Raw genomic sequence first — 113863 nt, 5'->3', positions numbered from 1 at the left:
GGCCGCACCGTCGGCGCCGGTGTTGTTTCCAAAATCATTGAATAATGATTTTGAAACGGTGGGCGGCAGGCGGTTTTCGCTAGAAAACCGCTGAGAGCCCACACGGTTCTGAATTTAGAAAGGGCCTCCCTCGGGAGGCCCTTTTTCTATGCGGTTAGCTCTGAACAGGGCAGGGACCGGCCTGGGGTCGAAGGCCGTCTTGCAAAAGCTCCGGTGGAGCTTTTGAGGCCGCAGGGAGCGCCAGCTCCGGGGGCGATGTAAATCGCGCCCGCCCGTTTTGCCGAAGGCAAACCTCCGGTTCGGTGCAGGCCGGTCGCGACCCGAACGCGGGGCGTCCGGGCGAAGTATTGACTGTTCAAGTTTATTGGGAAAACCTCGCCGCACATTGGAGAGTGAAATGTGGGCAGCAATCATTACCGCTTTGGGAACGATCCTCGTTTCAGCTGGTACCTTCTACTTCACGAAGCGTGCAGAGCGTGAAGCTTCTTGGAGATCGAAGAAGCTTACATATTATGAAGAGTTCTTGGGGGCGGCTTCCGGGATCGTGGGACAGAAAACTACTGCTGACGCGCAAAGACGTTTCGCAACATCGGTTAATAATTTGCATCTTGTTGGATCTAACGGTGTAATCTCTGCATTGCATAATTTTATCGATGAAATTTCTGCGTCAAATCGAGAGTTTTCCCAAGCGAAACATGACCAGTTATGGTCAGTTCTTGTTTGGGAGATAAGACGGGACCTAGGCGACCCGCCGACTTCTTCATCCACAGGGTTTGCGGCTCGGCTCTGGGCTTCCGGCACAGGGCGCAACGCCTAGGACACTTCTAAACAAACCCCAAACGCACCGTGCGCCGCAAACGCAACTGTTTCGCGGCGAAACCCCTTGCCTCATGGGGCCATAGGGCGTATAGGGCGCGAGTTCGCCGCGTGCGAATAGGGGCGGGATGATTCCCGCCTTTTGGGTTCGATGAGGGGTTGCGGTGGTCGCAGGCCCTCCTCTCAACCCCAACGCCTGAATAAAAGGCTGTACGATGCAAAGCCAAAACATCCGTATCCGGCTGAAGGCATTTGACTATCGCGTGCTGGATGCGTCCACGCAAGAGATCGTCAACACTGCCAAGCGGACCGGCGCGCAAGTGCGCGGCCCGATCCCGATGCCGAACAAGATCGAGAAATTCACTGTTCTGCGTGGCCCCCACGTGGACAAGAAATCCCGCGACCAGTTCGAGATCCGCACCCACAAGCGCCTTCTCGATATCGTCGACCCGACCCCGCAGACCGTGGACGCGCTGATGAAGCTCGACCTGGCTGCCGGCGTTGACGTCGAAATCAAGCTGCAGTCGTAAGTTCGGAGGGTATAGATTATGCGTTCCGGAATTATCGCTAAGAAAGTGGGCATGACCCGCCTGTTCATGGAAGACGGCAAGCAGATCCCTGTGACCGTTCTGTCCCTGGACGGCCTGCAGGTCGTTGCTCAGCGCACCGAGGAAAAAGACGGCTACACCGCCGTTCAGCTGGGTGCAGGCTCCGCCAAGGCAAAGCGCACCTCGCAAGCCATGCGCGGCGTGTTTGCAGCTGCCAAGGTTGAACCCAAGCGCAAGCTGGTCGAATTCCGCGTTCCCGCGGACGGCCTGATCGAAGTCGGCGCCGAAATCTCGGCCGAACACTTCCTGGCTGGCCAGAAAGTGGACGTCACCGGCACCTCGATCGGTAAAGGTTTCGCCGGTGCCATGAAGCGGCACAACTTCGGCGGCCTGCGCGCCTCGCACGGTGTGTCGATCTCGCACCGTTCGCACGGTTCGACCGGTCAGTGTCAGGACCCGGGCAAGGTCTTCAAAGGCAAGAAAATGGCCGGCCACATGGGCGCAGCCCGCGTGACCACCCAGAACCTGGAAGTGGTGAAAACCGACGCCGAGCGCGGCCTGGTCTTCATCAAGGGCGCCGTACCGGGCCCGAAATCCGGCTGGGTTACCGTCAAGGACGCCGTGAAGAAGAAAGCCCCCGAGGGTCTGCCTTTCCCGGCCGCTCTGAAAACTGCGGAAGTTGCCGCGGAAGGTGGTGAAGCATGAAACTTGACGTGATCAAACTGGACGGCGGCAAAGCGGGCGACATCGAACTGTCCGAAGACCTGTTCGGCCTGGAGCCGCGTGCGGACATCCTGCACCGCGTGGTCCGCTGGCAGCGCAACAACGCGCAGGCCGGCACCCACAAGGTGAAAACCCGCTCCGAGACCTCCTACTCGACCAAGAAGATCTACCGCCAGAAGGGCACCGGCGGCGCACGCCACGGTGACCGCAACGCGCCGATCTTCCGCAAGGGTGGTATCTACAAGGGTCCGACCCCGCGTTCGCACGGCCACGAGCTGACCAAGAAGTTCCGCAAGCTGGGCCTGCGCCACGCGCTGTCCGCAAAGGCGAAAGCGGGCGAACTGGTCATCATCGAGGACGCTGCTTCCGAAGGCAAGACTGCAGCTCTGGCCAAGCAGGTGAAAAACCTGGGCTGGAAGCGCGCGCTGATCATCGACGGCGCAGCGGTCAACGAAGGCTTCCTGCAAGCGTCGCGCAACATCGAAGGTCTGGACATCCTGCCGACCATCGGTGCCAACGTCTATGACATCCTGAAGCGTGACACCCTGGTGATCACCAAGGCGGGTGTCGAAGCACTGGAGGCTCGTCTGAAATGAGCGTGAAGGCAGAACACTACGACGTGATCCGCAAGCCGATCATCACCGAGAAATCCACCATGGCGTCCGAGAACGGCGCAGTGGTTTTCGAAGTGGCAATCGACTCCAACAAGCCGATGATCAAGGAAGCTGTCGAAGCTCTCTTTGGCGTCAAGGTGAAAGCGGTCAACACCACAGTCACCAAGGGTAAGGTCAAGCGTTTCCGCGGCCAGATGGGCAAGCGTAAAGACGTGAAAAAAGCCTATGTCACCCTGGAAGAAGGCAACACCATCGACGTGTCCACCGGACTCTGAGATTTGCCTCTCTGACAAATTGGAAGGCCCTCGCGAAAGCGGGGGCCTTTCCACATTGAGTTGGGTGCAGACAGCGTCAACTGAACGAAAGCATTGATTTGAACTTTGGCTATTTGGATGTTTGAAGCATGAACAGCAGCGACCTACTAAGGCACTTGCGCAGGGACGGTGCTGTACGTTTCACTGACGAGAAGCTTTTTGATGGTCACGCGTGGTATTTTCCGACAAGAACAGGGAGCGAGTACGAAGATTTCCGCTCCGTACTTGGCGGGGTTTTCGGCGTTGCGGCCTCGGACGTTGCCATTGTGGGAAGTGGAAAGTATGGCTTCAGCATGGCTCCAGGAAAGAACTTTCGGGCCTTTCAGCCAAGTGAAGAGGATGAAAGTCCCTCAGATATAGACTTGGTCGTTGTGTCTAAAGGGCTGTTCAATTCAACATGGAAGCATCTGCGAACCGCACACTACAATGGTGCTATTGACGCAAGAAGAATGTTCCAGGGGGACGTTTTCAGAAGGTTCATTATGATTGGTACTGAAGAATACCGAGACACAATGTACCTGAGAGACCTGATGTTGCTGCTTCAGAAGGCAAGGAAGCAAGCGTCAACACGACTTGGCATAGCGCAACAAATCAAGGTCAGGATCTATTCGTCGTGGGCGGATGTGAAGTCCTATCACATCTGGAGCTTGGAGAAACTAGGGGAAGAACATGGGATTCAATAGTGAAATTAGCTTCTCTGAATTGAGTGTTGCGGGCGTCGTAAAAGGGATGCGCGAGGGCGAATACTTTGTTGATCGTGATTTTCAAAGGCGACTTGTTTGGACGGACAAGCAGAAAGTTCGACTGCTCGAAACAGTCCTGATGGAATTTCCGATGCCGGAAATATACGTCTGGAAACAGGATCCAAACCCAGAGACTCTTGCAGAGACTTTTAGCATCGTGGATGGTCAGCAACGAATTTCTACACTGCGGCAGTTCATAAATAACGAGTGGCCCTTGAAGTCTTCTTATCTGGATGACGAGCGGAGAGATGAGGCCTATGCGAATAAGTATTGGAAAGACTTGTCTCAACAGGAGAAGTCGAAAATCCTAAATTACAAGTTGAACTCAAGGCAGATTCCGACTTGGGTAACAAAAGATGAAATTCGTCTGATTTTCGCCCGCTTGAATGAAACAGATCGCTCGCTAAATCCACAAGAGTTGCGCAATGCCACGCTCAATGGGAAGTTCTTGAAGGCATCTGTTGAGGTGGCGGATAGTGATGAGATGAAAGCATTGGACATCTTTTCACAGAATGATGTCCGGCGGATGCTGGATGTAGAGTTCGCAAGTCAGCTGCTAGGTTACGAACGCAATGGTATAACCAATGAGAGTGCCAAGTCGATCAACGATCTTTATGATGCCTACAGCGATGTTTATTCGGACTACGAAAGTGACGTAAAGAAGGTTAGGCAGTCTCTAGAGAGGATCGGTAATCTGTTTGCAAACGCCGAAATAAAGTCGATGTTTGAAACGCAGAACTACTGTTACACTTTGCATGCGTTCTTGGACATTGAAGGTTTTAGAAGTGATGAAGAGCTATCTAAGGCTCTTTCAGCTTTCGTGTCCGCCTACCAACAGGCTCCAGCTGAAGACGACACCTCAGCTCAAGCCGATGCCAATATTTCTGATTTTCGTCAGGGGGCGACATCTCGAACGAGAAGCAAAAGTAGTAGAAGTCTTCGGGTGACGGGGCTACGGAATTGGGTTCGAAGCTTTTTAGGTGACGACATCCGCGACAAAAGTGTTTGAAGCCGGCCTCGGAATATTTTTGTTTTGCTGGGCTGATCGCCGCTTCCACGCATCTATTCCATCTAGACCAAATGGTAAAAAGGCCCCGGATCACCTCCGGGGCCTTCTGCATTCATCAAGACAGCATCCGCAAGCCAGCCCGCTCACCCCTCCCGCAGGTCCTCCGGCAGCAGCGCCTCCGGAATGTTCTGATAACACACGGGGCGCAGGAAGCGGCGGATGGAGAGGGTGCCCACCGAGGTCGCGCCGAAGTTGGTGGAGGCCGGGTAGGGGCCGCCGTGGACCATGGTGTCGCTGACCTCAACCCCGGTGGGGAAGCCGTTGGCCAGCACCCGGCCGGCTTTACGCTCCAGCACCGGCAGCAGGGCCTGGCCCTGGGCGGTGTCAGCCTGATCCAGATGCAGGGTGCAGGTCAGCTGGCCTTGCAGCGCGCGGGCGATCTCCAGCATCTCGGCGTCGCTCCCGGCGGTGATCACCAGACCCAGCGGGCCAAAGACCTCCTCGGCCAGGATCTCGTTGTCGAGCCAGGTGCGGGCTTCGGTGACATACAGATAGGGCGCGGCGGTGCGGGTGTCGCAGCTGGTGGTCAGCAGTTCGCGCACGCCCGCGGTGGCGGCGACGCGGCGCTGGCCGTCCTGGTAGGCGCTGGCGATGCCCTCGGTCAGCATGGTCTGGGGGGCGACCGCTGACAGGGCGGCGGTGGCGGTGTCGATGAAACGGTCCGCGTCAGTGCCTGCGCGCAGCACGGCGATGCCGGGGTTGGTGCAGAACTGGCCCGCGCCCATAGTCAGCGAGGCGGCCCAGCCGGTGGCGATCTCCGCGCCGCGATTGGTGAGGGCGGCGGCGAGGATGAACATCGGGTTCACGGACCCCAGCTCGCCGAAAAAGGGGATCGGCTCTGGCCGTGCGGCGCAGAGGTCGAACAGGGCGCGCCCGCCTGCAAGCGAGCCGGTGAAGCCCACCGCCTTGATCAGCGGGTGCTGCACCAGCGCCGCGCCGACCTCGCGGTTTCCGCCCTGGATCAGGCTGAAGACGCCGGGGTGGAGGCCGCATCTGGTGATCGCGGCCAGGATGGCTTCTGCAACGATTTCGCCGGTGCCGGGGTGGGCGCTGTGGCCCTTGACCACCACCGGGCAGCCCGCCGCCAGCGCTGCGGCGGTGTCGCCGCCGGCGGTGGAGAAGGCGAGCGGGAAGTTGGAGGCGCCGAAGACCGCGACCGGCCCCAGCGGGCGCTGCATCATCCGCATATCGGGCCGGGGCAGGGGCGCGCGGTCCGGCAGGGCGGCGTCATAGCGGCGGTCGAGGTAATCGCCCTTGAGGATATGCTCGGCAAAGATGCGCAGCTGACCCGTGGTGCGTCCGCGCTCGCCCTGCAGGCGGGCCTCGGGCAGGCCGGTTTCCTGGGTGCCGATGGCGGTGATGTCTTCCGCGCGGGCCTCAATCTCATCCGCGATGGCGTGGAGGAAGGCGGCGCGCTCGGCCCGGCTGGTGCTGCCGTAGCTGGCAAAGGCGTCCTCTGCCGCCTCTACCGCGGCATTCACGTCACTGACGCGGCCAACGGAGAAATCGTGGCTGGGGCCTGTGGCGGGGGCGGAGGGGAAGCGGGTGCCGCCGGGCACCCAGGCGCCTGCGATCAGGTGGTTTCCGTGCGGTGTGAACATGGGCGGGCCTCTGTTTGGTGGGATCAGTGAATCTTGATACAGGATAATGGATACAAAATGCGAGTTGCGCAAGAGGAGCGCCGGAGAAAACCGGGCGTTTCACGTGTCAGAAGCTGAAATAGGGCGGGTTAGCTGTCAGCCGTGGCGCGGTGTTCGGCGACCAGCGACAGCAGTTCCTCCTTGGTGCGGGAGATGTGATGGGTCAGCGCGGCGCAGGCGCCCTCCACATCGCGGGCCTGGGCCAGGTCCAGGAGGTCGTGGTGCTCCTTCTTGGCCGGTTCGCGCTGCTTCATCACGCTGAGGTGCATCCGGATGAAGCGGTCGCAATGCAGGCTGATGCCCTGCAGCACCTCGTTGGTCAGCTTGCGGTCCGCAGCGGCATAAAGCGCCGAGTGGTATTTGTGATTGAGCGCGCCCCATTTGGCCACGTCATTGGCATCGTATGAGGCGTCCATGTCCTTGAGGATCTGAGTGCAGCGGGTGAAATCCTGTGCAGTCATCGCCGGGATCGCGCGGCGGAACAGGTCCACCTCCAGCAGGATGCGCAGGTCGAAGATCTCCGCAATCTCGCGCAGCGAGTGCTTGGTGACAGAAGCGCCGCGGTTGGTGGTGAACTGCACCAGCCCTTCGGCGTCCAGCCGTTTCAGCGCCTCGCGGATCGGCATGCGGGAGACGGCGTATTCCTCTGCCAGCGCCTCCTGCCGGATGGTCTCGCCCTCTGCCAGCTCGCCGCTCAGGATACGCTCGCGCAGGTCGTCGGCAATCACTTCCGGGAGGGAGCTGCGGGTAACGGCGCGTTTGCCTGCCATGGGGGCCTCGTCGGGTCTGCTATTCGTATTTTGGATACGCTAGTGGGTTTTCCCTGTCTGTACAAGCAGCCGGCCCGGTCCAGCTGGCCGCGCGGGCGGGCTGGATCCGGTATTGGCATATTGTATCCAAAAGCCGGACCTGTCAGGCGCCCCAGGTGTCGCTGAGACGGTAGCCGCCGGGCCAGGGATCGTCCGGGTCCAGCATGTGCTGGTGAATGCCGGTGATCCAGCCGCGGCCGCTGAGTTCGGGGACAATGGCCGGACGGGTGCCCACAGTGGTCTGTTCCACGATGCGCCCGGTGAAACACGAGCCGATGATCGAAACGGCCTCAAAGGTCTGCCCCAGTTCCATCTGCCCCTTGGCCAGCATCAGTGCCATGCGGGCAGAGACCGCGGTGCCGGTAGGGGAACGGTCGACCTTGCCCGGCTGGATCGCCACTGCTGACCGGCTGCGGAGACCGGTTTCCGTTTGTTCCAGCGGGCCGCAGAAGGCGCAGAAGGAGATGTGGGTCCAGTCCGGGTTCTCCGGGTGGGTGAAACCCAGCTGCGCGTTGGCGGCCTCCAGAATGCGGGTGCCGTGCTGGGCGATCTGCTTGGCGTTTGCCTCTGTGATCTCCAGCCCCAGATCGGCGGCCTGCACCACCACGAAACTGTCGCCGCCATAAGCGGTGTCGACGGTCAGGGTGCCAATGCCCGGCACCTCCAGCGCCGCGCCGGTCTCCCCAGCGAAGCTGGGCACGTTCTGCACGAAGATCCGTTCTGCCTTGCCGTTCCGGCATTCGGCGCGCACCCGCACCAGCCCGCCGGGGGCCTCCAGCACCAGATGGGTTTCCGGCTCCTGCATCGGCAGGATGCCTCCGTCCAAGAGCACGGTGGAGACGCAGATCGAGTTGGAGCCGGACATTGGCGGGGTGTATTCCGGCTCCATGATGATGAAGCCCATGTCGGCCTCCGGGTGCTTGGGCGGCACCAAGAGGTTCACATGGCGGAACACGCCGCCGCGGGGTTCGTTCAGGACGAAGTTGCGCAGGGTTTGGTCGCGGTCGATGAAGGCGCGCTGTTCCCACGGGGTGTCGCCCGGCGGCGGTGCGACGCCGCCAACGATGACATCGCCCACCTCGCCCTCTGCATGGGCGGAAATCACATGGATGGTCTTGCTGCTGCGCATCCGCAGGCCTCCTCAGGAATAGCGGGCAACCGGTTCGCCCAGGGCCTCGAAGATCGGGGTGATCCCCAGGCCGGGCGTGTCCGGGGCGGTCATCCGCCCGTTCACACGCTTGGGCGCGCCGCTGGCAATGTCAACGGTGCCATAGCTGTTGAAGTCGGTGGCGGAGAAGGTGAACTCGGCCGGGGTGGAGCGGGCCAGATGGGCGATGGCGGCGGTGGTGATGTCGCCGCCCCAGGTGTCCTCGATGGTCATCGGGATGCCGTGCGCCACACAAAGGTCGCGCATCAGCCGCGCCCGGCTCAGGCCGCCGACCTTGGAGATTTTGAGGTTGATCACGTCCATCGCATCCTCGGCAATGCCGCGCACCAGGGTGTTGGGGGTGTCGATCACCTCGTCCATTACAAAGGGCAGTGCAGTGCGGCGGCGGATTGAGACGCTTTCCTCGTAGGTCAGGCAGGGCTGTTCCACATAAACGTCGAGGCCCGCGATGGCGCCAACCACCCGCGCCGCCTCGTGCCGGGTCCAGCCGGTGTTGGCGTCGGCCACCAGCAGGTCGGATTTCTTCAGCACCGCGCGGGTGGCATGGATGCGGTCGATATCGTCGTTGGCCTCGCCGCCGACCTTCAGCTGGAACTTGGTGTAGCCCTCGGCGGCATAGCCCTCGATCTTGCGGGCCATGGTTTCCGGGTCTTCTTGGCTGATGGCGCGGTAGAGCACCACATCGTCCTGCGCGGCGCCGCCCAGCAGGGTGTATACCGGCTGACCGGTGGCCTTGCCCAGAAGGTCCCAGCAGGCAATGTCGACCGGCGCCTTGGCATAGGGGTGGCCGCGCAGGGCGGCGTCCATGGTGCGGTTGATGCCGCCGATATTCAGCGGGTCCTGGCCAATGAGATGCGGCGCCAGTTCGGCCAGACCGGCGCGCACGCCGCGGGCGAAGGAGGGCAGGTAGGCGGAGCCCAGCGGGCAGCACTCGGCATAGCCGGTCAGCCCCACGTCGGTGGTGATTTCCAGCACGGTGCTGTCGAAGACATCAACATAATTGCCGTTCGACCAGCTGTAGCGGCCTTCCTTCAGCGGCAGATCGACCTGATAGACAGTGAGCTGGGTGATTTTCATGGCGCGGCTCCTTTCAGCTGCGGGTCAGAACCTGGTAGCGGCGTAGGGCTGCATCGGCAGCGCGGCGGGAGTGTTTGCGGCCAGTGCGGCCACCAGCTCAGCGGTGCCTGCGGCCTGGGTCAGGCCCAGATGGCCGTGGCCGAAGGCATAGATCACGCCGTCCGAGCGGGCGGAGCGGCTGATCACCGGCAGGCTGTCGGGCATCGAGGGGCGGAAGCCCATCCATTGGCTGCCGCCCGCGGTGTCGAGATCCGGCAGGAAATGCTTGGCCTTCTGCAGCAGGATATCGGCGCGGCGGTAATTGGGCGGCAGTTTCAGCCCGCCGAGTTCTACAGCGCCGCCAACCCGCACGCCGCCGCTGATCTTGCTGACGACAAAGCCATGCGCCGGGAAGGTCAGGTGGGTCTTCAGGCCAAAGGCGCCGGGGGGCAGCGTGGTGTTGTAGCCGCGTTCGGTCTCCAGCGGGAAGGTTTCGCCCAGGGTGCGGGCGAGATGGTGCGACCAGGCTCCGCAGGCGACCACGATTTGGCTGGCGGAGACCGGGCCGTCCTTGGTCTGCGCCACAGACTGCCCGCCTTCGCTGCGCAGGGCGGTGACTGCGGCGGTGCCGATTCTGCCGCCACGTGCCACAAAGGTCTGCGCCAGATGTTCCGCCCAGGTCTTGGGGTTTACTGTGTTCATCCAGTCGGGGGTGAATGCGGCATGGGTGAAACGGGGGGCGAGGCCGGGCTGAACCTCGGCAATCGCAGCGGGGCTGCGCAGCAGGTCGAAACGGATGCCATGCGCGCGCCGCAGCTGCCAGTCGGGCAGGGCGGCGCGGAAGGCGGTGTCGCCCTCGTAGAGCTGCAACTGCCCCTCGCGCTGCATCAGCGGCTCGCCGTCCACATCGGCGATCTGGCGTTCCAGCGCAGCGCGGGAATGCGCCATCAGCAGCACCTGCGCCTGCAGCGCGGCCTGGTAGCGGCTGCGCCAGCTGGCGCGCCAGAAGCGCAGCATCCAGGGCGCGATCTGCAGCGCATAGGCGGGTGGCACCGACAAGGGGCCCAGCGGATCCAGCAGCCACTTGGGGGCCTTGCGCATGATGCCGGGCGTCGCCAGCGGCACGATGTCGGTAAAGGCGAAGGCGCCGGCGCTGGCCGCCGAGGCCTCTGCCGCGACGCCGGTGCGGTCGAGGATGCGCACGCGGCGGCCCTGTTTCTGCAGTTCCAGCGCGGCGCTGAGGCCGATGATGCCGGCGCCGATGACGAGGATATCGTCTGAAGGGTGCGCTGTCATGCAGGTTCCTCCGAACCCGCAAGGATGCCGCCGCGGAAGGGGTCATCGGGGCTGAAGAACAGCTTGCCCTCGCCCATCACAAAGGCCTGGCCGCTGAGGGTGGGGATCACCCCGCCATCCGTGCCCGGCTGATAGGACAGGCGGTAGGGGGAGCCGATGATGCTTTCCTGGATGATCTCCTCGCCCGGTTGCAGCCGCCCCGCTGCTGCCAGGCAGGCCAGCCGGGCGGAACTGCCGGTGCCGCAGGGGGAGCGGTCGTAGGTATCATCCGGGCAGAGCACGAAGTTGCGGCTGTGAATGCCCGCGCGGGGGGAGGCGTCCTGAAAGATCACATGGTCGATGGGTTCGCCGTTTTCGCCGCCCACCCCTTGGGCATTGGCGGCGGTGCGGATGGCGATGGCGTGATCGGTCAGGGCGCGGATGTTTTCCCTGCGCAGGGGCAGCGGGCCGGGTTCGACAATGAAGAACCAGTTGCCGCCATAGGCGACGTCGCCGGTCACTGTGCTGCCGTCCGGCAGGGAAACCTTGGCCGCCGCGGTCACCCGGCGGCTTTCGATGTTGGTGACGGTGACGGTATTGGCATCCTCCAGCAGCATCGTCACCACGCCGACGGGGGTCTCGATGCGGTGGCTGCCGGGGGTGATCAGGCCCAGATGGGCCAGCGTCACCGCCAGCCCGATGGTGCCGTGGCCGCACATGCCCAGCACTGCATCGGCATCAAAATAGATGACGCCAGCGGCGCAGGTGGGATCGGTGGGCTGCACCAGCAGCGCGCCGACCATGGCGGGCTGGCCGCGCGGCTCGCGCATGACGGCGTGGCAGAAGCCCATGTGGTCCTCTGCCAGCCGCCGCGCGCGCTCTGCCAGCGGGCCGGTGCCCAGATCGGGACCGCCCTCCAGGATCACGCGCGTCGGCTCGCCGCCGGTGTGGCTGTCGACTACATGCATTCGGCGATGATCCCGCCCTGCGCCGACCAGTCCGCAAACCAGGTGCGGAACAGCTTGTACTGCTGTTCGCAATAGTTGCGCTGGGCGTCCGACAGCTCGTCAGTCTCGTTGAAATGCAGGCGGTAGTCTTCCTCACCGTTCAGCACCAGGAGGTGCTTGTAGTAGAGGATCAGGTCCGGGCCTTCGTCGAAGGTCGAGAGCACATGGATGGCGTCGGTCAGCTCCAGCGCGCGGACGCGGGCCTCGGCGCTGCCTTCGGCCGCCAGTTTCGACAGGCGCGCCAGCAGCAGCGCCTCCTTGGGCAAGGCGCAGCCGATGCCGGTGATCGAACCGGTGGCGCCGCAGTTCACAAAGCCGTGGTAGACCTCGGTGTCGACGCCGACCATCAGCGTCACTTGGTCGTCCTGGCTGGTGATATGCTCCGCCGCATAGCGCAGGTCGTCCTTGCCGCCGAACTCCTTGAAGCCGATCAGGTTCTTGTGCTCCGCACGCAGAGCAAAGAACAGCTCAGCGCGGGTGGCAAAACCGTAGTAGGGGCTGTTGTAGATGATTGCCGGCACGTCTGGAGCCGCGTCCAGAATGGCTTTGAAATGGTTCTTCTGCGCCGCAACGGAGGTGCCGCGGGACAGGACACGCGGGATCACCATCAGGCCGGCCGCGCCAACCTCCTGCGCGTGGCGGGCGTGATCCACCGCGGATTTGGTGTTGATCGCGCCGGTGCCGACCACAACCGGCAGGCCTGCGGCGGCGAGGCGGGCGACGCCCTCCATCCGCTGTGCGTCGGTCAGCAGCGGCCAGTCGCCCATCGAACCGCAGTAGACCACCGCCGACATGCCCGCGGCGATCATCTCCTCGCCCTTTTTGACCAGCGCGTCGAAGTTCGGCGTGCGGTCCGGGTTGCAGGGGGTCATCAGGGCCGGCATGGTGCCGGTGAAGACGTTTGTAGACATTATCCAATTTCTCCAGTTAGGGGCAGGCTGCCGCTGGGAGGCACGGCAGCCTGCGGGGGAAGGGGTCAGCGCACGTTGGCGAGGAATTTGCGGGTGTGTTCGGACCGGGCGTCGCCGAAGATCTGCGCGGGCGGGCCGATCTCCTCCATCACGCCCTGATGGAAGAAGGCCACCCGGTCGGAGACATCGCGGGCAAAGCCCATCTCGTGGGTGACGCAGATCATCGTCATGCCCTCATCTGCCAAGAGGCGCATGGTATCCAGCACCTCGCCCACCAGTTCCGGGTCAAGGGCAGAGGTCGCCTCGTCAAACAGCATGTATTCCGGCTCCATCGCCAGGGCGCGGGCTATTGCCAGCCGCTGCTGCTGGCCGCCGGACAGGGCGCTGGGGTAGACATCCAGCTTCTCGCCCAGCCCCACGTGCTGCAGCTGTTTCGCTGCAATGTCGCGGGCCTCAGCCTTGGATTTGCCTTTGACGATGCGCGGTGCCAGCGCCACGTTTTCCAGCGCCGTCAGATGGGGAAAGGAATTCCACTGCTGGAACACCATGCCCAGCTTCTGGCGCAGCTTGTTGATGTCGGTGCCCTTGGCATGGACGTCGGTGCCGTCGACGGTGACTGCGCCGTCCTGGATCATCTCCAGCCCGTTGATGCAGTAAAGCAGCGTCGATTTGCCGGAGCCGGAGGCGCCGATGACAGAGAGCACCTCGCCCTTCTGCACATCCAGGTCGATGCCTTTCAGAACGTGCAGAGCGCCGAAATACTTGTGAAGGTCGCGGATGGAAATCATTGGGCCCACCTGTTTTCGAGATGTGTGGCGTAGCGGGAGACCGGATAGGACAGCGCGAAATAGAAGGCGCCGGCCAGGGCCAGGATCAGGAACGGCTCCTGGGTGCGGGTGATCAGGATCTGGCTGGCCTTCAGCAGCTCGACATAGCCGAGCACGGAAACCAGCGCGCTGTCCTTCATCACCCCCAGCGCAACGCCGACCCAGGACGGGAACACCGCCCGCCCGCCGATCGGCAGCACCACATGGCGCAGGTCCTGCCAGTAGCTAAGCCCGAGGCTGCGTGCGGCGCGGCGCATCGGGGCGCCCACCGCCTCAATCCCGCCGCGGGCCACATTGGCCACCAGCGCCGCGGTATAGACGGTCAGGATCACGGTGCCGGAGGCAAAGGGATCAAGGTTCAGCCCGACGATCGGGGCGAAGTTGTAAAACAGCACCAGCTGGATGATCAGCGGCACAGAACGGAACACGTCCAGCACCGGGGCCAGTGTCAGGGTTGCGGCGCGGCGGCCCTCGTACAGCATCCAGCCGAACAGGGTGCCCAGCACCGTGCCAAGCGAGATCGACAGGACGGAAATCCACAGCGTGCGCAGCGCCGCCTCGCCCATGAACCACAGGTCATTTGGGGCAAAGCCGCTGAAAAACTTGAGTGTCGGTTCCATGGCTCTCCCCCTCAGTACCGGAACAGCCGGGCGGCCATCAGCCGCGAGCTCAGCAGGATCACCTTGACGATGGCGTAGTAGATCACCGCCGTGACCGCAAAATATTCAAAGATGCGGAAGGTGCGGGAGGCGAAGAACTGGGTTTCACCCGACAATTCGCGGAAGCCCACCAGCATCCCCAGCGAGGACATCAGAACCGCCCAGACCATCTGGTTGGTGATCGGGTGGTAGACGATGCGGAACACCTGCGGGATCACCACCCGGCTGTAGGCCTGCCATGGTGTCATGCCAAGGCTGCGTGAGGCACGGATCTGGGTTTCCGGCACCGCCTTGAAGCCGCCGCGGAAGTTTTCTGCCAGGTAGCCTGCGCAGTTGAAGGTGAGCCCCGCCAGCACGATCAGATAGGGCGACAGATGCAGCCCGAAGGCGCCGAGGCCGAAGCCGAAGAAGAACAGCTGGAACAGCGCCGGCGTGTTGCGGGCCAGCTCCACCCAGGCGGTGGCGAACCAGTAGACCGGCCCCCGAAGGTGCAGCCGCGCCAGCGCCAGGCAGAGGCCGATCACGATGCCCAGCACCATCGCCAGCACTGCCACCTGCAGCGTCAGGGAGGCCGCCTCCAGCAGGTCCGGCAGGCTTTTCATCACCGGCCGCCAGTGAAAATTATAGTCGAACATGTGGGGTTATGCTCCCTAGCCCCTGCCAGCAGCCGGGAGAGCGCGGCTGGCAGGGGCGGGTTTCACCGTTGGATCAGTACAGCACGCCGGGGATGCGCAGCTCAGGCGCGTCGCCGCCGACGTATTTGCCCCACAATTCCGCATAACGGCCCGACCGCACCTGGTGGGTCACAAACAGGTTCAGGAAGTTGATCCAGGTGACATCCTCGCGCTTGCCGACGACCGAGGTGTAATCGGTCGTCCAGGGCATCCGCGGGCCGGCCGCCAGGGTCTCATACTGCTGGGTTACCGGCAGCACCGCGGTATTGGTGGTCAGGCCGATGTCCGCCTTGCCCTGCGCCACAGCCAGGAACACCTCGTTCTCGGACTGGTAGCCCTGGTAATTGCCCTCTTCGCCCCATTCGGCAGCGATCTTCAGCCATTCCTGCTCCGGCACGGTGCCGATGGCGCCGGCCACCCGCTTGCCCTTGATGTCCTCAAAGCTTTCGATGCCGCTTTCGGTGTTCACGACGCCCTGGGCGAAATAGATTGCGTAAGGAATGGTGAAGCCGACGGTGCGCGCCCGCGCCAGGCTGTCGGAGGTGGCACCGAACACCACGTCTGCACGGCCGGTCACGATGGCGGGCAGGCGCTCGGCCCAGGTCACCGGCAGGATCTCGGCATCAACCTCCAGCGCTGCCGCCAGGTCGTTGCAGTAGTCGACGTCAAAGCCTGCCGGTTCGTTGTTGGCATCCCGGTAGCCGATCGGCGGGAAATCCAGCACCACGCCGCAGCGCAGGGTGCCGCGGTCCACCACATCATCGAGCGTATCCGCAAGGGCAGGTGCCAAGGGCACCAGGGCAAGCGCCGCAGCCGCGGCCAGCGATTTGAACATGAGATCCTCCTGTCGGTTCGTTGTTGTGGAGAATCAGATACAGGATAATGGATACAAAATCCACATGTATGTGAAGACGCCGATTCTGGGGGCCGGTTCCCTGCGCATCTGTTGCGGCAGGCAAAGCTCGAACTGCGGGCCTGTGCGGCCGAACCGGCAGGGCGCAAAGCGGCCCGAAGGCGTCGCAGAACGATCTGCCTGCGGCATTTTGCGCGCGCGCTGCGCAGCCGTGCAGGCCATATAATCCATTGATATCATTTGAATGTCACTGAAACCCCCTCGGGGAAGCCGGCTTCCTGCAGCATCCGGGCGGCTGCAATCGTCTGCGAGCTAGGAATTTCTTAGGAGCAGGTCTCTAGGGAGGAGAGCTTAGGCCTGTAACTAAGGGACCAAATCACTATGCCTGCATTTCTCTACCGTCTGCCTGTCCGGATCTACGCTCTGGCTGCCCTGGCGATTCTTTTGTTTGCGATGCTGACCGTCTTCCTGCTGGTCCGCTCGAATAACGACGAATACGCCAGCCGCGAACGCGAGCTGCACCAGATCACCGACTTGGCCTTCAGCCAGCTGCACGCGCTGCAAAGTCAGGTCGAAGACGGCCAGCTGGATGAGGCCGCGGCCCGCGAGATGGGGCGCACGGCGCTGGAGACCTTCAGGTTCGGCACCGCCGGCGATTTTCACGCCTTTGATTTCGATCTGGTGATCACCGCAAATGCCTTCCTGCCGGAGTGGGTGGGCACGCGCCAGCCTGGCCTGACCGATGAAAATGGGGTCAAGATCTATCAGGAGATGCTCAAGATCGCCAAGGCGGACGGCCAGGGCTCGCTGATCTATCATTTCGCCAACGCAAGCACCGGCGTGATCGAGGCCAAGATGGGTTATATCCGGGTCTATGAGCCCTGGGGCTGGATCATCGGCACCGGTGCCTATGTGTCGGATATCGAGGCCAAGGTGCAGGAAAACATCATCACAACCGTGACAGGTCTGCTTGTGACCCTGGCGGTTCTGATGGCGGGCGCGACCCTGATCACCCGCAGCGTCACCGGGCCGGTCAGCGCCTTGCGCGGGCGGATGCAGTCGATGGCGGAGGGCGACACCGCCAGCGCCATTCCGGCCACCGCCAACAAAAGCGAAATCGGCGAGATGGCCCGCACCCTGGATGTCTTCCGCCAGGCGCTGATCCGGCAGCAGGAGCTGGAGGATGCCGAACATGCGCTGAACGAGAAGCGCAGCAAGGTTGTGGCGGCGCTCAGCAGCAAGCTGTCGGCGCTGTCGCAGGGCGACCTGACGGCGCAGATCACCGAGACCTTCCCGCAGGATTACGAACAGCTGCGCCAGGACTTCAACACCACCGCGCGGAACCTCAGCTCCACTGTGGAGCAGGTGATTGCCGCCGCCGCCAGCATCCGCAACGGCGCCACCGAGATCAGCCAGGCCTCCGACGACCTGTCGCACCGCACCGAAAGCCAGGCGGCCACCCTGGAGCAGACCGCCGCGGCACTGGATGAGCTGACCGCCTCCGTCAAATCCGCCGCCGACGGCGCCCGCAGTGTCGAGGCGACCATGGACGAGGCAAAGGAAGAGGCCCGCACCAGCGGCGAGGTGGTGCAGAGCGCGGTCTCGGCAATGACCGAGATCGAGGAAAGCTCCAACAAAATCAGCCAGATCATTTCTGTGATCGACGACATCGCCTTCCAGACCAATCTTCTGGCACTGAACGCGGGCGTTGAGGCGGCGCGGGCCGGCGAGGCGGGCCGCGGCTTTGCGGTGGTCGCCAGCGAAGTGCGGGCGCTGGCGCAGCGCTCCTCCGATGCGGCGATGGAGATCAAGACGCTGATCTCCGACAGCTCCGGCCAGGTCGCGCGCGGGGTGGATCTGGTGGGCAAGGCGGGCGATGCGCTGCAAAGCATCGTCAGCCAGGTCACCCATATTTCGCAGCTGGTCTCCGGCATTGCCGAGGGCGCGGCGGAGCAGTCGACCGGCCTCAACGAGATCAACACCGGTGTGACCCAGCTGGATCAGGTGACCCAGCAGAACGCGGCGATGGTCGAGGAGGCGACTGCAGCGGGCCACATGCTGAAGACCGATGCTGGCAAGCTGGCCGATCTGGTGGCCCACTTCAAGATCGCGGGCGGCAGCCAGCTGGCCGCCCCGGCCAAGGCCCCCAGCGCCCCGGCAGCAGCGCCGGCGCCGACCGCCCATGGCGGCGATGACTGGGACATGCAGCCCGCGCCCCAGCCCGCCGCGGCGGCCGCCAGCGGCAACGCCGCCCGCGACTTGTGGCAGGATTTCTGATCCGAAACAGCGTCTTGCAGACAAAGATGCCCGGGGAGCGATCCCCGGGCGTTTTCATTTTACGCGGGTTGGGATCGCCGCTGGCTGGCGGGTTTTAGGCAGTTCAATCAAAATACGGCAAAAACCTCCCGAAATACGGCGTGAAAGCGCGGATGGGGCGTTTCCGGGTAGGGGTTTGTTAGAAACTGAAGCCTAAACAGGCAGGCAATAGACCTGCAATGAAGGCTCTGAATACATGTCCAGAATACCCGCTTTTCTCTACCGTCTGCCTGTCCGTATCTACGCGCTTTCGGCGCTTGCGCTGTCGCTGATGGCGTTGCTGACCTTCCTGCTGCTCTCGCAGTCCGTCAAAAACGCCTATGAGATGCGCCATACCGAGCTGCACAATGTCACCGACACGGCCGTCAGCCTGCTGCACGACCTGGAGGAAGGCGTCAAATCCGGACGGTTCACCCCGGAGGAGGCCCGCGATATCGGCCGCGAGCGGCTGACCGCGCTGCGGTTCGGTGATTCCGGCTATGTCTTTGTCTTCGACCACGACCTGGTGGTTCAGGCGCACCCCATCGTGCCGGACTGGGTAGGCACCAATCAGGGCGCCTATGAGGATGTGACTGGCATCAAGGTGTTCCAGGAACTGGAGAAGATCGCCGCCTCCAAAGGCGCGGGGGAGCTGACCTATTACTTCAAGAAACCCGATTCGGAGGTGATGGAAGCCAAGATCGGCTATGTGCAGGCCTATAAGCCCTGGGGCTGGATCATCGGCACCGGCGCCTATGTGTCCGATATCGAGGCCGATGTTGCGATGATGCGCAACGAGGCGCTGATCGTGCTGGGCATCAGCCTGGTGGCGCTGATGGTTGCTGCCTATTTCATCACCCGCAGCGTGACCGGCCCGCTGAACGGTTTGAAAAACCGGATGCAGACAATGGCGGATGGCGACACCAGCAGCGAAATCCCTTCGGCAAATGCGCGCAGCGAACTGGGGGAGATCGCCCAAAGCGTCGATGTCTTCCGCCAGGCGCTGATCCGGCAGCAGGAGCTGGAGGATGCCGAACATGCGCTGAACGAGAAGCGCAGCAAGGTTGTGGCGGCGCTCAGCAGCAAGCTGTCGGCGCTGTCGCAGGGCGACCTGACGGCGCAGATCACCGAGACCTTCCCGCAGGATTACGAACAGCTGCGCCAGGACTTCAATACCACCGCGCGGAACCTCAGCTCCACTGTGGAGCAGGTGATTGCCGCCGCCGCCAGCATCCGCAACGGCGCCACCGAGATCAGCCAGGCCTCCGACGACCTGTCGCACCGCACCGAAAGCCAGGCGGCCACCCTGGAGCAGACCGCCGCGGCACTGGATGAGCTGACCGCCTCCGTCAAATCCGCCGCCGACGGCGCCCGCAGTGTCGAGGCGACCATGGACGAGGCCAAGGAAGAGGCCCGCACCAGCGGCGAGGTGGTGCAGAGCGCGGTCTCGGCAATGACCGAGATCGAGGAAAGCTCCAACAAAATCAGCCAGATCATTTCTGTGATCGACGACATCGCCTTCCAGACCAATCTTCTGGCACTGAACGCGGGCGTTGAGGCCGCGCGGGCCGGCGAGGCGGGCCGCGGCTTTGCGGTGGTCGCCAGCGAAGTGCGGGCGCTGGCGCAGCGCTCGTCGGACGCGGCGATGGAGATCAAGACGCTGATCTCCGACAGTTCCGGCCAGGTCGCGCGCGGGGTGGATCTGGTGGGCAAGGCGGGCGATGCGCTGCAAAGCATCGTCAGCCAGGTCACCCATATTTCGCAGCTGGTCTCCGGCATTGCCGAGGGCGCGGCGGAGCAGTCCACCGGCCTCAACGAGATCAACACCGGTGTGACCCAGCTGGATCAGGTGACCCAGCAGAACGCGGCGATGGTCGAGGAGGCGACTGCAGCGGGCCACATGCTGAAGACCGATGCTGGCAAGCTGGCCGATCTGGTGGCCCACTTCAAGATCGCGGGCGGCAGCCAGCTGGCCGCCCCGGCCAAGGCCTCCAGCGCCCCGGCAGCAGCGCCGGCGCCGACCGCCCATGGCGGCGATGATTGGGACATGCAGCCCGCGCCCCAACCCGCCGCGGCGGCCGCCAGCGGCAACGCCGCCCGCGACTTGTGGCAGGATTTCTGATCCGCCTGCCTGATCCCGCTGGGTCCTGAAAAGCATAGCGCCCGGGCTGCAAACCCGGGCGCTGTTCATTTCGGCGGGGCGGGGGCCAGCAGCCGGTTCCAGGCGCGGTCCGCAAAGTCCGGCTTTTGCGGCTCCAGCATGTGCAGCCCCAGAAACCAGTAGAAATAGCGTTCAAACGGGAAGGCGGCAAAGGCCTCCCCAGCCCGGCTCAGGTTCTCCTGCAGCTCCGCCCCAGTGCGGCAGACCAGCGTGCCGTGATGATAGTCGGACGCCGCGCAGGTCAGCACCGGCTTGCGGTGCATCAGCGCCTCGAACCCGACGGCGGAGTTCTGCGATACAACCGCAGCTGAGGCAGCGATCAGGTCATGCACGCTGGCACGGCTCAGCTCTGCATTGGCAATCCCGGCGCAGAGCTCTTCCAGCCGGCGCAGGGCTTCACCGTTCTGCAGCGGATGCGGCTTGACGTAAACCCTGCCGGGCACCGCCGCGCAGGCCGCTGTGATCATCTCCGCTGTGGTCAGGTAATGCACCGGCTCGCGGTATTTCTCGATGTCCTGCACGAAAATGGCGGCGTCTGCAGGCGCCAGCCCGCCGGGCGTGCGCGCGCTTTGCGCCCGTTTGGAGACGTTGCGCCGCAGCGCATGGCCGCGCACGCCGTTGAAGAAATGCTCTGCTGCGGCGCCATCCACCGCTTGCGGGTCGAACAGCTGCCCGGAGAGGCTGGAGTTCCAGTAATAGCCCTGCGGGTCCAGATACCAGAAGCCGCGCAGATAGCTGGGCTGGGCGTGAAAGATGCGCGGCCCCTGCGTGCGTTTCGGGCCGATGACGATTTGCAGATGATCTGACCCCAGAAGCCCGAAGGACAGGACATCCTCGGCGTGAATCAGCAGCGGCTTGCAGCCCCGCGCATGGGCGCTGGCGCCGATCTTCTCGAAAAACTCGCAGCCGCCCTCCAGGATGTGCCGGAACCAGGCCTCCTCCGCATGCACGATCAGCGGCTGCTTGCGGCTGTCCAGCTGGCGCAAGTGATTGAGCTTCTTGAAGCTGCCCCGTTTCTGCATGGGATGCTGTTTCTCTGCCTGCCTGTGCTGCGGTGTCGGGCCGCAGGCTCAATTTCTGGGCAGTACAGACCGTCCGGTCAAGCCGGGCGGCGGCGGCAGCGCAAAGAAAATGCCCGGGGAAAGCCCCGGGCATCCATGTTTTCAGATCCGCTGGGATCAGCCGATGATGGCGTTCAGCGTGGCGCTGGGGCGCATCACCTTGGCCTTCAGCTCCACGCTGGGGCGGAAGTAGCCGCCGATATCGGCGGGTGCGCCCTGGGCCGCAGCCAGTTCGCTGATGATCTGCTCTTCCTTGGCGCCCAGCTCCTCGGCGATGGGGGCGAAATGCGCCGCCAGGGCTGCATCCTCGGTCTGCGCCGCCAGTGCCTCGGCCCAGTAGCGGGCGAACCAGTAGTGGCTGTCGCGGTTGTCGGGCTGGCCGACCTTGCGCGAGGGAGAGCGGTTGTGGTCGAGGATGCCTTGGGTCGCGTCCTCAGCCGCACGGCCCAGCACGCCGGCCTTGGTGTTGCCTTTGACATCGGCCAGGAAGTTCAGCGACTCGCCGAGGGCGCAGAACTCGCCCATCGAATCCCAGCGCAGGTGGTTTTCCTCGACCAGCTGCTGCACGTGCTTGGGGGCAGAGCCGCCGGCGCCGGTTTCAAACAGCCCGCCGCCCTGCATCAGCTTGACGATCGACAGCATCTTGGCAGAGGTGCCCAGTTCCAGGATCGGGAACAGGTCGGTCAGGTAATCGCGCAGCACGTTGCCGGTGATGGCGATGCTGTCCTTGCCTGCGGTGATGGTTTCCAGCGACTGGCGGGTCGCTTCGCGCGGCGCCATGATCTGGAACTTGTCCGCAACGCCGGCCGCCTCAAGCGCGGGCTTCACGTATTTGATCAGCTCTGCGTCATGGGCGCGGTTTGCGTCCAGCCAGAAGATCGCCTCGGAGCCGGTCAGGCGCTGGCGGTCCATTGCCAGCAGGATCCAGTTCTCGATCGGGGCTTTCTTGACGGTGCAGGAACGCCAGATGTCGCCGGTCTCGACGTCATGGCTGTGCAGCGTGTCGCCGCCCGCCAGCACGATGCGGATGGTGCCGTCGGCGGGCGCCTCAAACGTGGTCGGGTGGGAGCCGTATTCCTCAGCCTTCTGCGCCATCAGGCCGACGTTGGCGACCGCACCTGCGGTGGTCACGTCCAGCGCGCCGTTGGCTTTGAAGAAATTGATGGTCTCGTCATAGACGGTGGAATAGCAGCGGTCGGGGATCACGCAGTTGGTGTCGCCCTTGTTGCCGTCCTGGTCCCAGCCCTTGCCGCCGGCGCGGATCACCGCAGGCATCGAGGCGTCGATGATCACATCCGACGGCACATGCAGGTTGGTGATGCCCTTGTCGCTGTCCACCATGTACATGTCGGGGCGCTCGGCGCGCACCGCTTCGATGGCGGCGGTGATTTCGGCGTTGCCTTTGACGCGCTCCAGCAGGTCGCCCATGCCGGAGTTCGGGTTCACACCCAGCGCGTCCAGCTCGGCGCCGTATTTCTCGAACACCGGCGCCAGCCAGGCCTTGACCGCGTGGCCGAAGATGATCGGGTCGGAGACCTTCATCATGGTGGCCTTCATGTGCAGCGAGAACATGGTGCCGTCCGCCTTGGTGTCGGCAATCGCCTCGCCCAGGAAAGACGACAGCGCCTTCACCGACATGAAGGTGGCGTCGGCCACGGTGCCCTCTTCCAGCGGCCAGCCGTCTTTCAGCACGGTGACGGCGCCATCCTTGGCCACGAACTCGATCTTCGCGGCACCGGCCTGGGCGGCGGTGATGGTCGCGGATTTCTCGTTGGCATAGAAATCGTTGCCCGGCATCGACGACACTTTGGTCTTGCTGTCTGCCGACCATTCCCCCATCGAATGCGGGTTCTTCTGAGCAAAGTTCTTCACGGCCTTGGCGGCACGGCGGTCGGAGTTGCCTTCGCGCAGGACCGGGTTCACCGCGGAGCCCTTGATCGCGTCGTAACGCGCGCGCACGTCTTTCTCGGCGTCACTCTTGGGCTCTTCCGGGTAGTCCGGGAGGTTATAGCCCTGGGCCTGCAGTTCCTTGATGGCGGCGGTCAGCTGCGGCACCGAGGCGGAGATGTTCGGCAGCTTGATCACATTGGCGTCCGGGGTTTTCACCAGCTGGCCCAGATCGGCCAGGTCGTCGCTCTGGCGCTGCGCATCGGTCAGGTTCTCCGGGAAGGCGGCGATGATGCGGCCCGCAAGCGAAATGTCCTTGGTGCCGACAGTGACACCGGCGGCAGACGCGAACTTGCGAATGATCGGCAGGAAGGATGCCGAGGCCAGTTCGGGCGCTTCGTCTACAATGGTATACAATATGTCCGGGGTTTGATTTTCTGCCATGTTCCACAACCTTTCAGCGATCTCGGAGGCTTATAGGGCATCAGCGCGGACAGGCCGCGCCGGTTTCGGGTAGTCCGGTGCTGCCGCAGCGGCGCCCGTGTTTCGGGCGGGACCGGCCAGGGCAGCCATGTGTGTGGCCCCCATGTAGAACACGATTGCTGCGGGTGCAATGGTTTGGCGCATCTGCGCCCCCGCGCGGATTGCCGCAACGCTGAAATGGAGGGCGGTGAGGGGCGCTGCCCCCAGGGCTTGATTTAAAGAGGGGCGCTGCCCCGCAAGCCTGATTTAAAGAGGGGCGCTGCCCCTCTTGGGCCGCCGGCCCTATTCACCCCGGAGTTTTTCGGGAAAGATGAAAGAGCCGGGGTTACTCGCGCAGCTCGTCCGGGGCGACGCCCCAGAGCTTTTTCTTCGGCGCCCAGCCGCTGTAGCCGCCGGCCGAGATCTCGCACCAGTCACTGGCGCATTCGCCCAGCCGCGCCACCACGCCCAGTTCAAAGGCGGCAGTCACCGGCGCGCGGGTGTCGGGGCGGGCGTGCACGGTCAGCATGTCCTCCTCGACCAGCACAGTGCGCACGCCGGACAGGAGCGCGTAATGCACCCAGCCGCCGGCGCCATCGCGGTCCTGCACCCGGCGCCAGTGGCCGTATTCCGCGGTGATCTCCAGCGGCATGCCGCGGCGCTTGAACACCCAGTCGATCTTGTGGGTCAGCGACGGGCCGCGGCGCACATTGCCGGTTGCGGCCTTCATCGAGACATAGCGGGGCAGGGGCAGGTTGGTGACCGGGCCGCGGGATTCGGCCGCACAAACGGTGGCCGTCAGCACTGTCATTGCTGCTGCCGCTGCCAGATGGCGGAGTGCCATTGCCGCGTTTCTCACTGCCTGCTCGCCTCTTCGTTGCCCAGCCGGGTTATGCCCAGCCTCTTGTTCCGGTCTTCCGCCCGTCTGGTTATGCCCCTGCTGCGTCCGGGAAATTTCCGGCCGAGAGGCAAGGGAATGCGGTTGGGTTCTTGTGCCTCTGCGCATCCTGCGCCACGATGCCATGGAGGCGTGCAAAATGAAAAGCCCAAGGGAGAGCACAAGTGCCAAGAGACCGATTGAGTGTTGTCGTTACGCGACGGTTGCCGGAACCTGTGGAAACCCGGCTGAGCGAGCTGTTCGATGTGCGCCTGCGCGAGGATGACACGCCGATGACCCGCAGCGAGCTGGCCGCGGCGCTGAAGGACGCCGATGTGCTGGTGCCGACGGTCACCGATACCATAGATGCGGGCCTGCTGGGCCAGGCCGGCGAGCGGCTGAAGCTGATCGCCAATTACGGCGCCGGCGTGGATCACATCGACGTGGCGACAGCCCGCCAGCGCGGCATCCTGGTGTCGAACACCCCCGGCGTGCTGACCGATGACACCGCTGATATGACCATGGCGCTGATCATGGCGGTGGTGCGCCGGATGCCAGAAGGGCTGGCGGTTATGCAGAAGGGCGACTGGCAGGGCTGGGCACCCACTGCGTTCCTGGGCGGGCGCATCGCAGGGCGCCGTCTGGGTATCCTTGGCATGGGCCGGATCGGCCAGGCGGTCGCCAAGCGCGCCGCCGCCTTCGGGATGCAGATCCATTACCATAACCGCCGCCGCCTGCGCCCGGAGGTCGAAGAGAAGCTGGAGGCCACCTATTGGGAGAGCCTCGACCAGATGGTGGCGCGGATGGATGTGATTTCCGTCAACTGCCCCTCGACGCCTTCCACCTTCCACCTGATGAACGCGCGGCGGCTGAAGCTGATGAAACCTTCGGCGGTGATCGTGAACACGTCGCGCGGCGAGGTGATCGACGAGCACGCGCTGACCCGGATGCTGCGCTCGGATGAGATCGCGGGCGCGGGGCTGGACGTCTATGAGCACGGCACCGACATCAACCCCCGCCTGCGCGAGCTGCCCAATGTGGTGCTGCTGCCGCATATGGGATCGGCCACCATCGAGGGCCGCATCGAGATGGGCGAGAAAGTGCTTTTGAACATCAAGACGTTTGAAGACGGCCACCGGCCGCCGGATCAGGTTGTGCCGTCGATGCTGTAACCTTGGAGAGTTTGTTCATGCAAACATTTGAGTTGCCCGGCGTTATTTCTGACCTCGTGGAGGCACAACAACGTGTTGCCGCATTTTACAACGCAAGAATTTGCGGCGCTGATAAGAAGGTCGAGCTGAATTTTACCTTTGACGGCAAACTGGTCGGTGACATCGGTGAAGCGATAGCGGTGGAGCTATTTGGAATTTGCCTGGTGGATAAACCTGCAAACGCCGGTGTTGACGGCTATGCGAACAACAAATCTGTGCAGGTCAAAGCGAGCGGTACAAAACGCGGACCCACTTTCCGCGCTTTGGACGAAAGTATCCGCGCAGATCATCTGATTTTTCTCAGTCTTAACTTCGAGGAAAAGACCGTAACGGTGGATTACAACGGTCCGGAACGGGACGTTCTGCGGGGGGTGAAGCTGACAACACAACGAACCTTGTCGCTAACTGCGGTTCAGCAAAGGAATGCCGAGGTTCGCGAGGAGGATAGGCTGCCTTTGACTTGCAAGGGCCGCTCACTGCTCAAACAAAACGGATTGGATTAGCGAGATGCGTGCATCCACTTTTGTTCTTTCACTGCTTCTTTGCTCTTCTGCCGCCGCGCAGGAGGCCGCAGATGCGGTTGCCCCCGAAGCGGCAACCGCAGGCACCTTTGAGGCGATTTCCCCCGAGGTGGCCGCCGCGCTGGAGGCCAAGGCCGAAGGCCAGCCGGTTGAGGCCGAGAACTGGATGGTCGCGGCTGCCAACCCGCATGCGGTGGAGGCCGGTGCTGCCGTGCTGCGCGCGGGCGGCACTGCGGCGGATGCGATGGTGGCGGTGCAAACCGTGCTGGGTCTGGTGGAGCCGCAATCCTCCGGCCTGGGCGGCGGTGCGTTTCTGGTCTGGTATGACGCCGCCACGGGCGAGCTGACCACGCTGGACGGGCGCGAGACTGCGCCGCTGGCGGCGGCGCCGACCCTGTTTCAGGATGAAAACGGCGAGCCGCTGAAGTTCTTTGATGCGGTGGTCGGGGGCCGGTCTGTCGGCACGCCTGGCACGCCTGCCTTGCTGGAAGAGGCGCACCGCCGCTGGGGCCGTGCCAACTGGCCATCGCTGTTTGAACCGGCCATCCGGCTGGCGGAGGACGGCTTTGCCGTCTCGCCGCGTTTGGCCGCGCTGGTCGAGGGCGACGCTGAACGGCTCGCACGTGCCCCGGCCACTGCCGCCTATTTCCTGCCTGAGGGTGAACCCATTGCCGAGGGCGCAACCCTGCTGAATCCGGACTATGCCGCCACCCTGCGGGCGCTGGCAGAGGGCGGGGCGGGGGCGTTCTACGCAGGCCCCATCGCGGCAGAGATCGTGCGCGCAGTGACCACGGCTGAGGGCAACCCCGGTGTGCTCTCCGCCACCGATCTGGCGCTGTATCAGGTCAAGGAGCGCCCGGCGGTCTGTGCAGCCTACCGCGAATTCGAGGCCTGCGGCATGGGGCCGCCGTCCTCTGGTGCGCTGACCGTGGGGCAGATCCTGGGGATGCTGGGCAACTACGACCTGGCGGCGCTGGGGGCGGAAAGCGCAGAGGCCTGGCGGCTGATCGGCGATGCCTCGCGCCTCGCCTTTGCCGACCGGGGCCGCTACATGGCGGACAGCGACTATGTGCCGGTGCCCACCCATGGGCTGGTGGCGGCGGACTATCTGGCGGGCCGGGCAGAGCTCTTGCAGGGCGATGATGCACTGCCCGAAGTGGCGCCGGGGTCGCCGGAGTTCGACCATGCGCTGATGCTGGCGGATGATGAGTCGATCGAGCTGCCCTCGACCTCCCATATCTCGATTGTGGACCAGTACGGCAACGTGCTGTCGATGACCACGACCATCGAGAACGCCTTTGGCTCGCGGCTGATGGCGGGCGGGTTCCTGTTGAACAATGAGCTTACGGATTTCTCCTTCCGGACCCATGCGAACGGGGTGCCCATCGCCAACCGGCTGGAGCCGGGCAAGCGGCCGCGTTCCTCGATGGCGCCGACGATTGTGCTGAAGGATGGCAAGCCGGTACTGGCCATCGGATCCCCCGGCGGCAGCCGCATCATTGGCTATGTGGCCAAGTCGATCATCGCCTGGGCGGATTGGGGCATGGATATCCAGGCCGCGCTGGCACTGCCGCATCTGGTCAACCGTTTTGGCACTTATGATGTGGAGGCGGGCACCAGCGCAGAGGAGCTGTCAGAGGCGCTGACAGACATGGGCTATGAGGTCAATGCCCGCGACCTGACCTCCGGCCTGCATGCGATTGAAATCGGCGATGGGCTGAAGGGTGCGGCAGACCCGCGGCGGGAAGGGATCGCACTGGGCGGCTAGGCCGGGCAGAGTGGCGGCTACGGGGTTCTGGGTATTGCTGAACTCTGGTAGCGGCGCGTAGGTTAACAGGTGAATTGTTCCGGGGCATCGCGCCCTGCTGCCAGGGGAGGCCGCCATGGTCCAAGCCACATCACTGCCGCGCAACGAGGCCGGGATCGCCGCCGCCATTGATGCGCTGAGCCAGCAGTTCGGCGACCGGCTGCAGACCGGTCAGGCGATCTGCGAGCAGCACGGCCACACCACCACCTGGATCACCAACCAGGCGCCGGATGCGGTGGTGTTCCCCACGACCACCCGCGAGGTTGCGGAGATCGTCGCGGTTTGCGCCGAATACGGCGTGCCGGTCATTCCCTTCGGCACCGGCACTTCGCTGGAAGGGCATGTGAACGCGCCCGCTGGCGGCATCTGCGTGGACATGATGCGGATGGACCAGATCATCGCGGTTCATGCCGAGGATCTGGACGTGGTGGTGCAGCCCGGCGTCACCCGAGAGCAGCTGAACACCTACCTGCGCGATCAGGGCCTGTTCTTCCCGATTGATCCCGGCGCCAATGCCTCGCTCGGCGGCATGGCGGCGACGCGCGCCTCCGGCACCAACGCGGTGCGGTACGGCACCATGAAGGACAACGTGCTGGGGCTGGAGGCGGTGATGGCCGACGGCGCCGTGATCCGCACTGCGCAACGGGCCAAGAAATCCTCCGCAGGCTATGATCTCACCCGTCTGCTGGTCGGCAGCGAGGGCACGCTGGGCCTGATCACCGAACTGACCCTGAAACTGCAGGGCATCCCGGAGGCGATCCGCTCTGCCCGCTGCTCCTTCTGCACCGTGGATGAGGCCTGCCGCGCGGTGATGATGACGATTCAGTACGGCATCCCGGTCGCTCGGATCGAGCTGCTGGACGAGATGAGCGTGCGCGCCGCCAATGCCTATTCCGGCCTCGACCTGCCGGAAACGCCGCTGCTGCTGCTGGAATTTCACGGCTCGGACGCTGGCGTGGTGGAGCAATCCGACATGTTCGCCTCCATCGCAGAAGAATTCGGCGGTTTCGACATCTCCGCCACCTCGACGCCGGAGGAGCGGAGCAAGCTCTGGCAGGCGCGCCACGACATGTACTGGGCCAGCCTGCAGCTGCGCCCCGGCGCCAAGGGTCTGTCCACCGACGTTTGCGTGCCGATCTCGCGGCTGGCGGAATGCGTCGGCGCAGCGCGGGAAAAGGCCGAAAGCATGGGGCTGCTGGCGCCAATGGTCGGCCATGTGGGCGATGGCAACTTCCACGCGCTCCTGCTCATTGATATGGACAGCGACACGGAACGGCAGAAGGCGGACGAGTACATCGGCTGGCTCAACGAGATGGCGATAGACATGGACGGCACCTGCACCGGCGAGCACGGCATCGGCCAGGGCAAGCGCCCCTATTTGCAGCAGGAACTGGGCGAGGCCACCCGGTATATGGCGGCGATCAAGGCGGCGCTGGACCCGGAGAATATCCTGAACCCCGGGAAGATCGTGGAGATGTAGGCCCCCGGCCCGGCGCGGCTGCAAAACAGCAAGATTTGTGCGTTCCGCTTTCCCGTCCCAATGCCTAGATCATGGTCAGGCAGAACACGAGGGAGCAGGCCGCAATGACCATCGGGCATTTTATCTGGACCGATCTTTCCACCTTCGACATGGCGCTGGCGCGCAAGACCTATGCGGACCTGTTCGGCTGGTCGTTCGACGGCGATGACAGCTACGACTTTGCCCAGGACAAGACACAGGCCGCCGCCGCAGTGTTCCCGATGCCGGAGTTCCTGGTGAAGATAAACATGCCGTCCTTCTGGATGTCCTATGTGCATGTCGAGGATCTGGACGCCAGGGTCGAAGCCGCCCGCCGCCACGAGGGCGCAATCATCGAGATCGAGCCGCAGCCGTTTGACGAACACAGCCGCATCGCGCTGGTGCGTGATCCCTCCGGCGCCGGCTTCACCATGGTGGAGGGCAGCAGCCTTACGCCGCCGGAAGGGCCGCCGCAGCCCGGCCATGCGGTCCGCCGTTTCCACCACCTGCCGGATATCGCGCTGATCGCGGATTTCTACAAGGACCTGTTCGGCTGGACCTTCCACAAGACGGCGGAAGCGCCCTGGCCGGTCTACGATATCCGTCACCCGGACGGCAGCCTGGTGGCCGTCGCCGAGGAGGTGCCGGAGGAAATCCGCGGCAAGTTCCGGTACTGGATGCCTTGTTTCGCTGTCGGCTCGCTGGAACAGGCGGCGGAGAAACTGTCCGCGCTGGGCGGTGAGGTCACGGTAGAGTTGCCGGACGGCCGCCTGATGGGGGCTGATCCGCAGGGGGCTGCCTTTATGTTCACGGCTCTGGAACCGGAGGCCGCGGCTGGCAGCAGCGATGCAATGCCGTGGAAGGCCGGGCTGGGCCTTTTGTGCATCTGGCTGGCGGTGGTGCTGGATATCCCGCTGTTCTGGGGCGTGCTTTTCCTGCTCTGGAGCTGGCCCGCGCTGCGCACGGGACGGGCCGATTTCATCGAACCCGTCCGCCGCAGCACCCATCCGCTGCTGTTCTGGGGGCTGACCGGCACCTGGATCGGGCTAAGCCTCTGGGCGATTGCCGGGGCGCTGGGGGCGTTGTAGCCTTGGCCTGAACCGGACCGGAATGCGCCTAGCCGGTGCCGGTGCTTCATTCAGACTGATCAAGCAGGCCGGACTTGAACAGCACCCCTGCTGCAACCGCGCCCAGAACCGGAGCGACGATAAACAGCCAAAGCTGCGACAAGGCCGTTGAACCGGCAAACAGCGCGGGCCCGATGGAACGGGCAGGGTTCACCGAAACGCCGGTGACGTTGATGCCCACGAGGTGGATTGCAACCAGCGCCAGGCCAATCGCAAGCCCGGCCAGCGCGGCCGGCGCCCGGCTGCCCGTGGCCCCTAGGATGACAACCATGAACAGGAAGGTTGCCACGGCCTCGAACAAGAAGGCGGCCAGGATGTTGTACTCTCCCAGATAGCCTGCGCCCCAGCCGTTCTGACCCAGCCCGTTGACGGCAACATCGTAGTCCGCTTTGCCGCTGGCAATGATCAGCAGCACCAATGCCGCGGCGATTGCGCCTGCGATCTGTGCCAGAATGTATTTCACCGCCTCCGGCAGCGGCATCCGGCCTGCCGCCACCATGCCAAGGGAAACCGCAGGGTTGATATGACAGCCCGACACCGGCCCGATCCCATAGGCCATGCCGGTCAGGGCCAGCCCGAAGGCAAGACTGATACCTGTCAGCCCGATGTCGGCCCCCGCGATCACCGCGGAACCACACCCGAACAGGACAAGCGTGAAAGTACCCAGAAATTCTGCAACTTGTTTCTTCATTGGTAATCCCCTTCTGAGGCTGCCATCCGCTTGCAGTGTAGCAGGGCGGGGCGGCGGCACAGGGGGAAATATCCGGTCTGGATGTCAGGGGCAGGGGAGCTCTGCCCGCCTGCCAGCCGTTGCGTCGGCAGCGTACGCATAGCTTACGGCCTTTTAAGCTCCTTATGTCACACTCTCCCCTGATCGCGGTCACCGCCGGGCCTGACACCCCCGGCATCCAGGAACAGGGCCCATTGGCACGGGCACGCACAGACGACGTTTCGCGTGCGGGAGCAACCCTCCCGTCCCGCCTCCGCCCCTTGGCGGCGCCGCCACTCCTCACCGCTGGCAGACACGGACGATACAGCACAGCGGAACAGGCCAGACAGAAACAGCAGAACGGAACCCGGTCCGGCAGATTCAATCTGTGCGGGCGTGGCGCGCGTTCTTTTCGCGTTTGCGCCGCAATCCCGCCCCAAATGCCCATTAGCCGGATGGAAAGATTTCGGGCATTTCCATGAGGACATTATGAGCATCAAGCATCTGGCAGGCTTCGCAGCTGTGTGCGGGCTGGTATTTCTGGGCGTTGACTATGAACAGCAGACCCGCCGGGCAGGGCTGGACTTTGGCAGTCTGAGCCTTTCCGGCTATGCCGGCACCATCGAAAGCCGCTACCTGGGCCATAAGGCAGAGCAGCGCCTGGCGGATCTGGAGCAGGAGCGCCGAGACCGCTGGCGGCAGGGCGGCAAGGCGTATCTGCCCGAAGCGCCCGCCGGCATGAAGCGTTTCAGCCTGCTTGAACGGCCAGAGGTGCTGGCGGCAGGGGCCGGCGGCGCGGAGGCGGAGAGCGATCCGCTGGCGGAACTGGATCAGGCGCTGGATAGCGTCCGCCTGCAGAAACGGGCAGCCAAGATGGACCCGCACAGCTGGGGCTACGCCAAGGACGGTGAAGTGGTCGTGCTCAGCGTCCATCTGCGCGGCCTGCAGAACCCGAACACCCTGGGGGGGATGGTTGTGTCCTCGATGCGCGGCATGGGGCTGCCTGAGGAACCTTATGCCGTCATCGGCGGTGTCGCCTTTGGCCGCGATCAGGGCATCTACAAGCGCAGCAGCGGCAAGATGCGCAAATTCGAAGGGGTTTTGGGCTTCGGCGAACGCGCCACCATCGTGGTCCATGCGGATGCGCCGGACAGCACCATCAGGGAGGTTCTGGCGGCCATTGACTATGACGGGCTGAACGGCCTGCTGGAACAGCCGGTTCCCACGGTCGGCAATGACGTGACCGTGCCCGCCGCCGCTGAGCAGGAGCTGGCAACGGATATCACCCGGCTGCGCAGTGAGTTGCAGAGCATCGAAGCCAAGGCCGCGCAGCTGAAGATCGAAAACATTGATCCCGGCAAGCTGCTGGCCGGCGCGGTGACCGGCACCACAGCCTTTATTGATGTGACCAGCGGCGATGTGCCGGACCCCGGTGCGGTGCTGGAAACGGCCTACCGCGAACGGCTGACCCGGCTGATGGCAGAGGCCGGTGCGGTGCGGGACGGCGTAGCAATCGAAGCGGAAGACCCCGCCGCGATGGAGGCTGGCGGGAACAGCAGCGGCGCCACCTCCGGCAAGCTGGCAGGGCTGGCGGGTTCGCTGCTTGGTGTCTTCACGGGCGGCTCCAGTCAGGAAGGCAGCCCGGCACCGCAGGACAGCAGCGGCGTGTCGCCGGTCAAGGTCAGCAAGGGGCTGGCGGGTGACGGCGGCGAAGGCAGCGGCTGCATCCGGCGCGGCACCACGCGGACCTGCGACTGATCCCAGCGGGGCAAGCGGCACGGCAAGGTCCGCGCAATTGCATGGGCTTTTCCCCGAATTGCCGGAATGCTGCCGCAATTCTGCGCCAGGTTTGAATCTGAGGTAAACAGCACGGCACATGCGGACCCGGAGGACGGAAATGGGACTGAAGAAAGCAATGGGCATCCTGGTGTTCAGCACCCAGGCGGTGATTGGTGCCGACTATTACTTCCAGACCCGTGACGCAGGCCTTGGCTGGGGCGATCTGAGCGCCACCGACTACGGCACCATCGTGCAGGAGCGCTTTGCCCGCGCCCGCACCGCCAAGGAGCACGCCGCCCGCAGCGGGGGAGATGCCGGCAGCTGGGACAGGCTGGCCGCACTGGGCAGCAGCACGTCAGGCGACCAGCCGGTCTGCATCCGCCGCAGCAATGAGGCCGAATGCTGACGCCCGGCAGAACAGCGTAAGACACAGACTTCAGGGGGCCGCGGCCCCCTTTTGCTTGCGCAGAAAAACGCCATTTCCGGCACTGCCGCCCGCAGAATCCGGTATGCTGTGGCGCGCAAGGTCGGTTTTGAGTGTTTTTGCGTCGGCCTGATTTTGCGCGGATTTCAATGCGCGGGCATAACCGTCGCCAAGAATCTCATTAAGCTGGAGAGCGGGAGAATGAAAACCCAAGTCAAAGCACTTGTTGTTGGCGGCGGCGCCGTCGGCACCTCGATTGCCTATCACCTGGCCAAAGCCGGCTGGGAAGACGTCATGCTGATCGAGCGTGACGAGCTGACCTCCGGCTCGACCTGGCACGCGGCGGGCCTGCTGCCGCTGTTCAACATGTCCTATGCGACCACCCACATCCACAAGTACTCGGTCGATTTCTACAAGACCCTGGAAGAGGAAACCGGCCTGAACGCCGGCTTTGCCGTGGTGGGCAACCTGCGTATGGCGCAGACCCAGGAGCGCATGGACGAGTACATGCTCTATGCCTCCACCGCGGAAACCTGCGATGTGGACTATGAATGGCTGACCCCGGATCAGATCAAGGAACGCTGGCCGCTGATCGAGACCGGCGACCTGAAGGGCGCGATCTACCACACCGAGGACGGCTACATTAACCCGGCAGACGTGACCCAGGCGATGGCCAAGGGTGCCCGTCAGCGCGGCGTCGATATCGTTCGCAAAATGCAGGCCGACGCGTTCCACTGGACCGGCACCCACTGGGAAGTCACCTGCACCAAGATGGTCGAAAAAGGCGGCAACCTGGTTCCTTCCGACGAGCAGGTGGTAATCACCGCCGAGCACGTCGTGACCGCATCCGGCAACCACGCGCAGCGCACCGCTAAAATGCTGGGCATCAAGATGCCGGCCATCCCGGTCGAGCACACCTTCATCGTCATGGACAAGGACCCCGAGCTGGTCAAATGGCGTGAAGCCGGCAACCCCGAGCACCCCGTTGTGCGCGACGCCGACAATGAATCCTATGCCCGCGAAGAGCGCGGCGGCTGGATCCTGGGCATCTACGAGCGCGGCGCGCCCGCCCAGTTCGAGCACGGCGTGCCGGACAGCTTCCGCGCTGACCTGTTCCCGCTGGATCTGGACCGGATCGCCGAACAGTACATGGCGATGGCAGAGCGCGTTCCCTCCTGTGCCGAGAGCGGTCTGAAAGACGACTTCAACGGCCCGATCTGCTACACCCCCGACGGCAACCCGCTGGTCGGCCCGGCCCCGGGCCTGCGCAACATGTGGCTGGCAGAAGGCTTCTCCTTCGGCATCACCGCCGCGGGCGGCACCGGCTACTACCTGGCCCAGATGATGGTGGACGGCGAGGCCGAGATCGACATGGCGTCGCTCGACCCGAAACGCTACTCCTCCAACTGGATGACCACCGAGTTCGCGGCCCGCAAGAACGAAGAGTGCTATGAGCACGTCTACATCCTGCACCACCCGGATGAAGAGCGCCAAGCCTGCCGTCCGCTGCGCACCGCACCGGCATACGACCGCCAGAAGGCCCGCGGCGCACAGTTCGGCTGGGTCAACGGCTGGGAACGCCCGAACTACTTCGGCCCCGTCGATGCACCGCAGAACTACGACCACGACGCCCGCTCCTTCCGCCGCGGCGGCTGGTGGCAGCATGCCGTGGACGAGGCGAAAGCCGTGCGTGAAGGCGTTGGCCTCATTGACGCAACCGCCTTCACCAAGCACGTCGTCAAAGGCCCCGGTGCCACCCAGTTCCTGGATTGGTTCACCTGCAACAAGCTGCCGAAGGTCGGCCGCATCAACCTGACCTACGCGCTGACCGCATTCGGCACCACCCGGACCGAATACACCATCGTCCGCAACGGCGAGAACAACTACTACCTGGTCTCCGCCGGTGCCTGGTCCGAGTATGACGCCGACTTCCTGCGCAAGGCGGCTGAGGACAAGATGGAGGAATTCGGCTACATCGAGATCCAGGACGTGACCACCCAGTGGGGCGTCTTCGCCATCGCAGGCCCCAAGTCCCGCGATGTGCTGAAAGAGGTGATCGTCGACGCCGATCCGGAAACCGCACTCAGCAACAAGCGCTTCCCCTGGCTGTCGGCCAAGCAGATCGAACTGGGCATGTGCCCGGTCAATGCGATCCGCGTGGCCTACACCGGTGAACTGGGCTGGGAACTGCATCACCCGATCGAGATGCAGAACTACCTGTTCGACCTGCTGGAGAAGGCCGGCGAGAAGCACGGCATGAAGCTGGTCGGCGCCCGCGCCCAGAACTGGCTGCGCCAGGAGAAATCCTACCGCGCCTTCGGCAACGAGCTGGGCCGCGACGCGACCCCGCTGGAAGCCGACCTGCCGCGCTTTGTTGACCTGGAGAAGGACTTCCACGGCAAGGACAAGCTGGTCGAGACCGGCGTCCGCGTGAAGTGCTGCACCCTGCTGATCGACGGCCCCGCCGATGCCGATCCCTGGGGCCGCGAGGCGCTCTATGCCGAAGACGGCACCCGCGTTGGCCGCCTGACCTCCGGCGGCTACTCGGTGGCCTTCGAGAAATCCATCGGCATGGGCTATGTGAAGCCGGAGCACGCGGTGGAAGGCACCAAGCTGCAGGTCAAGATCCAGGACAAGCTGTGGGATGCAGTCGTCACCTGCGACAGCCCCTACGATCCGAAGAACGAGACCATCCGTCAGAACGGGTGATTACCGGTCCGGACCCTTCAGGGTCCGGCAATCCGTCCGGGGGACGGATTGAGGACATCACGGGCGGAGCCTCGGCTGAGACGAAAGAATTGAAGAAGCCCCGGTCATTGGCCGGGGCTTTTTTGTTGGGGGAAAGCGTGCCGGTTACATGTCCAGGCCATTCTCCCGGCCGAAATCCGTATAGCTGGTGTCGCTGCGGCATTCGTCCAGCATCGCTTCATCTACGGCCTTGGGGTCCATGTGGTACTCATTGATGCCGGTTCCCTCCACAAAGCGGTTTGCCAGGCTGAAGACCCCGCAGACCTGAATAGCGTCAAACAGCGCGCTTTCGCTCCAGCCCGCTGCGTAAACCGCATTGGCATCCTCTTCGGTCATGCGGGACGGCGTCAGGGTGAGCTTGCGGACATAGGCAAGCACGGGCTTCAGCTTCGCTATAACCGGTGCCGTCTCCAGATCCTGCATCAGGGCGTCAATGGTTTCAGGTGCCACCCCATAGGCCCTGGCAAAGATCGTATGCGCACCATGGCAGAACGCACAGGCGTTGAGACCGGAGATAAATGCCCCGATCAGTTCCCGCTCCGCAACGGAGAGATCGCTTTGCCCCCGCATCACCCGGTTTGTGTATTCCGCCAGCGGTGCAAGCTTCTCCGGGAAGGCGCGGTAGACGCTGCCAAGTGTGGCGTCTTCGGGCAGGGACGGGAACAAGCGCTTCATTATCATACCTCCGTTGGGGCTTGGCAGGATCCGCCTGCGGGGCGGGCTGTGCAGCTTATCAATCTTTGGTTTCTTCGCCGCTTTCCTTGTAAATCGCCGCATAGCGGGGGGCGAAGTATTTGACGAAAGCGCGAACCTCAGACCGCCTGTAGGCGTCCGGTGAGATGAGCATCAGATGCGGAACGGAAAGTTCCTTGATCTCGTCGAAACACCGGATCAGGGAGGTGTCCGGCTCAACCAGTTTGACATTGGTAATACCCAGCCCTTGACCAGACCGGATGGCCGCATGCATCAGGTCCAACTCGCTGTAGCTGGCCACGATCTGGTCAGGAGCGACCCGTTCCATCAGCCATTCGTGAAACACGTTTGGAACATCGCCGCGCTGGAAAGTGACAAACCTGTGGCCTTTCAGATCGCCGGGAGTGCCGGGCAGCCCGAACCGAGCCGCATAGTCCGTTCCGCCGAACAGAGACCATTTGGCGTCGCTGATCTTCCGCGCGATCAGGCTGGGGGAGGGTTCGGTGCGGGCCAGCCGCAGCGCAATGTCCGCCTCGCCCGCCATCAGGTCCAGGGTTTTGACGGAGGGCAGAAACTCAAAGGCCACACCCGGGTTTTCGGCGGAGAACCCGTTCACGATATCAATCATCCGCGGGGAAAAGTTCGCCGAATAGGCGGTGATGCGGATCGGTTTTGCCTCCGCCAGCTCTGCCGCCTGGCTGGCAAAGGCCCGGGCCGCGGTTTCAACCGCCTCAGCGCATGTCACCAGGTCCCGCCCGTTCCCGGTAAGCTGGAAGCCGCGGGTGTCCCGCTCAAACAGCACCAGGCCGGTGGCATGTTCCAGCGCATCGATCCGCCGCGCCACAGTGGGCTGCGCCATTCCGAGCTTGCGGGAGGCTGCCAGGGTCGACCCTTCCCTGGCAACCGCCAGAAAGACACGGAGGTCCGACCAGTTCCAGTTTTGGCTCTGCATTTTTGAAGAACAGCACAATTTCACGGCTGATACCAGACACCCCGGCAGGCGGGTAACCTGTTGTCAGAACCCGTTGAATGGAGGACTGACCATGTTTTCGCCCGGCATCCCGCAGATTGGAAACTGGAGTTTTCTGCAGTTTCTGTTCAAGCCATCCGCCCTTGCAGACAGGCCTGCGCAGCAAGCAGCCCCCGCAGAAGATGCCTTGAATGAACGGGAATTCATCCTTGAAATGATGCAAAGCCACCCGGAGGCCTTTCACAGCGATTTGGACGTTCAATACGTCATGCAACACTATCCGTCCCGATTCTGAACGCAGCCGCCAGGACCGGCGATTTTCTTCCTGTTCCAGGTGCCCTGTCTGTTGACGCTGCCCGCCCGCCGGGTCACGGTCCCGGATCTGAACAACCAAGGCGGAGTACGCAGGCAAATGAGCGACGACTGGAATGACTACGCCGACGGCTGGGACGGCAACAGCGATGTCCGGCTTTATGCGGACCGGGCCTTTGCCGCGCTGGATGGTTCGGCCGGCATCACCGGCGGCGGCTGGCAGGACAAGCGGGTGCTGGACTTCGGCTGCGGCACCGGGCTTCTCAGTGAAAAGCTGGCGCCGCATGTGCGGGAAGTGGTGGCTGCTGACACTTCGGAGCGGATGATTGCGGTGCTGCAGGAGAAGGCGCTGCCCAAGGTCAGGGCGCTGTGCACGGATATTCTGGACGGCGGCGCACGGGAAGCAGCGGGCATGCTTGGCGGATTCGACATGATCTGCGCGTCCTCCGTCTGCAGCTTCCTGCCGGACTACCGCGGCGCCGCGGAGGTGCTGGCTGGGCTTCTGAATAACGGCGGCGTCTTTGTGCAGTGGGACTGGCTGGCCGCGGACGCGGGCGGCTCCGGGCTGACGGAACCGCAGGTGCGGGAGGCGCTGCGCGCCGCGGGTCTTGAGGCTGTGCGTGTTGAACGGGTGTTTGAGATGGAGAGCGGCGGTCAGGCGATGCCGGTGCTGATGGGTTCAGGCACCCGCGCCGCGGAGTAAGCCGCACCCCGCGGTAGCGGGGCAAAGCGGCGCGGAGCACTCCCGCCCGTCCCGCTTCGGATCTGAAATCCGAAGGGTCCGGTTGGGCCAGGCAGGCCGCGCCGCAGGCGCGGCCTGCCTGGCCCCCGTGGCGGTGCGCAATGCGCGGCGCACCCCTCAGGAGGCCAGCTTCTCTGCCTCTGCAATGGCGGCCTGGAAACCGGCCTCCGGGTCGGCCGTCAGGAGCGTTGGCTGGAAGCGGAGTTCCGCGATGTCCTCCACTCCGGCCTGGTTCAGCCAGAACTTCAGATAGGCGGACTGGTGATCCACCCCAAAGGCTGGCGACGGCATGTCCGGCCCGTAGGCGCCGCTGGTCAGCGCCAGCACGGCCCTCTTGCCCTCCAGCAGGCCGAAGTATCCTGTTTCAGGATCAAGCCCCCACAGCAGGCCGGGCTGATGGATCAGGTCGATGTACTGCTTGAGCTTGTAGGGAATACTGCCGTTCCACATCGGCGCGGCGATCAGGTAGATGTCGGCGGCAGCGAACCGGCTGGCCATAGTGGTGATTTCGTCCCAGGCCGTCCGCTGGCTGCCATCGTGGTTCTGGCCGGTGATAACGTTCATCTTTGCGGCAACCTTGTCACCGTCAAAATCCGGCAGCGGCTCGCTGGACAAGTCCAGCACGTCAATTTCGATCCGGCTGTCCGTTTCCTGCAGTTTGGCAAGATAGGCGCTGGCGAGCGCGCTGGACTTCGACTGGCTGCCGCGGGGCGAAGCCTTGATAAACAGCAGTTTGGTCATATTCAGGGTCTCCTGTCTGAAATACTGCGGGGTTTCACAGGAGCAACATGAGGGCGCTTGACCTTGGCGAAAACAGTTTGAAATGCAAAGGATTTGTGCGCAGAGTGCAAAGATGATTCAGGGGGCAAGCGCCAGTCTGTTTGTTCAGGTGGTCGAGGAGGGCAGCTTCTCGGCAGCGGCCCGGGTGCTGGGCGTGGCGCCGTCATCGGTGGCGCGCCAGATCAAGCAGCTGGAGGACGGGCTCGGCACCCGGCTGTTTCAGCGCACCACCCGCAAACAGAGCCTGTCTGAGGCTGGCGAGCTTTATTACCGGCACGCAAAACGCGCGGTGGAAGAGCTGGAGACCGCCCGGGCTGCCATATCCCGGCTCTCCGGCGCGCCTTCCGGTGTCCTGACGGTCACGGCAGAGCCTGATCTGGCCACAGCCCTGATCGCGCCGCTGATGCCCGGCTTTCTGGCCGCCCATCCGGACATCCAGGTGAAGCTGCAGTTTTCCTCGGCGCTTGAGGACCTGGTGGAAGGCCGGATCGACGTGGCCATCCGCATGGGGCAGCTGAAGGATTCCAGCCTGATTGCCCGCAAGATCTTCGACAGTCGCTCTCAGCTTTATGCCAGCCCCGGGTATCTGGAGGCCTTCGGCACTCCGGACCATCCGGAGGAACTCGCCGGCCACCAATGCCTCTCCTTCCGCTCTGAGGCGCAGAAGGTGGTGTGGCGGTTCCAGACGCTGCAAGGCGAATGCGCCGTACCGGTTGCCGGGAGGGTTCAGGCGAACGGGCTGGCGTTTCTGAAAAGCCTGGCCGTTTCCGGCTGCGGCATTGTGATGATCCCGGAATGGGCGGCTGCCCGGGACCTGGAGAGCGGCACGCTGGTTCCGGTGCTGGCTGGTTTCGGCGCCATTCCGGCATCGACACCGGTTTATGCGGTCTATTCGTCGCGGCGCCATCTTGAGCCCAAGACGCGGGCGTTTGCGGACCACCTGGCCAGTGCGTTGCCAGGCGGGCGGGCCGGGCAGCGCCGCGGCAGGCGCTAAGCAAAGTTTGGCGCTGTAAGGCTGGCGCGTTTACCTGTCCGCTGCGTGCGCAAGGGGGTGGCAGTGGCCCGCCTGCGGATCGCAGATGGCGACAATAAATCAGAGCCCGGGTGGATTGGGGCGAATTTTACCACAATCAAAAGAATCCGCCAGAGGGAAAAATCCGCCAGTTTCCCTGCGAAAACATGCATTTACCCATTCACAATCCGGAATGCCTCTGGCTAAGCTTGGAGCATGGAAACCGGAGGTATCAGACAGCCGCAATGCCGGGCTTCTGCGGGGCCGATGCCCGGACGGAGGTTTTACGGACTGCACATAGCGCGGGTGCGGGCGCAGGGCCTAGTCCCGGCGGGTACCCTGCAGCGGATAGCTGTCCAGGGCCACGCCAATCCACCGCATCGCCGCAGCGAGGGCCGCTTCGGCAGTATCGCGCGCGGCCGGGTCTGCGCCGGCGGCGAAATAGATATCTTTGAGACGGTCGAGGTCGCTGGCGGCCTTGTCGAAATCTGCGGGAACAAACTGGCGCATTCTGGATCTGCCATGGATGGGGAAAGGAATTGACGAAAGCAAACGGGTGAGCGCGGAGACAGCTTCCTTTGTGCGGCAATACAAGGAAGAAAGCCATCTCCGGCCACTCATCAACAGAAAACCTGATAACGGGGGGCTGATAGGTTTGGGGACGATCAAGGACAATCTCCAAAGCCGCGAAATGCAGCTTTTTGACATGTTCGGTGAACCGCCGCAGTTCACGGTGCATGAAATGACGCTGGTTTTGCGCAGCGGAGTGTTTCTGAAATACGCCGCGGCAATAGTGGTGCTGCTGGCGGCGTTTGACACAGACGGATACCGGGAGGCCGGCATGCCGCTGCACGTGAACCTGCTTTTGTGGGTGATCTGCGTTGCAGGGTTTGTAAGTGCTTATGCAGGGATCCTGATAGCCTGGATCGCACTGGCACCGGGAGGGCGGGTTGTGCGGATGCTGCGTGCGGTGCCGAATATTGTGTCCATGGCACTGGTCACGGTGATGGTGGTGGCGCTGGCCGCGCCCTATACTGGAACGGGTGTCAGCTGGCGGGTGGTTCTGCAGCTCTTTCCCTACAATGTTGTGCTCAGCTATACGTTCGAGACGCTTTTGTTCCTGTTCATCCTGCCGCAGGCCAATACGGCGCTGGACCTGGACCTGTACGGGCGCAAGCCGCGGGGCATCGATAGACCTGCCGTGACAGCAATGCCTGAACCCGCCTCAACGCAGCCGGAGCCGGCCGCGCAAAACGCTGGCGATGCAACTGCCGGTCTGAACGGGACCGCAGTTGTCCTGGGCGGGCAGAAGTTCGCGCTGGAACAGCTGCGCTATGTGAAATCCGAGGAGCATTACCTGCGGATATCGGCAGGAGACAGCGAGCTGACTCTGCGCGGGCGGCTTGCCGACCTGCTGGCGCAGATGCCGCAGGATGCGGGCTTGCAGCCGCACCGGTCCTGGTGGGTGGCCCGCGATGCAGTTGCGGGGCTGAGGCGCGGCGGGCAGAGCGATGTGCTGCTGCTGGCGGATGGCGGCGAGGTGCCGGTGGCCCGCGGCCGGCGCGCCCATGTGCGGGAGATTTTGCAGGCCTGGCAGATCGGAACGGAATGACGGGCCGCTGACAGAAACACCCCGCCTGGACCTGGCCGGGCGGGGTGCTGTTCCTGATTGGCAAAGGGTCTAGCCCGCAGGCTGCTCCTCTGCTGTTTCGGCCAGCTCCATATGGCCCCAGCCGCGCGACAGAACCTTGCGCAGGATCGGCTCGAAAAACTCCAGCGGTTTGGTGGGATACTCCGGGTCAAAGGCGCATTGGTCGTATGTTTCGCAGAAGTACCGGCAGTCCTCCCAATAGGGGCTGTCGCGGTATTTGTCGCGGGCGTTGCGGTCGCCGCCGAAGTGGTGGTTGTAGTAGAAGCCCTGGAAAACGCAGTGATGCTTGAGGATCCAGTAGGTCTTTTCGCTGACATAGGGCTTCATCATCGCCGCCGACAGCTCACCGTGATTGTAGGGGGACAGGATGTCGCCGGTGTCATGCACCAGCGCGGCCACGATGATCTCGTCATCGGCGCCGTCTTCCCAGGCGCGGGTCGCGGCCTGCAGGCTGTGCTGGTAGCGGTTCACCGGGTAGGGGGTCCAGTCCTCGTCCAGCGAGCGGATCGCGTCGAGGATGCGGTCGGGCAGGGCGGCGTTATAGGCCTCCTCGTAGGCTTCAACGGCTTTCCAGTCCTCGGCGGTGGCTTCTGTGAAACTGGTCCAGGTTGGCTTGTGGCTTTTGTCCAGCATGGCGCGGGTCCTTTGATTGATCTGCGGACAAGCTAGCGAGTTTGGCCTGAGCAGGAAAACGAATTGATTTGCTCAAGACGAAAGGAAATAGTGATCAGTATGCAGATCAGCGCGTTCAAAACCTTTTTGGCGATCGAGGCCGCGGGCAGCTTTCACGGCGCGGCGCGGGCGCTGAATGTGACGCAAACTGCCGTCAGTGCCCGGATCAAGGCGCTGGAGGAAGCACTGGGCACGCCGCTGTTCGACCGCGGACCCGGCGGCACGCGGCTGAGCGCGGCGGGGCGGCAGTTTCTGCCCTATGCCGAGCAGATGATGCGGACGTGGGAGTTTGTCGCGGGTGATCTGAAGGCGAGCCTGGCGGGCCGGGTGCCGCTGCGGCTGGGGGCACAGCTGTCGGTCTGGGACCCGCTTCTGGTGGATGTGGCGGTGTGGCTGGAGGAGGTGCAGGGCACGGTGCCCTTCACGCTGAACTATGACCACGCGATGAACATGGGCGAGGCGGTGGCGCGCCGTCTGCTGGACGTGGCGATTGTGAACGAGGTGCCGGCGGGTGCGCGGCTATCGGTTGAGGAGCTGCCGCCCGAGCGGCTGGTGCTGGTGGCAGATCAGCCCCTGCGGCTGGGGCGGGATGCGCTGCCCCTGTTCATCAACCTGGAATTCGGCGCTGAGTACGATGCGCAATTGCATGATGTTCTGCCCGCCCGCAGCCGTCAGCACATCGTGCTGGGGAATGCGCTGATGGGGCTGCGCTATCTGCAAAAACGCGGCGGCATAGGATATTTCCCGGCCTATATGGCAGCAGAGGCGCTGGCGGCGGGTGCGCTGCATGCAGTCGAGGGGGCGCCGGAGATCAGCCTCGGCTGCCGCGCGCTGTACTTGCCCGACAACCCGGCGCTGGAGCATATCCGCCAGGTGGTCCGTGGGCTGCAGCAGGTGCGCGGCGGCTAGGAGAAAAGTTCCGGCACGGGCTTTTCCGAAACCAGCGCCAGGTTGTTGGCGGGCATGTCCACGGTTTGAACCAGTTCCAGTCCGGCGGCCTGCAGCCAGCGGATGACCTCAGCATCATCCTTGTAGCCGGTTTCCGGATCATGGGCGGTGATGGTGGCGTGGAAGGCGCGGTCGCCTTCGCTGATGAGGTTTCCGCCGCGCATGAAGGGGCCGTAGATCACAAACCGCCCGCCGGAGGCGAGGGCAGCAGCGGCCTCTTGGATCAGGGTGCGGGCCTCGCTTTCACTGATGAGATGCAAGAGGTTCACCAGCACGATCAGATCCTGGCCTGCCTGATCCGCGCACCAGCCGGGGGCGGTGGCGTCCAGGGCAATGGGCGCTGCGATATTGGGCAGGCCCGCCTCATCGGCATAGGCCTGGATGCTGGCGCGGCGGGTGGCGTCCACCTCGGTTGGCTGCCAGGTCAGGCCGGGCAGGCGGGCGGCGTATTCAATCACATGCTGGCCGGTGCCGCTGGCTATTTCCAGGGCGCGGCCCTGTGGCGGGGCCACTTGTGCAAGCAGATCGCAGATCGCGCCGGCATTGCGCGCGGCGGAGGGGGCAAACAGCTTGCCGCCCTGCGGTTCCGCGACAGACGCCGCACCGGGAACGGAGCGCACCGGCATCAGCGCAGCCGCGCGGGCGACAGCGCGGCGACGGTGGCGGCATCCAGCACCGGCGCGCGGCCTGCCACCAGATCGGCAATCAGCTGCGAGGCGGCGGGGGCAGTCATGATGCCGTAGCCGCCCTGACCGGCACACCAGATGAACTCCGGCTGATCCGGATCCGGCCCCAGCACCAGGGTGCCGTCAGCGACAAAGCTGCGCAGGCCGGCAAAATTGCTTTCGACCCGCGTCACCGGCTCAGTCACCATCTCCTCATAGCGGGCCAGCCCTTCGGCCAGCACCATGTCGTCGGCATAGGCGTCATGCGGCTCCACCGGATCGGCGTCGGCGGGGGAGACCAGCAGCTTGCCGGCATCAGGTTTGGCGTACCAGGTCTCACCTGCGCCCAGCAGCATCGGCCAGCCGCTGACATCATGGCCGCCGGGGGCGGGCAGCCGTGCCATCGAGCGGCGCTTGGGCTGCAGGCCGATGGCGGCGACCCCGGCAAGCGCGGCAACCTTATCGGCCCAGGCTCCCGCGGCGTTGACTAGGTTGCGCGCCTCATAAACGGTGCCGCCCGCGGTGACCTGCCAGCCGCCTGCAATGCGGGTGATGGCGGTGACGGGTGCCTTGGTCACAGTCTGCCCGCCCGCAGCGCGCAGGGTTTTGGCGAAGTCCTGCAGCATCCTGTCGGTGTCGATGTCCTCGGCGGCACCGCTGATGGCGGTGAAGCCTACGGTTTCCGGGTTCAGGATCGGCACCATGGCGCGGGCCTCGTCCAGCTCCAGCGTCGCCATGCCCAGTTCATCCACGTCGCGTGCAAAGAGATCGCCTTCGTCCTTGGCTCCGACCAGCATCAGCCCGCGTGGCGACAGGTAACCGTTCTCGCGCAGATGCGCGGCGCTGGCGCGGTTCAGGTCGATGGTGGGGCCGTGGCCGTAGTTTTCCTCAAACAGCGCAGCGGAGCGGCCGGAGGAATGGTAGCCAAGCGCGTCCTCCATTTCGAGCAGGGTGACGCTGCCGAGGCCGGCCAGCCGGGCGGCGGCGCTGGTGCCACCCATGCCGCCGCCGATGACGATGAAATCCTGCATGGGTCTAGTCCTTGTCGTTTTCTTGTTCTTCCAGCCGGTCGGTGGCGGGCGCGGGGCGCGGGCTGAGCGCCTCAATCGCGCGGTAGAGGTCTGCGTCCATCGCGTAGTCCAGCGCTGCCAGCGAGGGCTGAAGCTGTTCCGCGTTGCGGGCAGAGATGATCGGAACCGGCGCGGAAGGATGGGCCGCGGCCCAGGCCACGGCGAGGGTGGCGGGATGGGTGCCGCGCTGGGCTGCAAGCTCTGTCAGCGCGGTGGCCGTTTCGTGCATGGCGGCCGGGCTGTAGCGGATGCCATAACCCTTGTCCTCGGTGATGCGGCCGGTGCCGCCGCTGGCGTATTTGCCTGTCAGCAGACCGCCGCCGAGGGGCGAGTAGGGCACCGCGGTGATGCCCTGGTCGGCGCACATCGGCAGGATCTCCACCTCAGCCTGGCGTTTTACCAGCGAATACATTGGCTGCAGGAGGTCGACGGAAACGCCGGAGGCCAGCCCGGCCATCTGCGCCTTCATCACCTGCCAGGCGGCGAAGTTGGACAGAGCCGCATAGCGGATCACGCCCTCTGCCTTGAGCGCAGCGAAGCAGTCCATGGTTTCGCGCAGGTCGGTGTGCGGGTCGAAACGGTGCAGGTAGAAGACATCGACCATATCCAGGTCCAGCCGGCGGCGGCTTTCGTCCAGCTGGGCGCGCAGGTTGGCAGCGCCGGCGCCGCCCTCGTAACCGGCCTTGGTGGCAATCAAAAGCTGGTCCCGCTCCTGCTTGATGAGGCGGCCGAGGATCTGTTCCGAACTGCCACCGGTATAGACCCAGGCGGTGTCGAAATGGGTGATGCCGGCGGCGCGGCAGGCAGCGTACATTTCAGCCGACTGGGCCTCAGTGGCGCGGCCGCCGAACTGCATGCAGCCAAAGGCAAAGCGGCTGGCGGGGGTGCCGTCGGGGCTGGTGAGGGGCGTGCGGGGGCTCTGTGTCATGGCGGGAGAGTGGCACGCAAGGAAGGGCAGGCAAAGGGCAATTCCGGCGCCGGCCAGACAAAATGCTTGGTCAAAGGGCCGGGCAGTGCAACTATCAGATGCAGTTCAAGAAAATAAATTGAAACGGGGGACGGACGATGACGACGCCCAATGCACATCCGATGGCTGCGGGGCATATTCCTTCTTATGTCACTGCGGCGGACGGAAGCGATTTCCTTTTTACCTTCATGGCGGTGTTCACCATCACCCTGATCCTGTTGATCGGGGTTGCCTATTTCACCCTGCACGCGCTGCCGGAGAAAATGGCGCACAAGAGCAATCACCCGCAGTTCCAGCTGGTCGGCATTCTGGCGCTGCTGGCGCTGTTCACCCACAACAATATCTTCTGGGTGGCCGCGATCCTGATGGCGGGGTTCCAGATCCCGGATCTGGCCGCGCCTCTACGGTCCATTGCCGATGCGGTCCGCGGTCTGGGGCGGGAGCCTGAGCCGCCTGCGGCGCAGGGCGGTGGCGATCCCGATCCGCAGCCGGAGAAACCGGACGCGCCTGTGCCGGTGCAAGGCGAACCCGTGGCAGAGGGGCACTGAACCATGATCGAGACACTTCTGTGCGCGCTGGTCACCATCCTGCCGGACTTCCTGTTCCGCCGCTTTGTGCAGGGCAAGCGGGTCGGCCAGGAGCTGACGCTGTTTTCTGTCTGGTACGAGTTGCGCTGGGGCCTGACGGCCTGCGTGATGCTGACCCTGACGGTGCTGACCACGCTGTTCTATTTCCATCCGGCGACCAATACGGTGGCCTCCTACTTCCGCACTGTCACCATCCTGCCGCAGGTCGGCGGGCGGGTGGCCGAGGTCTATGTCGTCAACAATCAGGAAGTGAAGGCCGGCGATCCGATCCTGCGGCTGGAGGGGCTGTCGCAAAAAGCTGCCCTTGAATCCGCCCATGCGGCGATTGCTCAGGTTGAGGCCTCGCGCAAGCTGGCTGATACCGATCTGGCCCAGGCGGATGCGGGCATAGCGCAGGCGCAGGCGGCGCTGACGCAGGCACGCGATGATCTGGAACGGAACCAGACGCTGCGGGACCAGGGCTCCAGCGCGGTGCGTCCGGCTGAGATCGAACGGCTGGAGAACCTTGTGGACCAGAGGGCGGCCTCGGTTGAGGCTGCGCGGGCGCAGAAGGCAGCAGTGGAGCAGCAGATCGAGGTGCTGATCCCGGCCCAGATGGCCAGCGCCGAGGCGCAGCTGCAGCTGGCGCAGGCGGAGCTGGACAAGACGCTGATCAGTGCCGGTGTCGATGGCCGGGTGGAGCAGTTCGCGCTGCAGGTCGGCGACTACGTCAGTCCGGTGCTGCGCCCGGCAGGCATTCTGGTGCCTTTGGCCTCTGGCAGGAACCGCTTCCAGGCGGGGTTCAACCAGATGTCGGCGCAGGTGATCAAGCCCGGCATGATCGGTGAGATCGGCTGCATGACCAAGCCCTTCACGGTGATCCCTATGGTGGTGGTCGAAGTGCAGGACGTGATCGCAACCGGCCAGCTGCGCCCGACGGATGAGTTGCGCGACTTGGGAAACATGCGCAAGCCCGGCACCATCACCGTCTTCATGGAGCCGCTTTACGAAGGCACTGCCGAGGCGCTGCCGCCGGGCAGCAATTGCCTGGCCAATGTCTATACCAGCAACCACGAGCGGCTGGAGCATGACGACAGCATCGGCACCGCTGAATGGGCCTTCCTGCATGTGGTGGACACCATCGGCGTGGTCCATGCGGCGGGCCTGCGGCTGCGGCTCTTGCTGATGCCGGTGCAGACGCTGGTGCTGTCCGGGCACTGAGGCGGGTCTTGCCGAAAGGACAGGAAAGGCGGGCCTGCGGGTCCGCCTTTTGCCATTGCGGCTTGCTCAGTCCGCAAAGCAAAGCTTATTCCCGTCCAGGTCCCGCACATAGGCCGAGAACCGCGGTCCGCGCTGCCCCGGCGCGCCTTCGCAGGTGCCGCCGAGTTCGAGCGCCTTTTTGTGCAGCCGGGCGGCTTCGTCTGCCGAGCCGAGGCTGAAGCCTGCCATAGTTCCATTGCCATTGGCGGCCGGTGCGCCGTCAAAGGGGAGGGCGGCGGCAAAGGCAAAATCGTCCTTCAGCCAATAGGTCATCCGTTCGCTGGGCCGGACCTGGGTGAACCCCTGGTTTTCAAAAAGCGCGTCATAGAATTTGACCGCGGCGTCCATGTTGTTGGTGCCGACAACGAAGTAATTCAGTTTCAAGAGTGTTCTCCAAAGTGCTTGAGCGCGCCGCGGGCAGGGTTCCGCGGGCATGTGGAGCGGGGAGTACATCAGGGCAGTGACAGGGTGTGTCAGCAGGCTTTGCTGAGATCAGACGTTTTGCGGCAACAAAAAGGCCCGCCAAGTGGCGGGCCTTTGTGTGTCTCAGAATGGTCCGTTTACTGCGGGATGTCGCCTTCGATGCCTTCGACATAGAAGTTCATGCCGGCCAGGGTGCCGTCATCGGCTGTTTCGCCCTCTGCCAGCCAGGCAGAGCCGTCCTGCTTGTTAATCGGGCCGGTGAAGGCGTGGTAGGTGCCGTTGGCCTGTGCGTCCTTGATTGCCAGTGCAGCGGCTTTGACGTCCGCAGGCACCACGTCCGAAATTTCGCCGATGCCAACCATGCCGGCGCCAATGCCGTCCCAGGTATCAACCGATTCCCAGGTGCCGTCGATTACGGCCTTGGTGCGGGCGATGTAGTAGGGCGCCCAGTCGTCGATGATGGAGGAGACGCGCGGTTTCGGCGCGTATTCCGACATGTCGGAGGCTTGGCCGAAGGTGATCACGTTGCCGGCGGCCTGTGCGGCGGCCTGCGGCGCGGTGGAGTCGGTGTGCTGCAGGATCACGTCGGCGCCCTGTTCGATCAGCACCTTGGCGGCATCAGCCTCTTTCGCCGGATCGAACCAGGTGAAGGCCCAGACGATCTTGAACTGGACGTCCGGGTTCACCTTCTTGGCGTGGAGATAGGCAGAGTTTATGCCGCGGATCACTTCCGGGATTGGGTAGGAGCCGATGTAGCCGATGATGTTGCTCTCGGTCATATGGCCCGCGATGGTGCCTTGCACCGCGCGGCCCTCATAGAAGCGGGCGGAGTAGGTCGAAACGTTGTCGGCGCGCTTGTAGCCGGTGGCGTGCTCGAATTTCACGTTCGGGAATTTCTTGGCGACGTTGATGGTCGGGTCCATGTAGCCAAAGGAGGTGGTGAAGATCAGGTCGGCGCCTTCCAGCGCCATCTGGGTCATCACGCGCTCGGCATCCGGGCCTTCGGCGACGTTTTCCACGTAGACGGTTTCGACCTGGTCGCCGAATTCGGCTTCAACCGCCTTGCGGCCCTGGTCGTGCTCATAGGTCCAGCCGCCGTCGCCGACGGGGCCGACGTAGACAAAGCCCACCTTGGTTTTGTCTTCGGCCCAGGCCGCGCCTGCGGCCAGGCCAAGCGCCACGGCGGCGCTGGTCAGAAGGTTGGTCAGTTTCATCAGGTTCTCCCCAGTTTACATCTATTGGCCCCGGCAGAGGGGGCAGTGAAAAGCCCCCCGTCTAGCGGGAGGCGTGGAAGTTGCGGCCAAGCGAGGCAGGTGCGCTGCTTTTGTCCGCCGAAAGGATAACAAGCACAATGATTGTAATCAGATAGGGCGACATTGCCAGATACTCGACCGGAATGGCAACGCCTGCCGCCTGCAGATTGAGTTGCACCACGGTGACGCCGCCAAAGAGATAGGCACCCAGCAGTGCGCGCCAGGGTTTCCAGCTGGCAAACACCACCAGCGCCAGCGCAATCCAGCCGATGCCGGCGGTCATGCCTTCGGTCCATTGCGGCACGCGGATGAGGCTGATGTAGGCGCCGCCAAGGCCTGCGCAGGCGCCGCCGAACATGATCGCCAGAAGGCGGATTTTCAGCACCTTGTATCCCAGCGCATGGGCGGCGTCGTGGTTTTCGCCCACTGCACGCAGCACCAGGCCAAGGCGGGAGTATTTCAGCCCCCACCAGACCGCGGCGGTCAGCGCGATACCGAAGTAGAGGATGATGTCATGGCCGAACAGGATCGGGCCCACGACGGGCAGGTCGCTGAGCACGGGAATGTGGATATCGCCCATCTGCGGCGGCTTGATGCCGACATAGGACTGCCCCATCAGCGCTGACAGGCCGAGGCCAAAGAGCGTCAGCGACAGGCCGGAGGCCACTTGGTTTGCCTGGGCAAACTGGGTGAGGATGGCAAACAGGATCGACAGCGCCGCGCCTGCGATGGCGGCGGCGATGAAGCCAAGGAAGGGCGAGCCGCTTTCTACCGCGGTGGCAAAGCCTGCGATGGCGCCGACGATCATCATCCCCTCGACCCCGAGGTTCAGCACGCCGGCCTTTTCGACCACGAGTTCACCGATGGCCGCCAGAAGCAGCGGGGTTGCCGCCACCATCAGCGAGGCGATGAGCAGGACCGGGTTGATTGCAGAAAGATCCATATCAGGAAGCCCCCATCAGTTTTACGCCGGCAAAGGAGCCTGCAATTGCGCCTGCCCAAACTCCTGCAAGCGAAGCTGTGTCGCGCAGGCGATCACCGGAGCGGCTGAGGATCAACAGCAGAAGAAACCCGCCAAATGGTGCCCCAAGGAACAGATAAACAAAGAATGCTTCATCCCACCCGGTTGTTGCGAAGGCCAGAAGGCGAGGGAAGAAAGACAGAGGCGTTAGTGCAAGACCTGCAAGAACCAGAAAGCTGAACACAGCTGTCTTCATAAAATTATGTGCAACCTGCTTCATCACGCCACCTCCGGCTTGCCGATTGCGATGCGGAAATTGGTCAGCAGGTCGAAGGCCAGCAGGAAGAACAGCAGCATCCCCTGGAAGACCTGAATGGCGGCCGCGGGCAGCTGCAGGTTCGACTGGGCGATGTCGCCGCCGATGTAGGTCAGCGCCATCAGCCCGCCTGCCAGCAGGATGCCGACGGGGTGCAGGCGGCCCAGGAAGGCGACGATGATCGCGGTGAAGCCATAGCCCACGTTGAAGTCGATGCTGATCTGGCCCGACGGCCCGGAGACCTCAAACAGGCCGGCAAGGCCTGCCAGCGCGCCGGAGGTGCCAAGGCAGAACAGCACCAGCCGGGTAGGGTTCACACCGGCGAATTTGGCGGCGCGGGGCGCCTCGCCGGTCAGGCGGATGTGGTAGCCGGTCATGTGGCGGTTCAGCAGCACATAGGCAAAGATCACCGCAATCAGCGCCGCCACCACGCCCCAATGCATGCCGGTGCCTGCAATCAGCTCGGCGTTATGGGCGGCGTCCCAGGACTGAAGGTTGCGGGAACCGGGGAAGCCGAAGCCCTCGGGGTTCTTCAACAGGCCCAGCGAGACCGAGGCCAGGAACTGTTCGGCCACATAGACCAGCATCAGTGACACCAGGATTTCGTTGGTGCCGAAGCGGGTTTTCAGCACCGCCGGGATCATTGCCCAGATCCAGCCGCCAAAGGCGCCTGCGAGGACCATGAACGGGAAGATCAGGAAGGACTCGGAAGGGTAGAAGGCAAGGCCCGCCCCGGCGCCAAAGATGGCGCCCATGATGTACTGGCCCTCGGCGCCGATGTTCCAGATGCCGGCGCGGAAGCCCAGCGACAGGCCGATGGCGATCAGCACCAGCGGCGCGCCTTTGACCAGGAGTTGCGGGCGGTAGTAGAAGGAAAACTCGCCAAACAGCGGTTCCCAGAAAATGGTGCGGATCGCCTCCACCGGCGGTTTGCCAAGCGCCGCGAACAGCAGCCCGCCAACGATCATGGTGGCAATCACCGCCACCAGCGGTGTCGCCATTGACCAGGCGCGCGACGGTTGCGGCCGTTTCTCAAGCCGGATCATGCAGCGGCTCCCTGTTTCTTCTTATGATTTCTGTTGCAGAGGTCAGACATGCGCCACCTCCATGCCATGGGCGCCGCCCATCATCAGGCCGATCTCGTCCACCGTCAGGCCTGCGGCTTCGCGCGGGGCGCTGAGGCGGCCTTCATTGAGGGCGGCAAAGCTGTCGGAGATTTCCATCAGCTCATCCAGATCCTGGCTGATGCAGATCACCGCGGCGCCTTTGGCGGCCAGATCGAGCAGCGACTGGCGGATGGCGGCGGCTGCGGCGGCATCGACGCCCCAGGTCGGCTGGTTCACCACCAGCACATCCGGGTCCTGCAGCACCTCGCGCCCGATCACGAATTTCTGCAGGTTGCCGCCGGACAGCGACCGCGCAGCATTGCCGGGACCCGGTGTGCGGACGTCAAACGCCTTGATGATGCGCTCGGCAAAATCCTTGGTGGCGCCCCAGTCGAGGAAGCCGTTTTTCTCCAGCCCCTCGCGCACCGAGCCGGTGAGCATGGCGTTCTCCGTGAGGCTCATGTCCGGGGCGGCGGCGTGGCCGAGGCGTTCCTCCGGCGCGGCCAGCACGCCGAGCTTGCGGCGGGCGGTGGGGCCAAGCTTGCCGATCGGCTCCCCGTGCAGTTTTACCGCATCCGCCTCGGTCAGGGTTTCGCCCGACAGCACGCCCAGCAGCTCGTCCTGGCCATTGCCGGCCACGCCGCCAATGCCGAGGATCTCGCCCTTGCGCACGGTCAGATGCACGTTCTTGAGCGCGGTGCCAAAGGCGGAAGGGGCCGGCACAGACAGGCCGGAGATGTCCATTGCCACAGCGCCGAACTCGCGGCTGCCGCGTTCGGGGGTCTGCAGGGTGCTGCCGACCATCATCTCGGCCATGTCGCGGGCGGAGGTCTCGGAGGGGATGCATTCGCCCACATTCTTGCCCAGCCGCAGGATGGTGGCGTGGTCGCAGAGGGTGCGGATTTCCTCCAGCTTGTGGGAGATATAGAGGATCGAGGTGCCTTCGGACTGCAGCTTTTGCAGGGTCTTGAACAGGATCTCCACCTCCTGCGGCGTCAGAACCGAGGTCGGTTCGTCCATGATCAGCAGTTTCGGGTCCTGCAGCAGGCAGCGGATGATCTCGACCCGCTGGCGCTCGCCTGCCGACAGGTCGCCGACGGTGCGGAACGGATCCAGCGGCAGGCCATAAGTTTCCGACACCTCGCGGATGCGCGCCGCAAGGTCGCGCATCTCCGGCGGGTTTTCCATGCCAAGCGCGATGTTCTCGGCCACATTGAGCGCGTCGAACAGCGAGAAATGCTGGAACACCATGGCGATGCCGTCAGCCCGCGCCTGGCGCGGCTCGGCGGGTTCAAAGGGCTGGCCGCGCAGCAGCATCTTGCCGTTGTCGGGCTTCACCAGCCCGTAAATCATCTTGACCAGCGTCGACTTGCCGGCGCCGTTTTCGCCCAGGAGGGCATGCACTTCGCCCTCGCCGATGTCAAAGGAGACGGTGTCATTTGCCACCACTCCGGGGTAGGCCTTGGTCAGGCCCTGCAGGCTCAACAGTGGTACAGTCACGCGCGTGCGCCCTCTCTCAGTTCATCTTTTGCACTGTGGCGCAGCAGCTGGGCCGCAACGCCGACCGCAATCATTTGCGGATGTTTTCCAAGCTCCGGATCGCCGATCGGGCAGGTGATCCGTGAAATCTGTTCCGGGCTGTGGCCCAGGGCCGCCAAGCGGGAGCGGAACCGCGCCCATTTGGTTCTGGAGCCGATCAGCCCGGCAAAAGCGAAGCCGTGGCCCAGCAAGGCGTGGCATAGCGCCAGATCCAGCGCGTGGGAATAGGTCAGCACCAAATGCGCAGCGTTTTCAGGTGCATGCGGCACAAGGAGCGCAACGTCAGCAGCCGGAACCGTGGTGACACCGGTTGGGACGTCAGCCGGGAACCGTTCTGGCGCCGTGTCGGCCCAGGTGATTGCCATGTCCGGCAGCGGCGCCAGCACTTTCACCAGCGCGCGGCCGACGTGGCCGGCGCCCCAGATCCAGACCGGGCGGCTGGGATGGTGAACCGGTTCGATCATCCAGCCATCGACCAGCTGCGGTTCGGGCGGGATGCCCTGGCTGCGGGCGGCGGCAAGGATGCGTTTCACCGCCATCGGCATCGGCGCGGGGGCGGCGGGGCGGGCAATGATTTCGCTGTCCAGGCTGTCCAGATCGGAAGCCTCGTAGACTTCACTCAGCAGGGTGACAGCGCCGCCGCAGCACTGGCCCAGGTCCGGACCCAGCGCGTGGGTGCTGAAACGTTTTGGGGAGATCTGATCCCGCGCGGCTTCGGCAGCCTCGAACTCCAAGGTGCCGCCGCCGATGGTGCCGCTCTGGCCTGATTCCCAGACCAGCATGGCGGTGCCTGGTTCGCGCGGGGAGGAGCCGCGGACGGCGGCGATCACCACCCGGGTCACGCGGCCGTGCGCGGCGACGGCCTCGCGCAATGCCTGAACGTCAAATCCCATCGCGCACCCTCCGGATTGCGCGCCAGACTTCCTCTGCCGTCGCGGGCGCGTTCAGCGCCGGGTAGGCCGGCCCGAAGGCCGCGACCGCATCGCTGAGCGCCAGCCAGGCGGAGATGCCCAGCATGAAGGGCGGCTCGCCCACCGCCTTGGAGCGGTAGATGGTGTCCTCGCGGTTCTGCCCGTCCCAGAGTTTCACGTTGAACACATCGGGCCGGTCTGAGCAGGCGGGGATTTTGTATGTGGAGGGCGCGTGGGTGCGCAGGCGGCCGGCGTCGTCCCAGACCAGCTCCTCGGTGGTCAGCCAGCCGGCGCCCTGGACATAGCCGCCCTCGATCTGGCCCACGTCCAGCGCCGGGTTCAGCGAGGCGCCGGCGTCATGCAGGATATCGCAGCGCAGGATGCGGTTCTCGCCGGTCAGGGCATCCACCGCCACCTCCGTCACCGCGGCGCCATAGGCGAAGTAGTAGAACGGGCGGCCCTGGCCCTTGATCCGGTCCCATTCGACCTTGGGTGTCTTGTAAAAACCGGTGGCCGACAGGCTGACGCGGCCCTGGTAGCAGGCCATGGCGGCCTGATCGAAGGTCATTATGTCCTGGCCGACCCGCACCTGGCCGTTTTTGAACACCACATCGCCGGGCCTCGCCTGATGCTGCAGCGCCAGGTGCTCGGCCATCCGGTCGCGGATGGTGTCGCAGGCGGCCTTCACCGCCATGCCGTTGAGGTCGGAGCCGGAAGAGGCGGCGGTGGCAGAGGTATTGGGCACCTTGCCGGTGTCGGTGGCGGTGATCTTGATCTTCTCCGGCGCGATGCCGAAGCGGCTGGCGGCGACCTGCGCCACCTTCTGGAACAGGCCCTGGCCCATCTCGGTGCCGCCGTGGTTCAGATGCACCGAGCCGTCCTGGTAGACATGCACCAAAGCGCCGGCCTGGTTGAGGTGGGTGAGGGTGAAGGAAATCCCGAATTTCACGGGGGAGAAGGCGATGCCGCGTTTCAGGTGGGGCTGGGTCTTGTTCCACTCGGCAATCGCCGCCTTGCGGGCAGCGTAGTCCGAGGAACGCAGCAGATCCGCCGTCATCCCGTGCAGCTCGAAATCCGTGACTTCCATGCCGTAGGGCGTGGTGTTGTCCGGCTTCGCCTCCGCCGGTGCCGTATAATAGTTCCGCTGCCGCAGCTCCGCCGGGTCGATCCCGAGGTCATGGGCAATGTGGTCCATCACCCGTTCGATCCCCACCATGCCCTGCGGGCCGCCGAAGCCGCGGTAAGCGGTGGCGCTTTGGCGGTTGGTGCGCAGGCGATGGCTTTCGATGTGGATGCTGGGGATCAGATAGGCGTTATCGGCGTGCAGCATCGCCCGGTCAGCGACCGGCAGCGACAGGTCCTGGGCCCAGCCGCAATCGGCCAGATGCAGGAACTCGATGCCCTGCAGCTGCCCATCGTCACCGAACCCGGCACGGTAGGAGATGCGGAAGGCGTGGCGCTTGCCGGTGATGACCATGTCGTCGTCGCGGTCATAGCGCATCTTGCAGGGCTTGCCGGTCAGCCGCGCCGCAACCGCACAGGCGACAGCCAGAGCGTTGCCCTGGCTTTCCTTGCCGCCAAAGCCGCCGCCCATGCGGCGGGTCTCGACGCGCACGGCGTGCATCGGCAGGCCGATAGCGTCGGCGACCTTGTGCTGGATCTCGGTCGGGTGCTGGGTGGAGGAGAAGACATGCATGCCGCCGTCCTCCTGCGGCCAGGCCATGGCCGCCTGGCCTTCGAGGTAGAAATGCTCCTGCCCGCCGAGTTCGAAGCTGCCTTCGACGATCCGCGGGGCCGCGTCGATTGCGGCAGCAGCGTCGCCTTTCTGATAGATGCGCGGGCCTTCCTCGAACCGGCTGTCGGCGGCCAGCGCCGCGTCGAGGGTCAGGAGCGCGGGTTCCTCACTGTAGTCCACCTTGCCCTTGCGGGCGGCGATGCGGGCATTGCGGTGGCTGTCGGCCACCACCAGGAACACCGGCTGGCCGACATAGTTGACGGTGCCGGCCGCCAGCAGCGGTTCGTCATGAATCGAAGGGGATACGTCATTGGAGAACGGCATCCCCTTGGCGGTCATCACCGCCGCCACGCCGGGGCTATGCTGCACATCGTGCAGGTGCATTCCGGTGATATGGCCGCGGGCGATGGGGGAAAGGCCAAAGGCCAGATGCAGGGTGCCTGCGGGCGTGGGGATGTCGTCGACATAGCGGGCGGCGCCGGTCACATGCAGGTCTGCGGCGTCATGGGGAAGGGGTTTGGAGACGCTCATGGCCGCACCTCCAGCACCGAAACCGCCTGGCCGTCCCTCTCGGCGAAGTAGCGGGTGAGCATGTTGCGCGCGGTTTCCAGCCGGTAGCCGGCGGAGGCGCGCATGTCGGTCATCGGGGTGAAGTCCTGATCAAGGCCCGCGGCGGCGGATTGGACCGTGGCCTGATCCCAGGGCTGGCCGGTCAGCGCGGCCTCCACATGGGCAGCGCGTTTCGGGATGCCCGCCATGCCGCCGAATGCAATGCGGGCGGCGGTGATCCGGCCGTTCTCCACGGTGATATTGAAAGCGCCGAGCACGGCGGAGATGTCCTGGTCGAAGCGTTTGGACAGCTTGTAGACCTTGAGGGTATCAGGCTGGCGGGGGAAGCTGACGGCCTCGACAAACTCTCCGGGCTGGCGGTCCTGCTTGCCATAGTCGAGGAAGAAATCCTCCAGCGGCAGGGTGCGGCGGCTGTTCCCTTTGCGCAGGTGCAGGGTGGCGCCAAGCGCGATCAGCGCGGGCGGGGTATCACCGATGGGGGAGCCGTTGGCGATATTGCCGCCGACGGTGGCCGCGGCGCGCACCTGCTGGGAGGCGAAGCGGCGCAGCATTTCAGCAAAGGAGGGATGCAGCGGTTCCATCGCGGCGCGCAGGGCGTTCATGTCGGCCATGGCACCGATGCGGACGGTGGTGCCCGTGACCTCGATGCCCTTCAGGTCCGCGCAGCCATCAAGGAAGATCATCTGCGGCAGGTGGCGCAGCTGCTTGGTGACCCAGAGGCCCACGTCAGTGGCGCCGGCGATCAGCGTTGCATCCGGGGTTTGTTCGCAGAGTTCCGCCAGTTCGTCTGCCGACTGCGGCATTAGCGGCTGCGGACCGGGGTCAACCGGGCGGTCGCGGGTGATCCAGTCCGGCACCGGGGCATCCTTGGCGGCCTCAGCCGCGCGAATGATCGGGGCGTAGCCGGTGCAGCGGCACAGGTTACCTGCCAGCTGGTCGTCGAAGTCCGTGGCGCCATTTGCGTGGGCGGTCACCATCGACATGATGAAGCCGGGGGTGCAGAAGCCGCATTGGCTGCCGTGATGGTCCACCATTGCCTGCTGCATTGGGTGCAGGCTGCCGTCCGGGCCTGCGGCACCCTCGACGGTTCGGACGGATTTACCGTTCAGCTGCGGCAGGAACAGGATGCAGGCGTTGAGAGCCTTGGAACCGCGCGCGTCGGTGACCATGACGGTGCAGGCGCCGCAATCGCCCTCGTTGCAGCCTTCTTTGGTGCCGGTAAGCCCCCTTTCGTCGCGCAGCCAGTCCAGCAAAGTTGCCGACGGATCTGCGTCCGGAATGCGGACCTCTTCACCATTCAGACGAAAGGTGAGTGCCATCTTCCCGATACCGCCGCTTTACCCTGTTGACCCTATGTGCCGCCCCCTCGATGCGGCGCAGAGGGGGAAGCGGGCTGTTTTATTGCTTGCTGACAACAGCCTAGGGAGCGGCCCGTTGCCAAAGCAAGGAAAACCGGTGCTGCGCTGCAGTATTTTGCGGAGCAAGAAAATTGCGGGCTATGCGGGTAGAGCATTCATATTTATGCGTTTTATCCGCATGTTTGCGGGGGCTTTACGCGCTGGATGCGAAAGAGTTTCAACAAAATGGATAAAATGCAGCGCCCACCACACCGGTTTTGGCGGGTGTTCAGTGCGCAGATCGCCCTTTCACCCCCGCGTGTCAATAAGATAGCGTGGCGGCATGACAAGCTCTCCCCGATTCATTCACCTGCGCACCCATACCGAATATTCGCTGCTGGAAGGCGCCGTGCGGCTGAAGAAGCTGCCGGACCTGTGCAAGAAGCATGAAATGCCCGCGATTGCGGTGACGGACACCAACAACCTGTTCTCGGCGCTGGAGTTTTCGGTGTCGGCCAGCGGCGCCGGGGTGCAGCCGATCATCGGCTGCCAGGTGGACCTGCGGTTCACCGAACCGGCGCCGGGCGAGCGGCCCAAGCCGCCCGCGCCGCTGGTGCTGCTGGCGCAGAGCGAGGCAGGCTACGAGCATCTGATGAAGCTGAACTCCTGCCTGTATCTGCGGCAGGGGGGAGAGCTGCCGCATGTGACGCTGGAGGAGCTTGAGGCGAATGCCGGTGATGTGATCTGCCTCAGCGGCGGGCCGGACGGGCCGGTGGGGCGGCTGCTGCAGATGGGGCAGCGGCCGGCAGCGGAAGCATTGATGCAGCGGCTGAAAGAAATCTTCCCGGACCGCCTGTATGTCGAGTTGCAGCGCCACCCGGGCGAGCACGGCCAGCCCGAGGCAGAGAAGCAGACAGAGCGCGGCCATGTGGAGATGGCCTATGCCATGGAGCTGCCGCTGGTCGCCACCAATGACGTCTATTTCCCCAGCACGGAGATGTTCGAGGCGCATGACGCGATGATCTGTATCGCCGAGGGCGCCTATGTCGATCAGGTGGAGCCGCGCCGGCGGCTGACCGCGCAGCATTACTTCAAGAGCCAGGAGGAGATGGTTGCGCTGTTTGCCGACCTGCCGGAGGCGATTGAAAACACGGTTGAAATCGCCAAGCGCTGCGCCTTCATGGCGTACCGGCGCGATCCGATCCTGCCGAAGTTCGCCGATGACGAGGTGGCGGAGCTGCGCCGCATCGCTAACGAAGGCCTGCAGCAGCGTCTTGCAGTGATCCCGCATGCTGTCAGCGTTGAGGAATACCAAGAACGGCTCGATTTCGAGCTGGGCATCATCGAGGGGATGGGCTTCCCCGGCTACTTCCTGATCGTTGCCGACTTTATCCAATGGGCCAAGGACCACGACATTCCGGTCGGGCCGGGGCGAGGCTCCGGTGCGGGCTCGCTGGTGGCTTATGCGCTGACCATTACCGACCTTGATCCGCTGCGCTACAGCCTGCTGTTCGAACGCTTCCTGAACCCGGAACGGGTGTCGATGCCTGACTTCGACATCGACTTCTGCATGGACCGCCGGGAAGAGGTGATCCGCTACGTGCAGGAGAAGTACGGGCGCGACAAGGTGGGGCAGATCATCACCTTTGGCGCGCTTTTGTCCAAGGCGGCGGTGCGCGACATGGGGCGGGTCTTGCAGATGCCCTACGGCCAGGTGGACCGGCTGTCCAAGCTGATCCCGGTCGAAGGCGTGAAGCCGATGTCGATCGCCGACGCGCTGAAGGAAGAGCCGCGCCTCAGCGAGGAGGCCCGCAACGAGCCGGTGGTGGACCGGCTCTTGACCTACGGCCAGCAGGTGGAAGGCCTGCTGCGCTCTGCCGGCACCCACGCGGCGGGTGTGGTGATCGGGGACCGGCCGCTGGATGCGCTGGTGCCGCTTTACCGCGATCCGCGTTCGGACATGCCGGCGACCCAGTTCAACATGAAATGGGTGGAACAGGCGGGCCTCGTGAAGTTCGACTTCCTGGGCCTGAAGACGCTGACCGTCATTCAAAACGCCATGGACCTGATTTTCCAGTCAGGGCGCGATCTGCATATCGCCGAGGACGGCACCCAGCTCTATGAGCCGCCGGAGGGGGCGGAGAACCAGATCAACGCCATTCCGCTGGACGACACGGTCACCTATGACCTCTACTCGCGCGCCAAGACGGTGGCGGTGTTCCAGGTGGAATCCACCGGCATGATGGATGCGCTGAAGCGCATGAAACCCACCTGTATCGAGGACATCGTGGCGCTGGTGGCGCTGTACCGTCCCGGCCCGATGGAGAACATCCCGGTTTATTGCGAGGTCAAGAACGGCCAGCGCGAGATCACTTCGGTGCACCCGCTGATCGACCACATCCTGGAGGAAACCCAGGGCATCATCGTCTATCAGGAACAGGTGATGCAGATCGCCCAGGTGATGGCGAACTATACCCTTGGCGGTGCGGACCTGCTGCGCCGGGCGATGGGTAAGAAGATCAAGGAGGCGATGGACGCCGAGCGCCCGAAATTCGAGAAGGGCGCGGCGGAAAACGGGGTCGACAAGAAAAAGGCCAGTGAGGTCTTCGACCTTCTGGAGAAATTCGCCAACTACGGCTTCAACAAATCGCACGCCGCGGCCTATGCGGTGGTGTCCTACCAGACCGGCTGGCTCAAGGCGAACCACCCGGTGGAGTTCATGGCCGGCGTCATGAACTGCGATATCCATCTGACGGATAAGCTGGCGATCTACTTCGAGGAAGTGAAGAAGGGGCTGGGGCTGAAATACGTGCCGCCCTGCATCAACCGCTCGCTGGCGACCTTCAACGTGGTCAACGGTGAGCTGGTCTATGCGCTGGGCGCGCTGAAGAACGTCGGCCTGGACGTGATGCGGCTGGTGGCTGAGGCGCGCAACGAGGACGGCCGCGAACGTCCCTTTGTCAATGTCTACGACTTTGCCCGCCGGGTGAACCTCAAGAAGGTCGGCAAGCGGCCGCTGGAGATGCTGGCGCGGGCGGGGGCCTTTGACCAGCTGGACAGCAACCGCCGCCGGGTGTTTGAGAGCCTGGGCGCACTGGTGGATTACTCCGCCGCGGTGCACGACCAGCGGAATTCCAGCCAGGTGTCGCTGTTTGGCGAGGCGGGGGAGGACCTGCCGGAGCCGCGGTTGCCCAATGTGCCGGACTGGCTGCCGGCCGAGCGCCTGTCTGAGGAATTCAAGGCGATTGGCTTTTACCTCTCGGGCCACCCTCTGGACGACTACATGCCTGCGCTGAAGCGCAAGAAGGTGATGACGCTGGACGAGGTGACGGCCAAGGCCGAACGCGGGCCGTTCATGGCCAAGATGGGCGGCGTCGTGGCCGGCCGGCAGGAGAGGAAGTCCGCCCGCGGCAACCGCTTTGCCTTTGCCCAGCTGTCTGACCCGTCAGGCGCCTATGAGGTGACGCTGTTCTCCGAGGTGCTGGAGAAGAGCCGCGAGTTCCTTGAGACCGGCGCCAAGGTGGTGATTACGGCTGAGGCGACGATGGAAAGCGACCAGCTGAAACTGCTGGTGCGGTCTGTTGGGCCAGTGGACAGTGCCATTGCCGATGCCGGGCGCAGTTCCCTGCGGGTCTACCTCAGTGATGCGGCGGCCGTCGGCACCGTGGCGCAGGTGCTGGAGGACGCCAAGGCGGCGGCCCGCAATGCGTCCCGTGGCGAGGTCTTTATGTACCTGCAAGACCCCGGCCTGCCCGGCGATGTGGAGATGGATCTGGGCCAGCCCTTCCCGATCAACCCGCAGATCAAGGGCGCGCTGAAGTCGCTCGATGGGGTGATGGATGTGGAGGAGATCTAGGATTCCCGCAAAGATTGACAGCAGGTTAGACAGCGGTTAGCGGTGGCAGCATGGAGCGGCTACTGCATAAACCTTGTTGTCACCACGTGCTTTTACGGGGCAGACACCATTGATGCCTCCGGCATGACTTGGACGACCTTTCGTACTGTCAAACCGGAGTAAAAACAGTGAACATTCCCGATGTATTGAATGGCCGTGTTTTCGAGGCGGCTGAATTTGTATCCTCAGATTTCTGCACACAGATGATCGCCAAGGCGTATGAACTTGGGTTCAAAAGGGCGACGATCAACACTGAATGCGGTGTCAAAGCGGTTCCGGATATCCGGAACAATGACCGGGTGATCTTTGATGACCCAGCGCTTGCAGCAGCTTTGTGGCAAAAAGTGAGCCCATTCTTCTCTGCTCCGTTCAAAGGCGCTGCGGTGGTTGGAGTGAATGAGCGGTTCCGATTGTACAGGTATCATCCCGGCCATTTCTTCGACTGGCATCAGGATGGGGAGTACCGCAGCGCACATGGCACCGTGAGCCGTTTTACAGTGATGCTTTATCTCAACGAAGGCTTTGAGGGTGGCGGAACCAGTTTCGCGGATGTGTTTTCGCCTTTCCGTTTTGCGGATTTCACCATTCAGCCTGCAACCGGCAAGGCTCTTTTCTTTCATCACCCTTTGTCGCACCGCGGGGACCCTGTGGTGTCTGGCGTGAAATACGCATTGCGCACAGATGTAATGTTTGAATCGGACGAATAAACCCAGGCCCGGAACAACGGCGCGGAGCGCTCCGGGCCTGCGGCAGACCGTTCGGGCGGGCTGGCGCACTGGTGAGGCAAAGTGCTCCGCCGGATAAGTTCTACGGACTTGGCCGGGATAAACTGCCAAACACAACCGCCGGGGCGCCATCCCACGGGCTGCCGCAGGCCCGTTTGAGGCAGGCGCGGGCTTAGGCCTCCTTCGGCACTGGCAGCTTGGCGGTGTCTTTCAGCAGGCGGATGGCATCCTTCATTTCCAGCCGCAGGGTTTTTACCACCTTTTTCAGCATCCCCTTCACCTTCTTCACGCCGCCCAGGATCGTGGTAAGCTCCTTGATCCAGCCAAAGACGATTTGCAGCACTGAGGCAAAGCGGTTCAGGATCGACAGCGCGGTGTCGAGCACGCCGATCTGCTCCCAGATCTCCTGCACCCAGCCCCAGACCTGGCGGAACATCTCGACGTATTTGCGGACCACGGTTTTCAGCACCCGGACCAGACGGGAACGGTCGGTGTTCTTGCGGATGGTATCAAGGATGCGCTGGCCCAGCTTGATCATGGTCTTCAGCATCTGCTCCACCCGGTCCAGCAGATTGAGCACCGTTTGCCCGGCAGAGGTGACCTGCGCGACTGCCTTCTTGCCGGCGGTCTTGGCGATGGACTTGGCCGCCGAGAGCATTTTCTTCATGAACTTGCGCAGGGGCATCAACAGCGAGCGGACGCGTTTCCAGACCTTCTTGAGGTAAAACAGCACGCGGGTGTGGAGCCTATCGATGCCTTTTTCGACGAATTCCACCGGGTCGTTGGATGGTGCCATGGCCGTGTCCCCCAATCACTTGTCACAGAATACACATGTGACAGCCTGCGCGGCGCGGGCGCTTGGATCAAGGGAAACCGTGGTTTTCGGGGCAGGCGTCAGTAATGCGGCGGGCGTTCGTCGGCGAAGACCACGCCACCGGTGCCTTCCTGCTCGCGGGTGGCTTCGCGCTGCATCAGCATGGCAACGCGGCGGGTCAGCACGTCGATCTCCTGCTGCTGGCGGGCGATCACGTCGCTCATTTCGTCCACGCTGCGGGTCAGATGGGCGATTTGCTCTTCCAGATGCTGCATGGGTCACACCTTTGATTGCGGATGCGCTTAGATAGGCGCTTTGGCGGGCTGCGTCCATCACCAAGCCGCGCGCATGTTCAAGATGAGAATTTCGGGTGAAAGGACGCAGGCGCAAGACCCTGCGCAGCCTTGCCGCGCGGGGCGGCATCCGTTAGACCGCCACGCGAGTGAAACCGCTACCCGTGAGGAGGCCAAACATGGCCAAAGTGAAGAAACAGCCCCGCCCCAAGGCGCAGACGCCAAAGGGGTTCCGTGACTATTTCGGTGCGGAGGTGACCCAGCGCAGCGAGATGCTGCGGGCCATCGCGGGTGTGTATCATCATTACGGGTTCGAGGCGCTGGAAAGTTCGGCGGTGGAAACCGTTGAGGCGCTGGGCAAATTCCTGCCCGACGTGGACCGCCCGAACGAGGGCGTGTTCGCCTGGCAGGAAACCGAAGAGGACGGCAACGGCGACTGGATGGCGCTGCGCTATGACCTGACGGCGCCGCTGGCGCGTGTCTATGCCCAGCACCGCAACGACCTACCGACACCTTACCGCCGCTATGCGATGGGGCCGGTCTGGCGCAACGAGAAGCCGGGGCCGGGCCGCTTCCGCCAGTTCTACCAGTGCGATGCGGATACTGTCGGCACGGCCTCGATGGCGGCGGATGCAGAGATTTGCGCGATGCTGTCCGATACTCTGGAGACCGTCGGCATTCCGCGCGGCGATTACCTGGTGCGGGTCAACAACCGCAAGGTTCTGAACGGCGTGCTGGAGGCGATGGGCCTGGGTGATGGCGATGCCAAGCGCGACGACGTGCTGCGCACCATCGACAAGTTCGACAAAGTGGGCGAGGCCGGCGTGCGCGAACTGCTGACTAAAGGCCGACTGGATGCTTCCGGCGCCTTCATCGACGGTGTTGGCCTGTCGGACGATCAGGCTGCGCCGGTGCTGGCGTTCCTGACATCCAAGGCGGCAGATGCGGCGGGCACCATCGCCAACTTGCGCGCTGCCGTGGGCGACAGCAAGGTCGGTCAGGACGGCATTGCCGAGCTCGAGCAGATCGGTGAGCTGCTGGCCGCGGGCGGCTACGGCAAGGACCGGATCGAGATTGACCCCTCGGTCGTGCGCGGGCTTGGCTATTACACCGGGCCGGTGTTCGAGGCGGAGCTGACCTTTGAGATCCTCGACGAGAAAGGCCGCAAGCGGCAGTTCGGCTCGGTCTCTGGTGGTGGCCGTTATGACGGGCTGGTCAAGCGCTTTACAGGGCAGGAAGTGCCTGCGGTGGGTGTCTCGGTCGGCGTTGACCGGCTGCTGGCGGCGCTGCATGCCAAGGGGCGTTTGAGCGCCGAGGCAACCGGCCCGGTTGTGGTCACAGTGATGGACCGCGACCGGATGGCGGATTATCAGGCGATGGTGGCAGAGCTGCGCAATGCGGGTATCCGGGCTGAGGTCTATCTGGGCAACCCCAAGAACTTCGGCAACCAGCTGAAGTACGCGGACAAGCGGAACTCTCCGGTCGCGGTGATTGAAGGCGGTGACGAGAAGGCCAATGGCGTGGTGCAGATCAAGGACCTGATCCTGGGCGCCAAGATCGCCGAAAGCGCGACGCTGGAAGAGTGGAAGGAACGCCCCAGCCAGTTCGAAGTGCCCCGCACCGAACTGGTCGCCAAGGTGCGCGAAATCCTGGACGGGCAGGGCTGATCATGACGCTTCGTTCTGACATACAGGCCCGCGCCGCCCAGCTGCGGGTCCGCTTTGAGGCCGCAGGGGCGCAGGTGGTGGACACACCGCTGCTGCAGCGGGCCGGCACGTTGCTGGATCTTTACGGTGAGGACATCCGGGCGCGTGCCTATGTGACCACTGACGCCTTGCGCGGCGAACAGATGCTGCGTCCCGACTTCACCGTGCCGGTGGTGGAGGCGCATATGCGCCATGGTGCCGAGCCTGCGCGCTATACCTATTCCGGCGAGGTGTTCCGGCGCCAGGAGATCGACCCGGACCGGCCCAACGAATACTTGCAGGTTGGCTATGAGGTGTTCGAGCGTGACGATGCCGCGGCGGCGGACGCGGAAGTATTTTCGCTGTTTGCGCTGCAGGTGCGCGGGCTGCCCTTGCGGGCGGCGACCGGTGACATCGGCATTCTGATGGCGGCGGTCGAGGGGCTGAACACCACGGACAAGCGCAAGGCGGCGCTGATGCGCCACATCTGGCGGCCGCGCCGCTTCCGCTCCTTGCTGGACCGTTTTGCAGGCCGCAGCCCGGTGCCGGAAAGCCGCAGGAAGCTGCTGGAAACCGAGGGCGACCTGACCGGCTCTGCCGTGGAGATCGGCAAGCGCCGCGCGGCAGAGGTGCAGGCGCGGGTTGAGGCGTTGCGCGAGGATGCCAAGCATCCGCCGATAGCCGAAAACGAATTGCTGGCGCTGGAAGCGCTGATGGCGGTGCGGGAAACTGTGCCCTTTGCCACTGAGCAGATGCGCGACATCGCGGTGGATCTGCCGCAGATCAACCCGGCGCTGGACCGGCTGGATGCGCGCACGGCAGCGATGAAGGCGCGCGGTGTCGATGTGGACAACCTCGATTTCGAAGCTTCCTACGGGCGCACCTCGATGGAGTATTACGACGGGTTTGTCTTTGGCTTTTATGCAGAAGCACGCCCCGATCTGCCGCCGGTTGCCAGCGGCGGGCGTTATGATGCGCTGACCCGTCAGCTGGGTGAGGGCGAGGAGATCCCCGCAGTGGGTGGTGTGCTGCGCCCGGACCTGATGCTGCAGCTTGAGGAGGCGCGCAAATGACCCTGAAGCTGGGAGTGCCGTCCAAGGGGCGGCTGATGGAAAAGACCTTTGACTGGTTTGCCAAACGCGGCGTGACGCTGTCTCGCACCGGGTCGGACCGCGAATACGCGGGCGCGGTTGAAGGTGTGTCGAATATGGAGCTGGTGCTGCTGTCGGCGGGAGAGGTCCCGCGCGAACTGGCTGCGGGGCGCATTCACCTGGGCGTGACCGGCACCGATCTGGTGCAGGAGAAGCTGCCGCGGTTCGAGCAGCAGGTGGAGGATCTGGCGGAAATGGGCTTCGGCCATGCCGATCTGATCCTGGCGGTGCCGCAGTTCTGGATCGACGTGGACACCCTGGATGATCTGGACGCTGCCGCATCGGCGTTCCGCGCGGCGCATGGCCACCGGCTGCGGATCGCCACCAAATACCACCGGCTGGTGCGGGAGTTCCTGACCGACGCCGGAGTGGCGGATTACCAGCTGGTCGACAGCCAGGGCGCGACCGAAGGCACGGTGAAGAACGAGACCGCCGAAATGGTGGCCGACATCACTTCCACAGGCGAGACGCTGCGGGCCAATCACCTGAAGCTCTTGAACGACGGTCTGGTGCTGAAGTCGCAGGCCACCCTGTGGCGCAGCCGGGTGGCGAAGTACGGCACCGATGAGAAGGCGGCGCTGAACACGCTGCTGGACCTGCTGGAACACCGCAAATAAGCGCTGCTGCCCGCGCGCCCGCGCGGGCTTGGCCCAACGCCTTCAAGGCATCTATGGATGCCTGAAAAGGGGGCGGGAGGGTTTCTACTTGGTTCTGGAAGCTCCCGCCCGTTGCTGGAAACTTCACAGATGTTTCCGCCTCGGTTGGGCCGTGCGCCGGGCTGACGCCCGGCGCTGGCGAGGCTGCCGCGGGGGGAGCGGATTGCCTCAGATAACCCCGATTTCCGCCAGTGCCTGGGAAAGTTCCAGCGGCAACGGCTCCTCCTGTTTTTTACCTGCGGGCAGGTCGGCAGGGGAGTCTTCAGCCTTCAGGTAGCGCCAGCCCTGGAACGGGCGTTTCGGCGCCGTGTGGGTGCGCTGCAGCTCCGGGTCCAGGATGATGGCGCAGCGGCGGATGCCGTCTTCGCCGATGACCTCATCCAGCCGCAGGATGCGCTGGCGGCACTGGATCAGCCCCTTGATCACCCAGTAGATCGAGCCGCCGTTCAGGATCTCTGCCTCGCGCTTGGGCCACATGCGGGTGACGTGCCGCGGCAGGCCCTCCGGCAGTTCCGCACGGCGCATTTCCTGCCAGGCCATCAGGCTGTCGACGCTTTCGGTGCCGACCGAAAGCTTCACAAGATTCACGCGCTTATCCACAGGTTCCCCACAGAGTCGTCCAGAGCTTTGACAGTATATAGTAGTTTACGGATCACCGACTTCAAGGTATTGTGTTTCTCCACGCTATTGCTGCAAGTAAGCCTTAACAAAAAATGGATTCGCCACGGTGCCCGGAAAGAGCTGCCGCAGCGGAGCCGTTTTCATGAAGCCCGAACGAGCCGAAGGACCGACACATGAGCCGCTTTGCCGCCCCCATCGCCGAGCAGATCTGGGATATGAAATACCGTTTCAAGCAGGCCGATGGCGCGCCGATCGACGTGACCGTTGAGGACACCTGGCGGCGCATCGCGCGTGACTTGGCGCGGGCGGAGAAGAAGCCGGACGTATGGGAAGAGAAGTTCTATGGCGCGCTGGAGGACTTCAAATACCTGCCCGCAGGCCGCATCACCGCGGGCGCCGGCACCGCGCGCCAGGTGACCCTGTTCAACTGCTTTGTGATGGGCACGGTGCCGGACAGCATGTCGGGCATCTTCGACATGCTGAAAGAGGCGGCGCTGACCATGCAGCAGGGTGGCGGCATCGGCTATGACTTCTCCACCATCCGGCCGCGCGGTGCCGATGTAAAAGGCGTAGCGGCGGATGCCTCCGGCCCGCTGTCGTTCATGGATGTGTGGGACGCGATGTGCCGCACCATCATGTCCGCAGGCTCCCGCCGGGGTGCGATGATGGCGACCATGCGCTGCGACCACCCGGATATCGAGGCCTTCATCACCGCCAAATCCGACTCGGCCCGCCTGCGCATGTTTAACATGTCGGTGCTGGTCACAGATGACTTCATGGATGCGGTGAAATCCGACGGCTCCTGGGAGCTGCAGTTCGACGGCAAGGTCTATCACACCGTCGAGGCGCGCGACCTGTGGAACAAGATCATGCAGGCGACCTATGACTATGCCGAACCGGGCGTGATCTTCATCGACCGCATCAACAAGGCCAACAACCTCAACTACATCGAGAATATCTGCGCCACCAACCCCTGCGGCGAGCAGCCGCTGCCGCCCTATGGCGCCTGCCTGCTGGGTTCGATCAACATGGCGCGGCTGGTGGCCAGCCCGTTTGAGAAAGACGCCCATCTGGACCAGGCCGCAATGCAGGAACTGGTCGCCACCGCAGTGCGGATGATGGACAACGTGGTCGACGTCTCCAAGTTTCCGCTGGAGGCGCAGGCGCAGGAAGCGAAGAACAAGCGCCGGATCGGCCTGGGCGTGACCGGCCTCGCCGATGCGCTGCTGATGCTTGGGCTGGAATACGGCTCCGACGAGGCGGCGCGCCAGACCGACGAATGGCTGCACGCGATCGCACGCGCCGCCTATCTGGCGTCGGTGGACCTTGCCAAGGAAAAAGGCGCCTTCCCGCTGTTCGACGCCGACAAGTACCTCAATTCCGGCAATATGCTGAACATGGATGAGGACGTGCGCGACGCCATCCGCGAACACGGCATCCGCAACGCGCTGCTGACTTCCATCGCGCCGACCGGGACCATTTCGCTTTATGCGGGCAACGTGTCCTCGGGCATTGAGCCGGTCTTCGCCTATGCCTATACCCGAAAGGTGCTGCAGAAGGACGGCAGCCGCACCGAGGAGGAAGTGGTCGACTACGCAGTGCAGATGTACCGTGAGAAGTTTGGCGCGGACGCCAAGCTGCCGGACTATTTCGTGAACGCCCAGACGTTGAGCCCGGCGGCCCATGTCAAGATGCAGGCGGCGGCGCAGAAGTGGATCGACTCGTCGATCTCCAAGACCATCAACTGTCCGGAAGACATCTCCTTTGACGACTTCAAGGACGTCTACATGCAGGCCTGGGATCAGGGCTGCAAAGGCTGCACCACCTACCGCCCGAACGACGTGACCGGCTCGGTCCTGTCGGTGAGCGAGAGCGCCGACACCGCTCCGGGCGAGACCGCGCAGGCGCCGCATGAAAGCGACAGCGCTGAGGTGGTCTATATGTCCGAGCCGCTGGACCGCCCGCAGTCGCTGGAAGGCCATACCTACAAGCTGAAGTGGCCGGACAGCGAGCATGCGATCTACCTCACCATCAACGACATCATCATCAACGGCCACCGCCGCCCGTTCGAAGTGTTCATCAACTCCAAGAACATGGAGCATTACGCCTGGACGCTGGCGCTGACCCGGATGATCTCAGCCGTGTTCCGCCGCGGCGGGGACGTGTCCTTTGTCGTCGAAGAGCTGAAGGCGGTGTTCGACCCGCGCGGCGGCGCCTGGGTGCAGGGCAAGTACATTCCCTCGATCCTGGCGGCGATCGGCGGTGTGATCGAGACCCATATGGTAAAAACCGGTTTCCTGGAAGGTGAGGGCATGGGCCTGAAGTCCGACCCGCAGGCGCAGGTGGTGAACCTGAACCAGCCCCGCGGCAAAGCCTGCCCGAGCTGCGGCCAGTTCGATATGCAGATGGTCGAAGGTTGCATGACCTGCCGCAGCTGCGGTCATTCGAAATGCGGGTGAGCGGGCTTTGTCCTGTTTTCGGACACACCGTGCCTTTTCCGGATTCCACAATTTCGGTTTTCCAGCCTGAAAAATGAACCATAAAAATGAGGGCGGAGCACAATGCTCCGCCCTCATTCGTTCTTACACTGGCCTTGTTGTTAGCTTTTGGTGCGCGCGGTATTCCCGCGGCTCTTCTTGATGGTGCCTTCGGATCTCGTCTGCAAAGCAAGTCGATGGCGCCGGGCAATACAAGGCTTTCTAACGTCTGGTTCTGTCGCTTGGCGAGTGCGGCGCCGCTTCAGACTCCGGCTTGGCTGAAGGGCGAAGCCACCGCCAGCCTAGCCGGATGGAGCTCCACGCCGCCTCGGAGCGTTTGCGTGGCGCGGGCGGGATCAGAACCGCAGCGACAGGCAGGACATGCCGCCGTCCAGCTTGGCGCAGTCGGTGTTGTCGATCTCGACGATCTCATATCCGGCCTTGTCCAGAACTTCTGCCGTGCGCGGGAAGCCTGCGGCCATCAGCACCAGGTTGTTGAAACGGATGGCGTTGGCGGCGGCTTCCTCACCTTCGGCCACATGCAGCACCCGGTAGCCTTCGAAACAGCCGGAGGCGTCGAGGCGCTTGGTCGACAGAATGGTCTCGGCGTCCATCAGCGAGCAATCGGTCTTGAAGTGCAGAACGCCTTCTGGAGTGAACACCTCGCGCAAGGCATGGCCCCATTCGGCGGTGATTTCAGCAAGCTCGGCAACGCCTTCCGCGTCGGTCCGGTCGGACCGGCCGACCAGGATCTCCTTGCCGGTCACCAGAATGTCGCCGCCTTCGATGTGGCCGGGTCCAGTGATTTTGCGGACATCATCGTAGCAAGCGCGCAGGGTGGGGGCCATTTCCGACACCTCACCCAGCCGCGACGGCGCGCCGGGACGCATCAGGATCGCGCCCTGCGGCAAGCAGAGGGCGGTGTCCTCGACAAACTGGGCGTCGGGGAAGGCCTCCAGCGGGTCCAGTTCGATCACCTCGGCGCCGGTGCTGCGCAGAGCGGTGACATAGGCAGTGTGGGCGGCCAGCATGCTGTCGAGGCTTGGATTGCCGGTATCTTCGGCACGCAGGCCTGCAGCGATGGTAGAGGCGGGGCGGCGGGTGATGGCGCGGGTGAACTCAAAGGTTGGGTTTCGCATGAGGTTACTCCTGTCCCGGAACGGGTCCGGGGATGTCGATTTCGAGGATGGAGGGGGTGCCGCGTGCGGCGCATTCCTGAAGAGCAACGGCAACGGTCTGCGGGGTCATGGGAACACGGCTGAACGGAATCCCGAAAGACTGCGCTGTGGCTGCGAAATCCGGCGGGGTGGGGTCGCAGCCGACAACCGCAACGTCCACGGCTTTCATTGAGGAGGCGATCTCTCCATAGCCGCGATTGTTCCAGATCACGAAGGTAATGGGCAGGCCTTCATCCACCGCGGCCATGATCTCAGGCAGAGAGAACTGGGCGCCGCCGTCGCCGGCGATGCAGATCACATGCGCAGATGGATCGGCAATCGAGGCGCCGATGGCGGCGGGAATGCCATAGCCAAGCGCGCCATAGCCGGTGGCAGCATTGAACCAGCCACCTGGGCGGTCGTGGTCGTAGCAGAGGTTGCCGGCATAGATCGGTTGGGTGGAATCGCCCACCATCAGGGCATTGGGCACCGTGTCACGCATGGCGTTCAGCACTTCCACTTGCCGGCGGTAGTCCGGGCCGATCTCTTCCTGCGCGGCGGCGCGTGTGTGTTCGGCACGGGCCGCGCCTTCGCTGTGCTTTGCTGTGCCGGGCAGCGCATCAAGCAGCGCGGCGATGGCCACATCAGCTTTGCTCTGGATGGCAAGTTCAGCCTCGTGACGGGCCAGTTGCGCGGCGCAGATATCGACCCGGATCAGCCCGTCCATGGCGGCCATGCTGCCGGTGGCATACATGTCATAGTCGGTCGGCCCCAGCTCGGTTCCCAGCGCCAGCACGCAATCGGCGTCTTCGATCAGCTCCCGGACCGCTTGCAGGCTGGGGCTGGCCGGGACGGTCAGCGGGTGGCCGTGCATCAGCCCGCGGGCGTTGACGGTTTGCACCACAGGCGCGTCGAGGCGTTCGGCCAGGGCCTGCAAGTGTTGGTCTGCGGTTTTGGCGCCGCCGCCGGTCAGGATCACAACTTTGCCTGCTGCGCTCAGCCGTTTCGCGGCATCGGCGATCTTGGCCGGATCCGGCGCCGTCTGCGCTTCGGCGAGCTTGGAAATGCCGTTTAGCGACGTGGCACCTGCCACGTCCAGCGGCACCTGGATGTGCGTGGGCCCGGGGCGGCCAATTGCAAAGGGTGCGAAGGCGCGATCCAGGGCGGGCTCCAGCTCTTCGGGCCGGGCGACATGTTCTGAGGTCAGCGCCACGGTCTTGGCCAGTGCGTGCTGGTCGGGCAATTCGTGCAGGTGGCCGAGCCCCTTGCCCAGGGTTGCGCTGTCGTTGACGCCGGACACCACCAGCATGGGGATTGAATCTGCGCGGGCCTGGGCCATCGGAGTCAGCGTGTTAGTGAGGCCAGGGCCGGTGATCACAAAGGCCACCCCCGGCTGTCCGGACACCCGGGCATAGCCATCGGCCATGAAGCCCGCGCCCTGTTCGTGGCGGGGGGTGATATGGCGGATGCCGGAGACGCCCAGGCCGCGGTACAGCTCCACCGTGTGGACGCCTGGGATGCCGAACACGCAATTCACGCCGCGTGCTTTCAGCCCGTCAACCAGGGCTTCACCAACTGTTTTCACGGTCATGCGGCACCTCTTGCAAAGCGGTTTGCGTGGGCGGTGATCCGGTCGAGCGCGGTGGCAAAGCTTTCGTCATCAATCGTCAGGGCAACGCGGACCCAATCACGCAAGCTCTCGCCAAAGGCGGAGCCAGGCATGACAGCGACGCCGCCATCCAGAAGGCTCCAGGCATAGGCGTCGCCGTCCATGCCGGTAGCGGAGACGTCGATCAGCGCGAACATGCCGGCCTCGGGGTGGTGGACGCGCAGCCGGGTTTCGGCGTGCAGGCGTTGTTCCAGCAGTGCGGCGCGGGCAGCGAATCGGGCGGTCATGCCTGCGGCGACAGAGGAGCCTTCGCGCACTGCCTTTTCTGTCATGTCGGCGATGAAGGGCTGGTTGCCGAACAGCATGGTTTCCGAAACCGGCAGCAGGGCGGAGCAGAAGGCCTCTGGCCCGGCGCACCAGCCGCTGCGGAAACCCGGTGCAGCGTGGGACTTAGAGATCGAGGAGACTGCAATCACCCGCTCCGCCAGTGCCGGGTCGGAGAGGGGTGAGGCAAATTCAGCACCCTCGAACACCAAGTGCTCATAAACCTCGTCGGAGATGATCCAGAGGTCGTGTTTCATTGCCAGCTCGCCGATTTCGCGCAGGTCCTGCGGTGTCAGAATGGCCCCGGTCGGGTTGTGCGGCGTCGTCAGCAGGATGGCGCGGCTGCGGGGAGTGATGCGGGCAGCGATGTCGCTGGCCTGCATCCGGAACCCGGCCTCGGGCCGCAGCGGCACCGGCACCATGTCCGCACCGGATGCGCGGATCACACCCTCATAGGTGGCATACATAGGGTCGCCCACCAGCACTTCGGTGCCGGTCTCGGCCACGCCTTGCAGCACGGCATAAAGCGCGGTTTGGGTGCCGGGGAAGCAGAGGATGTTTTCCGGCCCGAATTCCCGCCCGCGGCTGTCGGAATAAGCCTCGGCCAAGGTGGCGCGCAGATGCGCCTCGCCGCGGCCGTCGGAATAGCCGGTGCGGCCTGCGTGCATCGACTGCGCGGCGGCCTCAACCAGTTCGGGCGGGGTTGGCACGTCCGGTTCGCCGATGGTCATTTCCACCAGGTTGGCACCTGTTGCAGCCAATTGCCGTGCCCGTGCGTGCACTTCCCATTTGCCGCCGCCAAGCCCGGCCAGCCGTTCGGTGATTGCTGTCAGCCTCATCAGGTTTCAGCCTCCTGCTCCAAATCCAATCCAGTGATGGCGGCAACCGATTGCCGTCCTATTTCAACAAGTTCGCCTTGCGCAAAGGCATCCGGCAGGGCGCCGCCCTCCAGCCACAGGCCGTCGATCACCGCGTTGCAGGCAATCGCGAGCTGGCGCAGCCGGGCCGCCGGGGCGGGGCGGCCGGCCTCTTCCAGTGCGGCGGCGATCAGGACCTCGAGCCGGTCACGGAAATAGGCGTAGGTGCGCTCGTGGGTTTCCTTCATCTGCGGGTCGTTCTGCACCTTGTTCAGGAAGCTGGCCCACAACGCCAGCGCGCGCGGATCAACCACCGGCGGCGTCAGCGAGCCATCGACAAAAGCCCTGAGCCGCGCCCGGGCGCTGCCTGCCGCCGCACCGGGGGCGAAGGTCAGGTCCGTCATCTGGTTCATATGGTGTTCATAGGCCGAGATGATCAGCTCTTCCTTGGAGCTGAAGTAATGCCGGATCAGACCCTGGGTGACGTCGGCGCGCTGGGCGATGCCCCGCACCGTGGCGCCGCGCACACCGTTCTCCGCCACCAGCTCCAGCGTGGCGAGAATCAGCGCTTCCTTCCGGGCTTCGGCGGATTCGCGTTTGAATTTGCGGCGCTCGTCGGTCACCTCAGCTCCTGTTTTTGTGCTGGCGGAGAAATTATACACTTGCATAATTACGCGAGTCGCGGCTTACTGCAATCGGAAAATTCGGGAAGACGCAAAGATGGACACAGCCACAGCAGCCGCATCCTCACCGGAGACAGACACGCGCCGGGAGGCAATCCGGGTCGAGGACCTGCACAAGTCGTTCGGAAATCTGGAAGTGCTGAAGGGCGTTGATCTGACCGCGCAACAGGGCGATGTGGTGGCCATCATCGGCGGCTCCGGCTCCGGCAAATCCACCATGCTGCGCTGCATCAATTTCCTGGAGACGCCAAGCTCCGGCAAGATCGTGATCGGCGGCGAGGAAGTGGCGATGCGCGGCGACGGCAGCCCGGCCAATCAGAAACAGATTGAACGTATCCGGACCAAGCTGGCGATGGTGTTCCAGCAGTTCAACCTGTGGACCCATCGGACGCTGCTGGAAAACGTGATCGAGGTGCCGGTGCATGTGCTGAAGCTGCCCAAGGCCGAGGCTATCGCGCGGGCGCACGAGCTGCTGAACCGGGTGGGGCTGGGCGGCAAGGAGGACACCTATCCTGCCTATCTGTCCGGCGGTCAGCAGCAGAGGGCGGCGATTGCCCGGGCGCTGGCGGTGGACCCGTCGGCGATGCTGTTTGACGAACCGACCTCGGCGCTGGACCCGGAACTGGTGGGCGAGGTGCTGACGGTGATCCGCGACCTGGCCGCCGAGGGGCGTACCATGCTGCTGGTCACCCATGAAATGAAATTCGCGCGCGAAGTCGCAAACCACGTTGTCTATCTGTACCAGGGCCGCATTGAAGAGCAGGGGCCGCCTGCCGAGGTCTTTGGCAATCCGCAATCAGAGCGGCTGAAGCAATTCCTAAGCTCGGTCGCCTGATCCTCTACCACCAAAATAATAACCAACTGGGAGACTAAGATGAAACTGAAAGCATTGCTTGCTGCTGCAACCGCAGCTGCCGCGCTGACTACTGGTGCCGCCGCTGCGGAACAGGTTAAGATCGGCATCGCCGCGGAACCCTACCCGCCGTTTGCCTCGCTCGACAGCTCGGGCAACTGGGTCGGCTGGGAGGTCGAGGTGATCGGTGCGGTCTGTGCCGCGGCGGAACTGGACTGCGTGATCACGCCGGTGGCCTGGGACGGAATCATCCCGTCGCTGACCGGCCAGCAGATCGACGCCATCATGGCCTCCATGTCGATTACCGAGGAGCGGATGAAAACCATTGATTTCTCCGACCCTTATTACAACACCCCTGCGGTGATCGTGGCAGACAAGTCGATGGAGATCGATGCAACCCCGGAATCGCTGGCGGGCAAGATTGTTGGCATTCAGGCCTCGACCATCCACCAAGCCTATGCGCAGGAATACTTCAAGGATGCTGAGCTGAAGGTTTACCAGACACAGGATGAAGCCAACCAGGATCTGTTTGCGGGCCGCATCGACGCGACCCAGGCGGACAGCATCGCGATGGCGGATTTCGTTGGCTCGGACACCGGCAGCTGCTGCGAGATCAAGGGCGCGGTTGCGGATGACCCGGCGATCCTGGGCCGCGGTGTCGGTGCGGGCGTGCGCAAGGGTGACGACGAACTGCGCGAGGCGCTGAACAAGGGCATCGCGGCGATCCTGGCCGACGGCACCCACGAGAAGATCACCGCCAAATACTTCACCACCAGCATCTACTAAGGTGCTGCCGTGACCGGACTGTTCGAACTACTGGGCCTCGGCGCCAGCGCAGAGCTGCTGTCGCTGTCGGGCTGGGGAGGCAACCTGTTGCGCGGGCTTGCCAACTCCCTGCAGATCGCCTTTGGCGCTTTTGGGCTGGGGCTGGTGATCGGGCTGTTCGGGGCCTATGGCAAACTCTACGGCGGGAAGGTCACGCGTGATCTTCTCGCCATCTACACCACGGTGATCCGGGCGGTGCCGGAACTGGTGCTGATCCTGATCCTCTATTACGTGGGCAGCGATATCATCAACAAGATCTCTGAAGGTCTGGGTGGCGGCCGGGTTGAGATCAACGGCGTTGCGGCCGGGATCTGGGTCTTGGGCGTGGTGCAGGGGGCCTATGCCACTGAGGTTCTGCGCGGCGCCATCAAGGCGGTGCCGGTGGGCCAGATCGAGGCGGCGAAATCCTATGGCATGCCCGCCTTCATGATCATGTGGCGGGTGACGATCCCGGCGATGATGAGTTTTGCGGTTCCGGGGCTGGCAAACCTTTGGCTGATTGCCACCAAGGACACCGCGCTGCTGGCAGTTGTTGGCTTCAATGAGCTGACGCTGGAAACCCGGCAGGCGGCGAGCAGCACGCGGGCCTATTTCACCTTCTTCCTGGCCGCCGGGTTCCTGTACCTGATGGTGACGCTGTGCTCCGGCGCGGTCTTTGCCCGGGTTGAGAAATGGGCGCGGCGCGGCCAGCCCTCGCTGAAGGGGGGCGCGCGATGACCGGTTTGAAGGATCTGATGCAGCCGCACCGTATCGTGATGATGCTGGTCTTTGCGGCGCTGGTGATCTGGTGCGCCTTTGCGCTGCGCTGGGACTGGATCCCGAAATACGCGCCGCTGGCGCTGGAGGGGCTTTGGGCCACGATCTGGATCCTCGCGGTCTCTACTTTCCTGGGCTTCATGCTGGCGGTGCCGCTGGGGTTGGCGCAGGCGGTGGGACCCTGGTACCTGTCGATCCCTGCGCGCACCTTTTGCACCATCATCCGCGGCACGCCGCTGCTCTTGCAGATCTGGCTCTTGTATTACGGGCTAGGCTCGCTGTTCCCGCAGTTTCCCTGGATCCGCTCCTCTGAGCTGTGGCCCTACCTGCGGCAGGCCTGGCCTTATGCGGTGCTGGCACTGACCCTGTCCTATGCAGGCTATGAAGGCGAGGTGATGCGCGGCGCGTTTTCCGGCGTCGCCAAGGGGCAGCTGGAGGCTGCGAAGTCCTTTGGCATGCCGCGCTTCACCATGTTCCGCCGGATCTGGCTGCCGCAGGCAATCCGAAATGTGCTGCCGACTTTGGGCGGGGAAACCATCTTGCAGCTGAAGGCGACGCCGCTGGTGGCGACAATCACGGTGATGGAAATCTATGCGGTATCCTCGCGCGTGCGAGCCGATACTTTTATCGTCTATGAGCCGTTGTTGCTGCTGGCGCTGGTTTACATGGCCATCGCCGGGGTGATCGCATTCGCTTTCCGCCGGTTTGAGAAAGGCTGAAAAGACGGGTGTTTAGCGCGTTTTCCGGACCGGATGATTTTGGTCCGGAAATTCTGATTTATCTGACATACATCAAATAACGGCACTAAAGTTCCCTCTAGTGTCAGCGGCGAATGCAGCAAGAGATTCTTGTAACAGATGCCGCGTACCGTCTTCATACCCTCCGTTTGCTGCGCCGGACTGTTCCGGCGGCTGGCGGGTGTGTGCGCCATCTTCATGCTGGTTCTTCAAACCGCCTTTCCCGGCGCAGCTCAGGCTGCTGTCGGCGGTGAGTGGATCGAGATCTGCGGCGAGTTCGGTGTGGTTGAGATTCAGGTCGCTGCCGGAGACCGCGAAGACAACAAGTATTGCCCTAAGTGCAGCACTTGTGCCCTCTGCGCTGCTGAAACCGGGGCCGGGCCGGTATTCCTTCATGCATTCGGTGCCAGCCGGGTGGCAGGCCGCATAGTTTTGCTGCCTACGGGCGCTGCAGTGCCGCCGAACCCGGCGCAGCACTGGCATGATGGCCGCGGGCCTCCGCTGGTGAAAAAGATAGAATCCGAACGCGCCTTCCGCGCGTCCGTGGCTGCCACTCAAAACAAAGGAGAGGCGCCATGGTCCTGACACGCGCCTTCCGGGGCTGGCTGACAGCCCTTGTGATGACACTCACCGCTGTATGTGCGGTGACCGCTGAGGCAGACAGCCTCGACTCCTTCCTGACAGAACTGACACCCGCTGATCTGGTGCCCGGCGCCGAGGCATTTGGCCCGGTGCGCAGTGATGTGCCGGTAGCGCCGGTTTTGAAGGCGGGCGAGACGGTTGCCTATGCCTTCCTGACCTCAGATTTCGTGGGCACCACCGGCTATAGCGGCAAGCCGATCCACGTGGTGGCCGCGATTGATAACGATGCGGTGCTGACCGGCGTGAAGCTGGTCAAACACTCCGAGCCGATTGTGCTGATCGGCATTCCTAATTCCAAGATGGTCAAGCTGACCGAAGGCTATGCCGGGCTGGATCTAAAGGCCGAGGCGGCGGCGGGCGGTGATGCCCATGACCTCGACATCATCTCCGGCGCGACGGTCACGATCATGGTGATCGACGACAGCCTGGTGCGGGCAGGTATTAAAGTGGCCCGCGCGCTGGGGCTGGGCGGCCTGTCACCGGTGCAGGCCGACGGGCCGAAGCGCGAGGTTGATATGGCCCGCGAAGAAGTTTCGGACTGGACCACACTGGCAGGCGACGGCTCTGTTCGGCGGATGACGCTGGACGTGGGTCAGATCAACGCGGCCTTTGAGGCCACTGGCGATCAGCGCGCGATCAAGCGGCCGGAGCCGGGTGCCCCGGACGACACTTTCATCGACATGCATATGGCGCTGGTTTCCGTTCCCTCCGTCGGCAAGTCGCTGCTGGGCGAGGCGGAGTACCGGAACCTGCAATCCTGGCTGAAGGAAGGCGAGCACGCCATTCTGGTGCTGGGCCGCGGCAGCTACAGCTTCAAAGGCTCGGGCTATGTGCGCGGGGGTATCTTCGACCGTATCCAGCTGATCCAGGGCGATGCCTCGGTGCGGTTCTTTGACAAGCAGCACAAGCGGCTGGGGGAACTGGCAACTGGCGACAGCCCCAGCTTTGCAGAGCTGGACCTGTTCAAGATCCCGGCAGATGCGGAGTTTGACCCGGCTGAACCCTTCCGCCTGCAATTGCTGGTGCAGCGGTCCGTGGGCGCGCTGGAGCGGACGTTCCTGACGTTTGATCTGGGCTACAAGCTGCCGGAACAATATCTGCTGCCTGCCGCGCCTGCGCCCAAAGTGGTGGAAGACGACACCGGTGAGGCGGCTGCGAAGGCCGCGCTTTGGCAGCGGATCTGGAAGGACCGGACGCTGGAAATCAGTGTGCTGGGTGTGATGCTGCTGGTGCTGACGGGGGTGTTTTTCTTCCAGTTCCAGGCCACTGTGAATGCGCGCACCTTCTACTGGTTCCGGATTGTATACCTGACTGTCACCCTGGTGTTCCTGGGCTGGTATGCCAATGCGCAGCTGAGCGTGGTGAACCTGATGGCGCTGGCTGGCTCCTTGCGCAGCGGCTTTTCCTGGGATGCCTTCCTTCTGGACCCGCTGGTCTTCATCCAGTGGTTTGCGGTGGCCGCTGCACTGCTGTTCTGGGGCCGCGGTGCATATTGCGGCTGGCTGTGCCCGTTCGGCGCGCTGCAGGAGCTGACCAACAAGATCGCCCGCGCCTTCAAGGTGCCGCAGATCACTCTGCCGTGGGGCCTGCATGAGCGCCTGTGGCCTGCGAAATACATGATCTTCCTCGGTCTGTTCGGCCTTTCGATGGTATCGATCCCGCTGGCCGAAACCTATGCCGAGGTGGAGCCGTTCAAAACCGCGATCATTCTGAAATTCGTGCGCGACTGGCCGTTTGTTGTCTTTGCCTTGCTGCTGCTGCTGGCCGGGCTGTTCATCGAGCGTTTCTACTGCCGCTACCTGTGCCCGCTGGGCGCGGCGCTGGCGATCCCGGCGCGGGTGCGGATGTTCGACTGGCTGCGCCGCTACAAGGAATGCGGCAGCCCCTGCCAGACCTGTGCCAACGAGTGCCCCGTTCAGGCCATCCACCCGACCGGTGAGATCAATCCGAACGAATGTGTGAACTGCCTGCATTGCCAGGTTCTGTACCAATCCGAAGCCAAATGCCCGGTTGTGATCAAACAGCTGAAACGCCGGGCCAAGACCGGCAGCCCGGGTCCGGACGTCACTCTGGGCCGGCCGCCTGCCAATCACCCCAACGCGAACAGGACAAAAGTTTCCTGAAGGAGGACATCATGTCTGAAGACCTGAAAAACAAACTGCCCGTCACCCGCCGCGGCCTTCTGGGGGCCACTGCCTCTGGTGCCGTTCTGGCGGCCACCGGTGCCGGCTCTGCGCTGCTGGGCGCAAAGCCTGCGCAGGCTGCCGGTTTCGGCCTGGAGCCGGGCGAGCTGGATGAATACTACGGCTTCTGGTCTTCCGGCCAGACCGGCGAGCTGCGCATCATGGGTGTGCCGTCCATGCGCGAGCTGATGAGGGTGCCGGTGTTCAACCGTTGCTCCGCCACCGGCTGGGGCCAGACCAATGAATCGCTGAAGATCCTGACCGAAGGCCTGCTGCCGGAGACCAAGGAATTCCTGGCCGCCAACGGCAAGGTCACCTATGACAACGGCGACCTGCATCACCCGCATATGTCGTTCACCGACGGCACCTATGACGGCCGCTACCTGTTCATGAACGACAAGGCCAACACCCGCGTCGCCCGCGTGCGCTGCGACGTGATGAAGTGCGACAAGATCATTGAAATTCCGAACGCCAAGGATATCCATGGCCTGCGTCCGCAGAAATTCCCGCGCACCGGCTATGTCTTTGCCAACGGCGAGCACGAGGCGCCGCTGATCAACGACGGCCAGATCCTGGATGATCCCTCGCAATATGTGAACATCTTCTCTGCCATCGACGGCGACACCATGGAAGTCGCCTGGCAGGTGATCGTCTCGGGCAACCTGGACAACACCGATTGCGATTATCAGGGCAAATACGCCTTCTCGACCTCTTACAACTCGGAAATGGGCATGAACCTGGCCGAGATGACCGAGAGCGAGCTGGACCACGTTGTTGTCTTCAACATCAAGGCGATTGAAGAGGCAATTGCGGCAGGCGACTATCAGGAGCTGAACGGGGCCAAAGTCGTGGACGGGCGCAAGGAGTCCGGCAAGAACTTCACCCGCTACATTCCGATCCCGAACTCGCCGCACGGTGTGAACGCTGCACCCGACAAAAAGCACATCATGATCAACGGCAAGCTGTCGCCGACGGTTTCGGTCATTGATGTTGAGAAGGTCGATGCGCTGTTCAGCGACAACGCCGATCCGCGCTCTGCCATTGTGGCGGAACCGCAGCTGGGCCTTGGCCCGCTTCACACCGCCTTCGACAACCGCGGCTATGCCTACACCACCCTGTTCCTGGACAGCCAGGTGGTGAAATGGGACATCGCCAAGGCGATCGAGGCCTATGCCGGCGCCGATGTGGACCCGATTATGGACAAGGTTGATGTGCAGTACCAGCCGGGCCACAACTCGACTTCCATGGGTGAAACCGCCGAGGCAGACGGCAAGTGGCTGATCTCGATGAACAAGTTCTCCAAGGACCGGTTCCTGAACGTCGGCCCCCTGAAGCCCGAGAACGAGCAGCTGATCGACATCTCCGGCGACAAGATGAAGGTAGTGCACGATGGCCCGACCTTTGCCGAGCCGCATGACTCGATCCTTGTTCACCGTTCCAAGGTAAACCCGGCGAGCACCTGGCAGCGCAACGACCCAATGTGGGAAGACGCGCGCAAGCAGGCAGAGGCGGATGGCGTCGATCTGGACGACTATCAGGACACCATCATCCGCGACGGTGACAAGGTGCGGGTCTACATGTCGAGCCAGGCGCCGAACTTCAGCCTGGAGAAGTTCACGGTGAAGCAAGGCGACGAGGTCACTGTCTATGTCACCAACCTGGACGACATCGACGACCTGACCCACGGCTTCTGCCTGTCGAACTTCGGCATCGCTATGGAAGTCGGGCCGCTGGCAACTGCCTCTGTCACCTTCAAGGCGGAGCGTCCGGGCGTGCACTGGTACTACTGCCAGTGGTTCTGCCACGCGCTGCACATGGAAATGCGCGGCCGGATGCTGGTCGAGCCGCGGAGCGCGTAACCATGAAACGGCTCCTGCCCATATCCCTGGTTGCGGCCCTTGCCGGCCTGGCGCCCGCGTGGGCGGCGGATTGGGATGTGCCCAATCGGGCAGGGGCCATCGCTGAAACACTGGCGCAGGCGGCGGATGGCGACACCCTCCGCCTCGCCCCCGGCGAATACGCCGAAACCCTGGTGCTGGACCGGCCTGTCATTCTGGACGGGCAGGGCCAGGCCACATTGGACGGGCAGGGCACAGGATCGGTGATCACCGTGACCGGGCCAGGCGTGACCGTTCAGAACCTGACCGTTGTTGGCTCCGGCTCCTCGCATCAGGAGATCGACAGCGGCATCAAGCTTACCAAGACCGCACAGGCGCCGCAGATCCTCAACAATGTGCTGCTGGGCAACCTATACGGCGTGGATATTCATGGCGCCACAGACAGTCTGGTGCAGGGCAACTGGATCGAGGGACGCCTGGACCGGCACATGAACGCCCGCGGCAACGGGGTCTATGTGTGGAACGCGCCGGGTGCTGTGGTAGACGGCAACGATATCCGCTTCGGCCGCGACGGGATCTTTGTGAACAGTTCCAAGAAGAATGCGTTTACGAATAACCTGTTCCGCGACCTGCGTTTCGCGGTGCATTACATGTACGCCGATAATTCCGAGGTTTCGGGCAATGTCTCGATCGGCAATCACCTGGGTTATGCGGTGATGTTCTCGAAACGGGTCAAGGTGACCGGGAATGTCTCGCTGAATGACCGCGATCACGGGGTGATGCTGAACTATGCCAACCAGGGCGAGGTGCGCGGCAACTATGTGAAAGGCGCCAAGGACAAATGCACCTTCCTCTACAACGCGCACAAGAATGATTTCTCCGGCAACTGGTTCGAGGGCTGCGGCATCGGCATCCACTTCACCGCGGGCAGCGACGGCAACCGGATGGTTGGCAACGCCTTTGTCGGCAATCGGCATCAGGTGAAATTTGTCTCCACCAAATGGGTGGAGTGGAGCGAGGCCGGCCAGGGCAACTACTGGTCCGACTTCGCGGGTTTCGACCTGGACGGGGATGGCATCGCCGATGCGCCCTACCGTCCGAATGACAGCATGGACCATGTGCTGTGGACACAGCCGGCGGCGAAACTGCTGATGGGATCGCCCGCGGTGCAGCTGGTGCGCTGGTCGCAGTCGGCGTTCCCGGCGCTGCTGCCCGGCGGGGTGATCGACAGCCACCCGCTGATGCGGCCAGAGCGGCCTGGGGCCGCCAGAAAGGTTGAACAGGATGGATAACTCTCCGCTGCAAATCCGCGCGCTGGACAAGTTCCGAGGCAAGACACAAGTGCTGCATGGCATCGACCTGGACATCGCGCCGGGCGAACGGCTGGCGCTGTTAGGCCACAACGGCGCGGGCAAGTCGACGATGATCAAGGCGGTGCTGGGCCTGATCCGGCATGAGGGCGGAAGCATCCGCATTTGCGGTGCGGCGCCCGGCAGCGCCGCGGCGCGGGCGGCCACTGCCTTTCTGCCAGAGGCGGTTAGTTTCCACCCGGCTCTGACCGGGCATGAACAGCTGGCGCTGTTTGCCCGCCTTGCCGGTGAACGCGCTGACATCGAGGGCCTCTTGGAACGGGTCGGGCTGGGCGAGGCAATGCACCGCCGCATCGGCGCCTATTCCAAGGGGATGCGGCAGCGGCTGGGGCTGGCGCAGGTGCTGCTGGGCCGCCCGAAATTGGCGCTGCTGGACGAACCCACCAGCGGGCTGGACCCGATCTCGCGCCAGGACCTTTATGCCATCATCAACGAGCTGGCCGAACAGGGCGCGGCGGTGCTGATCGCCTCCCACGCGCTGACTGAGGTGGAGGCGCGCACCGACCGTATCGCCATTCTGCGCAAGGGTGTGAAAGTGGCGGATGACACGCTGGCGGGCCTGTCGGCCCAGGCCGGGCTGCCGGTCAAGCTGCGGGTGCAGGCCAGCGGCGCGCACGCCGACCGGATCGCAACAGAGACCGGCGGGCGGCGGATCAACGGCGCCTCGGTCGAGGTCCTGTGTTCACCGCAGGACAAAATGGCCGAGCTGCGCAAGATCGCAGCCATGGGCGATGCGGTGGCCGATATCGACATGGTGCCGCCGCGGCTCGAAGACCTCTATCGCCATTACTCCGGGGAGGACCGCAAATGAGACGTGCCTTTGCCATTGCCCGCGCCGAGATGCTGATTCTGCGCCGCAACCGCTGGCTTTTCATGGCGACGCTGATCATGCTGGCCTTTGCGCTGGCGTTGTCCTTTGCCGGATCGGCGCCGACGGGAACGCTGGGGGTGGATATGCTGACCGTTTCGGTCGCCTCGATGACCACGCTGTCGGTCTACCTGGCGCCGCTCCTGGCTCTGATGATGGGATTTGACACGGTGGCGGGCGACCGGGACCGGGGCAGTCTTGCCCTGCTCCTGGCCTATCCTGCGGGCCGTGCGGAGATCCTGCTGGGCAAGCTGATGGCGCATCTGGCCGCCTTGTCTGTTGCCATGTGCATCGGCTTTGGCGCGGCAGGGGCCGTGGCCGCCTGGTTCGGCGGTGCAGGCACAGAGAGCTTTATGGCGCTGGGGCGGCTGGTGCTGACATCAATCCTGCTGGGTGCGGTGTTCTTGGTGCTGGGCTATGCGCTGTCGGCGCTCAGCAGCAGTGCAACAGCTGCCGCGGGTCTGTCTGCGGGCGTGTGGCTGGTGTTTGTGGTGCTTTATGACCTGGGACTGCTAGGGGCCGTGGTGATGGACAGCGGCGGGGTCTTTACCCAGAAGATTTTCCCCTGGGTGATGGTTGCCAACCCGGCGGATGCGTTCCGGCTGTGGAATGTCGCAGCCTCCGAAAGCGTGGCCCTGTCCAGCGGCATGGCTGGGGCTGCCAGTGTGCTGCCCGGCTGGGCCGCACCGCTGTCGCTGCTGCTGTGGCCCGCGCTGGGCTTTACGCTGGCCTGTGCCGCCTTCCGGAGGGTGGAGCCATGAAACGCCTGATCCTTGCGGCTGCCTTGGTCCTGTCCGCATGCCAGGAGGAGGAGGCCAAGACGCCGCCTGCGCCGGTGGAACTGACCGAAGCGGCGCTCAGCTACTTCTGCCAGATGAATGTGGCTGAACACGGCGGACCCAAGGGGCAGATCCATCTGGACGGTTTCCCTACACCGCTGTTCTTTGCCCAGGTGCGCGATCTGGCGGCCTATGTGAAAAGCCCGGAACGTGATGCGGAGATCACCGCGATATATGTGAGCGACATGGGCGTAGCACGAAGCTGGGAGCATCCCGGCACTGAAAACTGGATTGATGCCAAGGGTGCGCATTTCGTGGTCGGATCCAACGCCGCTGGCGGCATGGGCGCGCCGGAGGTTGTGCCCTTTTCCTCGCCGGAAGAAGCTGCGCGGTTTGCCAAGCGGTATGGGGGCACTGTTGCCGGGTTTGACAGCATCCCGGACGAGGCGGTGCTTGGACCGGTTGATCTGGACCAGCAGCTGGAGACGCCGTCCTGAGAACGGCGCCTCCCTAGGGTTTTAAACCGTCTCGGGCATCAGCCGCATTTCGGCGGCGATGGCGTGGCCTTCCATTCCTTCCATCCGGCTGATCCGCGCGGTGCGCTGGGCCAGTTCATGCGAGGCGGCGGCGTTGCAGCGCTGCCAGGTCACGGTCTTGGTGAACTTGTGCACTGACAGCCCGCCGGTATAGCGCGCCGCGCCGCTGGTCGGCAGCACGTGGTTGGGGCCTGAGCTCTTGTCGCCGAAGGATACCGTGGTTTCCTTGCCCAGGAACAGCGAGCCATAGGCGGAGAGGCGGTCGAGCCACCAATCTAGGTCTTCGGCCTGCACCTGCAGATGTTCGGGTGCATAGCGGTCGGCCACTTGGGCGGCCTCCTCGCGGGTTTCGCACAGAACGACCTCTGCGCGTTCGTGCCAGGCGCGGTGGGCGGCGGAAAGGTTGGGTTCAGGCAGCCTGTCGATCAGGCCCTGTACTCGGGCCATGACCCCAGTTGCCAGAAGTTCGCTGGTGGTGATCAGCCAAACCGGGCTGTCGGCGCCGTGTTCGCACTGGCTGACAAGATCCCAGGCGACGGTCTCTGCATCGGCGGTGTGGTCGGCAATCACCAGCGAGTCGGTTGGACCTGCAAACATGTCGATGCCAACCTCTCCGAACAGCATCCGTTTGGCCTCTGCCACATAGGAGTTGCCGGGGCCGACCAGAATGTCGGCAGGCTGGGCGCCAAACAGGCCCTGGGCCATGGAGGCAATGCCCTGCACCCCGCCGAGGTTCAGGATCAGGTCTGCGCCGCATAGGTCCATGGCATAGACGATAGCATCGGGGATGCCGCTGCCGGGGCGCGGCGGCGACACCGCTGTGATGTGGGACACGCCTGCCACCTTGGCGGTGGTGATGGTCATCAGCGCGCTGGCGATATGGCTGTAGCGGCCGCCCGGCACGTAACAGCCGGCACTGGATACCGGGATCTGCTTCTGGCCTGCGATCAGGCCGGGGATCACCTCCACCTCGCATTCACCCATCGTGGATTTCTGCGCCTCGGCGAAGCGGCGGATGTTGGCATGGGCAAACTGGATGTCGTCCTTGGTTTGCTGCGATACCCGGTTGCAAGCGGCACGGCGCTGGGCGTCTGTGACCACGATCGGACCGGTCCAGCCATCCAGCTTTTCCGCATAGCGGCGCACGGCCTCCTCGCCCTCGCGCTGGATATTGGCCAGCATCACTGCAACGGTATCGCGGATGTCGCTGCTTTCGGTGGCAGGACGTGCCTGGGCCTTTTTCAAATAAGTGATTGCCATGTCATGTTCCTCGAAGGGCCGCAGAATGCGCGGGGAGCGCACGGCGCGGATTGCGCCTAAGACAGCTGCTGACAGGCTTCATGGTCAACCCGTGGCCGGCGGGTTTCGAAAAACACGGATGTTTGTTTCGAATAGCAATAGCGGTCAGCCGGCGCCCGACGGCAGGGTCCGGAACTCTTCGCCCAGCCAGGGAAAGCGCTGGGTGATCGGATCGGTGAAATGCAGGCGCAGTGACTTTTGCAGGGCTTCATGAATGAGCTGGGAAGTGGCCGCGGGGTAGACGCTGGTTGTAAACAGCGACACCGTGCGGGCAAAACTTTTACCAGGAAAGCGCACGACCTTGACCTTGTCGTGGAAGCGCTGGGCGCGATGGTAGCTGGCGGCGGTGGTGACGGTCCAGCCGCTGTCTTCGGAAACCAGACCTATGATGGATTGGTTGCATTCCAGTTCAAAGCGGTTGGGCAGAGCGATCTTGAGCCGGGTCAGCTGGGTTTCGATCTGCTTGCCAATTGTGTGGTCGCGGGAATAGCGCAAGAAGGGCAGCGGCGCGTCAGCCTTGGTCAGATCCTCGACGCTGCCGGAATAGCCTGCCGGGACAACCAGAATGAACGGGTCGCGCATCAGCGGGTATTCGATCAGATCAGGGAGCAGCCCGGACGGGCGGGTGGCAACGCCTGCATCCAGTTTCTGCGCCTGCAGTTTTTCGATGATCTCATGGCTGGGGCGGGTGTAGTGCCGGAAGCTGCACCGGGGCAGCGCGGTGGAGAGGAACTGGAACAGCTCCGGGCCGACTTCATTGTCGAAGTCATCCAATAGGGCCATGCGCAGATCGGTTGCGTGCTGCCAGCTGCCGGAGCGTATTTCTGCTTCGCCCCGCCTCAGCGTCATCAGCCCGTCGTAGACATAGCGGGCAAAGACCACGCCTGCGGGTGTCAGACCCATCGGACGGCGTGTGTGATCCACCAGATCAACGCCAAGCGCGCTTTCCAGGCTGCGCAGATGATTGGACACGGTGCTGATCGAGAGCCCGGTTTCTGCTGCCACTTTTTGTATAGACCCGGACTTCGAAATCAGCTGAAAAACTTCCAGCCAGCGCAGGCTCAGCGTTTTTTGCATATGCGGCCCTCCTTAGGGTTTGCATATGCTATCCTCAGAAATGCGCCAACACATCCGAAAAAATCGAAACTGAGTTTTACTTTCCGTGCATGAGTAATTTTATTCTACAGCGAATTCTCTTCCCGGATAAGGTTTGCCGTGCAAAAATCAGAGCCTTAAGGCCCGCATAGAACGGGTCAGGCGTGACAACTGGGAGAACCAAAAACATGATCAAAAAGTATCTGCTTTCAACAGCCTGCGCAGCCGCAGCCGCGATTTCAGCAACACAGGCCTCAGCTCTGGATGAGATTACCGTGGCCTATTTCCTGGAATGGCCGATGCCCTTCCAGTTTGCCAAGGCCAACGGCACCTACGAAGAAGAGATGGGTGTAAAGATCAACTGGGTCTCATTTGACACCGGCACCGCAATGTCTGCGGCGATGGCCTCAGGCGATGTGCAGATTGCCGTCAGCCAGGGCGTTCCGCCGTTTGTAGTTGCGACTTCGGCCGGTCAAGACATCCAGACGGTGGATGTGGCGGTCAGCTACTCTGACAACGACAACTGCGTAGTGGCTGAAGCGCTGGAGATCGACAAGACCAACGCGGGCGAACTGAACGGCAAGAAGGTTGGCGTACCGATCGGCACCGCCGCGCACTACGGATTCCTGTCGCAGATGGCGCACTTCGGTGTTGATATTGGCTCGATGGAGATCGTCGACATGGCGCCTGCCGATGGCGCAGCGGCATTTGCCCAGGGTAACCTGGACATGGTTTGCGGCTGGGGCGGCGCGCTGCGGCGGATGGTGGAGCATGGTAATGTTCTGCTGACCGGCGCCGAGAAAGAAGAACTGGGCATTCTGGTATTTGACGTGACCAGCGCGCCGGCAGGTTTCATTGCGGATGAGGGTGCGCTTCTGAGCAAGTTCCTGAAAGTGACCGCAGATGCCAATGCAATGTGGAATGCGGGCGACAGCAAGGATGAGATGCTGCCGGTGATTGCCAAGGACGCAGGTATGGACCTGGCCGATGCCGAGGCCACCATCGCAACCTTCAGCTTCCCCTCGGCTGAGGATCAGCTATCCGAGAAGTGGCTGGGCGGCGGCGCGCAGAACTTCATGAAGGGTGTGGCGGATGTGTTCGTGAATGCGGGCAGCATCGAAGCGGCGCTGGATTCCTATGACGGTGCCGTGGACAGCGGACCTCTGGAAGCCGCTCTGAACTGAGCCGTCATGTTTTGACTAAGGCGGACGGCCCGGATCCCGGGCCGCCCGCATCCGCATTTGCAGACCGGCTGCAAACTGGCGCTAACAGGAAGGGGAAGCGATGTCGGGACTGGACATCAAGAGTGTCTCCATGCGTTTCGATCTGCCCAATGGCAGCTCGGTTCAGGCGCTGAAAGACGTTTCATTGAATTTGCAGGCGGGAGAACTGCTGTCGGTGCTGGGACCGTCGGGCTGCGGCAAGACCACGCTGCTGAACATTCTGGCCGGGTTCCTGGCCCCCACCGAAGGCGAGGTGGAGCTGAACGGCCATGTGGTGACTGGTCCTGACGCTGAACGCGGCATGGTGTTTCAGAAAGGTGCGCTGTTCGAATGGATGAATGTGCGCGACAATGTCGAATTCGGCCCCCGGATGAAAGGGATGGGCAAGGCGGAGCGGGAGAAGATCTCCGACCACCTGCTGGAAATCGTCGGGCTGCAGGACTTCAAGGAAAAGGCGGTTTATGAACTGTCGGGCGGCATGCAGCAGCGTGTGGCGCTGGCACGCTGCCTGGCCAATGAGCCGGATGTGATCCTGATGGACGAACCTCTGGGTGCGCTCGACGCGCTGACGCGTGAGAAGATGCAGGGTCTGGTGCTGAAGCTGTGGAAGGAGACCGGAAAGACCATCATCCTGATCACCCACTCGGTAGAGGAGGCGCTGCTGCTGGGCGAGCGGCTGATCGTGATGGCGCCGCGGCCCGGCCGGATTCACCGCGAGTACCAACTACCCTTTGCTGAGCGCGGAGTGAATGCGGACCTGCGCGACGTCAAGAAATCCGAAGGCTTTGCCGAGACCCGGGATGAGATCCTCTCGATGATCTGGGAGATGGAAGAGGAGATCATGGGCCGGACGGAGCAAGTGGCATGAGCGTACTTCTGTTTTACATCGCGCTGTTTGCCGGTGCCTTTTTCCTGGTGCAGGTTATCCGCAAAGGAATGCAGTCGCGGCAGGACTTCACCAGCCTCAAGACCGTGACCTTCGGCGATGAAAGCGCGGTCACGCCGGACCGTGCGGCGTCGATCATATCGGTTCTGGTGATTTTCGTAATCTGGGCGGCGTTTACCGGCTCCAAGCTGTTCCCGATTCACGTTCCTGGGCCATTCACCGGCGAAACTGTATTCACGTATACCTTGGAAAACGCGGATGGTGCCACGGATGACGCAGATGTCACCGTGCGGGTCTTCGGATTTGGCGAGGACGTCGAGAAGTTCGAAGTCGAGGGCGGCAGCGGCTTTGCCGCGAATGATGCGCTGGCGGCCCAGGCAGGGCGTTCAACCACGCTGCTGTTTGACAAGAATGACGAGGCCAAACGCCGGGACGGCGCAAAGATCGTGGCGATCAATGGAGAGCCGATTGCGATTGGCGGCGCGGTCGACACAGGAGACGGCACCGTGACGCTGACCGGAAAGGGCGCAATCAGCTTTACCCCGGACAGCGGCATGCAGATGAACCCGATCTGGCTGCCGGCCCCGGAAACCGTGGTGTCGAGATTCTTTGAGATTGCCAGTGAGGGCTATCAGAACTTTTCGCTGTGGCAGCACCTGGGCTGGTCGCTCTTGCGGGTTGTGGCGGGCTTTGTGACCGGCGCCATAGTCGGTATCCCGCTAGGCTATGCCATGGGGCTATCCGGCTGGTTCCGCGGCTGGTTCGATCCGATTGTCGAGTTCATGCGGCCGGTGCCGCCTTTGGCGCTGATCCCGCTGGTCATCATCTGGTTTGGCATCTGGGAGACCGGCAAGATCGTTCTGCTGTTCCTGGCGGCGCTCTGGATCATGACCATTGCGGCGCGTGCCGGGGTTTCGGGCGTGAACATCTCCAAAATCCATGCGGCCTATTCGCTGGGCGCTTCAAAGTGGCAGATCATGCGCCATGTCATCGTGCCGAACTCGCTGCCCGAAATCTTCACCGGCGCGCGGGTTGCAATGGGGGTTTGCTGGGGCACGGTTGTGGCGGCTGAGCTGGTTGCAGCGCAGAAAGGCGCCGGCATGATGATCATTGCGGCTTCCAAGTTCCAGCTCACGGATATCGTGATTATGGGCATCGTACTGATCGGTATTATCGGCTACGGCATTGATATCCTGATGCGCAAGGCAGAGAACTGGCTGGTGCCGTGGAAAGGCCGAAGCTGACCTGAAAACTGCAGCGCAAAATAACAACGCCCGGGGACGGTCCCGGGCGTTTTGCTGTTCAGCACAGGATCAGCTGCGAATGCGTTCAAATCCTGGATCATATGGGGAGGGAGCGATAACCGTAGCGGCAACCAGATCCCCGCACAGATCAAGCTGCATGGCGCTGCCGGTCGCGGCAAGTTCCGGATCCACAAAGGCATAGGCCAGATTCATCCCCACCCTGTGGCCCCAGTCGCCGGAGGTCACAGTGCCCACAACTTTATTCCCTTGAACCAGCGACGCGCCGCCATGCGCCGGAGCATGGCTGGCCTCCACCTTCAGAGTGACCAGCCTCTTGCGTGCACCCTTTGCCTGGCGTTTCCGCAGGGCTTTCCTGCCAATAAAATCACTTTTCTCCAGCTTCACGAAACGGTCCAGCCCCGTCTCAAAGGGATCGAACTCCGTGATCAGGTCGGCCTTCCAGTGCAGAAAGCCCTTCTCCATTCGCATCGACTCGACCGCACGGGCGCCGAAAAGTTTGAGCCCGTGCGCCTCTCCAGCTTTGCGCAAGGCCAGATAGGCAGCATAGAGCGAGGCATTGGGAACGTGGATTTCATAGGCAAGCTCACCGGAGAAACTGACGCCCATCACCTTGGCCGGGGCAATTCCGATGAAGCATTCCCGTACCGACAGCCAGGGGAAGGCTTCAGCCGACCAGCTGCCCCGGGCGCAGTCCGAAAGCACATCCCGCGCCCGGGGGCCGGCCAGAACCAGGATCGTCTGGTCATTGGTCAAGGACCGGATGCGCACGTCTTCCCCCGGCTGGACATTCTGGCTGAGCCAATCCATGTCGTGGAACTCGCTGGCGGCTGCAGAGCCGTACCAGACTCGCTCCGGCCCCCGGTCAGAAGCGGGCAAGTTGGCGATCGTGGCTTCGCTTTTGATCATGCCGTGGTGGTTCAGCAGATAGCCGAGGCCAACCCGTCCTGAATGTTTGTTGACGGTGCCGCAGAACATGCGATCAAGGAAGCTGTGGCGGTCGGCGCCGGTGAGCTCGAACCGGTTGAAGCCGCTAACCTCACAGAGGCCCACGTTTTCCTGCACGTTTTTTACTTCGGCGGCAACTACGTTGAAGGCCTCATCGAAGCTGAAGGTGAGTGAAGGGTGAAAGTCTGGCGCGGGCTTGATGTAGCCCACCCGCTCCCAGCCGTTCACCACGGTGAATTCAGCGCCCTCCGCGGCCATCACAGGCGTGAGCGGCGTGGTCTTGGCCGGACGGCCTGCCGGGCGGTGCTCATGCGGGAAGTGGAAACGGAATTCGTTCTGATAGTCCTCAATAGCCTTCAGAGCGGTCAGCTCCACGTTGGCATGGCCCGTGAAGCGACGCGGGTCGATGCACCAGGTATCGTAGCAGGCCTCGCCATGCACGATCATCTGCGCCAGAAGCCAGCCGTGGCCGCCCCCTTCACCCAGTCCTGCGCGCAAACCGATGGCGCAGAAAGCGTTGCGCTTGCCCGGGATTGGGCCGATCAGCGGCGCGCCGTCGATGGTATAGGTGATCGGGCCGTTCACGATGGATCGGATGCCGGTTTCGCGCAACGCAGGCATCCGCTCGAACGCGCCCTCCAGCACATCCATCACCCGCTCCAGATCATCTGGGCAGAGCGCGTTGACAAAGTTCGGGTCGATCCCGTCCATGCCCCAGGTCTTGCAATCCTGCTCGTAGAAGCCGATCAGCAGGCCGTTCTTTTCCTGGCGGCAGTAATAGTCGGAGATCGGGCAGCGGATCAGCGGCATCCGGTGGCCTGCCTCCACGATTCCGGGGATGTCTTCGGTCAGGAAATACTGGTGTTCCATCGACGCGACGGGGTGGTGCACCCCCATCATCGCGCCGACCTCATTCACCCGGTAGCCGCAGGCGTTTACGACGATGTCGCAGTCGATGCCCCCGTGTTCCGTGTGCACGGTCCAGGTGTCGTCCTTGTGCTGGGTAAGTGCGGTCACAGGCGTGTTGCGGTAGACCTCAGCGCCTGCCTTGCGGGCGTGATAGGCCAGCGCCTGGCATAGCTGCGCCGGGTCAATGTCGCCGTCCATCGGATCCCACAACCCGCCGGCCAGGTTAACGGTTGAAATCAGCGGGTGGCGACGGGCGCATTCCTCGGCATCAATCACCTCGAAGTGCACATCCATGCCGCGGGCCATCGAGGTAAAGTGGCGATAGCCACACATTTGTTCGGCAGTGTTGGCAAGGCGGATGCCGCCGTCGCCATGGTGGTAATTGATCGGGTACTCTGGGTCATCCGCCAGTTTCTTGTAGAGCGCGATGGAGTGGCTTTTCAGGCCAACCATCGTTTGGTTCATGCCGAAATTCGTTACCTGGGCTGCCGAGTGCCAGGTTGTGCCGCTGGTCAATTCGTTGCGTTCGACCAAAACGACATCGCTCCAGCCCTCCTGGGTAAGGTGGTAGAGGGTGGAGCAGCCAGCGATGCCGCCGCCGATCACCACAACTTTGGTGCGCGATTTCATGAAGTGGGCCTCCCAACAGTATCGTATCGACTAGGCCGCAGGACGGCAGCGGCGGCAAGGAAACGTTCCGGAATTCGCAGAAAAACGAATGCGGAATTGAGCGAAATTGAAAGGTACCGCAGGGCCACTGCCTGCGAGGCATTCCGTTAACGCCCAGCTGTGTCACGATGTTTTTACCTGCCGGAGTGATACAGCTTTCTGCTGGCCTAAGACGCAGGAGCGTTGACGGCCCGCCCCGCGGCGCGCAGAGTGCTACTACAGAGATAGTTTCTCATCGCGGTTTTGTCGCGGGTGTTCTCAAATCGTGCCAAAACTGGCACCATGTTGCGCAAATTGATGGGTGATCTGGTCTTATCGTTTTTGAAAACTGTCACTGTTGGAGGCGGGCAAGCCTTCGCAAGGTTTCACTGTTGAAACAACAAGAACAACAATTAACAGTCCAAAGGGAGAATTGGATCAATGACAAACACTGGTAAGCTGACGCGGCGGAGCATTCTGAAAAGTGCCGGCGCCGCCGCCCTGGCAGCCCCGCTTTATTCGAAAAGCGCGCTGGCGTCTTCGGGCGAAATCAACATCCTGATGTGGTCGGACTACCTGCCGCCGGAATTCATTTCCGGTTTTGAAGCCAAGACGGGCATCAAGGTGAACTACACCGGCATCGGGTCTAACGAAGAAATCATCAACAAGATGAAGGCCACCAAGGGTCAGGGCTTCGACATCGTTTCGCCGACCAACAACCGCTCGCTGCAGTGGGGGCCGCTGGAACTGCTGAAACCGTTTGACATGAGCAAGGTCAACATTGACGCGGTGAACCCGGCGATGGCCAAGATCGGCACCGACGCCTGGAACTTCGGCGGTGGCGGTGTGCACTGGCTGCCGCATATCTGGGGCACCGAAGGCATCGCCTACCGCACCGACCTGTGGCTGCCGGAAGGCGATGCGCCGTCTTATGGCGACGTCTGGTCCGAAGAGAATGCAGGCAAGACCATGGGCCGGGCGCACTCGATGATGCTGGGCGCAGGTCTCTATATGGAAGCCTCGGGCGAGATGGAGCCTGGCTCGATCTGGGCGGCCTATGACGACGAGGAAACCATGCGCAAAGTCTGGGGCCAGGTTACTGACTGGTGCGTGGCGCGCAAGGACCGGATCAAGCTGATCTGGAACGATGCCGATACTCAGAAGAACGGCCTGCTGAACGAAGGCGTGGTGGTCGGCCAGACCTGGGACGGCCCGCCGCTGGCGCTGAAATCCGCAGGCGAGCCGGTGCACTATCAGGCGCCTGTTGAGGGCGCGATGGCCTGGGTTGACGGCATCTCGATGCCGGTGGGCGCGCAGAACGAAGAGCAGGTCTATGCCTTCATCTCCTATGCATACGAGCAGGAGCCTGCAGGCAAGGCAATCGACAGCCACGGATATAACTCGCCGGTGCTGGGCGCAGACGGCTTCTCCGGCGACGTCTACAAGAAGAACTTTGCCGAGGCCTATCCGGGCAATTCGCTGGCCAACCTGAACCCCTGGCCGGCAGAGGCGCCCTGGTACGCCGACGTGCGCACCGAGTTCGTCAACAAGTTCAAAAGCGCGTAACAACTGCGCCTGAAACACTTGGCCCCCGGATCTTTTCCGGGGGTCAGCCATGTGCCGCGCGGCGCAATCACAAAAGAATAGAAACAGGAAGCAGGCCTAGCGGGGCCGGTGGCTTGCCACCGGATTGGGGACCTGCACCCTGGGGAGAAGCCAAATGAGTGCTGGGGTCGGCGTTGATCTCGAGAATCTCTGGATCCGTTTCGGTGACTTTGTCGCCGTGCGAGATGCCAATGTGAACATCAATGGGGGGGATTTCTTTTCCTTCCTTGGGCCTTCGGGCTGCGGCAAGACCACGATCCTGCGCGCGGTTTCCGGCTTTCTGGATCCGAGCGATGGCCGTGTGCTGATCGGCGGCAATGACATGAAGGGGATCGGGCCGAACAAACGCCCGACCGCGCTGATTTTCCAGAATCTGGCGCTGTTCCCGCTGATGAAGATCTGGGAAAACATCACCTTTTCCATGGAAATCAAGGGCGCCTCTGCCAAGGAACGCCGCAAGCGCGCGGATGAGCTTTTGGACATGATCGCACTGCCGGGACAGGGCGACAAGCTGCCCTCCGAACTGTCAGGCGGCCAGCGCCAGCGGGTGGCGATTGCGCGCGCCCTCTGCGCAGAGCCGGATGTGCTGCTGCTTGATGAGCCGCTGTCGGCCTTGGATCTCAAGCTGCGCCAGCACATGCGCACCGAGCTGCGCGAGATTCAGCAGCGGGTTGGCATCACCTTCATCTACATCACCCACGACCAGGGCGAGGCGCTGACCATGTCCGACAATATCGCGGTGATGAAGGCGGGCGTCATTGACCAGATCGCCGATGGCAAGACCATCTACAACGACCCCTCAACCGCATTTGCGGCGTCATTCGTCGGCGAAAACAACGTCTTCCGCGGCAAGGTCAAGCGCGTTATGGGCAATGAAGCTCTGATCGCGACCAACCGCTCCGGCGAACTGGTGGCGCGGATCTCCACTGCCAACCAGGGCAGGATGAAGGAAGGCGACGATGCAATGATGTTCATCCGCCCCGAGGCCTTTGCCTTGGCGCCGCAAGGCGCGTCTGGTGACCATTTCGTGACGGCCAAGGTCAACCACGAGGAGTTTGAGGGCAACGTCTTCAACATTTTCATGGAAGGCGACGGCGGTAAGGAGCTGAAGGTCTCCATCCCCAATCTGGGCCAGTCCTTTGAGGATCACACCGGACAGAATATCACCCTGGAATACGAGACGAAGAACGCCGTCTGTGTTCCCGCCGGTGAGCTGGCCGCGGAATAAGGAGGCCCAAACCATGCCAAGCTTCCTGAGGGAGTTTTTCAAACGCAACGGCGTCGGCATGGGCAGTCTGATGCTGGGCCTGGTCCTGTTCTGGACCATTGGCCTCATCATTCTGCCGCAGCTGTCGATGCTCGACTTCTCGTTCCGTCCCAACCTGCCGCCGCCGGAGATCGGCGGACCCAAGGACGTCTATACGCTGGAGAACTACAAATACCTGATCTACGGCCCGGAGGGCGGCAGCCAGGACTATAACGCGGTCGACCTCAAGGTGTTCTTCCGCACCCTGGTAGCGGCGGTCTGCGTCACCATCTTCAACCTGATCCTGTGCTATCCGATCGCATATTACCTGGCTCAGACCAAGGGCAACCATATCCGCATCTTCGCGCTGATGCTGATCATCCCGTACTGGATCAACGAGATCCTGCGCGCCTTTGCACTGCGCATCATCTTCGGCGAGACCGGGGTGCTGAACAACATGCTGGTGGGCTTGGGTGTTTTCGACACGCCCTTCGACTTCATCCGCAATGACATCGCGCTTTATGCAGGCTTGGGCTACGCCTACATCCTGCTGATGATCTTCCCGATCTACAACGTGATCGAGAGCCTTGACCGCAACCAAATTGAGGCCGCGCGCGATATGGGCGCCAGCTGGCCGATGATCCACCGCCGGGTGGTCATTCCCTATGCCAAACCGGGGATTTCTTCGGGCTGCACCATGGTGTTCATGCTGTCGGCGGGCGCACTGGCGGCGCCGCAGATCCTCGGCGGCCCGTCGTCCCTGTGGTTCACGCAGCTGATCTATCAGCAGTTCAATGACAATTCCGACTGGCCGCAGGGTGCTGCTTATGCGGTGGTTCTGTTGGTCACCTGTATCCTGCTGGTGCTGGCGGTCATGCGCTTGTTCAAGGTGAACATGGGGGATATCGGCAAATGAAGAACTTCACCTTTATGCGCCTGAGCCTCTGGGTCTATCTGGCGATCTTCTTTGCCTATCTGCTGGGGCCGCTGGTGATAATGTCGGCAACTGCCTTCAACTCACCTTCGTTCCCGCGGATGACCCCTTGGGAGTGCCTCACGTTTGAATGGTTCTCGGCTCTGTTCCAGGACGAGCGGATTCTGAACGGTATCTGGAACTCGATCCTGGTGGGCGCAGGCACGGTTGTGCTGTCTGTTGCGATGGGCCTGGCGGGGGCGCTGATGCTCACCCAGATATGGCCCAAACTGCGGGCCACCTATTACACGGTGATCATTGCGCCGATCCTCATTCCCGGCGTGGTGCTGGGTATCTCGACGCTGGTATTCTGGGACCGGATCAACCGGATGCTGGGGCTTGGCGCCGACAGCTTCCTGTCGAACGGCTTGTTCCTGACCATCATCGGTCAGTCCACCTTCATCGCCAGCTATTGCATGCTGGTGCTGGTGGCGCGCCTGCAGCGCTATGACATCGCCCTGACAGAGGCGGCGCTGGATCTGGGGGCCACCCATGCTCAGGCTTTCCGCAAGGTTCTGCTGCCGTTCATGCGGCCCGCCATCGCCTCTGCCGCGGTGCTGGCGTTCCTGGCGAGCTTTGAGAACTACAACACTACCACCTTCACCTTCGGTGAATACCCGACGCTGACCATCGAGCTGGCGCAGAAGGTCCGCTATGGCATCACGCCTGCAATCTCGGCCCTAGCCTTTATCATCGTGGTGCTGACGGTGTTTGCGGCGCTCTTCAACGAGGCCAGCATCCGCCGCAAGCAGCTGGTGGCCGAGGCACGCAAGAAGGCGACCGTGGAAGAGTTGGAAAGCGGCAAGCTGCGGCTTCCAGGTTTCCTCAGCTCAAATGCTGCTGCGGTAGCGCTTGTGGTTGTTGCCTGTGCAACAGTTGCAGTTGTCGGAACCGCAACGGTCTACAGCCCGCAGCAGTGTATCGCCAACGTGCAGGAGCAAAAGCGCCTGGAGACCGAAGAGCGCATCCAGGAACTGCGCCGCCAGCGCGAACTGCGCCGCCAGCAGTTGCAGGAACAGCAGGGCGAAGCCCCTGAACCAACCGCGCCCTCCACCGGCTCCGGCAACAACTCCGGCTTTGGCGGTGTGTTTGCCCCGGGCAGCCTGTCGGGTGAAGGCGAGGCAGAGCCTGAGGCAGAGCAGGCGCCTCAGGGCAACAACTCCGGCTTCGGCAATGTCTTTGATCCGAACGCCCTGTCAGGCGACGGCGAGGACAGCGGCTCCGGAAATTGAACTCCTCTGCCCTGAAACACCAAAGGCGGCCCGAAGGGGCCGCCTTTTCAGTTGCCAGGACCGGCTGTGCTCAGGCCAGCGAGCCTGCCGGATGCCGGTCAGCATAATATTGTTTGCGGAATGCCTGCGGGCTGGTTTTGTACTCACGTTTGAACCATTCCGTCAGGCTGCTGCGCGAGCCAAAGCCGGTGGCGGCCACAATCTCGGCCAGCGGCAGGGTGGTGTGCAACAAAAGCTGGCGCGCCTTTTCGATGCGCAGCTTTCGGTAGGCCGCAAGCGGGCTGGTCTGTGCTTTCTGCTGGAAGCGGCGTTCCAGCTTGCGCGGAGAAACCCCGGCCTGCTGAGCGATGTCGCGGATCAAAAGCGGCTCTTCCAGGTTCTGCTGCATCAGGTCGAGGATCTTGACCACCAGCGCGTCGCCGCCGGCTGTCTGACGCAGCTGCAAGGAGACCTTGGACTGTTCAGAGGCCGGGCCAAAGGCAAGGCCCAGGTAGTCGCAGACTGCATCAGCGATGAAGGCGCCGCGGTCAGCGCGCAGGAAAGCCGCAAGCACGCGCAGCGCAGCGAAACTGCTGACCGCTGTGCTGATGCGGCCTGCCGAGGTGGTCAACGTGCCTGACGGAGCGCAGATCATCTGCTCCTCTTCCGCGGCGGCGGCAAAATTTGTATGTACCGCGGTCTCGATAGCGGCATTCAGGCCGGTTTCCGGCAGCAGGAAAATGGCACTGCCGGCAAACAGGCAGCGCTGTGCCTGGCGGCAGATCCGCTGCAGGCTGGCTTTCTCGCCGGAGTTCAGCGGCCAGCGGCTGGAAATGCCACCGAGGAAAATGACGGTCTGCGGTTTCCAGCCCTCCGGCACGGTACGCATATGCGAGGCCAGATTGCGCACGGCGGTGCGGTAGCCGCTGTCGGGGAACAGATCATTGGCGGCGCGGAAGATTTCGCAGATCATCTGGGCCGCGGCGGGGGAATCTGGCTGCGGCAGAATGATTTCGACATCGTGGAAGCGGGCCTGTGCCGCGCTGTCAGCGGATTGCCGGGGCGCTGGCACGATCAGCGGTTCGAGACGGGACATCATTCTCTCCTCTGAGCGGGTCATGCGGGGTGCCCCGCCGGACAGGCCGGCGGGGTAGAAAGCCTGTTTGATCAGGCTTCAGCTTCTTCGTAGTCCGACATCGGCGGGCAGGTGCAGATCAGGTGACGGTCGCCATAGGCGTTGTCGACCCGGTTCACGGCCGGCCAGTATTTGTCGACGCCGAGGTTGCCCGGCGGGAAGCAGGCCTGTTCGCGGCTGTAGGGACGATCCCATTCACCCACCAGGTCGCGCACCGTGTGCGGCGCGTGCTTCAGCGGGTTGTTTTCGGGGTCGATCTTGCCGTCGATGATGTCCTGCGCCTCCGAGCGGATCGACAGCATGGCGTCGCAGAAGCGGTCCAGCTCATCCTTGGGCTCGGATTCGGTCGGTTCCACCATCAGCGTGCCGGCCACAGGCCAGGACATGGTCGGGGCGTGGAAGCCCGAGTCGACCAGACGCTTGGCGATGTCGTCCACGGTGACGTGGCCTTCATCGTTCAGCGGGCGGGTGTCCAGGATGCACTCATGCGCCACACGGCCCGTTTCCGAGGTGTAAAGGATTTTGTAGGCATCCTTGAGACGGGCTGCGATGTAGTTCGCGTTCAGGATCGCAACTTTGGTCGCCTGGGTCAGACCCTCGCCGCCCATCAGCAGACAGTAGGCCCAGCTGACCGGCAGGATCGAGGGCGAGCCGAACGGAGCCGCCGAAACCGGACCGACTGCAGTGCCGTACTCCGGGTGCCCCGGCAGGTGCTCTTCCAGATGCGCCTTGACGCCGATCGGACCCATGCCGGGGCCGCCGCCGCCATGCGGAATGCAGAAGGTCTTGTGCAGGTTCAGGTGCGAGACGTCGCCGCCAATCTTGCCCGGCTGCGCGAGGCCCACCATGGCGTTCATGTTGGCGCCGTCGATATAAACCTGGCCGCCATGCTCATGAGTGATCTGGCAAACTTCCTGAACGGTTTCCTCGAACACGCCGTGGGTCGACGGGTAAGTGATCATGCAGGCCGCGAGGTTTGCGGAATGCTCCTCGGCCTTGGCGCGGAAGTCGGCGACGTCGATGTTGCCGCTGTCGTCCGACTTCACCGGAACCACCTTGTAGCCCACCATCTGCGCCGATGCCGGGTTGGTGCCGTGCGCGGAGGTCGGGATCAGGCAGATGTTGCGGTGTGCTTCACCCCGGGCTGCGTGATAGTTGCGGATGGTCAAGAGGCCCGCGTATTCGCCCTGCGCACCGGAGTTCGGCTGCTGGGAGATCGCGTCATAGCCGGTGATCTGGCAGAGCTTGTCGTTCAGATCGGCGATCATCTGGTGGTAGCCCTGTGCCTGGTCTTCCGGGCAGAAGGGGTGCAGGTTGCCGAACTCCGGCCAGGTGACCGGGATCATTTCGATGGTCGCGTTCAGCTTCATGGTGCAGGATCCCAGCGGGATCATTGCACGGTCCAGCGCCAAGTCGCGGTCGGCCAGGCGGCGCATGTAGCGGGTGATCTCTGCCTCGGCCCGGTTCTTGTGGAAGATCGGGTGGGTCAGGTACTCGCTTTCACGCAGCGCATAGTCCGGCAGGCGGTAGGCGCGGTTCTTGACGCTGTCGTCCTTCTTCTCGATGCCGAAAGCACCCCAGACCGCTTCGATGGTTTCCGGGCGGGTCTGCTCGTCCAGCGAGACGCCGACGTGGCTGTCGCCGATCTTGCGCAGGTTCACGCCGCGGGCAACGGCTGCCTCCATGACAGTTTTCTGCAGCGGGCCAACCTCGACGGTGATTGTGTCGAAGAAGACTTCCGGCTCCACCTTGAAACCGTGCTCTTCCAGCCCCGCGGCAAGGCGCGAGGTCTTGCGGTGCACCGACTGGGCAATTGCCTTGATGCCGTCGGGGCCGTGGTAGACCGCGTACATCGACGCGATGACAGCCAGCAATGCCTGTGCGGTACAGACGTTGGAGTTGGCTTTTTCGCGGCGGATGTGCTGTTCGCGGGTCTGCAGCGCCAGGCGGTAGGCCTTGTTGCCGCGGGCGTCGACCGACACGCCGATAATGCGGCCGGGCATGGCCCGCTTCAGCTTGTCGGTGGTCGCCATGTAGGCTGCGTGCGGGCCGCCATAGCCCATCGGAACGCCGAAACGCTGGGTGGAGCCGATGGCAATATCCGCACCCATTTCGCCGGGCGACTTCAGCAATGCCAGCGCCAGGATGTCGGCGGCGACAACGGCGATGCCCTTGTGCTCGTGAATGGCTTCGATTTCCTTGGTGAAATCGCGCACGTGGCCGTAGGTGCCGGGGTACTGGAATATCGCACCGAAGACCGCGCCCGGGTCCAGCTCGTCCGGATCGGCAACCACCACGTCGATGCCCAAAGGCTCGGCGCGGGTCTGGATCACGGCGACGGTCTGCGGGTGGCAGTTCTTGTCGACGAAGAAGGCCGCGTTGTTAGCCTTGGAGCGCGAGCCGCGATGCGCCATTGCCATGGCTTCGGCAGCGGCGGTGGCTTCGTCCAGCAGCGAGGCGTTGGCAACATCCAGGCCGGTCAGATCGCTGACCATCGTCTGGAAGTTCAGAAGCGCCTCAAGACGGCCCTGGGAGATTTCCGGCTGATAGGGAGTATATGCAGTGTACCAAGCCGGGTTTTCCAGGATGTTGCGCAGGATCGGCGCCGGGGTGGTGGTGCCGTAGTAGCCCTGGCCGATCAGCGAGGTCAGCACTTTGTTCTTGGAGGCCACCTGCTTCATGTGGAAGAGGGCGTCGCGCTCGGTCATTGCCGGGCCCCAGTCCAGCGCCTCTTTCTGGCGGATGGCGGGCGGCACGGTGGCGTCGATCAGCTCGTCCAGGGTTTTGAAGCCGATCACCTGCAGCATATCCCGCATCTCGGTCGGAGACGGGCCGATATGGCGCCGGTTGGCGAAGTCATAGGCTTCGTAATCGGTAAGTTTGAAGGCCATTACAGAGGTCCTTGTCTGGGGCAATGGACCCCGCCGGACGGTTCCGGCGGGGAGGGGGTGCTTAGCCGATCAGGGCTTTGTAGCCGTCCAGATCCATCAGATCGTCCAGCTGCGACGCGTCCGACAGCTTGATCTTGTAGATCCAGGCGTCGCCTTCCGGGCTTTCGTTCAGGGCGCCGGGGTTGTCGGCCAGGGCTTCGTTCACCTCGACCACTTCGCCGTCCAGCGGCGCGTAGATTTCGGAGGCTGCTTTCACCGACTCGATGACGCCGATCTCGCCGCCTTTTTCGAACTCTTCACCCGCTTCGCGCTGTTCGACGAAAACAACTTCGCCCAGCTGGTCGGCGGCGTGCTGGGTGATGCCCAGGGTTGCCACGTCACCTTCGACGGTGATCCATTCATGCTCTTCAGAGTAATAGGTGGCCATGTTGACTCTCCTGATGATGTCTTAGCGTTTGTAGTTCTGAGTAACGAAGGGCAGGGCGACGATTTCAGCCGGCTGCGCCTTGCCGCGGATGATGAGATTCACCTTGGTGCCTGCGGCGCTGTGATCCGCCGCAACATAGCCCATGGCAACCGGGCCGCCGACAGTGGGGCCGAAGCTGCCAGAGGTGATGGCGCCCAGAGTATCGCCGCTTTCGCTTTGGATTTCCACGCCCTGGCGGGCAGGGGCACGGCCTTCGGGCTTGATGCCGACCAGTTTCTTGGCGGCGCCTTCGGCCAGTTCCTTCTGGATCCGGTCGGCACCGGGGAAGCCGCCTTCTTCCTTGCGGCGCTTCTGGATTGCCCAAGACAGCGACGCCTCGATCGGCGAGGTCGACTGGTCGATGTCGTTGCCATAGAGGCAGAGGCCGGCTTCCAAGCGCAGGCTGTCGCGGGCGCCCAGGCCTGCGGGCTCGCAGTCGTCATGGGCCAGGAATAGCTTGGACACGCGGATCGCGTCGGCTTCCGGGATCGAGATCTCGTAGCCGTCCTCGCCGGTGTAGCCCAGGCGGGAGATGCGGCATTCGACACCGCCGATCTCGGCAATGGCGGTCTCCATGAACTTCAGTTCACGGGCTGCGGGGCACAGCTCGCCGACAACGTCCTCGGCCTTGGGGCCTTGAACGGCAACCAGCGCGCGATCGAAGATCTCGGTTACTTCGACACCGTCCAGATTGGCCTGCATATGCGGGATGTCCTGGTGGCGCAGGGCGGCGTTCACCACCACAAAGTAATGATCGCCAGCGTTGGAGACGATCAAGTCGTCCATGATGCCGCCGCCCTCGTTGGTGAAGAAGCCGTAGCGCGCCTTGCCTTCCTTGAGGGTGGCATAGGCCTGCGGGCAGAGCGTTTCCAGCTTCTCGCCCACGTTTTCACCGCGCAGGATCACCTGGCCCATGTGGGAAACGTCAAACAACGCTGCTTTTTCACGGCACTGCTTGTGCTCGCCCATGATGCCCATGGGATACTGGACCGGCATTTCCCAGCCGGCGAAGTCGACCATTTTGCCGCCAAGCTCGACGTGCAGGTCATAAAGCGGGGTGCGTTTGGGTGCGTCGGTCATCCTGTGCAGCCTTTGAATTACTAGGGTTTCGGGGTGGAGGAGGGCGCAGGACGCGCCCTCCCGGAGAGCTTACTCGGCAGCGTGGCCGGCTTCTTCCGATTTGCCGCCGGTGGCAAAGAACTCTTTCGTCACCTTGAAGACGATCGGGCTCAGCAGCGCCAGGGCGATCAGGTTCGGGATGGCCATCATCGCGTTCAGCGTGTCAGCCAGCAGCCAGATGAAGCCCAGATCGGCGGTTGCACCGAAGTAAATCGCGATGATCCACAGGATGCGGTAGGGCAGCATGACCTTCACACCGAACAGGAACTCCATGCACTTCTCGCCATAATAGGACCAACCAAGGATGGTGGTGAAGGCAAAGATCGACAGAGCGATTGCGATCAGGTAGCCACCGAAGCCGGGCAGCGAGGTTTCGAACGCCAGCGAGGTCAACGCAGCACCGGATTCACCCGAGGTCCAGGCGCCGGAGGCGATGATCGCCAGGCCGGTGATCGAGCAGACAATGATGGTGTCGATGAAGGTGCCCAGCATCGCGATCAGGCCCTGGTTGACCGGACCTTTGGTCTCAGCCGCTGCGTGCGCAATCGGGGCGGAGCCGAGGCCCGCTTCGTTGGAGAACACACCGCGGGCCACACCAAAGCGGATCGCGGCCCAGACCGCCGCACCGGCAAAGCCGCCTTCGGCTGCCGACGGGGTGAAGGCATGGGTGAACACCAAGCCGAACGCGGCGCCGATAGCGTCTGCGTTGATGACCAGCACGATCAGGCCCGCAATGATGTAGCTGACCGCCATGAACGGAACCAGCTTGCCAGCCACTGCGCCGATGCGGGTGATGCCGCCCAGGATCACAGCGCCGGTCAGCACCATCAGCACTACGCCGGTGACAGAGGTGTTGAAGCCGAAGTTGGTTTCCAGCACTTGCGCCACGCCGTTCGCCTGCACACCGTTGCCGATGCCGAAGGCCGCGATGGAGCCGAACACGGCAAAAGCAACACCCAGCCAGGCCCATTTCGCGCCGAGGCCGTTCTTGATGTAGTACATCGGGCCGCCGACGTAGTTGCCTTCTTCGTCCCGCTCGCGGAATTTCACCGCGCAAACAGCTTCGGAATACTTAGTGGCCATGCCGACCAGCGCGGTCATCCACATCCAGAACAGCGCACCGGGGCCACCGAGGAAAACGGCAGTCGCAACGCCTGCGATGTTGCCGGTGCCGATAGTGGCCGACAGCGCGGTCATCAGTGCATTGAACGGGGTGATCTGGCCTTCGCCGGTGCCTTCACGGCCCTTGAACATCAGGCCGAAACCCATGCCCAGTTTGCGGATCGGCATGAATTTCAGGCCGACCTGAAGGAAGAAGCCGACGCCGAGAATGAGGACCAGCATCATCGGCCCCCAAACCACGCCGTTTACGGCTCCTACGATTGAATTTAACGCTTCCATGGGTCTCCTCCCGCTTGCGTTAAGGTTAAATGCCCTTTGCCAAGGCCATCTGACGGGCCTCTTTCAGGGCGGCAAAATCTTCATCCGCGTGGAACGAAGAGCGGGTCAGCGGTGTCGCTGACACATGCAAAAAGCCCTTGGAACGCGCGATCTGTTCCAACTGCGCAAACTCCTCCGGCGACCAGAAGCGGTCGATCGGGTGATGCTTGGGGGTGGGCTGCAAATACTGGCCCACGGTCAGGAAATCGACCTGGGCCGCGCGCAGGTCGTCCATCACCTGGCGCACGTCCTCCAGGGTCTCGCCCAATCCAACCATGATGCCGGATTTGGTGAACAGCTGCGGGTTGGCGCGCTTGGCGTCGTCCAGCAGCCGCAGCGAGGTGTAATAACGCGCGCCAGGGCGCACACGCGGGTAGAGGCGTGGCACCGTTTCCAGGTTGTGATTGAACACGTCGGGGGCGGCCTCGAACACCGCGTCTGCGGCTGCGCCCTTGCCCAGAAAATCCGGGGTCAGCACCTCGATGGTGGTGCCGGGGTTCTGGTGGCGGGTGGCGCGGATGGTTTGGGCGATATGCTCCGCTCCGCCGTCCGCCAGATCATCGCGGTCAACAGAGGTGATCACCACATGGCGCAGTCCCAGCTTCTTGACCGCCGCAGCAACCCGGCCTGGCTCAAACACATCCAGCGTGTCCGGCTTGCCGGTGGTCACGTTGCAAAACGAGCAGCCGCGGGTGCAGACCTCGCCCATGATCATCATGGTGGCGTGGCGCTTGGACCAGCACTCGCCGATGTTGGGGCAGGCAGCCTCTTCGCAGACGGTGGCCAGATCATGCTCCCGCATCAGCTTGCGGGTTTCATAATACTCGGCGCTTTCGATCTTCTTCTTACGGATCCACCGCGGTTTGCGCGGGATGGCGCTGTCGGCCTTGTGGGCCTTTTCCGGGTGGCGGGGGCGCAGCTGGATCGTCATCTGGCGGACCTCCGGATCAGGCGTGAATGGCGCGGCCAAGCGCGTCGAGGCAGGCTTCTTTCACCGCCTCGCCCATCGCTGGGTGTGCGTGGCAGGTGCGCGCTACCTCCTCGACAGTTGCGCCCTTGGTCATTGCCAGCACCAGCTCGGCAATCAGGTCGCCGCCATGGGCGCCGCAGATATGTGCGCCAAGGATCTTGCCCGCTGGCGTTGCCAGCACCTTCACCGCACCGTCAGTTTCACCGGTCGAGCGCGCGCGGGAGTTGGCCATGAAGGCAAACTTGCCGGAGATGTACTCGGTGCCGGCCTCTTTCAGCGCTTCCTCGGTCTGGCCGACGGAGGCAACTTCCGGGTCGGTGTAAACCACGCCGGGCACGGTTTTGTAATCCACATGGCCGTGCTCGCCGGCCAGCATCTCGACACAGGCAACGCCGTCTTCCTCGGCCTTGTGCGCCAGCATCGGGCCGGGCACGCAATCGCCGATCGCATAGATGCCGGGCACCGAGGTCTGGAAGGTTTCATCCACTTCGATGAAGCCTCGCGCGTTGATGGAGACACCCAGCGCTTCCAGCCCAAGGCCGCAGGTGACCGGGCGGCGGCCGATGGCAACCAGCACCTTGTCCGCTGTGATCTGTTCCTGGGTGTCCTTGCCGACGCGGTCCAGGGTCAGGGTCAGGCCGTTTTCACCTCTCTCAATGGACTTCAGCGCGCGGCCCAATTGGAATTTCAGACCGCGCTTGCTCAGTGCGCGCTGGGACAGCTTGGCGATCTCGCCATCGATGCCGGGCAGGATGCGGTCTAGGTATTCCACCACCGTCACCTTGGAGCCAAGGCGTGACCAGACCTGACCGAGTTCAAGCCCGATCACGCCGGCGCCGATCACCACCAAATGCTCTGGCGCGGCTTCAAGCGCCAGCGCTCCGGTGCTGCTCAGCACGTCCACCTCGTCGATCTCCACGCCTGGGAGGGGGGTGGGTTCCGAACCGGTGGCAATCAGAATGTTTTTTGCGGTGTAGCTGTCTTCCCCCACCTGCACCTGGCCGGGTGCCGGAATGCTGGCCCAGCCTTCGATGTGGTCGACGCCGTTCTTCTTGAACAGGAAGGCGATGCCCTTGGTCAGGTCACCAACAATTTTGTCCTTGCGGGCCATCAGCGCCCCCAGATCCAGGCTGACGCCTTCAACGGAAATGCCGTGGGCGGCGATGTGGGACAGCTCGGCGTATTTGGCGGACGAAGTCAGCAGCGCCTTGGAAGGAATGCAGCCAACGTTGAGGCATGTGCCGCCCAGCGAGCCGCGGCCTTCGACACAGGCAACCTTCATGCCCAGCTGTGCAGCACGGATTGCTGCGACATAACCGCCCGGACCGGCTCCGATCACGATCAGATCATATGCGCTCATGTGGTTTCTCCTCCGAAATGCGGTTCAGGACCGGCACGTATTCAGCCGTATACGACGTTGCGTCTCCTATAGGAAACTTTTTCCCTCTTGCAAACAAAAAGTGCGATCACGGAAATTTTGACCGGAAAATACATCAAAGCTAAAGTGTTTGCGGATCAGGAGAATTCGCAGAAATGGAACCAATTCCCTCAGAAGAAACAGGACTGGGCCCCGAGGCCATGGAAGCCCCGGATGGCGAAGTTCTAGGAAAAATGATTCGCGAAGCCCGCAAAGAAAAGGGGCTGACATTGGAGGAGGCCGCCAAGGCAGCAGCCATTGGCAGGTCCACTTTGTCCAAGATCGAGAACAACCAGACCCGTCCCAGTTTCGAGATCATCCGCCGCCTGATGCAGACGCTGGAACTGGAAACACCGCAGTTGTTTGTGCAGTCCAGTCAAAGCGGCGTCACCGGGCGCCGGGACTTCACCCGCACTGGCGAGGGCGAGCACAAGGAAACCTCGACCTATGATCATGAACTGTTGTGCAGCGAGCTGACCAGCAAGCGCATGGTGCCTTATATCAGTACCATCAAGGCCCGGGATGTGACCGAGTTTGACAATTGGGTGCGCCACCAGGGGGAGGAGTTCATGTTCGTGCTGAGCGGGGAGCTGATCCTTTATACGGAGCATTACCGGCCGTTGCGCATGGGGGTCGGGGATTCCGTTTATTATGACAGCGGCATGGGCCACGGCTGTGTTTCCGTCAGTGAAGAAGACGCCAAGGTGCTTTGGGTGTCGTTGGAGGGATAAACGCAGCAAGGCGCTCTTTGGCGTGAAAACATCCCGTCAGCTGCCGCTGAAACAGGCATTTCCGGCCTGCGCGACCTCAGTTGGCCTGGTGCAGCCCGCCTTTCGGTAATGACGCAAAACGCGGCGCATTGAGATAGCGGGGCGTCCCCTCTGCCGATCGCTCCGCAACCTTCAGCAATCGCGAAGCGGTGTAGGCTGTCTGTAACGTAATGCCTTTAATTTCAGGCTGATTGACGTGCAGGCAGCGCGTCCAGGCTGATCGTGAACCGGATTGTGGTGCCGGCCTCAGTTTGCGGGTCGCACCAGATAAGTCCTTTGTGCCGCTTGGCGATTTTTGCGCAGGTTGCCAGCCCCAGGCCGGTGCCAGGCTGCTCGCTGCCGCGTTGCAGCCGCTTGAAGGGCTCAAAAATCTTATCCCGGTATTCCGGCGGCACGCCAATGCCATTGTCGGCTACAGAGATCATCAGCCCCGGCTGGGCTGGTTCCGCGGTTATTACGATCTCAGGTGTTTTGCCGCCGCTGTACTTTATTGCGTTGCCAATCAGGTTCTGCAGCAACTGCACAATATCGGGTGGAAAACAGACCACCCTCAGCCCACCGGACTGCCAATCAATGCGGGCACCGGATTCTGCCAGATCCTGCGCAAGGACAGCACGCAAGCTGTCGAACAGGCTGTCAACGGTTACTCGCTCTGCCCGGCCGTCGCTGTGCGGGTTGATATGGCTGGCAAGCCGCTCAATCAGCTCGGATGTTTTGTTTACCGACTTCTTCATCAGGTCGAATTGCCGGGCAACCTCGTCCAGGTCACCGTCAGCATACTCTTCCTGGATCTGATCGCACAGGAACTTGATTGCCCGCAACGGCGCCCGCATGTCGTGAACCAGAACGTCGGAGAAAAGCCTCAGCTCGTTTTGCTGTTCCTGAATGCGCCAGCGCATATCCGAAACTTTCAGCCCGTTTGCGATCATCCGTTTCAGTGCCTCTGCACTGAGCGCCGACTTCGGAATGTAGTCACTGGCGCCGGCCAGGATAACGCTTTTGGCAATCTCCTCATCGCCATGGCCAGTGGTCATGAACAGCACCGCCCGTGGCCAGGCTTCATTCAAACGTGCAATCAGGTCGAGCCCGGTTCCGTCCGGCAGCAGGTAGTCGAGGAAAATCACGTCCGCCGGCTGCCCGGCAAACCCCAGCGCTTTCTCGCCGCTGTCGGCTTCGGAGATGCTGGCGTCCGGGTGAGGCTGCTTTAGTAACCGGCGCAGCAGTTTCCGGTCGCCGGCGTCATCTTCAATGAGCAGGATGTTGAGCGCCGCCATCGGTCACCTTTCTGATGTGGATTTCGGGCAGTTCGACAATCCGCCAGTAATTGTCGAGCGTTGCCATTAGGTCGGTAAACATGTCGCCGGCCTTTGATTTCAGTATGTAGCCTGCGACATTGTTGGCATAAGCCTCAGAGATGTCCCGATCGTCATCCGAGGTTGTCAGCACGATGAACAGGATATTGTGCAGTACCGGGTCCGCGCGGATTTCCCGCAGAAGCTCAATCCCGTTCTTGCGTGGCATGTTAATGTCGCTCAGCACCACGAAATGAGGCGGCGGAACCTGACTCATTTCACCACGCAGGAAGGCCAAGGCCTCGACCCCGTCAGCAAACCGGGTAACTGGATTGGCAATCCTGGCCTGCTCAAACGCGCGCCGCAAGGCCTTTGCGTCGCCGTCATCATCTTCCACCAGAATGATGTTCAGGGCAGGGCGGCTGGCGTTCCGGGGGCTTTGCATCGTGCTGACGCTCCTTTCTGCCGGGGCTTGGTGCTGTTCGGTGCGATCACCAGCTGGAGGGCTGGAAGAAGCGCGGCGGTCCCCTACTGGAGAAGGGTTGGGGACACGCGGGCTGTCACTTCGCGGGTGTCTTCGATCACGCTGTCCAGATCATCCATGAAGGCCACCAGATCCTTGCAGCTGCGTTCAAGCATCGACACATCCGACAGCACGGCTGGAGAAAAACTGTCATCCTGGCGGGCTTGCGACTTGACGATCCTGACCCCGGCAAGCGTCCGGCTCAGCAGCAGGCGCAGATCGGGGCCGCAGCCGACGATGAAGCGCTGAAAGATCCGCTTCAGTTCCTTCTCTGAAGCTTTGGCGCTGGAGAGCTGGCCGTAAAGGGCCCGCCTTTCGATGGCGGAGGCAATAGACTTTATCAGCGCATCCACAGAAAGCTCTTCCTTGACGATGTAATCGGAGCACCCCCGGCGCATGGCTTCGACGGCAGTCTGGTAGCTGGTGACGCTAGTGAGCATGATCGGGACGGCTTGGACCTGTTCCTCGTGGCTCAGCAGAAGTTTCAGCGCATCCAGGCCGGTATCCATGCCAAGATTGTGGTCCAGAAAAACCAGGTCGTACTGCTCCTTGTCCAGCAGCTTGCGCATTTCCTCCAGATTGGCAGCCTCAAAGAACTCGGCTTCCATTCCAGCCTTGCGGCACAGCTTTTTTAGGCGCAACCGGTCTATTTCGTCATCATCAACCGAAAGGATGTTGAGGATTACGGGCGGCATGAAGGGCGGTGCAGCCCCTTTCTGAAAACGAATGTTACTCATCCTGGTACCCCTTTGAATTGACACAGCGCCCGGAACTAAAATTCGGAACGCAATCTACTCTGGATTGTGTATATCACACAAGATCACGCTAAGGGTTATTATCAGGCGAGATTTGATTAAAGAACACTAAGCCGCTGCATGAGGGGGGAGGATTTTGCGGTTTCAATTCGCAGTTTGCTGAACTTTTATGGAAAAATTTCGGAGCGGCGTGCCTGCACGCGGGCTGGTAATCTGAATGCTGTGCGGAAGTTAAAACTTATTGAAAAATTGGCGTTTTTTAGGGGGCTGTTGCAGCAAGCTGGAGAAGGGGCTTGCAAGCGAGTGCCGCGGCCCTGGAAACTTATCGGCTGGAGTGGCGTCCGGTGGCCGCAAGCGGCCTGGCAGCCAGCCGCGTTCAGGCACAGGTTGCCATAGTCTGAAGGCGCCGCAGGTTTTTGCGGCGCCTCCGGTGAGTTTTCAGAAGTCCTGCCAGAGATCGCGGGCAGCGCTGCCGTTGGAAGCTGCCGCTGCGGGTGCCGGGCTGGCCTCGATGTCCCAGTTGTCCTCGCCATGCGCCGAGGGCGCAGGCTTGGCGGCCGGGACGGCGGCCGGGGCCGCTGCAGGCGCCGGGCGGGCGGGGGCCGCGCCGCCGGAGACCCGGAAATGCGCCACCAGCTCGGCCAGTTTGCCGGCATCGGTGTTCAGCATGTGGCCGGCTGCTGTGGCCTCCTCCACCATCGCCGCGTTCTGCTG

100 protein-coding genes and 2 pseudogenes are annotated in these 113863 nt (G+C 63.1%); 48 read left to right on the top strand and 54 right to left on the bottom strand.

The window, feature by feature from the left end; genetic code table 11:
• The first annotated feature begins 397 nt into the window (after positions 1–397).
• The 7 genes from RA24_RS22135 to RA24_RS00485 all read left to right on the top strand — a co-directional run bounded on the left by RA24_RS22135 (position 398) and on the right by RA24_RS00485 (position 4767).
• Positions 398–817 carry a hypothetical protein gene (locus tag RA24_RS22135; protein ID WP_152612784.1) on the top strand — a complete coding sequence of 140 codons (420 nt, stop codon included), beginning with the start codon at positions 398–400 and terminating at the stop codon, positions 815–817.
• A 214-nt stretch (positions 818–1031) separates the two neighbouring features.
• Positions 1032–1346 (top strand): 30S ribosomal protein S10, encoded by a 315-nt coding sequence (gene rpsJ / locus RA24_RS00510; protein WP_019298501.1) that lies wholly within the window; start codon positions 1032–1034, stop codon positions 1344–1346.
• Between the two features lie 18 nt (positions 1347–1364).
• Positions 1365–2069, top strand: a complete 705-nt coding sequence (rplC, locus tag RA24_RS00505; RefSeq protein WP_019298500.1) for a 50S ribosomal protein L3 — start codon at positions 1365–1367, stop codon at positions 2067–2069.
• Positions 2066–2683, top strand: coding sequence for a 50S ribosomal protein L4 (rplD, locus tag RA24_RS00500; RefSeq protein WP_019298499.1), 618 nt, complete (start codon positions 2066–2068; stop codon positions 2681–2683). The genes rplC and rplD overlap by 4 nt, the downstream gene beginning before the upstream one ends.
• Positions 2680–2976, top strand: a complete 297-nt coding sequence (locus RA24_RS00495; RefSeq protein ID WP_039188990.1) for a 50S ribosomal protein L23 — start codon at positions 2680–2682, stop codon at positions 2974–2976. The genes rplD and RA24_RS00495 overlap by 4 nt, the downstream gene beginning before the upstream one ends.
• A gap of 128 nt (positions 2977–3104) precedes the next feature.
• On the top strand, positions 3105–3698 hold the full coding sequence (locus RA24_RS00490) for a hypothetical protein (protein WP_039188987.1): 594 nt from the start codon (positions 3105–3107) through the stop codon (positions 3696–3698).
• Positions 3685–4767, top strand: a complete 1083-nt coding sequence (locus RA24_RS00485) for a DUF262 domain-containing protein (RefSeq protein ID WP_039188985.1) — start codon at positions 3685–3687, stop codon at positions 4765–4767. Before RA24_RS00490 ends, RA24_RS00485 begins: the two co-directional genes overlap by 14 nt.
• Positions 4768–4910: 143 nt before the next feature.
• On the opposite strand, the gene RA24_RS00480 is transcribed toward RA24_RS00485, so the two are convergent.
• From RA24_RS00480 to RA24_RS00430, 11 genes are all read right to left on the bottom strand, one after another.
• The gene (locus RA24_RS00480; protein ID WP_039188982.1) at positions 4911–6428 is read right to left on the bottom strand and encodes an aldehyde dehydrogenase (NADP(+)); all 1518 of its coding nucleotides are present in this window, start codon (positions 6426–6428) and stop codon (positions 4911–4913) included.
• A 128-nt stretch (positions 6429–6556) separates the two neighbouring features.
• Positions 6557–7237: a GntR family transcriptional regulator gene (locus tag RA24_RS00475; RefSeq protein ID WP_039188981.1), complete on the bottom strand. Its 681-nt coding sequence runs from the start codon at positions 7235–7237 to the stop codon at positions 6557–6559.
• A 142-nt stretch (positions 7238–7379) separates the two neighbouring features.
• Positions 7380–8405: a trans-3-hydroxy-L-proline dehydratase gene (locus tag RA24_RS00470; RefSeq protein WP_039188979.1), complete on the bottom strand. Its 1026-nt coding sequence runs from the start codon at positions 8403–8405 to the stop codon at positions 7380–7382.
• 12 nt (positions 8406–8417) lie between these two features.
• Positions 8418–9521 (bottom strand): cis-3-hydroxy-L-proline dehydratase, encoded by a 1104-nt coding sequence (locus tag RA24_RS00465; RefSeq protein ID WP_039188977.1) that lies wholly within the window; start codon positions 9519–9521, stop codon positions 8418–8420.
• A gap of 24 nt (positions 9522–9545) precedes the next feature.
• Positions 9546–10796, bottom strand: coding sequence for an NAD(P)/FAD-dependent oxidoreductase (locus tag RA24_RS00460; RefSeq protein ID WP_039188975.1), 1251 nt, complete (start codon positions 10794–10796; stop codon positions 9546–9548).
• The gene (locus RA24_RS00455; protein ID WP_039188974.1) at positions 10793–11743 is read right to left on the bottom strand and encodes a 4-hydroxyproline epimerase; all 951 of its coding nucleotides are present in this window, start codon (positions 11741–11743) and stop codon (positions 10793–10795) included. Before RA24_RS00455 ends, RA24_RS00460 begins: the two co-directional genes overlap by 4 nt.
• A complete protein-coding gene (locus RA24_RS00450) occupies positions 11734–12693 on the bottom strand; it encodes a dihydrodipicolinate synthase family protein (protein ID WP_039188972.1) in 960 nt (319 codons plus the stop codon). Before RA24_RS00450 ends, RA24_RS00455 begins: the two co-directional genes overlap by 10 nt.
• Before the next feature lie 65 nt (positions 12694–12758).
• Positions 12759–13481, bottom strand: coding sequence for an amino acid ABC transporter ATP-binding protein (locus RA24_RS00445; protein ID WP_019298489.1), 723 nt, complete (start codon positions 13479–13481; stop codon positions 12759–12761).
• The gene (locus tag RA24_RS00440) at positions 13478–14140 is read right to left on the bottom strand and encodes an amino acid ABC transporter permease (RefSeq protein WP_019298488.1); all 663 of its coding nucleotides are present in this window, start codon (positions 14138–14140) and stop codon (positions 13478–13480) included. Before RA24_RS00440 ends, RA24_RS00445 begins: the two co-directional genes overlap by 4 nt.
• An 11-nt stretch (positions 14141–14151) precedes the next feature.
• A complete protein-coding gene (locus RA24_RS00435) occupies positions 14152–14814 on the bottom strand; it encodes an amino acid ABC transporter permease (protein ID WP_039187376.1) in 663 nt (220 codons plus the stop codon).
• 73 nt (positions 14815–14887) lie between these two features.
• On the bottom strand, positions 14888–15688 hold the full coding sequence (locus RA24_RS00430; protein WP_039148525.1) for a transporter substrate-binding domain-containing protein: 801 nt from the start codon (positions 15686–15688) through the stop codon (positions 14888–14890).
• Positions 15689–16087: 399 nt separating this feature from the next.
• Here RA24_RS00430 and RA24_RS00420 point away from each other — a divergent pair, with 399 nt between their 5' ends.
• Both RA24_RS00420 and RA24_RS00415 read left to right on the top strand, forming a co-directional pair.
• On the top strand, positions 16088–17983 hold the full coding sequence (locus RA24_RS00420; RefSeq protein ID WP_039188968.1) for a methyl-accepting chemotaxis protein: 1896 nt from the start codon (positions 16088–16090) through the stop codon (positions 17981–17983).
• Positions 17984–18218: 235 nt separating this feature from the next.
• Positions 18219–20123 carry a methyl-accepting chemotaxis protein gene (locus RA24_RS00415; protein WP_241480871.1) on the top strand — a complete coding sequence of 635 codons (1905 nt, stop codon included), beginning with the start codon at positions 18219–18221 and terminating at the stop codon, positions 20121–20123.
• Positions 20124–20188: 65 nt separating this feature from the next.
• Here the strand turns inward: RA24_RS00415 and RA24_RS00410 are convergent, their stop codons facing one another.
• The 3 genes from RA24_RS00410 to RA24_RS00400 form a co-directional block, all read right to left on the bottom strand.
• Positions 20189–21184: a capsular polysaccharide export protein, LipB/KpsS family gene (locus RA24_RS00410; RefSeq protein ID WP_039188967.1), complete on the bottom strand. Its 996-nt coding sequence runs from the start codon at positions 21182–21184 to the stop codon at positions 20189–20191.
• 156 nt (positions 21185–21340) lie between these two features.
• A complete protein-coding gene (locus tag RA24_RS00405) occupies positions 21341–23554 on the bottom strand; it encodes an NADP-dependent isocitrate dehydrogenase (RefSeq protein WP_039188965.1) in 2214 nt (737 codons plus the stop codon).
• Positions 23555–23918: 364 nt separating this feature from the next.
• Positions 23919–24416 (bottom strand): SH3 domain-containing protein, encoded by a 498-nt coding sequence (locus RA24_RS00400; protein WP_039174999.1) that lies wholly within the window; start codon positions 24414–24416, stop codon positions 23919–23921.
• Positions 24417–24634: 218 nt separating this feature from the next.
• Between RA24_RS00400 and RA24_RS00395 the strand changes: the two genes are divergently transcribed.
• The 5 genes from RA24_RS00395 (at position 24635) to RA24_RS00375 (ending at position 30574) form a co-directional block, all read left to right on the top strand.
• The gene (locus RA24_RS00395) at positions 24635–25621 is read left to right on the top strand and encodes a 2-hydroxyacid dehydrogenase (protein ID WP_039148534.1); all 987 of its coding nucleotides are present in this window, start codon (positions 24635–24637) and stop codon (positions 25619–25621) included.
• Positions 25622–25638: 17 nt separating this feature from the next.
• Complete coding sequence (locus RA24_RS00390; protein WP_052269493.1) at positions 25639–26163, top strand: DUF6998 domain-containing protein; 525 nt, start codon at positions 25639–25641, stop codon at positions 26161–26163.
• Between the two features lie 4 nt (positions 26164–26167).
• A complete protein-coding gene (gene ggt, locus RA24_RS00385) occupies positions 26168–27949 on the top strand; it encodes a gamma-glutamyltransferase (protein ID WP_039188963.1) in 1782 nt (593 codons plus the stop codon).
• A gap of 115 nt (positions 27950–28064) precedes the next feature.
• Positions 28065–29468, top strand: coding sequence for an FAD-binding oxidoreductase (locus RA24_RS00380; protein WP_039188961.1), 1404 nt, complete (start codon positions 28065–28067; stop codon positions 29466–29468).
• A gap of 104 nt (positions 29469–29572) precedes the next feature.
• Positions 29573–30574, top strand: a complete 1002-nt coding sequence (locus RA24_RS00375; protein ID WP_039188960.1) for a VOC family protein — start codon at positions 29573–29575, stop codon at positions 30572–30574.
• A 46-nt stretch (positions 30575–30620) separates the two neighbouring features.
• Here the strand turns inward: RA24_RS00375 and aqpZ are convergent, their stop codons facing one another.
• Positions 30621–31304: an aquaporin Z gene (aqpZ, locus tag RA24_RS00370; RefSeq protein ID WP_019298476.1), complete on the bottom strand. Its 684-nt coding sequence runs from the start codon at positions 31302–31304 to the stop codon at positions 30621–30623.
• Between the two features lie 507 nt (positions 31305–31811).
• Between aqpZ and RA24_RS00365 the strand changes: the two genes are divergently transcribed.
• The 3 genes from RA24_RS00365 (at position 31812) to RA24_RS00355 (ending at position 36234) form a co-directional block, all read left to right on the top strand.
• Positions 31812–33080 carry a hypothetical protein gene (locus tag RA24_RS00365; protein ID WP_039188958.1) on the top strand — a complete coding sequence of 423 codons (1269 nt, stop codon included), beginning with the start codon at positions 31812–31814 and terminating at the stop codon, positions 33078–33080.
• A gap of 139 nt (positions 33081–33219) precedes the next feature.
• The gene (locus RA24_RS00360; protein ID WP_039148545.1) at positions 33220–33507 is read left to right on the top strand and encodes a hypothetical protein; all 288 of its coding nucleotides are present in this window, start codon (positions 33220–33222) and stop codon (positions 33505–33507) included.
• Positions 33508–33726: 219 nt separating this feature from the next.
• Positions 33727–36234 (top strand): GcvT family protein, encoded by a 2508-nt coding sequence (locus RA24_RS00355; RefSeq protein ID WP_039189001.1) that lies wholly within the window; start codon positions 33727–33729, stop codon positions 36232–36234.
• A gap of 144 nt (positions 36235–36378) precedes the next feature.
• Here the strand turns inward: RA24_RS00355 and RA24_RS00350 are convergent, their stop codons facing one another.
• Positions 36379–36948 (bottom strand): carboxymuconolactone decarboxylase family protein, encoded by a 570-nt coding sequence (locus tag RA24_RS00350; protein WP_039188956.1) that lies wholly within the window; start codon positions 36946–36948, stop codon positions 36379–36381.
• A gap of 58 nt (positions 36949–37006) precedes the next feature.
• Complete coding sequence (locus RA24_RS00345; protein WP_039188954.1) at positions 37007–37918, bottom strand: LysR family transcriptional regulator; 912 nt, start codon at positions 37916–37918, stop codon at positions 37007–37009.
• 91 nt (positions 37919–38009) lie between these two features.
• On the opposite strand from RA24_RS00345, the gene RA24_RS00340 reads away from it, so the two are divergent.
• The gene (locus RA24_RS00340) at positions 38010–38231 is read left to right on the top strand and encodes a hypothetical protein (protein WP_039174986.1); all 222 of its coding nucleotides are present in this window, start codon (positions 38010–38012) and stop codon (positions 38229–38231) included.
• Between the two features lie 117 nt (positions 38232–38348).
• Complete coding sequence (locus RA24_RS00335) at positions 38349–38951, top strand: class I SAM-dependent DNA methyltransferase (protein WP_039188952.1); 603 nt, start codon at positions 38349–38351, stop codon at positions 38949–38951.
• A gap of 156 nt (positions 38952–39107) precedes the next feature.
• On the opposite strand, the gene RA24_RS00330 is transcribed toward RA24_RS00335, so the two are convergent.
• Positions 39108–39731, bottom strand: a complete 624-nt coding sequence (locus RA24_RS00330; RefSeq protein WP_039188950.1) for an FMN-dependent NADH-azoreductase — start codon at positions 39729–39731, stop codon at positions 39108–39110.
• Between the two features lie 112 nt (positions 39732–39843).
• Between RA24_RS00330 and RA24_RS00325 the strand changes: the two genes are divergently transcribed.
• On the top strand, positions 39844–40764 hold the full coding sequence (locus tag RA24_RS00325; RefSeq protein WP_039188948.1) for a LysR family transcriptional regulator: 921 nt from the start codon (positions 39844–39846) through the stop codon (positions 40762–40764).
• A gap of 339 nt (positions 40765–41103) precedes the next feature.
• On the opposite strand, the gene RA24_RS00320 is transcribed toward RA24_RS00325, so the two are convergent.
• Positions 41104–41292: a hypothetical protein gene (locus RA24_RS00320; protein WP_019294778.1), complete on the bottom strand. Its 189-nt coding sequence runs from the start codon at positions 41290–41292 to the stop codon at positions 41104–41106.
• A gap of 181 nt (positions 41293–41473) precedes the next feature.
• Here RA24_RS00320 and RA24_RS21620 point away from each other — a divergent pair, with 181 nt between their 5' ends.
• Entirely contained in the window at positions 41474–42394 is a 921-nt protein-coding gene (locus RA24_RS21620) for a LytTR family DNA-binding domain-containing protein (RefSeq protein WP_193747098.1), read from the top strand.
• 69 nt (positions 42395–42463) lie between these two features.
• Here RA24_RS21620 and RA24_RS00310 read toward each other — a convergent pair whose 3' ends face one another.
• Positions 42464–43066, bottom strand: a complete 603-nt coding sequence (locus RA24_RS00310; protein WP_019294780.1) for an HD domain-containing protein — start codon at positions 43064–43066, stop codon at positions 42464–42466.
• Positions 43067–43165: 99 nt separating this feature from the next.
• Here RA24_RS00310 and RA24_RS00305 point away from each other — a divergent pair, with 99 nt between their 5' ends.
• Positions 43166–44014, top strand: a complete 849-nt coding sequence (locus tag RA24_RS00305) for a LysR family transcriptional regulator (protein WP_241477461.1) — start codon at positions 43166–43168, stop codon at positions 44012–44014.
• Here the strand turns inward: RA24_RS00305 and RA24_RS00300 are convergent.
• Genes RA24_RS00300 through RA24_RS00290 form a run of 3 tightly spaced genes read right to left on the bottom strand, consistent with a single transcriptional unit; the run spans position 44011 to position 46716 of the window.
• On the bottom strand, positions 44011–44679 hold the full coding sequence (locus tag RA24_RS00300) for a DUF938 domain-containing protein (protein WP_039188946.1): 669 nt from the start codon (positions 44677–44679) through the stop codon (positions 44011–44013). The genes RA24_RS00305 and RA24_RS00300 overlap by 4 nt on opposite strands.
• On the bottom strand, positions 44679–45749 hold the full coding sequence (locus RA24_RS00295; protein ID WP_039148569.1) for an NAD(P)/FAD-dependent oxidoreductase: 1071 nt from the start codon (positions 45747–45749) through the stop codon (positions 44679–44681). The genes RA24_RS00300 and RA24_RS00295 overlap by 1 nt, the downstream gene beginning before the upstream one ends.
• A gap of 4 nt (positions 45750–45753) precedes the next feature.
• Positions 45754–46716, bottom strand: a complete 963-nt coding sequence (locus tag RA24_RS00290; protein ID WP_039188944.1) for an aldo/keto reductase — start codon at positions 46714–46716, stop codon at positions 45754–45756.
• A 137-nt stretch (positions 46717–46853) separates the two neighbouring features.
• On the opposite strand from RA24_RS00290, the gene RA24_RS00285 reads away from it, so the two are divergent.
• Both RA24_RS00285 and RA24_RS00280 read left to right on the top strand, forming a co-directional pair.
• A complete protein-coding gene (locus RA24_RS00285; protein ID WP_039174967.1) occupies positions 46854–47303 on the top strand; it encodes a hypothetical protein in 450 nt (149 codons plus the stop codon).
• Positions 47304–47306: 3 nt separating this feature from the next.
• Positions 47307–48542, top strand: coding sequence for an HlyD family secretion protein (locus tag RA24_RS00280; protein ID WP_019294786.1), 1236 nt, complete (start codon positions 47307–47309; stop codon positions 48540–48542).
• 66 nt (positions 48543–48608) lie between these two features.
• Here the strand turns inward: RA24_RS00280 and RA24_RS00275 are convergent, their stop codons facing one another.
• The 9 genes and pseudogenes from RA24_RS00275 to RA24_RS00235 form a co-directional block, all read right to left on the bottom strand.
• Positions 48609–48965 carry a VOC family protein gene (locus tag RA24_RS00275; RefSeq protein WP_019294787.1) on the bottom strand — a complete coding sequence of 119 codons (357 nt, stop codon included), beginning with the start codon at positions 48963–48965 and terminating at the stop codon, positions 48609–48611.
• 176 nt (positions 48966–49141) lie between these two features.
• Complete coding sequence (locus RA24_RS00270; protein WP_039174965.1) at positions 49142–50218, bottom strand: BMP family ABC transporter substrate-binding protein; 1077 nt, start codon at positions 50216–50218, stop codon at positions 49142–49144.
• Between the two features lie 61 nt (positions 50219–50279).
• The gene (locus RA24_RS00265) at positions 50280–51200 is read right to left on the bottom strand and encodes an ABC transporter permease (protein WP_039188943.1); all 921 of its coding nucleotides are present in this window, start codon (positions 51198–51200) and stop codon (positions 50280–50282) included.
• 1 nt (position 51201) lies between these two features.
• The gene (locus RA24_RS00260; protein ID WP_039188941.1) at positions 51202–51498 is read right to left on the bottom strand and encodes a hypothetical protein; all 297 of its coding nucleotides are present in this window, start codon (positions 51496–51498) and stop codon (positions 51202–51204) included.
• The gene (locus RA24_RS00255) at positions 51498–52580 is read right to left on the bottom strand and encodes an ABC transporter permease (protein ID WP_019294790.1); all 1083 of its coding nucleotides are present in this window, start codon (positions 52578–52580) and stop codon (positions 51498–51500) included. Before RA24_RS00255 ends, RA24_RS00260 begins: the two co-directional genes overlap by 1 nt.
• 42 nt (positions 52581–52622) lie before the next feature.
• Positions 52623–54140, bottom strand: a complete 1518-nt coding sequence (locus tag RA24_RS00250; RefSeq protein WP_039188939.1) for an ABC transporter ATP-binding protein — start codon at positions 54138–54140, stop codon at positions 52623–52625.
• Positions 54137–54979 (bottom strand): annotated as a pseudogene (gene xdhC, locus RA24_RS00245) (xanthine dehydrogenase accessory protein XdhC); the annotation flags it as partial. The gene RA24_RS00250 and the pseudogene xdhC, both read right to left, overlap by 4 nt.
• Before the next feature lie 82 nt (positions 54980–55061).
• Entirely contained in the window at positions 55062–57356 is a 2295-nt protein-coding gene (gene xdhB, locus RA24_RS00240) for a xanthine dehydrogenase molybdopterin binding subunit (protein ID WP_039188936.1), read from the bottom strand.
• Positions 57353–58714, bottom strand: coding sequence for a xanthine dehydrogenase small subunit (locus RA24_RS00235; RefSeq protein ID WP_039188934.1), 1362 nt, complete (start codon positions 58712–58714; stop codon positions 57353–57355). The genes xdhB and RA24_RS00235 overlap by 4 nt, the downstream gene beginning before the upstream one ends.
• A gap of 361 nt (positions 58715–59075) precedes the next feature.
• On the opposite strand from RA24_RS00235, the gene dnaE reads away from it, so the two are divergent.
• Positions 59076–62588, top strand: a complete 3513-nt coding sequence (gene dnaE / locus RA24_RS00230) for a DNA polymerase III subunit alpha (RefSeq protein WP_039188932.1) — start codon at positions 59076–59078, stop codon at positions 62586–62588.
• Positions 62589–62755: 167 nt separating this feature from the next.
• Positions 62756–63334 carry a 2OG-Fe(II) oxygenase gene (locus RA24_RS00225; protein WP_241480870.1) on the top strand — a complete coding sequence of 193 codons (579 nt, stop codon included), beginning with the start codon at positions 62756–62758 and terminating at the stop codon, positions 63332–63334.
• Positions 63335–63524: 190 nt separating this feature from the next.
• On the opposite strand, the gene RA24_RS00220 is transcribed toward RA24_RS00225, so the two are convergent.
• The gene (locus tag RA24_RS00220) at positions 63525–64148 is read right to left on the bottom strand and encodes a hypothetical protein (RefSeq protein WP_039188929.1); all 624 of its coding nucleotides are present in this window, start codon (positions 64146–64148) and stop codon (positions 63525–63527) included.
• 98 nt (positions 64149–64246) lie between these two features.
• Complete coding sequence (locus tag RA24_RS00215; RefSeq protein WP_019294798.1) at positions 64247–64441, bottom strand: SlyX family protein; 195 nt, start codon at positions 64439–64441, stop codon at positions 64247–64249.
• 197 nt (positions 64442–64638) lie between these two features.
• Between RA24_RS00215 and hisS the strand changes: the two genes are divergently transcribed.
• From hisS to hisG, 3 genes are read left to right on the top strand one after another with little or no spacing between them, the layout of a single operon-like run.
• On the top strand, positions 64639–66126 hold the full coding sequence (gene hisS, locus RA24_RS00210; RefSeq protein ID WP_039148607.1) for a histidine--tRNA ligase: 1488 nt from the start codon (positions 64639–64641) through the stop codon (positions 66124–66126).
• A 2-nt stretch (positions 66127–66128) separates the two neighbouring features.
• The gene (locus RA24_RS00205; protein ID WP_039188927.1) at positions 66129–67217 is read left to right on the top strand and encodes an ATP phosphoribosyltransferase regulatory subunit; all 1089 of its coding nucleotides are present in this window, start codon (positions 66129–66131) and stop codon (positions 67215–67217) included.
• A complete protein-coding gene (gene hisG / locus RA24_RS00200) occupies positions 67214–67912 on the top strand; it encodes an ATP phosphoribosyltransferase (RefSeq protein ID WP_019294801.1) in 699 nt (232 codons plus the stop codon). Before RA24_RS00205 ends, hisG begins: the two co-directional genes overlap by 4 nt.
• A gap of 207 nt (positions 67913–68119) precedes the next feature.
• Here hisG and RA24_RS00195 read toward each other — a convergent pair whose 3' ends face one another.
• Complete coding sequence (locus RA24_RS00195; RefSeq protein WP_019294802.1) at positions 68120–68551, bottom strand: DUF1489 family protein; 432 nt, start codon at positions 68549–68551, stop codon at positions 68120–68122.
• A gap of 194 nt (positions 68552–68745) precedes the next feature.
• On the opposite strand from RA24_RS00195, the gene RA24_RS00190 reads away from it, so the two are divergent.
• Positions 68746–71031: an adenosylcobalamin-dependent ribonucleoside-diphosphate reductase gene (locus RA24_RS00190; protein ID WP_039188926.1), complete on the top strand. Its 2286-nt coding sequence runs from the start codon at positions 68746–68748 to the stop codon at positions 71029–71031.
• A 374-nt stretch (positions 71032–71405) separates the two neighbouring features.
• On the opposite strand, the gene RA24_RS00185 is transcribed toward RA24_RS00190, so the two are convergent.
• From RA24_RS00185 to RA24_RS00170, 4 genes are read right to left on the bottom strand one after another with little or no spacing between them, the layout of a single operon-like run.
• The gene (locus RA24_RS00185) at positions 71406–72188 is read right to left on the bottom strand and encodes an arginine deiminase family protein (RefSeq protein ID WP_019294804.1); all 783 of its coding nucleotides are present in this window, start codon (positions 72186–72188) and stop codon (positions 71406–71408) included.
• Between the two features lie 4 nt (positions 72189–72192).
• Positions 72193–73797, bottom strand: coding sequence for a 5-guanidino-2-oxopentanoate decarboxylase (locus tag RA24_RS00180; RefSeq protein WP_193747097.1), 1605 nt, complete (start codon positions 73795–73797; stop codon positions 72193–72195).
• The gene (locus RA24_RS00175; RefSeq protein WP_039188924.1) at positions 73794–74978 is read right to left on the bottom strand and encodes a pyridoxal phosphate-dependent aminotransferase; all 1185 of its coding nucleotides are present in this window, start codon (positions 74976–74978) and stop codon (positions 73794–73796) included. The genes RA24_RS00180 and RA24_RS00175 overlap by 4 nt, the downstream gene beginning before the upstream one ends.
• Positions 74978–75619 (bottom strand): TetR/AcrR family transcriptional regulator, encoded by a 642-nt coding sequence (locus RA24_RS00170; RefSeq protein ID WP_039170537.1) that lies wholly within the window; start codon positions 75617–75619, stop codon positions 74978–74980. The genes RA24_RS00175 and RA24_RS00170 overlap by 1 nt, the downstream gene beginning before the upstream one ends.
• 97 nt (positions 75620–75716) lie before the next feature.
• On the opposite strand from RA24_RS00170, the gene RA24_RS00165 reads away from it, so the two are divergent.
• From RA24_RS00165 to RA24_RS00150, 4 genes are read left to right on the top strand one after another with little or no spacing between them, the layout of a single operon-like run.
• Entirely contained in the window at positions 75717–76514 is a 798-nt protein-coding gene (locus RA24_RS00165; RefSeq protein WP_039188922.1) for an ABC transporter ATP-binding protein, read from the top strand.
• Positions 76515–76553: 39 nt separating this feature from the next.
• Positions 76554–77318 (top strand): transporter substrate-binding domain-containing protein, encoded by a 765-nt coding sequence (locus RA24_RS00160; protein ID WP_019294809.1) that lies wholly within the window; start codon positions 76554–76556, stop codon positions 77316–77318.
• Between the two features lie 9 nt (positions 77319–77327).
• The gene (locus RA24_RS00155) at positions 77328–78074 is read left to right on the top strand and encodes an ABC transporter permease (protein ID WP_039188920.1); all 747 of its coding nucleotides are present in this window, start codon (positions 77328–77330) and stop codon (positions 78072–78074) included.
• Complete coding sequence (locus RA24_RS00150) at positions 78071–78832, top strand: ABC transporter permease (RefSeq protein ID WP_039148689.1); 762 nt, start codon at positions 78071–78073, stop codon at positions 78830–78832. The genes RA24_RS00155 and RA24_RS00150 overlap by 4 nt, the downstream gene beginning before the upstream one ends.
• Positions 78833–78904: 72 nt before the next feature.
• Here RA24_RS00150 and RA24_RS22400 read toward each other — a convergent pair whose 3' ends face one another.
• Positions 78905–79246 (bottom strand): hypothetical protein, encoded by a 342-nt coding sequence (locus RA24_RS22400; protein WP_156131911.1) that lies wholly within the window; start codon positions 79244–79246, stop codon positions 78905–78907.
• A 179-nt stretch (positions 79247–79425) separates the two neighbouring features.
• Between RA24_RS22400 and RA24_RS00140 the strand changes: the two genes are divergently transcribed.
• Genes RA24_RS00140 through RA24_RS00115 form a run of 6 tightly spaced genes read left to right on the top strand, consistent with a single transcriptional unit; the run spans position 79426 to position 87027 of the window.
• On the top strand, positions 79426–81615 hold the full coding sequence (locus tag RA24_RS00140) for a NosR/NirI family protein (protein WP_039188919.1): 2190 nt from the start codon (positions 79426–79428) through the stop codon (positions 81613–81615).
• An 11-nt stretch (positions 81616–81626) separates the two neighbouring features.
• Positions 81627–83534 (top strand): TAT-dependent nitrous-oxide reductase, encoded by a 1908-nt coding sequence (gene nosZ, locus RA24_RS00135; protein ID WP_039188916.1) that lies wholly within the window; start codon positions 81627–81629, stop codon positions 83532–83534.
• 2 nt (positions 83535–83536) lie between these two features.
• A complete protein-coding gene (locus RA24_RS00130) occupies positions 83537–84805 on the top strand; it encodes a nitrous oxide reductase family maturation protein NosD (RefSeq protein WP_039188915.1) in 1269 nt (422 codons plus the stop codon).
• Positions 84798–85694, top strand: coding sequence for an ABC transporter ATP-binding protein (locus tag RA24_RS00125; protein WP_039148644.1), 897 nt, complete (start codon positions 84798–84800; stop codon positions 85692–85694). The genes RA24_RS00130 and RA24_RS00125 overlap by 8 nt, the downstream gene beginning before the upstream one ends.
• Positions 85691–86512 carry an ABC transporter permease gene (locus tag RA24_RS00120; RefSeq protein WP_039188913.1) on the top strand — a complete coding sequence of 274 codons (822 nt, stop codon included), beginning with the start codon at positions 85691–85693 and terminating at the stop codon, positions 86510–86512. Before RA24_RS00125 ends, RA24_RS00120 begins: the two co-directional genes overlap by 4 nt.
• Positions 86509–87027 (top strand): nitrous oxide reductase accessory protein NosL, encoded by a 519-nt coding sequence (locus RA24_RS00115; protein ID WP_039188911.1) that lies wholly within the window; start codon positions 86509–86511, stop codon positions 87025–87027. The genes RA24_RS00120 and RA24_RS00115 overlap by 4 nt, the downstream gene beginning before the upstream one ends.
• Positions 87028–87048: 21 nt before the next feature.
• Here the strand turns inward: RA24_RS00115 and hisD are convergent, their stop codons facing one another.
• Both hisD and RA24_RS00105 read right to left on the bottom strand, forming a co-directional pair.
• Positions 87049–88326 (bottom strand): histidinol dehydrogenase, encoded by a 1278-nt coding sequence (gene hisD / locus RA24_RS00110; protein ID WP_039148692.1) that lies wholly within the window; start codon positions 88324–88326, stop codon positions 87049–87051.
• Between the two features lie 144 nt (positions 88327–88470).
• A complete protein-coding gene (locus RA24_RS00105; protein ID WP_039148645.1) occupies positions 88471–89442 on the bottom strand; it encodes a LysR family transcriptional regulator in 972 nt (323 codons plus the stop codon).
• Between the two features lie 206 nt (positions 89443–89648).
• On the opposite strand from RA24_RS00105, the gene RA24_RS00100 reads away from it, so the two are divergent.
• The 3 genes from RA24_RS00100 to RA24_RS00090 all read left to right on the top strand — a co-directional run bounded on the left by RA24_RS00100 (position 89649) and on the right by RA24_RS00090 (position 92813).
• Positions 89649–90644 (top strand): taurine ABC transporter substrate-binding protein, encoded by a 996-nt coding sequence (locus RA24_RS00100; RefSeq protein ID WP_019294821.1) that lies wholly within the window; start codon positions 89649–89651, stop codon positions 90642–90644.
• 100 nt (positions 90645–90744) lie between these two features.
• Entirely contained in the window at positions 90745–91551 is an 807-nt protein-coding gene (locus RA24_RS00095) for a taurine ABC transporter ATP-binding protein (RefSeq protein ID WP_019294822.1), read from the top strand.
• The gene (locus tag RA24_RS00090; RefSeq protein WP_039148648.1) at positions 91548–92813 is read left to right on the top strand and encodes an ABC transporter permease; all 1266 of its coding nucleotides are present in this window, start codon (positions 91548–91550) and stop codon (positions 92811–92813) included. Before RA24_RS00095 ends, RA24_RS00090 begins: the two co-directional genes overlap by 4 nt.
• A gap of 69 nt (positions 92814–92882) precedes the next feature.
• On the opposite strand, the gene RA24_RS00085 is transcribed toward RA24_RS00090, so the two are convergent.
• Positions 92883–95318, bottom strand: coding sequence for a GcvT family protein (locus tag RA24_RS00085; protein ID WP_039188909.1), 2436 nt, complete (start codon positions 95316–95318; stop codon positions 92883–92885).
• Positions 95319–95777: 459 nt separating this feature from the next.
• Between RA24_RS00085 and RA24_RS00080 the strand changes: the two genes are divergently transcribed.
• The 4 genes from RA24_RS00080 (at position 95778) to RA24_RS00065 (ending at position 100392) form a co-directional block, all read left to right on the top strand.
• Positions 95778–96902: an extracellular solute-binding protein gene (locus RA24_RS00080; RefSeq protein WP_039148653.1), complete on the top strand. Its 1125-nt coding sequence runs from the start codon at positions 95778–95780 to the stop codon at positions 96900–96902.
• 154 nt (positions 96903–97056) lie between these two features.
• Positions 97057–98169, top strand: coding sequence for an ABC transporter ATP-binding protein (locus RA24_RS00075; RefSeq protein ID WP_019294826.1), 1113 nt, complete (start codon positions 97057–97059; stop codon positions 98167–98169).
• Between the two features lie 13 nt (positions 98170–98182).
• The gene (locus tag RA24_RS00070; RefSeq protein WP_039170412.1) at positions 98183–99103 is read left to right on the top strand and encodes an ABC transporter permease; all 921 of its coding nucleotides are present in this window, start codon (positions 98183–98185) and stop codon (positions 99101–99103) included.
• The gene (locus tag RA24_RS00065; protein WP_039188908.1) at positions 99100–100392 is read left to right on the top strand and encodes an ABC transporter permease; all 1293 of its coding nucleotides are present in this window, start codon (positions 99100–99102) and stop codon (positions 100390–100392) included. The genes RA24_RS00070 and RA24_RS00065 overlap by 4 nt, the downstream gene beginning before the upstream one ends.
• Positions 100393–100462: 70 nt before the next feature.
• Here the strand turns inward: RA24_RS00065 and RA24_RS00060 are convergent, their stop codons facing one another.
• From RA24_RS00060 to lpdA, 7 genes are all read right to left on the bottom strand, one after another.
• Entirely contained in the window at positions 100463–101467 is a 1005-nt protein-coding gene (locus RA24_RS00060; protein ID WP_039170413.1) for a helix-turn-helix domain-containing protein, read from the bottom strand.
• Between the two features lie 71 nt (positions 101468–101538).
• Positions 101539–104397 carry an aminomethyl-transferring glycine dehydrogenase gene (gene gcvP, locus RA24_RS00055; RefSeq protein ID WP_039188906.1) on the bottom strand — a complete coding sequence of 953 codons (2859 nt, stop codon included), beginning with the start codon at positions 104395–104397 and terminating at the stop codon, positions 101539–101541.
• Between the two features lie 61 nt (positions 104398–104458).
• A complete protein-coding gene (gcvH, locus tag RA24_RS00050) occupies positions 104459–104824 on the bottom strand; it encodes a glycine cleavage system protein GcvH (protein WP_019294831.1) in 366 nt (121 codons plus the stop codon).
• Between the two features lie 21 nt (positions 104825–104845).
• The gene (gcvT, locus tag RA24_RS00045; protein WP_019294832.1) at positions 104846–105943 is read right to left on the bottom strand and encodes a glycine cleavage system aminomethyltransferase GcvT; all 1098 of its coding nucleotides are present in this window, start codon (positions 105941–105943) and stop codon (positions 104846–104848) included.
• A 69-nt stretch (positions 105944–106012) separates the two neighbouring features.
• Entirely contained in the window at positions 106013–107383 is a 1371-nt protein-coding gene (locus RA24_RS00040; RefSeq protein WP_019294833.1) for an alanine/glycine:cation symporter family protein, read from the bottom strand.
• 25 nt (positions 107384–107408) lie between these two features.
• Entirely contained in the window at positions 107409–108353 is a 945-nt protein-coding gene (gene lipA, locus RA24_RS00035; protein ID WP_039188993.1) for a lipoyl synthase, read from the bottom strand.
• Positions 108354–108369: 16 nt separating this feature from the next.
• The gene (gene lpdA, locus RA24_RS00030) at positions 108370–109752 is read right to left on the bottom strand and encodes a dihydrolipoyl dehydrogenase (RefSeq protein WP_039188904.1); all 1383 of its coding nucleotides are present in this window, start codon (positions 109750–109752) and stop codon (positions 108370–108372) included.
• 173 nt (positions 109753–109925) lie between these two features.
• On the opposite strand from lpdA, the gene RA24_RS00025 reads away from it, so the two are divergent.
• Positions 109926–110540: a helix-turn-helix domain-containing protein gene (locus RA24_RS00025; protein WP_039188902.1), complete on the top strand. Its 615-nt coding sequence runs from the start codon at positions 109926–109928 to the stop codon at positions 110538–110540.
• Between the two features lie 221 nt (positions 110541–110761).
• On the opposite strand, the gene RA24_RS00020 is transcribed toward RA24_RS00025, so the two are convergent.
• From RA24_RS00020 to RA24_RS21615, 4 genes and pseudogenes are all read right to left on the bottom strand, one after another.
• A complete protein-coding gene (locus RA24_RS00020) occupies positions 110762–111853 on the bottom strand; it encodes a sensor histidine kinase (protein ID WP_039188900.1) in 1092 nt (363 codons plus the stop codon).
• Positions 111825–112316: a response regulator gene (locus RA24_RS00015; protein ID WP_039148673.1), complete on the bottom strand. Its 492-nt coding sequence runs from the start codon at positions 112314–112316 to the stop codon at positions 111825–111827. Before RA24_RS00015 ends, RA24_RS00020 begins: the two co-directional genes overlap by 29 nt.
• Before the next feature lie 83 nt (positions 112317–112399).
• Positions 112400–113089 carry a response regulator gene (locus tag RA24_RS00010; protein WP_019294840.1) on the bottom strand — a complete coding sequence of 230 codons (690 nt, stop codon included), beginning with the start codon at positions 113087–113089 and terminating at the stop codon, positions 112400–112402.
• Between the two features lie 498 nt (positions 113090–113587).
• Positions 113588–113863, bottom strand: a pseudogene (locus RA24_RS21615) (methyl-accepting chemotaxis protein); the annotation flags it as partial.

Source organism: Leisingera sp. ANG-M6 (genome assembly GCF_000813905.1).
Taxonomy (GTDB): domain Bacteria; phylum Pseudomonadota; class Alphaproteobacteria; order Rhodobacterales; family Rhodobacteraceae; genus Leisingera.
The sequence above is the reverse complement of the archived record's forward strand: the minus strand, read 5'-3'. Positions and strand labels throughout refer to the sequence as shown.

Coding starts and splice junctions, on each gene's coding strand:
- RA24_RS22135 (WP_152612784.1), top strand. CDS start 398: ATGTGGGCAGCAATCATTACCGCTTTGGGAACGATCCTCGTTTCAGCT.
- rpsJ (WP_019298501.1), top strand. CDS start 1,032: ATGCAAAGCCAAAACATCCGTATCCGGCTGAAGGCATTTGACTATCGC.
- rplC (WP_019298500.1), top strand. CDS start 1,365: ATGCGTTCCGGAATTATCGCTAAGAAAGTGGGCATGACCCGCCTGTTC.
- rplD (WP_019298499.1), top strand. CDS start 2,066: ATGAAACTTGACGTGATCAAACTGGACGGCGGCAAAGCGGGCGACATC.
- RA24_RS00495 (WP_039188990.1), top strand. CDS start 2,680: ATGAGCGTGAAGGCAGAACACTACGACGTGATCCGCAAGCCGATCATC.
- RA24_RS00490 (WP_039188987.1), top strand. CDS start 3,105: ATGAACAGCAGCGACCTACTAAGGCACTTGCGCAGGGACGGTGCTGTA.
- RA24_RS00485 (WP_039188985.1), top strand. CDS start 3,685: ATGGGATTCAATAGTGAAATTAGCTTCTCTGAATTGAGTGTTGCGGGC.
- RA24_RS00480 (WP_039188982.1), bottom strand. CDS start 6,428: ATGTTCACACCGCACGGAAACCACCTGATCGCAGGCGCCTGGGTGCCC.
- RA24_RS00475 (WP_039188981.1), bottom strand. CDS start 7,237: ATGGCAGGCAAACGCGCCGTTACCCGCAGCTCCCTCCCGGAAGTGATT.
- RA24_RS00470 (WP_039188979.1), bottom strand. CDS start 8,405: ATGCGCAGCAGCAAGACCATCCATGTGATTTCCGCCCATGCAGAGGGC.
- RA24_RS00465 (WP_039188977.1), bottom strand. CDS start 9,521: ATGAAAATCACCCAGCTCACTGTCTATCAGGTCGATCTGCCGCTGAAG.
- RA24_RS00460 (WP_039188975.1), bottom strand. CDS start 10,796: ATGACAGCGCACCCTTCAGACGATATCCTCGTCATCGGCGCCGGCATC.
- RA24_RS00455 (WP_039188974.1), bottom strand. CDS start 11,743: ATGCATGTAGTCGACAGCCACACCGGCGGCGAGCCGACGCGCGTGATC.
- RA24_RS00450 (WP_039188972.1), bottom strand. CDS start 12,693: ATGTCTACAAACGTCTTCACCGGCACCATGCCGGCCCTGATGACCCCC.
- RA24_RS00445 (WP_019298489.1), bottom strand. CDS start 13,481: ATGATTTCCATCCGCGACCTTCACAAGTATTTCGGCGCTCTGCACGTT.
- RA24_RS00440 (WP_019298488.1), bottom strand. CDS start 14,140: ATGGAACCGACACTCAAGTTTTTCAGCGGCTTTGCCCCAAATGACCTG.
- RA24_RS00435 (WP_039187376.1), bottom strand. CDS start 14,814: ATGTTCGACTATAATTTTCACTGGCGGCCGGTGATGAAAAGCCTGCCG.
- RA24_RS00430 (WP_039148525.1), bottom strand. CDS start 15,688: ATGTTCAAATCGCTGGCCGCGGCTGCGGCGCTTGCCCTGGTGCCCTTG.
- RA24_RS00420 (WP_039188968.1), top strand. CDS start 16,088: ATGCCTGCATTTCTCTACCGTCTGCCTGTCCGGATCTACGCTCTGGCT.
- RA24_RS00415 (WP_241480871.1), top strand. CDS start 18,219: ATGTCCAGAATACCCGCTTTTCTCTACCGTCTGCCTGTCCGTATCTAC.
- RA24_RS00410 (WP_039188967.1), bottom strand. CDS start 21,184: ATGCAGAAACGGGGCAGCTTCAAGAAGCTCAATCACTTGCGCCAGCTG.
- RA24_RS00405 (WP_039188965.1), bottom strand. CDS start 23,554: ATGGCAGAAAATCAAACCCCGGACATATTGTATACCATTGTAGACGAA.
- RA24_RS00400 (WP_039174999.1), bottom strand. CDS start 24,416: ATGGCACTCCGCCATCTGGCAGCGGCAGCAGCAATGACAGTGCTGACG.
- RA24_RS00390 (WP_052269493.1), top strand. CDS start 25,639: ATGCAAACATTTGAGTTGCCCGGCGTTATTTCTGACCTCGTGGAGGCA.
- ggt (WP_039188963.1), top strand. CDS start 26,168: ATGCGTGCATCCACTTTTGTTCTTTCACTGCTTCTTTGCTCTTCTGCC.
- RA24_RS00380 (WP_039188961.1), top strand. CDS start 28,065: ATGGTCCAAGCCACATCACTGCCGCGCAACGAGGCCGGGATCGCCGCC.
- RA24_RS00375 (WP_039188960.1), top strand. CDS start 29,573: ATGACCATCGGGCATTTTATCTGGACCGATCTTTCCACCTTCGACATG.
- aqpZ (WP_019298476.1), bottom strand. CDS start 31,304: ATGAAGAAACAAGTTGCAGAATTTCTGGGTACTTTCACGCTTGTCCTG.
- RA24_RS00365 (WP_039188958.1), top strand. CDS start 31,812: ATGAGCATCAAGCATCTGGCAGGCTTCGCAGCTGTGTGCGGGCTGGTA.
- RA24_RS00360 (WP_039148545.1), top strand. CDS start 33,220: ATGGGACTGAAGAAAGCAATGGGCATCCTGGTGTTCAGCACCCAGGCG.
- RA24_RS00355 (WP_039189001.1), top strand. CDS start 33,727: ATGAAAACCCAAGTCAAAGCACTTGTTGTTGGCGGCGGCGCCGTCGGC.
- RA24_RS00350 (WP_039188956.1), bottom strand. CDS start 36,948: ATGAAGCGCTTGTTCCCGTCCCTGCCCGAAGACGCCACACTTGGCAGC.
- RA24_RS00345 (WP_039188954.1), bottom strand. CDS start 37,918: ATGCAGAGCCAAAACTGGAACTGGTCGGACCTCCGTGTCTTTCTGGCG.
- RA24_RS00340 (WP_039174986.1), top strand. CDS start 38,010: ATGTTTTCGCCCGGCATCCCGCAGATTGGAAACTGGAGTTTTCTGCAG.
- RA24_RS00335 (WP_039188952.1), top strand. CDS start 38,349: ATGAGCGACGACTGGAATGACTACGCCGACGGCTGGGACGGCAACAGC.
- RA24_RS00330 (WP_039188950.1), bottom strand. CDS start 39,731: ATGACCAAACTGCTGTTTATCAAGGCTTCGCCCCGCGGCAGCCAGTCG.
- RA24_RS00325 (WP_039188948.1), top strand. CDS start 39,844: ATGATTCAGGGGGCAAGCGCCAGTCTGTTTGTTCAGGTGGTCGAGGAG.
- RA24_RS00320 (WP_019294778.1), bottom strand. CDS start 41,292: ATGCGCCAGTTTGTTCCCGCAGATTTCGACAAGGCCGCCAGCGACCTC.
- RA24_RS21620 (WP_193747098.1), top strand. CDS start 41,474: ATGCAGCTTTTTGACATGTTCGGTGAACCGCCGCAGTTCACGGTGCAT.
- RA24_RS00310 (WP_019294780.1), bottom strand. CDS start 43,066: ATGCTGGACAAAAGCCACAAGCCAACCTGGACCAGTTTCACAGAAGCC.
- RA24_RS00305 (WP_241477461.1), top strand. CDS start 43,166: ATGCAGATCAGCGCGTTCAAAACCTTTTTGGCGATCGAGGCCGCGGGC.
- RA24_RS00300 (WP_039188946.1), bottom strand. CDS start 44,679: ATGCCGGTGCGCTCCGTTCCCGGTGCGGCGTCTGTCGCGGAACCGCAG.
- RA24_RS00295 (WP_039148569.1), bottom strand. CDS start 45,749: ATGCAGGATTTCATCGTCATCGGCGGCGGCATGGGTGGCACCAGCGCC.
- RA24_RS00290 (WP_039188944.1), bottom strand. CDS start 46,716: ATGACACAGAGCCCCCGCACGCCCCTCACCAGCCCCGACGGCACCCCC.
- RA24_RS00285 (WP_039174967.1), top strand. CDS start 46,854: ATGACGACGCCCAATGCACATCCGATGGCTGCGGGGCATATTCCTTCT.
- RA24_RS00280 (WP_019294786.1), top strand. CDS start 47,307: ATGATCGAGACACTTCTGTGCGCGCTGGTCACCATCCTGCCGGACTTC.
- RA24_RS00270 (WP_039174965.1), bottom strand. CDS start 50,218: ATGAAACTGACCAACCTTCTGACCAGCGCCGCCGTGGCGCTTGGCCTG.
- RA24_RS00265 (WP_039188943.1), bottom strand. CDS start 51,200: ATGGATCTTTCTGCAATCAACCCGGTCCTGCTCATCGCCTCGCTGATG.
- RA24_RS00260 (WP_039188941.1), bottom strand. CDS start 51,498: ATGAAGCAGGTTGCACATAATTTTATGAAGACAGCTGTGTTCAGCTTT.
- RA24_RS00255 (WP_019294790.1), bottom strand. CDS start 52,580: ATGATCCGGCTTGAGAAACGGCCGCAACCGTCGCGCGCCTGGTCAATG.
- xdhB (WP_039188936.1), bottom strand. CDS start 57,356: ATGAGCGTCTCCAAACCCCTTCCCCATGACGCCGCAGACCTGCATGTG.
- RA24_RS00235 (WP_039188934.1), bottom strand. CDS start 58,714: ATGGCACTCACCTTTCGTCTGAATGGTGAAGAGGTCCGCATTCCGGAC.
- dnaE (WP_039188932.1), top strand. CDS start 59,076: ATGACAAGCTCTCCCCGATTCATTCACCTGCGCACCCATACCGAATAT.
- RA24_RS00220 (WP_039188929.1), bottom strand. CDS start 64,148: ATGGCACCATCCAACGACCCGGTGGAATTCGTCGAAAAAGGCATCGAT.
- RA24_RS00215 (WP_019294798.1), bottom strand. CDS start 64,441: ATGCAGCATCTGGAAGAGCAAATCGCCCATCTGACCCGCAGCGTGGAC.
- hisS (WP_039148607.1), top strand. CDS start 64,639: ATGGCCAAAGTGAAGAAACAGCCCCGCCCCAAGGCGCAGACGCCAAAG.
- RA24_RS00205 (WP_039188927.1), top strand. CDS start 66,129: ATGACGCTTCGTTCTGACATACAGGCCCGCGCCGCCCAGCTGCGGGTC.
- hisG (WP_019294801.1), top strand. CDS start 67,214: ATGACCCTGAAGCTGGGAGTGCCGTCCAAGGGGCGGCTGATGGAAAAG.
- RA24_RS00190 (WP_039188926.1), top strand. CDS start 68,746: ATGAGCCGCTTTGCCGCCCCCATCGCCGAGCAGATCTGGGATATGAAA.
- RA24_RS00185 (WP_019294804.1), bottom strand. CDS start 72,188: ATGCGAAACCCAACCTTTGAGTTCACCCGCGCCATCACCCGCCGCCCC.
- RA24_RS00180 (WP_193747097.1), bottom strand. CDS start 73,797: ATGACCGTGAAAACAGTTGGTGAAGCCCTGGTTGACGGGCTGAAAGCA.
- RA24_RS00175 (WP_039188924.1), bottom strand. CDS start 74,978: ATGAGGCTGACAGCAATCACCGAACGGCTGGCCGGGCTTGGCGGCGGC.
- RA24_RS00165 (WP_039188922.1), top strand. CDS start 75,717: ATGGACACAGCCACAGCAGCCGCATCCTCACCGGAGACAGACACGCGC.
- RA24_RS00160 (WP_019294809.1), top strand. CDS start 76,554: ATGAAACTGAAAGCATTGCTTGCTGCTGCAACCGCAGCTGCCGCGCTG.
- RA24_RS00150 (WP_039148689.1), top strand. CDS start 78,071: ATGACCGGTTTGAAGGATCTGATGCAGCCGCACCGTATCGTGATGATG.
- RA24_RS22400 (WP_156131911.1), bottom strand. CDS start 79,246: ATGAAGGAATACCGGCCCGGCCCCGGTTTCAGCAGCGCAGAGGGCACA.
- RA24_RS00140 (WP_039188919.1), top strand. CDS start 79,426: ATGGTCCTGACACGCGCCTTCCGGGGCTGGCTGACAGCCCTTGTGATG.
- nosZ (WP_039188916.1), top strand. CDS start 81,627: ATGTCTGAAGACCTGAAAAACAAACTGCCCGTCACCCGCCGCGGCCTT.
- RA24_RS00130 (WP_039188915.1), top strand. CDS start 83,537: ATGAAACGGCTCCTGCCCATATCCCTGGTTGCGGCCCTTGCCGGCCTG.
- RA24_RS00125 (WP_039148644.1), top strand. CDS start 84,798: ATGGATAACTCTCCGCTGCAAATCCGCGCGCTGGACAAGTTCCGAGGC.
- RA24_RS00120 (WP_039188913.1), top strand. CDS start 85,691: ATGAGACGTGCCTTTGCCATTGCCCGCGCCGAGATGCTGATTCTGCGC.
- RA24_RS00115 (WP_039188911.1), top strand. CDS start 86,509: ATGAAACGCCTGATCCTTGCGGCTGCCTTGGTCCTGTCCGCATGCCAG.
- hisD (WP_039148692.1), bottom strand. CDS start 88,326: ATGGCAATCACTTATTTGAAAAAGGCCCAGGCACGTCCTGCCACCGAA.
- RA24_RS00105 (WP_039148645.1), bottom strand. CDS start 89,442: ATGCAAAAAACGCTGAGCCTGCGCTGGCTGGAAGTTTTTCAGCTGATT.
- RA24_RS00100 (WP_019294821.1), top strand. CDS start 89,649: ATGATCAAAAAGTATCTGCTTTCAACAGCCTGCGCAGCCGCAGCCGCG.
- RA24_RS00095 (WP_019294822.1), top strand. CDS start 90,745: ATGTCGGGACTGGACATCAAGAGTGTCTCCATGCGTTTCGATCTGCCC.
- RA24_RS00090 (WP_039148648.1), top strand. CDS start 91,548: ATGAGCGTACTTCTGTTTTACATCGCGCTGTTTGCCGGTGCCTTTTTC.
- RA24_RS00085 (WP_039188909.1), bottom strand. CDS start 95,318: ATGAAATCGCGCACCAAAGTTGTGGTGATCGGCGGCGGCATCGCTGGC.
- RA24_RS00080 (WP_039148653.1), top strand. CDS start 95,778: ATGACAAACACTGGTAAGCTGACGCGGCGGAGCATTCTGAAAAGTGCC.
- RA24_RS00075 (WP_019294826.1), top strand. CDS start 97,057: ATGAGTGCTGGGGTCGGCGTTGATCTCGAGAATCTCTGGATCCGTTTC.
- RA24_RS00070 (WP_039170412.1), top strand. CDS start 98,183: ATGCCAAGCTTCCTGAGGGAGTTTTTCAAACGCAACGGCGTCGGCATG.
- RA24_RS00065 (WP_039188908.1), top strand. CDS start 99,100: ATGAAGAACTTCACCTTTATGCGCCTGAGCCTCTGGGTCTATCTGGCG.
- RA24_RS00060 (WP_039170413.1), bottom strand. CDS start 101,467: ATGTCCCGTCTCGAACCGCTGATCGTGCCAGCGCCCCGGCAATCCGCT.
- gcvP (WP_039188906.1), bottom strand. CDS start 104,397: ATGGCCTTCAAACTTACCGATTACGAAGCCTATGACTTCGCCAACCGG.
- gcvH (WP_019294831.1), bottom strand. CDS start 104,824: ATGGCCACCTATTACTCTGAAGAGCATGAATGGATCACCGTCGAAGGT.
- gcvT (WP_019294832.1), bottom strand. CDS start 105,943: ATGACCGACGCACCCAAACGCACCCCGCTTTATGACCTGCACGTCGAG.
- RA24_RS00040 (WP_019294833.1), bottom strand. CDS start 107,383: ATGGAAGCGTTAAATTCAATCGTAGGAGCCGTAAACGGCGTGGTTTGG.
- lipA (WP_039188993.1), bottom strand. CDS start 108,353: ATGACGATCCAGCTGCGCCCCCGCCACCCGGAAAAGGCCCACAAGGCC.
- lpdA (WP_039188904.1), bottom strand. CDS start 109,752: ATGAGCGCATATGATCTGATCGTGATCGGAGCCGGTCCGGGCGGTTAT.
- RA24_RS00025 (WP_039188902.1), top strand. CDS start 109,926: ATGGAACCAATTCCCTCAGAAGAAACAGGACTGGGCCCCGAGGCCATG.
- RA24_RS00020 (WP_039188900.1), bottom strand. CDS start 111,853: ATGGCGGCGCTCAACATCCTGCTCATTGAAGATGACGCCGGCGACCGG.
- RA24_RS00015 (WP_039148673.1), bottom strand. CDS start 112,316: ATGCAAAGCCCCCGGAACGCCAGCCGCCCTGCCCTGAACATCATTCTG.
- RA24_RS00010 (WP_019294840.1), bottom strand. CDS start 113,089: ATGCCGCCCGTAATCCTCAACATCCTTTCGGTTGATGATGACGAAATA.